This is a genomic window from Pantoea sp. CFSAN033090, from assembly GCF_001264395.1.
Taxonomy (GTDB): domain Bacteria; phylum Pseudomonadota; class Gammaproteobacteria; order Enterobacterales; family Enterobacteriaceae; genus Pantoea; species Pantoea agglomerans.
In genome coordinates, this window is sequence record NZ_LGYX01000024.1 from 1 (window position 1) to 114,370 (window position 114,370).

At 56.4% G+C, this 114,370-nt stretch carries 107 protein-coding genes and 1 pseudogene (1 of these 108 cut by a window edge); 58 read left to right on the top strand and 50 right to left on the bottom strand.

What is annotated here, in order from left to right:
• Positions 1-147: 147 nt before the first annotated feature.
• Positions 148-1,061: pseudogene (locus tag AFL22_RS18810) on the bottom strand (LysR family transcriptional regulator).
• A 140-nt stretch (positions 1,062-1,201) separates the two neighbouring features.
• On the opposite strand from AFL22_RS18810, the gene AFL22_RS18815 reads away from it, so the two are divergent.
• Complete coding sequence (locus tag AFL22_RS18815) at positions 1,202-2,623, top strand: M20 family metallopeptidase (RefSeq protein ID WP_052271925.1); 1,422 nt, start codon at positions 1,202-1,204, stop codon at positions 2,621-2,623.
• Positions 2,620-3,888, top strand: coding sequence for an MFS transporter (locus AFL22_RS18820; RefSeq protein ID WP_010244731.1), 1,269 nt, complete (start codon positions 2,620-2,622; stop codon positions 3,886-3,888). The genes AFL22_RS18815 and AFL22_RS18820 overlap by 4 nt, the downstream gene beginning before the upstream one ends.
• Before the next feature lie 75 nt (positions 3,889-3,963).
• On the opposite strand, the gene aldA is transcribed toward AFL22_RS18820, so the two are convergent.
• Positions 3,964-5,400: an aldehyde dehydrogenase gene (gene aldA, locus AFL22_RS18825; RefSeq protein WP_052271926.1), complete on the bottom strand. Its 1,437-nt coding sequence runs from the start codon at positions 5,398-5,400 to the stop codon at positions 3,964-3,966.
• A 196-nt stretch (positions 5,401-5,596) separates the two neighbouring features.
• Here aldA and AFL22_RS18830 point away from each other — a divergent pair, with 196 nt between their 5' ends.
• On the top strand, positions 5,597-5,863 hold the full coding sequence (locus AFL22_RS18830) for a DksA/TraR family C4-type zinc finger protein (RefSeq protein ID WP_010244737.1): 267 nt from the start codon (positions 5,597-5,599) through the stop codon (positions 5,861-5,863).
• 3 nt (positions 5,864-5,866) lie between these two features.
• On the opposite strand, the gene AFL22_RS24095 is transcribed toward AFL22_RS18830, so the two are convergent.
• Positions 5,867-5,965: a YoaK family small membrane protein gene (locus tag AFL22_RS24095; protein WP_008925225.1), complete on the bottom strand. Its 99-nt coding sequence runs from the start codon at positions 5,963-5,965 to the stop codon at positions 5,867-5,869.
• Between the two features lie 43 nt (positions 5,966-6,008).
• Positions 6,009-6,332, bottom strand: coding sequence for a hypothetical protein (locus AFL22_RS18835; protein ID WP_010244743.1), 324 nt, complete (start codon positions 6,330-6,332; stop codon positions 6,009-6,011).
• 359 nt (positions 6,333-6,691) lie between these two features.
• On the opposite strand from AFL22_RS18835, the gene rhaT reads away from it, so the two are divergent.
• A complete protein-coding gene (gene rhaT, locus AFL22_RS18840; RefSeq protein WP_010670192.1) occupies positions 6,692-7,726 on the top strand; it encodes an L-rhamnose/proton symporter RhaT in 1,035 nt (344 codons plus the stop codon).
• A gap of 173 nt (positions 7,727-7,899) precedes the next feature.
• On the opposite strand, the gene rhaR is transcribed toward rhaT, so the two are convergent.
• Together rhaR and rhaS are read right to left on the bottom strand one after the other, a co-directional pair.
• Positions 7,900-8,763 carry an HTH-type transcriptional activator RhaR gene (gene rhaR / locus AFL22_RS18845; RefSeq protein ID WP_050680444.1) on the bottom strand — a complete coding sequence of 288 codons (864 nt, stop codon included), beginning with the start codon at positions 8,761-8,763 and terminating at the stop codon, positions 7,900-7,902.
• Positions 8,764-8,774: 11 nt separating this feature from the next.
• Positions 8,775-9,596 carry an HTH-type transcriptional activator RhaS gene (gene rhaS / locus AFL22_RS18850; RefSeq protein WP_029519526.1) on the bottom strand — a complete coding sequence of 274 codons (822 nt, stop codon included), beginning with the start codon at positions 9,594-9,596 and terminating at the stop codon, positions 8,775-8,777.
• A gap of 291 nt (positions 9,597-9,887) precedes the next feature.
• Here rhaS and rhaB point away from each other — a divergent pair, with 291 nt between their 5' ends.
• Genes rhaB through rhaM form a run of 4 tightly spaced genes read left to right on the top strand, consistent with a single transcriptional unit; the run spans position 9,888 to position 13,766 of the window.
• Positions 9,888-11,360, top strand: coding sequence for a rhamnulokinase (rhaB, locus tag AFL22_RS18855; RefSeq protein WP_052271927.1), 1,473 nt, complete (start codon positions 9,888-9,890; stop codon positions 11,358-11,360).
• The gene (locus tag AFL22_RS18860) at positions 11,353-12,609 is read left to right on the top strand and encodes an L-rhamnose isomerase (protein WP_010244756.1); all 1,257 of its coding nucleotides are present in this window, start codon (positions 11,353-11,355) and stop codon (positions 12,607-12,609) included. Before rhaB ends, AFL22_RS18860 begins: the two co-directional genes overlap by 8 nt.
• Positions 12,610-12,619: 10 nt before the next feature.
• Entirely contained in the window at positions 12,620-13,462 is an 843-nt protein-coding gene (gene rhaD, locus AFL22_RS18865; RefSeq protein ID WP_022625622.1) for a rhamnulose-1-phosphate aldolase, read from the top strand.
• Positions 13,452-13,766, top strand: a complete 315-nt coding sequence (gene rhaM / locus AFL22_RS18870) for an L-rhamnose mutarotase (protein ID WP_010670186.1) — start codon at positions 13,452-13,454, stop codon at positions 13,764-13,766. The genes rhaD and rhaM overlap by 11 nt, the downstream gene beginning before the upstream one ends.
• 47 nt (positions 13,767-13,813) lie before the next feature.
• Here the strand turns inward: rhaM and AFL22_RS18875 are convergent, their stop codons facing one another.
• Positions 13,814-14,464, bottom strand: a complete 651-nt coding sequence (locus AFL22_RS18875; protein ID WP_010244765.1) for a TetR/AcrR family transcriptional regulator — start codon at positions 14,462-14,464, stop codon at positions 13,814-13,816.
• Between the two features lie 307 nt (positions 14,465-14,771).
• On the opposite strand from AFL22_RS18875, the gene AFL22_RS18880 reads away from it, so the two are divergent.
• Both AFL22_RS18880 and AFL22_RS18885 read left to right on the top strand, forming a co-directional pair.
• A complete protein-coding gene (locus tag AFL22_RS18880; RefSeq protein ID WP_031592385.1) occupies positions 14,772-15,029 on the top strand; it encodes a DUF1471 domain-containing protein in 258 nt (85 codons plus the stop codon).
• A gap of 37 nt (positions 15,030-15,066) precedes the next feature.
• Positions 15,067-15,324 (top strand): YdgH/BhsA/McbA-like domain containing protein, encoded by a 258-nt coding sequence (locus tag AFL22_RS18885; RefSeq protein WP_052271928.1) that lies wholly within the window; start codon positions 15,067-15,069, stop codon positions 15,322-15,324.
• A gap of 62 nt (positions 15,325-15,386) precedes the next feature.
• Here the strand turns inward: AFL22_RS18885 and AFL22_RS18890 are convergent, their stop codons facing one another.
• The 4 genes from AFL22_RS18890 to AFL22_RS18905 all read right to left on the bottom strand — a co-directional run bounded on the left by AFL22_RS18890 (position 15,387) and on the right by AFL22_RS18905 (position 19,082).
• A complete protein-coding gene (locus AFL22_RS18890; protein ID WP_010244774.1) occupies positions 15,387-16,571 on the bottom strand; it encodes a sugar transporter in 1,185 nt (394 codons plus the stop codon).
• 174 nt (positions 16,572-16,745) lie between these two features.
• Positions 16,746-17,288 (bottom strand): cytochrome b561, encoded by a 543-nt coding sequence (cybB, locus tag AFL22_RS18895; RefSeq protein ID WP_052271929.1) that lies wholly within the window; start codon positions 17,286-17,288, stop codon positions 16,746-16,748.
• Between the two features lie 112 nt (positions 17,289-17,400).
• Complete coding sequence (locus tag AFL22_RS18900; RefSeq protein WP_031592383.1) at positions 17,401-17,661, bottom strand: hypothetical protein; 261 nt, start codon at positions 17,659-17,661, stop codon at positions 17,401-17,403.
• A 167-nt stretch (positions 17,662-17,828) separates the two neighbouring features.
• Positions 17,829-19,082 (bottom strand): MFS transporter, encoded by a 1,254-nt coding sequence (locus AFL22_RS18905; RefSeq protein ID WP_033767304.1) that lies wholly within the window; start codon positions 19,080-19,082, stop codon positions 17,829-17,831.
• Between the two features lie 95 nt (positions 19,083-19,177).
• On the opposite strand from AFL22_RS18905, the gene AFL22_RS18910 reads away from it, so the two are divergent.
• The 4 genes from AFL22_RS18910 to AFL22_RS18925 all read left to right on the top strand — a co-directional run bounded on the left by AFL22_RS18910 (position 19,178) and on the right by AFL22_RS18925 (position 23,788).
• Positions 19,178-20,071: a LysR family transcriptional regulator gene (locus AFL22_RS18910; protein WP_033771811.1), complete on the top strand. Its 894-nt coding sequence runs from the start codon at positions 19,178-19,180 to the stop codon at positions 20,069-20,071.
• 130 nt (positions 20,072-20,201) lie between these two features.
• Positions 20,202-21,419, top strand: a complete 1,218-nt coding sequence (locus AFL22_RS18915; protein WP_010244790.1) for an ROK family transcriptional regulator — start codon at positions 20,202-20,204, stop codon at positions 21,417-21,419.
• 113 nt (positions 21,420-21,532) lie between these two features.
• Complete coding sequence (gene bioD, locus AFL22_RS18920; protein ID WP_033767301.1) at positions 21,533-22,231, top strand: dethiobiotin synthase; 699 nt, start codon at positions 21,533-21,535, stop codon at positions 22,229-22,231.
• Positions 22,232-22,411: 180 nt separating this feature from the next.
• Entirely contained in the window at positions 22,412-23,788 is a 1,377-nt protein-coding gene (locus AFL22_RS18925) for a nucleobase:cation symporter-2 family protein (RefSeq protein WP_052271930.1), read from the top strand.
• Positions 23,789-24,218: 430 nt separating this feature from the next.
• Here AFL22_RS18925 and osmV read toward each other — a convergent pair whose 3' ends face one another.
• The 4 genes from osmV to AFL22_RS18945 are packed head-to-tail and all read right to left on the bottom strand — an operon-like array spanning position 24,219 to position 27,657.
• Positions 24,219-25,355, bottom strand: a complete 1,137-nt coding sequence (gene osmV / locus AFL22_RS18930; RefSeq protein ID WP_010244799.1) for an osmoprotectant ABC transporter ATP-binding protein OsmV — start codon at positions 25,353-25,355, stop codon at positions 24,219-24,221.
• Positions 25,355-26,002, bottom strand: a complete 648-nt coding sequence (osmW, locus tag AFL22_RS18935) for an osmoprotectant ABC transporter permease OsmW (RefSeq protein WP_010244802.1) — start codon at positions 26,000-26,002, stop codon at positions 25,355-25,357. The genes osmV and osmW overlap by 1 nt, the downstream gene beginning before the upstream one ends.
• A 9-nt stretch (positions 26,003-26,011) precedes the next feature.
• Positions 26,012-26,923, bottom strand: a complete 912-nt coding sequence (locus AFL22_RS18940; protein WP_052271931.1) for a glycine betaine ABC transporter substrate-binding protein — start codon at positions 26,921-26,923, stop codon at positions 26,012-26,014.
• A gap of 17 nt (positions 26,924-26,940) precedes the next feature.
• The gene (locus tag AFL22_RS18945) at positions 26,941-27,657 is read right to left on the bottom strand and encodes an ABC transporter permease (protein WP_010244807.1); all 717 of its coding nucleotides are present in this window, start codon (positions 27,655-27,657) and stop codon (positions 26,941-26,943) included.
• A gap of 392 nt (positions 27,658-28,049) precedes the next feature.
• Between AFL22_RS18945 and AFL22_RS18950 the strand changes: the two genes are divergently transcribed.
• Entirely contained in the window at positions 28,050-29,516 is a 1,467-nt protein-coding gene (locus tag AFL22_RS18950; RefSeq protein WP_052271932.1) for an MDR family MFS transporter, read from the top strand.
• 39 nt (positions 29,517-29,555) lie between these two features.
• Here the strand turns inward: AFL22_RS18950 and AFL22_RS18955 are convergent, their stop codons facing one another.
• Positions 29,556-29,852, bottom strand: a complete 297-nt coding sequence (locus tag AFL22_RS18955) for a DUF1161 domain-containing protein (RefSeq protein ID WP_010244813.1) — start codon at positions 29,850-29,852, stop codon at positions 29,556-29,558.
• A gap of 45 nt (positions 29,853-29,897) precedes the next feature.
• Complete coding sequence (locus tag AFL22_RS18960; protein WP_010244816.1) at positions 29,898-30,221, bottom strand: DUF1283 family protein; 324 nt, start codon at positions 30,219-30,221, stop codon at positions 29,898-29,900.
• 280 nt (positions 30,222-30,501) lie between these two features.
• Here AFL22_RS18960 and AFL22_RS18965 point away from each other — a divergent pair, with 280 nt between their 5' ends.
• On the top strand, positions 30,502-30,828 hold the full coding sequence (locus tag AFL22_RS18965) for a YnfA family protein (protein ID WP_029519527.1): 327 nt from the start codon (positions 30,502-30,504) through the stop codon (positions 30,826-30,828).
• A gap of 31 nt (positions 30,829-30,859) precedes the next feature.
• On the opposite strand, the gene ydfG is transcribed toward AFL22_RS18965, so the two are convergent.
• Positions 30,860-31,606, bottom strand: coding sequence for a bifunctional NADP-dependent 3-hydroxy acid dehydrogenase/3-hydroxypropionate dehydrogenase YdfG (ydfG, locus tag AFL22_RS18970; RefSeq protein ID WP_010244822.1), 747 nt, complete (start codon positions 31,604-31,606; stop codon positions 30,860-30,862).
• Positions 31,607-32,007: 401 nt separating this feature from the next.
• Here ydfG and guaD point away from each other — a divergent pair, with 401 nt between their 5' ends.
• The 5 genes from guaD (at position 32,008) to dcp (ending at position 40,001) form a co-directional block, all read left to right on the top strand.
• Positions 32,008-33,336, top strand: coding sequence for a guanine deaminase (gene guaD, locus AFL22_RS18975; RefSeq protein ID WP_010244825.1), 1,329 nt, complete (start codon positions 32,008-32,010; stop codon positions 33,334-33,336).
• Complete coding sequence (gene xdhA / locus AFL22_RS18980) at positions 33,333-34,775, top strand: xanthine dehydrogenase small subunit (RefSeq protein WP_052271933.1); 1,443 nt, start codon at positions 33,333-33,335, stop codon at positions 34,773-34,775. The genes guaD and xdhA overlap by 4 nt, the downstream gene beginning before the upstream one ends.
• Positions 34,765-37,131, top strand: a complete 2,367-nt coding sequence (xdhB, locus tag AFL22_RS18985) for a xanthine dehydrogenase molybdopterin binding subunit (protein WP_052271934.1) — start codon at positions 34,765-34,767, stop codon at positions 37,129-37,131. Before xdhA ends, xdhB begins: the two co-directional genes overlap by 11 nt.
• Positions 37,118-37,894, top strand: a complete 777-nt coding sequence (xdhC, locus tag AFL22_RS18990; RefSeq protein ID WP_033757698.1) for a xanthine dehydrogenase accessory protein XdhC — start codon at positions 37,118-37,120, stop codon at positions 37,892-37,894. Before xdhB ends, xdhC begins: the two co-directional genes overlap by 14 nt.
• A gap of 61 nt (positions 37,895-37,955) precedes the next feature.
• A complete protein-coding gene (gene dcp / locus AFL22_RS18995; RefSeq protein WP_052271935.1) occupies positions 37,956-40,001 on the top strand; it encodes a peptidyl-dipeptidase Dcp in 2,046 nt (681 codons plus the stop codon).
• Positions 40,002-40,052: 51 nt separating this feature from the next.
• On the opposite strand, the gene hpxO is transcribed toward dcp, so the two are convergent.
• A complete protein-coding gene (hpxO, locus tag AFL22_RS19000; RefSeq protein WP_052271936.1) occupies positions 40,053-41,210 on the bottom strand; it encodes an FAD-dependent urate hydroxylase HpxO in 1,158 nt (385 codons plus the stop codon).
• Between the two features lie 619 nt (positions 41,211-41,829).
• Here hpxO and AFL22_RS19005 point away from each other — a divergent pair.
• From AFL22_RS19005 to AFL22_RS19025, 5 genes are all read left to right on the top strand, one after another.
• Complete coding sequence (locus tag AFL22_RS19005; RefSeq protein ID WP_052271937.1) at positions 41,830-43,011, top strand: glycosyltransferase family 4 protein; 1,182 nt, start codon at positions 41,830-41,832, stop codon at positions 43,009-43,011.
• Positions 43,012-43,078: 67 nt separating this feature from the next.
• On the top strand, positions 43,079-43,324 hold the full coding sequence (locus tag AFL22_RS19010) for a hypothetical protein (protein WP_010670167.1): 246 nt from the start codon (positions 43,079-43,081) through the stop codon (positions 43,322-43,324).
• A 31-nt stretch (positions 43,325-43,355) separates the two neighbouring features.
• Positions 43,356-44,510 (top strand): class C beta-lactamase, encoded by a 1,155-nt coding sequence (gene ampC / locus AFL22_RS19015; RefSeq protein ID WP_052271938.1) that lies wholly within the window; start codon positions 43,356-43,358, stop codon positions 44,508-44,510.
• An 89-nt stretch (positions 44,511-44,599) separates the two neighbouring features.
• A complete protein-coding gene (locus AFL22_RS19020) occupies positions 44,600-45,052 on the top strand; it encodes an antitoxin Xre/MbcA/ParS toxin-binding domain-containing protein (RefSeq protein WP_010244850.1) in 453 nt (150 codons plus the stop codon).
• The gene (locus AFL22_RS19025; protein ID WP_033757682.1) at positions 45,052-45,522 is read left to right on the top strand and encodes an RES family NAD+ phosphorylase; all 471 of its coding nucleotides are present in this window, start codon (positions 45,052-45,054) and stop codon (positions 45,520-45,522) included. Before AFL22_RS19020 ends, AFL22_RS19025 begins: the two co-directional genes overlap by 1 nt.
• Positions 45,523-45,561: 39 nt before the next feature.
• Here AFL22_RS19025 and AFL22_RS19030 read toward each other — a convergent pair whose 3' ends face one another.
• The 3 genes from AFL22_RS19030 to AFL22_RS19040 all read right to left on the bottom strand — a co-directional run bounded on the left by AFL22_RS19030 (position 45,562) and on the right by AFL22_RS19040 (position 49,671).
• Positions 45,562-47,385, bottom strand: coding sequence for a glycoside hydrolase family 15 protein (locus tag AFL22_RS19030; RefSeq protein ID WP_052271939.1), 1,824 nt, complete (start codon positions 47,383-47,385; stop codon positions 45,562-45,564).
• A gap of 93 nt (positions 47,386-47,478) precedes the next feature.
• The gene (locus AFL22_RS19035; protein WP_010244858.1) at positions 47,479-48,372 is read right to left on the bottom strand and encodes an SDR family oxidoreductase; all 894 of its coding nucleotides are present in this window, start codon (positions 48,370-48,372) and stop codon (positions 47,479-47,481) included.
• A gap of 264 nt (positions 48,373-48,636) precedes the next feature.
• Positions 48,637-49,671: a LacI family DNA-binding transcriptional regulator gene (locus AFL22_RS19040; RefSeq protein ID WP_033779162.1), complete on the bottom strand. Its 1,035-nt coding sequence runs from the start codon at positions 49,669-49,671 to the stop codon at positions 48,637-48,639.
• 221 nt (positions 49,672-49,892) lie between these two features.
• On the opposite strand from AFL22_RS19040, the gene AFL22_RS19045 reads away from it, so the two are divergent.
• The 4 genes from AFL22_RS19045 to AFL22_RS19060 all read left to right on the top strand — a co-directional run bounded on the left by AFL22_RS19045 (position 49,893) and on the right by AFL22_RS19060 (position 55,107).
• Entirely contained in the window at positions 49,893-50,918 is a 1,026-nt protein-coding gene (locus AFL22_RS19045) for an ABC transporter substrate-binding protein (RefSeq protein ID WP_033779163.1), read from the top strand.
• Positions 50,919-51,005: 87 nt separating this feature from the next.
• Complete coding sequence (locus AFL22_RS19050) at positions 51,006-53,231, top strand: iron ABC transporter permease (RefSeq protein ID WP_022625640.1); 2,226 nt, start codon at positions 51,006-51,008, stop codon at positions 53,229-53,231.
• Positions 53,228-54,289 (top strand): ABC transporter ATP-binding protein, encoded by a 1,062-nt coding sequence (locus tag AFL22_RS19055; protein WP_033757668.1) that lies wholly within the window; start codon positions 53,228-53,230, stop codon positions 54,287-54,289. Before AFL22_RS19050 ends, AFL22_RS19055 begins: the two co-directional genes overlap by 4 nt.
• Positions 54,290-54,312: 23 nt before the next feature.
• Positions 54,313-55,107: an inositol monophosphatase family protein gene (locus AFL22_RS19060; RefSeq protein ID WP_010244873.1), complete on the top strand. Its 795-nt coding sequence runs from the start codon at positions 54,313-54,315 to the stop codon at positions 55,105-55,107.
• Between the two features lie 33 nt (positions 55,108-55,140).
• Here the strand turns inward: AFL22_RS19060 and AFL22_RS19065 are convergent, their stop codons facing one another.
• Complete coding sequence (locus tag AFL22_RS19065) at positions 55,141-55,578, bottom strand: GNAT family N-acetyltransferase (protein ID WP_010244876.1); 438 nt, start codon at positions 55,576-55,578, stop codon at positions 55,141-55,143.
• A gap of 180 nt (positions 55,579-55,758) precedes the next feature.
• Here AFL22_RS19065 and hipB point away from each other — a divergent pair, with 180 nt between their 5' ends.
• The 5 genes from hipB (at position 55,759) to AFL22_RS19090 (ending at position 61,345) form a co-directional block, all read left to right on the top strand.
• Positions 55,759-56,007 carry a type II toxin-antitoxin system antitoxin HipB gene (gene hipB, locus AFL22_RS19070; RefSeq protein WP_010244879.1) on the top strand — a complete coding sequence of 83 codons (249 nt, stop codon included), beginning with the start codon at positions 55,759-55,761 and terminating at the stop codon, positions 56,005-56,007.
• Positions 56,007-57,320, top strand: a complete 1,314-nt coding sequence (locus AFL22_RS19075; RefSeq protein WP_052271940.1) for a type II toxin-antitoxin system HipA family toxin — start codon at positions 56,007-56,009, stop codon at positions 57,318-57,320. Before hipB ends, AFL22_RS19075 begins: the two co-directional genes overlap by 1 nt.
• A gap of 104 nt (positions 57,321-57,424) precedes the next feature.
• A complete protein-coding gene (locus AFL22_RS19080) occupies positions 57,425-57,631 on the top strand; it encodes a type II toxin-antitoxin system MqsA family antitoxin (protein ID WP_010244885.1) in 207 nt (68 codons plus the stop codon).
• A 171-nt stretch (positions 57,632-57,802) separates the two neighbouring features.
• Entirely contained in the window at positions 57,803-59,224 is a 1,422-nt protein-coding gene (locus AFL22_RS19085; protein WP_052271941.1) for a M24 family metallopeptidase, read from the top strand.
• A 75-nt stretch (positions 59,225-59,299) separates the two neighbouring features.
• On the top strand, positions 59,300-61,345 hold the full coding sequence (locus AFL22_RS19090) for an FUSC family protein (protein ID WP_052271942.1): 2,046 nt from the start codon (positions 59,300-59,302) through the stop codon (positions 61,343-61,345).
• A gap of 212 nt (positions 61,346-61,557) precedes the next feature.
• Here AFL22_RS19090 and AFL22_RS19095 read toward each other — a convergent pair whose 3' ends face one another.
• The 8 genes from AFL22_RS19095 to AFL22_RS19130 form a co-directional block, all read right to left on the bottom strand.
• A complete protein-coding gene (locus AFL22_RS19095) occupies positions 61,558-61,893 on the bottom strand; it encodes a gamma-glutamylcyclotransferase family protein (RefSeq protein ID WP_022625647.1) in 336 nt (111 codons plus the stop codon).
• 224 nt (positions 61,894-62,117) lie between these two features.
• Positions 62,118-62,834: a fimbrial assembly chaperone gene (locus AFL22_RS19100; RefSeq protein WP_052271943.1), complete on the bottom strand. Its 717-nt coding sequence runs from the start codon at positions 62,832-62,834 to the stop codon at positions 62,118-62,120.
• Positions 62,800-64,125 (bottom strand): fimbrial usher protein StbD, encoded by a 1,326-nt coding sequence (stbD, locus tag AFL22_RS19105; protein WP_033771784.1) that lies wholly within the window; start codon positions 64,123-64,125, stop codon positions 62,800-62,802. The genes AFL22_RS19100 and stbD overlap by 35 nt, the downstream gene beginning before the upstream one ends.
• 4 nt (positions 64,126-64,129) lie before the next feature.
• On the bottom strand, positions 64,130-66,691 hold the full coding sequence (locus AFL22_RS19110; RefSeq protein WP_052271944.1) for a fimbrial outer membrane usher protein: 2,562 nt from the start codon (positions 66,689-66,691) through the stop codon (positions 64,130-64,132).
• On the bottom strand, positions 66,663-67,409 hold the full coding sequence (locus tag AFL22_RS19115; RefSeq protein WP_010670151.1) for a fimbria/pilus periplasmic chaperone: 747 nt from the start codon (positions 67,407-67,409) through the stop codon (positions 66,663-66,665). The genes AFL22_RS19110 and AFL22_RS19115 overlap by 29 nt, the downstream gene beginning before the upstream one ends.
• Before the next feature lie 57 nt (positions 67,410-67,466).
• On the bottom strand, positions 67,467-68,012 hold the full coding sequence (locus tag AFL22_RS19120) for a fimbrial protein (protein ID WP_010670150.1): 546 nt from the start codon (positions 68,010-68,012) through the stop codon (positions 67,467-67,469).
• A gap of 20 nt (positions 68,013-68,032) precedes the next feature.
• The gene (locus AFL22_RS24575) at positions 68,033-68,551 is read right to left on the bottom strand and encodes a LuxR family transcriptional regulator (RefSeq protein ID WP_228379710.1); all 519 of its coding nucleotides are present in this window, start codon (positions 68,549-68,551) and stop codon (positions 68,033-68,035) included.
• A gap of 1,741 nt (positions 68,552-70,292) precedes the next feature.
• Positions 70,293-71,312: an alpha/beta hydrolase gene (locus AFL22_RS19130; protein WP_050679539.1), complete on the bottom strand. Its 1,020-nt coding sequence runs from the start codon at positions 71,310-71,312 to the stop codon at positions 70,293-70,295.
• Between the two features lie 740 nt (positions 71,313-72,052).
• Here AFL22_RS19130 and uraH point away from each other — a divergent pair.
• Positions 72,053-72,475, top strand: coding sequence for a hydroxyisourate hydrolase (gene uraH, locus AFL22_RS19135; protein ID WP_010244915.1), 423 nt, complete (start codon positions 72,053-72,055; stop codon positions 72,473-72,475).
• Between the two features lie 14 nt (positions 72,476-72,489).
• On the opposite strand, the gene AFL22_RS19140 is transcribed toward uraH, so the two are convergent.
• Positions 72,490-73,413 carry a LysR family transcriptional regulator gene (locus AFL22_RS19140; protein ID WP_052271945.1) on the bottom strand — a complete coding sequence of 308 codons (924 nt, stop codon included), beginning with the start codon at positions 73,411-73,413 and terminating at the stop codon, positions 72,490-72,492.
• Between the two features lie 152 nt (positions 73,414-73,565).
• On the opposite strand from AFL22_RS19140, the gene AFL22_RS19145 reads away from it, so the two are divergent.
• Both AFL22_RS19145 and AFL22_RS19150 read left to right on the top strand, forming a co-directional pair.
• A complete protein-coding gene (locus tag AFL22_RS19145) occupies positions 73,566-74,315 on the top strand; it encodes a glucose 1-dehydrogenase (RefSeq protein WP_052271946.1) in 750 nt (249 codons plus the stop codon).
• Between the two features lie 263 nt (positions 74,316-74,578).
• Positions 74,579-75,679: an NADH:flavin oxidoreductase/NADH oxidase gene (locus tag AFL22_RS19150; RefSeq protein ID WP_031592311.1), complete on the top strand. Its 1,101-nt coding sequence runs from the start codon at positions 74,579-74,581 to the stop codon at positions 75,677-75,679.
• A 43-nt stretch (positions 75,680-75,722) separates the two neighbouring features.
• Here AFL22_RS19150 and AFL22_RS19155 read toward each other — a convergent pair whose 3' ends face one another.
• On the bottom strand, positions 75,723-76,307 hold the full coding sequence (locus AFL22_RS19155; protein WP_010670144.1) for an NUDIX domain-containing protein: 585 nt from the start codon (positions 76,305-76,307) through the stop codon (positions 75,723-75,725).
• Positions 76,308-76,390: 83 nt separating this feature from the next.
• On the opposite strand from AFL22_RS19155, the gene AFL22_RS19160 reads away from it, so the two are divergent.
• On the top strand, positions 76,391-77,140 hold the full coding sequence (locus AFL22_RS19160) for a DeoR/GlpR family DNA-binding transcription regulator (protein WP_010670143.1): 750 nt from the start codon (positions 76,391-76,393) through the stop codon (positions 77,138-77,140).
• On the opposite strand, the gene AFL22_RS19165 is transcribed toward AFL22_RS19160, so the two are convergent.
• Positions 77,133-77,651 (bottom strand): hypothetical protein, encoded by a 519-nt coding sequence (locus tag AFL22_RS19165; protein ID WP_052271947.1) that lies wholly within the window; start codon positions 77,649-77,651, stop codon positions 77,133-77,135. The genes AFL22_RS19160 and AFL22_RS19165 overlap by 8 nt on opposite strands.
• 120 nt (positions 77,652-77,771) lie before the next feature.
• A complete protein-coding gene (locus AFL22_RS19170; protein ID WP_033787865.1) occupies positions 77,772-78,170 on the bottom strand; it encodes a VOC family protein in 399 nt (132 codons plus the stop codon).
• A gap of 319 nt (positions 78,171-78,489) precedes the next feature.
• On the opposite strand from AFL22_RS19170, the gene AFL22_RS19175 reads away from it, so the two are divergent.
• On the top strand, positions 78,490-79,521 hold the full coding sequence (locus AFL22_RS19175; RefSeq protein ID WP_052271948.1) for an NADP-dependent oxidoreductase: 1,032 nt from the start codon (positions 78,490-78,492) through the stop codon (positions 79,519-79,521).
• Between the two features lie 41 nt (positions 79,522-79,562).
• On the opposite strand, the gene AFL22_RS19180 is transcribed toward AFL22_RS19175, so the two are convergent.
• The 7 genes from AFL22_RS19180 to AFL22_RS19210 form a co-directional block, all read right to left on the bottom strand.
• Positions 79,563-80,423: a PfkB family carbohydrate kinase gene (locus AFL22_RS19180; protein ID WP_033779184.1), complete on the bottom strand. Its 861-nt coding sequence runs from the start codon at positions 80,421-80,423 to the stop codon at positions 79,563-79,565.
• Positions 80,424-80,425: 2 nt separating this feature from the next.
• Positions 80,426-81,283 (bottom strand): MurR/RpiR family transcriptional regulator, encoded by an 858-nt coding sequence (locus tag AFL22_RS19185; RefSeq protein ID WP_010244943.1) that lies wholly within the window; start codon positions 81,281-81,283, stop codon positions 80,426-80,428.
• On the bottom strand, positions 81,283-82,254 hold the full coding sequence (locus AFL22_RS19190; RefSeq protein ID WP_052271949.1) for an ABC transporter permease: 972 nt from the start codon (positions 82,252-82,254) through the stop codon (positions 81,283-81,285). The genes AFL22_RS19185 and AFL22_RS19190 overlap by 1 nt, the downstream gene beginning before the upstream one ends.
• Before the next feature lie 32 nt (positions 82,255-82,286).
• Positions 82,287-83,789 carry a sugar ABC transporter ATP-binding protein gene (locus tag AFL22_RS19195; protein ID WP_052271950.1) on the bottom strand — a complete coding sequence of 501 codons (1,503 nt, stop codon included), beginning with the start codon at positions 83,787-83,789 and terminating at the stop codon, positions 82,287-82,289.
• A 16-nt stretch (positions 83,790-83,805) separates the two neighbouring features.
• Positions 83,806-84,846: a substrate-binding domain-containing protein gene (locus AFL22_RS19200; protein ID WP_031592324.1), complete on the bottom strand. Its 1,041-nt coding sequence runs from the start codon at positions 84,844-84,846 to the stop codon at positions 83,806-83,808.
• Between the two features lie 55 nt (positions 84,847-84,901).
• The gene (locus tag AFL22_RS19205) at positions 84,902-85,882 is read right to left on the bottom strand and encodes a TIM barrel protein (RefSeq protein WP_022625661.1); all 981 of its coding nucleotides are present in this window, start codon (positions 85,880-85,882) and stop codon (positions 84,902-84,904) included.
• 307 nt (positions 85,883-86,189) lie between these two features.
• Positions 86,190-88,547, bottom strand: coding sequence for a membrane-bound PQQ-dependent dehydrogenase, glucose/quinate/shikimate family (locus tag AFL22_RS19210; protein ID WP_052271951.1), 2,358 nt, complete (start codon positions 88,545-88,547; stop codon positions 86,190-86,192).
• Between the two features lie 667 nt (positions 88,548-89,214).
• Here AFL22_RS19210 and AFL22_RS19215 point away from each other — a divergent pair.
• A complete protein-coding gene (locus AFL22_RS19215) occupies positions 89,215-90,228 on the top strand; it encodes a GT-D fold domain-containing glycosyltransferase (protein WP_052271952.1) in 1,014 nt (337 codons plus the stop codon).
• 191 nt (positions 90,229-90,419) lie between these two features.
• Positions 90,420-91,742, top strand: coding sequence for an MFS transporter (locus AFL22_RS19220; RefSeq protein ID WP_010670137.1), 1,323 nt, complete (start codon positions 90,420-90,422; stop codon positions 91,740-91,742).
• Positions 91,743-91,834: 92 nt separating this feature from the next.
• Here AFL22_RS19220 and AFL22_RS19225 read toward each other — a convergent pair whose 3' ends face one another.
• On the bottom strand, positions 91,835-93,265 hold the full coding sequence (locus tag AFL22_RS19225; protein WP_033767224.1) for a cytosine permease: 1,431 nt from the start codon (positions 93,263-93,265) through the stop codon (positions 91,835-91,837).
• A gap of 354 nt (positions 93,266-93,619) precedes the next feature.
• Complete coding sequence (locus tag AFL22_RS19230) at positions 93,620-94,075, bottom strand: helix-turn-helix domain-containing protein (protein WP_033757616.1); 456 nt, start codon at positions 94,073-94,075, stop codon at positions 93,620-93,622.
• A gap of 129 nt (positions 94,076-94,204) precedes the next feature.
• Here AFL22_RS19230 and AFL22_RS19235 point away from each other — a divergent pair, with 129 nt between their 5' ends.
• Positions 94,205-95,416, top strand: a complete 1,212-nt coding sequence (locus AFL22_RS19235; RefSeq protein ID WP_052271953.1) for an MFS transporter — start codon at positions 94,205-94,207, stop codon at positions 95,414-95,416.
• Positions 95,413-96,297 carry an EamA family transporter gene (locus tag AFL22_RS19240; protein WP_022625667.1) on the top strand — a complete coding sequence of 295 codons (885 nt, stop codon included), beginning with the start codon at positions 95,413-95,415 and terminating at the stop codon, positions 96,295-96,297. The genes AFL22_RS19235 and AFL22_RS19240 overlap by 4 nt, the downstream gene beginning before the upstream one ends.
• A gap of 13 nt (positions 96,298-96,310) precedes the next feature.
• On the opposite strand, the gene AFL22_RS19245 is transcribed toward AFL22_RS19240, so the two are convergent.
• The 4 genes from AFL22_RS19245 to AFL22_RS19265 form a co-directional block, all read right to left on the bottom strand.
• On the bottom strand, positions 96,311-96,943 hold the full coding sequence (locus AFL22_RS19245; RefSeq protein WP_052271954.1) for a DapH/DapD/GlmU-related protein: 633 nt from the start codon (positions 96,941-96,943) through the stop codon (positions 96,311-96,313).
• A gap of 626 nt (positions 96,944-97,569) precedes the next feature.
• Positions 97,570-98,871: a sorbosone dehydrogenase family protein gene (locus tag AFL22_RS19255; RefSeq protein ID WP_052271955.1), complete on the bottom strand. Its 1,302-nt coding sequence runs from the start codon at positions 98,869-98,871 to the stop codon at positions 97,570-97,572.
• Between the two features lie 12 nt (positions 98,872-98,883).
• On the bottom strand, positions 98,884-99,291 hold the full coding sequence (locus AFL22_RS19260) for a hypothetical protein (protein ID WP_010244987.1): 408 nt from the start codon (positions 99,289-99,291) through the stop codon (positions 98,884-98,886).
• A 165-nt stretch (positions 99,292-99,456) separates the two neighbouring features.
• Entirely contained in the window at positions 99,457-100,572 is a 1,116-nt protein-coding gene (locus AFL22_RS19265; RefSeq protein ID WP_052271956.1) for an ABC transporter substrate-binding protein, read from the bottom strand.
• A 346-nt stretch (positions 100,573-100,918) separates the two neighbouring features.
• On the opposite strand from AFL22_RS19265, the gene AFL22_RS19270 reads away from it, so the two are divergent.
• The 6 genes from AFL22_RS19270 (at position 100,919) to AFL22_RS19295 (ending at position 107,370) form a co-directional block, all read left to right on the top strand.
• Positions 100,919-102,073, top strand: coding sequence for a mandelate racemase family protein (locus AFL22_RS19270; protein ID WP_010244993.1), 1,155 nt, complete (start codon positions 100,919-100,921; stop codon positions 102,071-102,073).
• Between the two features lie 123 nt (positions 102,074-102,196).
• Positions 102,197-103,828 (top strand): ABC transporter substrate-binding protein, encoded by a 1,632-nt coding sequence (locus AFL22_RS19275; protein ID WP_033787890.1) that lies wholly within the window; start codon positions 102,197-102,199, stop codon positions 103,826-103,828.
• The gene (locus AFL22_RS19280) at positions 103,825-104,856 is read left to right on the top strand and encodes an ABC transporter permease (RefSeq protein ID WP_010245000.1); all 1,032 of its coding nucleotides are present in this window, start codon (positions 103,825-103,827) and stop codon (positions 104,854-104,856) included. Before AFL22_RS19275 ends, AFL22_RS19280 begins: the two co-directional genes overlap by 4 nt.
• Complete coding sequence (locus AFL22_RS19285) at positions 104,853-105,758, top strand: ABC transporter permease (protein ID WP_010670128.1); 906 nt, start codon at positions 104,853-104,855, stop codon at positions 105,756-105,758. Before AFL22_RS19280 ends, AFL22_RS19285 begins: the two co-directional genes overlap by 4 nt.
• On the top strand, positions 105,730-106,596 hold the full coding sequence (locus tag AFL22_RS19290) for an ABC transporter ATP-binding protein (RefSeq protein ID WP_052271964.1): 867 nt from the start codon (positions 105,730-105,732) through the stop codon (positions 106,594-106,596). The genes AFL22_RS19285 and AFL22_RS19290 overlap by 29 nt, the downstream gene beginning before the upstream one ends.
• A gap of 9 nt (positions 106,597-106,605) precedes the next feature.
• On the top strand, positions 106,606-107,370 hold the full coding sequence (locus tag AFL22_RS19295) for an ABC transporter ATP-binding protein (protein ID WP_010245009.1): 765 nt from the start codon (positions 106,606-106,608) through the stop codon (positions 107,368-107,370).
• A 70-nt stretch (positions 107,371-107,440) separates the two neighbouring features.
• Here AFL22_RS19295 and AFL22_RS19300 read toward each other — a convergent pair whose 3' ends face one another.
• A complete protein-coding gene (locus tag AFL22_RS19300; RefSeq protein ID WP_003853539.1) occupies positions 107,441-108,079 on the bottom strand; it encodes an RpiB/LacA/LacB family sugar-phosphate isomerase in 639 nt (212 codons plus the stop codon).
• 139 nt (positions 108,080-108,218) lie between these two features.
• Here AFL22_RS19300 and AFL22_RS19305 point away from each other — a divergent pair, with 139 nt between their 5' ends.
• From AFL22_RS19305 to AFL22_RS19315, 3 genes are all read left to right on the top strand, one after another.
• Positions 108,219-108,548, top strand: coding sequence for a cupin domain-containing protein (locus tag AFL22_RS19305; RefSeq protein ID WP_033757603.1), 330 nt, complete (start codon positions 108,219-108,221; stop codon positions 108,546-108,548).
• Positions 108,549-108,813: 265 nt separating this feature from the next.
• Positions 108,814-109,053 carry a hypothetical protein gene (locus tag AFL22_RS19310; RefSeq protein ID WP_010245020.1) on the top strand — a complete coding sequence of 80 codons (240 nt, stop codon included), beginning with the start codon at positions 108,814-108,816 and terminating at the stop codon, positions 109,051-109,053.
• 322 nt (positions 109,054-109,375) lie between these two features.
• Positions 109,376-109,870, top strand: coding sequence for an ATP-binding protein (locus AFL22_RS19315; protein WP_033757601.1), 495 nt, complete (start codon positions 109,376-109,378; stop codon positions 109,868-109,870).
• A 19-nt stretch (positions 109,871-109,889) separates the two neighbouring features.
• Here the strand turns inward: AFL22_RS19315 and AFL22_RS19320 are convergent, their stop codons facing one another.
• The gene (locus AFL22_RS19320) at positions 109,890-110,783 is read right to left on the bottom strand and encodes a dihydrodipicolinate synthase family protein (protein WP_052271957.1); all 894 of its coding nucleotides are present in this window, start codon (positions 110,781-110,783) and stop codon (positions 109,890-109,892) included.
• Positions 110,784-110,908: 125 nt separating this feature from the next.
• On the opposite strand from AFL22_RS19320, the gene AFL22_RS19325 reads away from it, so the two are divergent.
• From AFL22_RS19325 to AFL22_RS19345, 5 genes are all read left to right on the top strand, one after another.
• Positions 110,909-111,223, top strand: coding sequence for an antibiotic biosynthesis monooxygenase (locus AFL22_RS19325; protein WP_010245030.1), 315 nt, complete (start codon positions 110,909-110,911; stop codon positions 111,221-111,223).
• 1 nt (position 111,224) lies between these two features.
• Positions 111,225-111,608 carry an amino acid-binding protein gene (locus AFL22_RS19330; protein WP_010245033.1) on the top strand — a complete coding sequence of 128 codons (384 nt, stop codon included), beginning with the start codon at positions 111,225-111,227 and terminating at the stop codon, positions 111,606-111,608.
• A gap of 4 nt (positions 111,609-111,612) precedes the next feature.
• The gene (locus AFL22_RS19335) at positions 111,613-112,323 is read left to right on the top strand and encodes a winged helix-turn-helix domain-containing protein (RefSeq protein WP_033757596.1); all 711 of its coding nucleotides are present in this window, start codon (positions 111,613-111,615) and stop codon (positions 112,321-112,323) included.
• A 323-nt stretch (positions 112,324-112,646) separates the two neighbouring features.
• Positions 112,647-113,954 carry an MFS transporter gene (locus AFL22_RS19340; RefSeq protein ID WP_122458509.1) on the top strand — a complete coding sequence of 436 codons (1,308 nt, stop codon included), beginning with the start codon at positions 112,647-112,649 and terminating at the stop codon, positions 113,952-113,954.
• 10 nt (positions 113,955-113,964) lie between these two features.
• Positions 113,965-114,370: the 5' portion of a substrate-binding domain-containing protein gene (locus tag AFL22_RS19345; protein WP_052271958.1), read on the top strand. 404 nt of this gene lie beyond the right edge of the window; 406 of the gene's 810 nt are visible here — the first part of the coding sequence; its start codon is at positions 113,965-113,967; its stop codon lies off the right edge, out of view.

Genomic DNA, 114,370 nt, shown 5'->3' on the forward strand with positions numbered 1-114,370 from the left:
GGATGAGGTGCGTAATCGCGTGGGCCGGGCATGCCATGGATGGCGACTGTTGCGACTTTCCGATCGGGTCGTGTTTCCTAAGCCAGCACTATCTGACAGCCATCCAGCGCAGACTTTAACAACCAAACTCCTTTAAGCCTGTACCCCTCATCCCATCCTCACCTGCTGATCCATTTCCGTCAGCCGCTGCTGCAAAAACTGCAGAAACAGCGTCAGCGCCGCATTCCGCTGGCGGCCGGACACCGTCTGAAGCTGCAACGTTCGCTGACTCAGCTGATCCACCCCCATCGAACGCAACACCAGATTTTGCGTGTCGCGCTCAAACAACAGGGTAAACGCACTGCAAATGGTTACTGCCTGTGGGGTATGCAGCAAAAAGTGGTAGAGCGTAGCGAAATAGTCGCAGGTCAGCACCGGCTCGACCACGCAGTCATTCATCTGACAGGAGAGGTCAAACAACTGCCGCACGGTAGTATGCTGACCTGGCAACGCCAGCGGCCAGCCATGCAGATCGGCCAGCGTCACCTGACGCGACGCAGCGGATGCGACAGATGCATCGCCAGTAACACCGGCGCTGGCCACGAGCCGAGCACCTCAACGCTGCGCTCCGGTTGCAGACTGAACTGCAGCGCAACATCGCATTCCCCAGCCCTGACGCATGCCGCCACGCCCTGCGAGTGCGTCACGTTAAGCGCAAACAGCACGCCAGGGTTGGCCTGACGGAACTCCGCCAGCAATCCCGGCAGCAGACTGAACGCCATTCCGTCGGTGCAGGCGATGCGGATCAGGCTGCGCCGTATTGCTTTCAGCCCCTTAATCTCCGCCAGCGCATATTCCATATCGAGCTGACTCTTGCGCACATGATGCGCGAATATTTCACCCGCTTCGTTTAATACCATACCGCGTGCATGTCGCTCAAACAGCGGCACACCCACCTGCGTTTCCAGGCGCTGGATCTGGCGACTAATCGCCGACACCGCCACAAAGAGTTGCTCACTGGCGGCGCTGAGCGATCCGCACTGTACGACCGCCAGGAAATAGCGGATCTCACTGCTTAACATAGTGACTCCGACAAAACGCATCATAAAAGGGCAGGCGTGGCTTGCTTTAAAAGCAAGGCTCACTTGATAAATTAATAATTGTGGCAAAGAGAGAAGTTTGTCAAAGATAAAGCACGATAAAAAGAACAGACAGGGCAAACATGACAGAGCAACAGACCGTTGACCAGGCGATGCACTATTTCGACAGTGGCGAGTTTCAGCAGCTGCTGGCACGACGAATTTCCTGCGTGACCGAAAGCCAGCACGCCAGCAGGCAGGCGGAGCTGGAGAACTATCTGCACCAGGAGATCGGCCCGCAGCTGGCGGCGATGGGCTTTACGCTGCACCCGTTTGAGAATCCGCAGCCCGGCAGCCCGCCTTTTCTGATCGCCACGCTCATTGAAGATCCCTCCAGACCGACGCTGCTCTGCTATGGCCACGGCGATGTGGTGTTCGGCGACGATGAGAACTGGCGCGACGGTTTATCACCGTGGCGACTCACGGCTGAAGATGACCGCCTGTATGGGCGCGGCAGTGCGGATAACAAAGGACAGCACTGTATCAATCTCGCGGCGCTGGAGCAGGTGTGGCAGGCACGCGGTGGCGCACTGGGCTTCAACTGCAAAATCCTGTTTGAAATGGGTGAAGAGATCAGCTCGCCAGGGCTGGCGGAGATTTGTCAGCAGCAGCGGGCGCTGTTACAGGCCGACCTCTTTATCGCCTCTGATGGCCCGCGACTGAACGCGGTGCGGCCGACACTGTTCCTGGGTTCGCGTGGCGCGGCGAACTTTCGTCTGACTATCAGGGCGCGCGACAACGCCTATCACTCCGGCAACTGGGGCGGACTGCTGAGTAATCCCGGCACCCAGCTGGCGAATGCGCTCGCCTGCCTGGTGAATGCAAAGGGTGTTTTGCAGGTCGCCGCGCTGAAACCGGACTCCCTGACCGATGCGGTGCGCGCCATCCTCAGTGATATTGAGGTGGGCGGAATGCCGGGCGATCCGGCGCTGGCCGACGGCTGGGGCGAGCCGGGTCTGACGCCTGCGGAGCGTCTTTATGGCTGGAACACGCTGGAGGTGCTGGCGTTTGAAACCGGTAACCCGGCGCGCCCGATGAACGCCATTCCCGGCAGCGCCACGGCGGTGTGTCAGCTGCGATTTGTGGTCGGCACCGACTGGGGAAATCTGGTCCGGCATGTCGAAAGTCACCTGCATCAGCACGGCTTCGATAACGTCAGCGTAGAGTTTATGCGCGGTTCACCTGCAACGCGACTCGATCCGCAGGATCCGCTGGTGGCCTGGGCGCTGGACACGCTGGCCCGCAGCAGCGGTAAAAAACCGGCGCTGTTGCCCAATCTCGGCGGTTCACTGCCCAATGAGGTATTTGCCGATATCCTCGGCCTCCCGACGCTGTGGGTGCCCCATTCCTATCCGGCCTGCGGCCAGCACGGCGTTAACGAACACATGCTCACCTCTGTTGCACGTGAAGGGCTGGCGATCATGACCCGCCTTTTCTGGCAACTGGGTGAAGAGGGCGAACAACTGATGTCGCGCCACCATCAGTGGCGGAGAGGTGAACAATGAGCAGCATCGCACAGAGTACTCCGCAGGTGAAACCGAGCCTGCACAAAACGCTGTTCGCTACCTGCATTGGTAACGCGCTGGAGTGGTTCGACATCGCGGTGTATGGCTTCTTCGCCAGCTACATCGCGCACGTCTTCTTTCCGGTCAGCGATCCGTCGGTGTCGCTACTGCTGACCTTCGGCAGCTTCGGCATCTCATTCCTGATCCGTCCGCTGGGTGCCATCGTGCTGGGCAACTATGCCGACCGTCATGGCCGTAAAAAAGCGCTGCTGCTCTCAATCAATCTGATGATGCTGGGCGGGGCGATCATTACCTTTATGCCGGGTTACGCCACTATTGGTCTGGCGGCGCCGCTGCTGATTATCCTGGCGCGCCTGATTCAGGGCTTCTCTGCCGGGGGCGAGTTTGGCAGTTCCACCGCTTTCCTGGTAGAGCACTTTCCCGAGCGCAAAGCCTTTATCGCCAGCTGGCAGTTCGCCACACAGGGCGCCAGTACTCTGATGGCATCGGCGTTCGGCCTGGGGCTGACACACTGGCTGAGCGAAAGCGAGATTCAGGCGTGGGGCTGGCGTATCCCGTTTGCTTTCGGCTTACTGATTGGACCGCTGGGGATCTACATTCGCCGTCACGTGCAGGAGCCCGCCAGCTTTGCGACGCAGGAGAAGGAAGCCGCACCGCTGAAAACGCTGTTCGGGCGGCAGAAAGCGCTGATCACCCTGGCGATTGGGGTGATGGTGATCTCGACCGCGGTCAACTACATGCTCAATTACATTCCGACCTACGCCACCAAAACGCTGCATCTGCCGGGATCGGTGGCCTTCACCGCCACGCTGGTCGCAGGGATTATCCTGACGGTGGTGACGCCCATAATGGGATTGTGGGCGGAGCGGATAGGCCGATTGCCGCTGATGTGGGGATCGCTGCTGCTGTTGATGGTCACGATCTATCCCGCCTTCAAATGGATGGTCGATCACACTACGCCCACCACGCTGATCCTGCTGGTGGCGTGGATGGCGCTACTCAAGTCGGTCTATTTCTCCACGGTGCCGTCGGTGATGGCCGATCTCTTCCCGGCGACCACGCGCGCCAGCGGCATGGCGATCAGCTACAACGTGGCCGTGACGGTATTTGGCGGGTTTGCACCGCTGATTTGCAGCATGCTGATTGCCGCCACCGGCAGCAGTCTGGCGCCTGGATACTACCTGATGGCTGTAGCGGTGCTGAGTGGCATCGCGCTGCTGCGCTGCAGTAAGCGGGTGGCATAAAAGAGTGGGCCAATTACTGGCCCACTCTGGTACTGACAACGTCAGGTACGGGAGGCGGTAAGATCGAGCCAGTGATTAACTGAACTGTAAATAGGCAACATGGGTCTGCAGATACTCCTCCAGACCATGTTTTCCATCGGCACCGCCGACACCCGATTTACGCCACCCGGCATGAAATCCCTGCATCGCTTCGAAGTTTTCACGGTTAACATAGGTTTCGCCGAACTTCAGCTTTCGCAGCGCGGTCATGGTGGTATTCAGATTCTGCGTATAAATCGAGGAGGTCAGCCCATACTCGCAGTCGTTTGCCAGCGTAATCGCCTCATCCAGTGTTTTAAAACTCATCACCGGCAGAACCGGGCCAAAAATCTCTTCCTGCATAATCGCCATCTCCTGGCGCACATCAGTCAGCAAGGTGGGTTGGAAAAAGAAGCCTCTGTCTCCGGCGCGCTTGCCGCCCAGCACCACTTTTGCCCCTGCGGCGACGGCCTCTGCTACTTTCTGCTCCACCCGATCCCGTGCTGCGGCATTAATCAGCGGACCCATATCGATATCGCTGCGTTCGGCCGGGTCGCCAAATGTCACCTGCTGAAACGCGGCGGTCAGTGCGCTGATAAAACGATCGTAAATGCCTTCCTGCACATAGAGCCGCTCTACGCAATTGCAGACCTGGCCGCTGTTAATGATCCGCGAGCTGACGACCGCCCGCACAGCCAGCTCGAGGTCGGCATCATCCATCACGATGGCAGGGGCTTTGCCACCCAGTTCCAGCGACACTTTGGTGACATTTTTAGCCGCGGCTTCCATGGTGGCAATGCCCGCACCGACGCTTCCGGTCAGACTCACCAGACCGACCTTAGGATTTGCCGCCAGCTCCTGTCCCACTTCCGGTCCCAGACCATAAACAAAGTTAATGACGCCAGCAGGCAGACCCAGCTTTTGTATGATGTCGGCAAAAAGTGCCGCATTATTCGGTGTCAGCTCACTGGGTTTGATCACGATGGTGTTTCCGGTGATCAGGGCCGGTGCCGCTTTGCGGGCAATGAGGAAGAAGGGGAAATTCCACGGCAGTATTCCGGTAGTGACGCCGATCGCTTTTTTAAACAGGAAGATATTTTCGTTGGGGCGGTCACTGTTGATGATCTCACCTTCATAGCGCCGCGCCCACTCCGCCATGTAATCGAGGTAGTCGGCGGTGAACATCACTTCGGTCTTCGCCAGCCCCTGGGTTTTTCCACCCTCAGCCACAATGGTTGCCGTCAGTTCAGGCTCACGCTGGCGGATGGCGGTGGCAATTTTGTGCAGCCAGACGCCGCGCTCTACTGCAGGCAGCGCTTCCCATCCAGGCTGAGCCACTTCTGCGGCGCTGATGGCAAGGCTGGCATCCTGACGACTGCCCTGGGGAATACGGGACAGCAACGCCTCCGTGGACGGATTGATCACTTCAATCCACCGGTCACCCTGGTGGGCTACAAATTCGCCATTAATGTAATGTTGATGATGTGTTGTCATTCTCTTAGCTCTCCGCTATCGATACGTTGCAGTAATGCGATAGCAGGGTGAAACAGATTGCTCAGGGCTACCTTTAGCTGATTGCCAGCTGCCGGGAGCGGCTGGCAGCCAATCACAGATATCGGTGAGTTCTGCGGCAAAAACGTCAATATGTTGTAGATTTAAAGGAGTGAAGTGGTAATAAAGGGGTTAAATCATGGCAAATGGATGGGCGTCAGAAGGCGCAGTACAGGAACAGATCGATAGCACCGTCAATGACGGCATTGAGCGGGTAAGACAGTCGATCGGACAGGGCGAAAGCGCCACCGAATGTGAGCTCTGCGGCGAGCCTATTCCCGAAGCGCGTCGTCAGGCGCTTAAAGGCGTGCACTATTGTGTGGCGTGTCAGGAAAAAATCGACAAGCAGCAGCAGACCAGCAGTTTATATAACCGTCGGGGCAGTAAAGACAGTCAGTTGCGCTGACCTTCAGGAGCCTGGCATCGCCAGGCCACTGCCAATAAACCACGCCAGAAAGCCCACGCCCGCCACAATGATGGCGATCGGAAACAGAATTCCAATTCTCATAATTTACCTGCTGCAAACAGCGATTTCAGGGGCTGCGATCTTATCATGAGATCTGCAATACGGCGCGGTGGGTTTTCAGCAGAGTGAACAGCTGGAACTGCGTTGCATCATTTTCCTCCCGCAACACCTCACCTTTTTTATAGAGAATATGGTGAACATGTCCGAGCTGACGCCAGACCACTATCGCTGAGGCGATCAGGGCGCAATGCTGATCCGCCTGCACACACTCAAGGGTGGCATAGTGGGTTTCATCCAGGCCATTCACAAACACCTTTATCGCATCTGCAGGTAATATCGCGCGCAGATCATCCAGCATGACCTGGCTGACTGACTGCGAAAGAAACAGCGTTAACCACTTTGTCGTCATCCCATTCCCTGATCCGATCAATTTTCCCCAGTTTATACGACCTTGCCCGCGTTAATGAAAGGCTTCTTTGCACATTTGCCAACCTTCCCTTGTGAATGGCAGTCAGATCAGAATTGTGCTGCGCCACACAGCAAAAATGAAAAAAACATTGAATAATAAGTTACTTACTTAACTAATCGTCCGGTTTTCTGACAACGGTGAAATTGTGATCCCTGATGGGCACAACGGGTAAATATTGCCACTTCACTGTGGCTTCCGGCATTTATCCAAAGGCTGAGGAATTCCTGCTGAACGTAGACTGCCTGCTGAGCGGAAGCAGACAGGTTTCCGACAGGCCTCAACCTAACCGGGGAATAACAATGAACAGTGCCATTATTGCGGGTATCTTCTGGCATTTTGTCGGAGCTGCCAGCGCCGCGTGTTTCTACGCGCCTTTTAAACAGGTGAAAAGATGGTCATGGGAAACCATGTGGTCGATCGGTGGCCTGATGTCGTGGCTGATCCTGCCGTGGGCGGTAAGTGCCATTTTACTGCCAGATTTTATGGCCTATTACAGCAGCTTCTCGCTTTCGCAACTGACGCCGGTATTTCTGTTTGGCGCGATGTGGGGCATAGGCAATATCAACTACGGCCTGACCATGCGTTATCTCGGCATGTCGATGGGAATCGGTATCGCGATTGGCATTACCCTGGTGGTCGGCACGCTGATGACACCGCTTCTGCAGGGGCGCTTTGGTGAGCTCTTCGCGTCGGCGGGTGGCCGGTTAACCTTGCTGGGCGTACTGGTGGCACTGATTGGCGTCGGGATTGTGTCGCGTGCCGGGCTGTTAAAAGAGCGGGCGCTGGGGATTAACGCAGAAGAGTTTAATCTCAGAAAAGGACTGGTGCTGGCGGTGATGTGCGGCATCTTCTCGGCGGGTATGTCCTTTGCCATGGATGCGGCTAAGCCCATGCATCAGGCCGCCGCTAATCTTGGCATCGATCCGCTGTATGTAGCTCTGCCCAGCTACGTGATCATTATGGGCGGCGGGGCTCTGGTTAATCTGGCCTTCTGTTTCTGGCGGCTGGCCACCCGGCCAGAGCTGTCGGTGCGTAAAGACTTCTCGGTCGGGAAGTCGCTGCTGATTACCAATACCGCTTTTGCGGTGCTCGGCGGCACCATGTGGTATCTGCAGTTCTTCTTCTATGCCTGGGGCCATGCCAGAATCCCGGCGCAGTATGACTATGTCAGCTGGATGCTGCACATGAGTCTATACGTCCTGTGTGGTGGTCTGGTGGGGCTGCTGATGAAGGAGTGGAAGTCTGCGGGGCGCCGACCGGTCAGCGTGTTATCAATCGGCTGTGTGGTGATTATCATTGCCGCCAATATTGTGGGACTTGGCATGGCGGCCTGATCGCGAATAGTGACTCTGTTTTTATGCAGGCGGGGCCTGCCAGACTGATGGCTCACTCCGTCGGGGTTTTACTTACAACAACACATTAGTTTAATTCGCAGGCACTGTTTCCCGGCAATGTGGAACAGCTTTTCTCTGTTACCTCAACGGGCCTGCTATGCAGGCCCGTTTTATTAAGACTCGGCACTTTTCAGTGCCTGGCGTGGCGCGATAAATTGCTGTCGCCAGGCGCTGGGAGGTAAACCGGTGTCACGGGTGAAAACCACCGAAAAATAGTTACTGTCATCAAAGCCGCAGCGGGCGGCAACCTCACTAATCAGACAATCCTGGGTGCGCAGCAGATATTTTGCCTGACAGAGCTGCAGCTGACGCAGGTAATGCCCGATAGTCATCCCGGTCTGCTGACGGAAAAGCTGCCTCAGCGCCCGTTCGCTGAGCTGGTTCTGCTGACAAAACTCCGCGAGATCAAAGGGGCGGGCAATCGCACCCTGCAACACTGACATCAGCAGATCGAGCTGTTCGCCCTCCGGCAACGCCCAGGGGCGGTCGGCCGCGTAGCCGTGGCGGCGCAGAATCAGCGCCAGCTGTAAAAACAGCGCCTCTGAGAGCTGAACTGACAGGGGATCGCTTTTTCGGCTTTCACGCTCCAGCTGGCTGATCACTCCCCGGGCCAGCGCCATCCCTCGCGTGGTCAGCCGCCAGCCGCCAGGCGCATCCGGGCCCTGTTGCGGCAGCAGCTGATTCCAGTCAAGGGCAAGACCAAAGCGGTCACGACAGTAGAGGATGTTATCCAGCACCAGATCGTTAACGCTGTCGTAGCTGTGGCAGTCACTGTCGCGGATATAAAAAACGTCGCCACAGGTAATCAGCCAGGGGCGATCGTTGAGGACGTGCAGGCCATTGCCGCGCCAGACAATCACGATTTCACTGAACTCGTGTCGGTGCGGCGGGAAAGAGGGTTGTGGCATCCTTTCGGCGACCGCCACCGGTAGAGTAGTGGCGGGAAAATAGTCATCCCGACTGAGTATCAACGCCATGATTGGCTCCTTTACATCATCTGCTGGCGCTCCGCTCGCGGTGCGCAGCCAAATTCGCGCCTGAACAGGGTTGAGAAATGGTTGCTGTCCCCAAATCCACACTGGAAGGCGATATCGGTAATTCGCATATCACTGTGACGCAGCAGATGACGGGCCTGCAACAGCCGCACACGGTTCAGGTAGCGCTGCGGCGTGCTGCCGGTTTGCTGCTTCATTTGCCGATGCAGGGTACGCAGCGACAGGGAGAAGCGATCCGCCAGTTCATCCCAGATAATCTCATCACTGTAATGCTCACCCAGCCAGTCGAGCAGACGATGCAGCCGCGCCTCCTGATCCTGACTCTGTCCGTCAATGCACGCCTCACGCAACAGCACCAGCAACTGTAAAAAGAGCTGTTCCTGACGCGCCTGTTTTTCCATCGACCAGGTATCATCCGGCTGCATCTGCGCCGCCACACTCAGCGCCTGCGTCATCACCTTTTGATTGATGCGCCAGTGGGAAGCATATTGCCCGTCCTGATCGCAGGGCAGTAAAGCCTGTAACCCGGAGAGAAAGCGAAACGCGCCGGGGCTGCGATAAAGCACGTTGGTCAGACAAAGGTTGTCGGTCTGCTCATAAAGATGACGATCGTGATCGCGCACAAAGCAGACGCAACCGGCGCACAGCGTTTGTGGCTGACCATTAAACACATGAATGCCAGAGCCTTGCTCAACCAGCACAATTTCATGGAAATCATGATGATGTTCCGGGAAGGCGGCCTGGGGTACGCGGGGTTCAATCGCAATGGCGTAATCGCCTTCGGGGAAAAAATCCGCACTGTGCAATATGGTCATGGTCATCTCTCGCTGCTTAACAAAACCGTAACGCAGTCTAATCAGCACGCTCTAACCTTACCTTGAATTTTCAGCCTGACTCAGCAGGAATCATGCTGATTTTTCAAGAAATCCTCAGCAGTTAACAGATTTGCGGCAGGGGTCACATCCTCCTGCCTTTCGCCTCTGTGATCTCTCTCACGAAGTTCTTTGCAAGTCTGCCAGGGCTTATCAGCCGCTGGCACTCCGGGGAAGGTCTTTAACCGGCCAGGTTTTTACTCTGTGACCACTCAATCACAGGGAAAAGTCGCCATGACCAGGAGAAACATTGTTGCTATTGATCTCGGGGCATCCAGCGGGCGGGTCATGCTCGCAAGCTGGGATGCTGCGCAGCGCCAGCTCGCGCTTCGTGAGGTCCGGCGCTTTAAAAATAAGCGCCAGCGTCGTGCCGGTTATGACTGCTGGGATCTGACGATGCTTGAGCAGGAGATACGCGCCGGGCTGGCTCAGTTAGACGAAGAGAAGATTGTGCCAGACAGTATCGGTATCGACACCTGGGGCGTTGATATGGTGCTGCTGGATGCAGAGGGCGAGCCGGTGGGTGAGGCGGTCAGCTACCGCGATGCGCGCACCCACGGCCTGATGGAGCAGGCGCAGCACGAACTGAGCCGCAGTGCCATCTACGCCCGAACCGGCATTCAGTTTCTGCCATTCAATACGCTCTATCAGATGCGCGCCCTGCATCAGCAGCAGCCCGACTGGCAGGCCCGCGTGGCGCATGGGCTGATGATGCCGGACTATCTGCATTATCGCCTGACCGGTAATCTCAACTGGGAATACACCAACGCCACCACTACGCAAATGCTCAATATTCACAGCGGCGAATGGGATCGTGATCTGCTCGCCTGGGCGGGCGTTGCTCCTGAATGGTTCGGCCAGCCGCAGGCACCGGGCAACACCGTCGGCCACTGGGTCAATAGCGCAGGTGTCCCGGTCCCGGTTATTGCTGTCGCCACCCACGACACCGCCAGCGCGGTTCTGGCAACGCCGCTAATGCAGGACGATGCCGCCTATCTCAGTTCCGGAACCTGGTCGCTGATGGGCTTTGAAAGTTTGCAGCCTTATGCCTGCGATGGCGCGTTACGCGCCAATATCACCAATGAGGGCGGCGCAGAAGGCTACCGCGTACTGAAAAACATCATGGGCTTATGGCTGTTGCAGCGCATCTGCGGCGAACTGCAGATTGACGATCTCAGCGCACTGATTGATCAGACGGCCCGCCAGCCCGCCTGTGTTTCACTGATTAGTCCCAACGATGCGCGCTTCATCAATCCCGACAGTATGGTTAACGAGATTCAGAACGCCTGCGCAGAGCAGGGAATGCCGGTGCCACAATCTGCCGCCGCGCTGGCCCGCTGCATATTTGACAGCCTGGCACTGCTCTATCGCGAGGTGATCCAGGAGCTGGCAGAGCTGCGAGGCAAACCTTTCAGCCAGCTTCACGTGGTAGGGGGCGGCAGTCAGAACCGTTTTCTTAACCAGCTCTGTGCCGATGCCTGCCAGATTCCGGTGCTGGCAGGTCCGGTTGAAGCCTCCACGCTGGGTAACGTCGGTTGCCAGCTGATTGCGCTTGGCGAACTGATCGATGTGGCTGATTTCCGCTGCAGCGTCATCAACAACTTCCCACTGGAAAAATTCGAACCGCAAACTCACAGCGTCTTCAGTGCCAGTCAGGCACGCTTCGCGACGCTGAGTCAACCCGCTAAGGAACCCGCTTATGACTAAGCAGATTGAACAGGCTTTTGAACTGGCTAAACAACGCTACGCTGACAATGGAGTTGATGTTGAACAGGCCATTCGCCAGCTGGACAGCATTCCTGTCTCGATGCACTGCTGGCAGGGGGACGATGTCCGGGGGTTTGAGAACCCACAGGGCGCATTAACAGGCGGCATCCAGGCGACCGGCAACTATCCGGGGCGGGCACGCAATGCCAGTGAATTACGCAGCGATATCGACAAGGCGATGTCTCTGATCCCAGGCGCAAAACGTCTGAACCTGCACGCTATCTATCTGGAAAGTGACAAGCCAGTCGATCGGGATGCGATTGAACCTGCCCATTTCGCCAACTGGGTCGCCTGGGCGAAAGAGCACAACTTAGGGCTGGATTTTAACCCCAGCTGCTTCTCGCATCCGATGAGTGCCGACGGTTTTACGCTGTCGCACAGTGATAAAACCGTGCGTCAGTTCTGGATCGATCACTGCAAAGCGAGTCGCCGCATCTCCGCTTCGTTTGGTGAGCAGCTTGGCACGCCGTCAGTGATGAATATCTGGGTGCCGGACGGCATGAAAGATATTACCGTGGATCGACTGGCCCCGCGTCAGCGTCTGATGAGCGCACTGGATGAGGTCATCTCAGAAAAACTGAATCCGCAGCACCATATCGACGCGGTTGAGAGCAAGCTGTTTGGCATTGGCGCAGAGAGCTACACCGTGGGCTCCAATGAGTTTTATCTTGGTTACGCCGCCAGCCGCCAGACGGCACTATGCCTGGATGCGGGACATTTTCATCCCACCGAAGTGATCTCCGACAAAATTTCCGCCGCGATGCTCTATGTGCCGCGTCTGCTGCTGCACGTCAGCCGCCCGGTGCGCTGGGACAGCGACCATGTGGTGCTGCTGGATGATGAAACTCAGGCGATCGCCAGCGAGATCGTCCGCCATCAGCTGTTCGACAAAGTGCATATCGGACTCGATTTCTTCGACGCCTCTATCAACCGGATTGCCGCCTGGGTTATCGGCACCCGTAACACCAAAAAAGCGCTGCTGCGTGCCCTGCTGGAGCCAACCGATCGTCTGCGCCAGGCCGAGAACGAGGGTGATTACACCGCGCGGCTGACGCTGCTGGAAGAGCAAAAATCATTGCCGTGGCAGGCGGTATGGGAAGCCTGGTGCCTGCGCCATGACGTCCCGGCTGATGCCAGCTGGTTAGGCGACGTCCGCCATTATGAACAACAGATTTTGAGCCAACGTTAAGGATTTCACTATGCAAAGCATTCTTTCTTCCGGGTTTGTTAAGGGAATGGTCAAAGCAACCAGCGATATGTGGCTGAAGGGCTGGGACGAACGTAACGGCGGCAACGTCAGCCTGCGTCTGCTGGAAGAGGAGGTTAAACCTTTTGCCGCTGATTTCTGCCTGCAACCGCGCTGTATTGAGCTGACACAACCCGCGCCGGCGCTGGCGAACGACTGGTTTCTGGTGACCGGGTCAGGAAAATTCATGCGTAATGTCCAGCTTGATCCGGCGGATTGTCTGGCACTGCTGCAGGTCGATGACAAAGGGCTCTCTTATAAAATTCACTGGGGTCTGTCGAATGGCGGTTTGCCCACCTCCGAGCTGGCGTCACACTTTCAGTCTCACGCGGTGCGTAAAGCGGTCAGCAAGGGTGCAGACCGGGTGATCATGCACTGTCACGCTACCAACTTTATGGCCTTAAGCTATGTAGTTGAGATGGATTCCGCCCGCTTTACCCGTCTGCTGTGGGAAGGTAGTACCGAATGTCTGGTGGTGTTCCCGGACGGTGTGGGTGTTTTACCCTGGATGGTACCCGGCACCGATGAAATCGGCACCGCGACAGCCGGGCAGATGCAGTCACATACCCTGGTGATGTGGCCATTCCACGGTGTCTTTGGCACGGGCCCGACACTCGATGAGACTTTTGGTCTGATTGATACGGCGGAGAAATCGTCAGAAGTGATCGTCAAAGTGCTGTCGATGGGCGGTATTCGTCAGAGTATCACCACAGAACAGCTGGTTGCATTGGGTGAGCGCTTTGGTGTGAAGCCGTGGCAACCGGCGCTGGATGCAGGGCCTGCTAATGCTGCGTAAAGCCTTTGTGATGCAGGTGAATCCTTATTGCCATGCAGAGTATGAGCGTCGGCACTCACCGATCTGGCCTGAACTGGCCGAAACCCTGAAAGCGCACGGCGCGCACAACTATGCCATCTGGCTGGACGCCGAGCGGCATCTGCTGTTCGCCAGCGTTGAGATTGAATCTGAGGAGCGCTGGAACGCGGTGGCAGAAACGGAGGTCTGTCAGCGCTGGTGGGCATCAATGAAAGATCTGATGCCGTCGAATGCAGATAACAGCCCGATCAGTGAGCCGTTAAAACCGGTTTTCTTTCTGGAATAAAAACCGGAATAAAAGATGAAAAGGGCGGCATCGCCGCCCTGATATTTTTAACGCTTAGCCTGACACAGGCCGGTGAGTGTCGGCCACATCGCCATCAGCGTATCAATAATGCTCTCCAGATCGTCACGCTCAACGCCTTCACGCGCCCGCACCGACATGCCCTGCAGCATACAACTCAGATAACGTGACAGCGCGGGAATGTTTACTGACGCACTCAGTTCACCACGCTGCTGACGCGCCAGCAGAAAATCTTTTAACACATGCTCCTGCGACTGATGCTGCTGTTGCAGCATGGTGGCAATCTCTGCTGAAGCCGCCGACAGGGCGGTCGAGGTGCAGATAAAGAAACAGCCGCCGGGAGAGTCGCGTTCGGTAAAACAGGCCGCGGTGGCGCGGAAATAGGCTTCAATAGCCCGATCCACCGGTAACTGGTCATCGCCCAATGCCGCTTCACGCCATGCACTGAACTTCTCCACATAACGCTCCATCGCCGCGCGAAACAACCCCTCTTTATTAACAAACTCGGCGTAGAGGGTTGGCGCTTTCGCGCCGGTTGCGGCCACCAGATCGGCCAGAGAAGTTCCCTCGTAACCGTGCGTCCAGAACAGGGTCAGAGCTTTATCGAGCGCTGCTTCGCGATCGAACACTTTTGGTCGGCCGCGGCATTTCTTTACATCGCAATCCTGAACCTGACTCATACACCCTCACTGACAGTAAAACACCCTATTAAATTACCGATCATTATAAAAATGTGCAAGGCCTGGCGTGGATACCGCCGGCAGGGGTTGCCATTTTGTGCGCCAGCGCATTATTACAGCCCCTTAGGTTAAGTCGGAAAAGAGGCTGAAGCCCATAATCACGCCACTTCCCGAATAAAATAACGCTCATTAAATAAATGTTGACGACAAACCGTATTGGGGTCTATCATTTGTTTAACGGTCATTAATTAAATAGTGGCAACCCATTCAGACCAACCGAATTTCAATATTGAATAGAGAGATTATTATGAAAAACATCAAAACCACCCTGGCAGCACTGGCACTGACGACTCTGACTTTTGGCGCATCTGCCGCTGACCTGGTGACCAGCGAACCTGTTAATCAGCAGCCAGTTGGGACCATCTCTGTACTGGGCGGCACCAATCTGTCTTCTGTTGAAGCGCAGTTGAGTGCTAAAGCGGATGAAGCGGGTGCGAAATCGTTCCGCATCACCTCAACCAGCGGCCAGAACAAACTGCACGGCACGGCTGTGATTTATCAGTAATTTTGATTTCAACAGAATAAGTGAGAAGGGGTTCGTTATGAAAAATATCAATATGATGGTCGTGGCGGCGGTGCTAAGCGGTCTGTCATTTGCCAGCGTAGCGGCCCAGCAGGTCAGCAGCACACCGCTGGATCAGCAAAAAACCGGTGTCATCAGCGCAACGGGCAGTACTAATCTGCTTTCGCTGGAGCAGCAACTGTCAGAAAAGGCCAGCGATGCAGGAGCAAAGTCTTTCCGCATCACTTCGACCTCTGGCAGCAACAACCTGCATGGCACAGCCGTTCTTTATAGATAAAGTGAGCGGTAAATAACCCTGAACAGGCTTCAGATAACCCGCTTATCTGAAGCCTTTTTTTATTATCCGTTACTGCGTAACTGTGGATAACGACGGAAGATATAAACACACCAGAGTAACGCCACCAGGCCAATCATCCCGCCGACATTGCCGACTTCCGCCATGCTCAGATGCAGGCTGACCTGATTACCCAGCAGCGCACCCGCGCCGATACCGATATTGTAGATACCGGACATCAGCGACATCGCCACATCCGTGGCATCCGGTGCCAGCGACAACACCCGCACCTGCATACCCAGTCCGATCATCATCATCGCCATTCCCCAGACAACGCATAGTGTTGAGATAGCCGCAGGGCGAACGGCAGCAAAAATCAGCAGGCCCATGCACAGGGTGATCAGCGCGATGGCCGCAATCAGCAGTCCGGAGGGAAACTTATTACCGAGTGTGCTGAACAGTACGCTACCCACAATGCCCGCAGAGCCAAACAGCAGCAGTAGCAGGGTGGTGAAGTTGCCACTGGAATGGGCCACGGTTTGCATAAAGGGCTCGATATAGCTGTAAGCGGTGTAATGCGCGGTAACAACCAGCGTCACCAGCAGATACATGCTGACCAGCGCCGGACGGCGAAACAGCATCGGCACACTGCTCAGCGAGCCGGTATGTTCACTCGGCAGACGCGGCAGGATGCGCACCAGCATAATCATCAGCACCAGTGCCGAAAGGCCAATCGCGCCGAAGGTCGTACGCCAGCCAAGATACTGACCCACCACGCGGCCAATCGGCACGCCCAGCACCATCGCCAGCGCGGTACCGGTTGCCAGCATACTTAGCGCCTGAGTTTTCTTACCGGCCGGAGCGACGCGAATCGCCAGCGAGGCGGTGATCGACCAGAACACCGCGTGAGACAGGGCGATACCCACGCGTGACACCATCAGCGACCGGAAATCCCAGGCAACGGTAGAAAGAACGTGGCTGACGATAAAGATCAGGAACAGCACACCCAGCAGCAGTCGTCGCTCAATATTGCGGGTCAGCAGCATCAGCGGCAGTGAGAGCAGTGCAACCACCCAGGCATAGATGGTCAGCATGATCCCGACGTCAGCCGTCTGCATTGAAAAGTCAGCAGCGATGTCAGATAACAGGCCAACCGGCACAAATTCGGTGGTATTAAATACAAAGGCGGCGATGGCCAGCAATACCACGCGTAGCCAGGCAGTTTTACGTGAAACAGTAGTTGGTTGCATGAGGAGTCAAGTCAGTCAGTACAGCGAATCGGATGTGGCAGAAACATCCAGCGAAAGTGACCTGCGTCACAAATTACTGACCATTGTAGTGAATAAAGCGGGAAGAGAAACCTTATAAACGCCTTTTAATGCTGAAATTTTTTTATCGCCCCATCACAGGGCGATAGCCTGAGGTTATTGACCGCGACGACGGGCGGGCATCATTCGCAGCAGAGTGTTGTCTTTGAGCAGATAGTGATGGAACAGTGCGGCAGCAGCATGCAGCCCGATCAGCCAGTAACCCAGCGGTGCCAGAGTTTCATGCCAGCCAATCAGCATATCCGCCATATCAAAGTCAGGTTCAGGCGCGACCGGCATGCTGATGCCAAACAGCCACCATTCCCGACCTTTAAGATAACGCGATGTCAGGCCGAGGATCGGCAGAGTGATAAACAGGACATAGAGCAGGGTATGAGTCAGATGTGCCAGCCCGGTTTGCCAGCGCGGCGGAGCGGGAGTAATCGGCGGTGTGCGATGCCAGGTGCGTAAAAAGAGGCGGGCAAGCATCAATACCAGAATGGTCGCGCCGGCGCTGAAATGGGTAATGATCATGGCATAACCCTGCCAGGATCCGCGCTGTGCAAAACCGCGCAGTTCAATGGTGGCGTAGGCCGTCACCACCAGTAAAAAGGTGAGCCAGTGAAGGGCTATCTGAGCGCGCGCAAACTTATCCCGCATTGTGCATTCCATTAAAGAGAATCAGGAAGATTAACATAACGGAAAACAGCGGTAATTCTTAACAAATTAGCGCAGCGGGAAAAATTTTTTCCCCCTTACCAGGTGGATCAGATTAACGCGAAGACGGGGTGTGCTTCAGGGCCACGCTGAGCTGGGTGGCCTGCTGGTCAACATTTTTGAGTGGACAACAGTTTTCACAGCCGATTGCGCCAGCATAATATTTTTTAGCCTGCAGGATGGCGGCATTCACATGGTAAAAACTGCCCAGAAACATACGGTTATCGATGTCGGGAAGATGGGGGCAGCCTGCGGCATGAACCACATGATTATTGTTATATCCTGATTGTTTATTGACGTAGTAGTAGAGAGCCACAGGCGTTCCTTGTTGCCGTGTTAAAAGGCAAAGCAGATGAATTATTACAATAAAAACGATTATAGCGGGAAACCTGCATTTTGTTTGCTGTGGCTCTGAATAGCGCGTTTATTGTGATAAACCGCCAGGCCCGCAGGAGAAGCCAGGCCTGGCATGAGAAGACATTCTCAGAGTTTTTTACTGTGCAGACGCCAGGCAACCAGTAACGCCAGGATCAGCAGGACGCTGATAAACAGCGTAATCCCGCTCCAGCCAAAGTTATGCCAGAACACGCCACCCAGTGTACCCGCGACGCTGGAACCCACGTAGTAGCTGAACAGATAGAGCGAAGAAGCCTGGCCTCTTGCCCGGCGGGCCCGGGGGCCAATCCAGCCGCTGGCAACCGCATGGGCGGCAAAAAAACCGGCGGTGAACAGCATCATCCCTGGCAGGATCAGCCAGAGGGAGTTGAAGGCGGTAATCAGCAAACCCAGCAGCATGATGGCGGTAGCACCCAGCATCACAGGACCCCGACCCAACCGGTTGGTCAGCGCGCCCGCTTTAGGCGAACTCCATGAGCCGGTGAGGTAGACCACTGATAACAGTCCGACCACGGCCTGGCTGAGATGCCAGGGCGCATCCAGTAAACGGTAGCCGATATAGTTAAACAGGGTGACAAAGGCTCCCATCAGCAGGAATCCTTCGGCAAACAGCCAGGGCAGGCCCGGATCGCGCCAGTGCAGCCGGAAGTTAATCAGCAGATTACGCGGACGCAGCGTAATGGGCCGGAAATGGCGCGACGCAGGCAGGATTTTCCAGAACATCAGCGCCGAGGCCAGCGAAAAACAGCCGATTACCGCCACGGCGAGTCGCCATGAGAAGAGGTCGGTCAGTACACCGCTCAGCAGTCGACCGCTCATTCCGCCTATCGAGTTACCACTGATATATAACCCCATGGAAAAGGCGACGACCCGTGCATCCATCTCCTCGCTGAGGTAGGTCATGCCGACCGCCGCCACGCCACTCAGCGACAACCCCATCAGCGCCCGCATAATCAGAATGCCGTGCCAGCTGGTCATGGTGGCCGAGACCAGCGTGCAGATGGCGGCCAGCATCAGGGCTGTGACCATCACCGATTTACGACCGATAGCATCAGAGAGCGGCCCGGTGACCAGCAGGCCCAGCGCCATCAGGCCGGTCGAGATGGAGAGTGACAGGCTGCTGGTTGCCGGAGAGATACCAAACTGCTGTGACAGCACCGGCAGAATCGGCTGCACACAGTAGAGCAAGGCAAAGGTCGCCAGCCCGGCGGAGAAAAGCGCCAGCGTCACGCGCATAAACTGTGGCGAATCCCGGCGGATATGACCTGAAGCGGCAACAGACTCTGGCGGCGCAGAGACCGCATTCTCATCCACTGTGACAGCCTGTGTTGAGCGACTCACACATTTTCCTCAAATTTAGAAAACCTGTCGTCAGCTTAGGAAAGCGGCATTATGATGTCTAATATATTAATAATCTCAAATGAGACGTTGAAGATATGAATATCGAACTGCGTCATCTGCGCTACTTTGTTGCGGTGGCGGAAGAGTTACATTTCGGGCGGGCGGCCCAGCGTCTTAACATTTCTCAGCCGCCGCTCAGCCAGCAGATTATTCAGCTGGAAACAGAAACGGGCGCAAGGCTGTTCAATCGCACTAACCGCAGCGTGCAGCTTACCGCTGCCGGACAGCAACTACTGAGTGACGCCCGCGCGATTCTGTTGCAGGTTGAGCAGGCGGCCGATCGCGCCGCCCGGCTGCATCGTGGTGAAGAGGGGGAGCTGCGGATTGGCTTTACCTCCTCGGCCCCGTTTACCGCCGTGGTCTCTGACGCGCTATTCCGGTTTCGTCAGCGCTGGCCGCAGGTACATATTCAGATGCAGGAGATTAATACCCGCCAGCAGCTGGCGCCGCTTCATGATGGACGGCTCGATCTCGGCGTGATGCGCAACACGCCGCTGCCCGCCGATCTGCGTCATCAGCTGCTGCTGAGTGAGCCGCTTTATGCCGTGGTGCATAAGGCGCATCCGCTGGCTGACGCTGATAAAATCTCAGTCACCGCCCTGGCGGCGGAACCCTTTGTCTTCTTTGATCCTCAGGGCGGAACCGCGCTCTATAGCGATATTCTGGCGCTGCTGCACCGCTACCATATCAAGCCCTTTATTACGCAGGAAGTGGGTGAGGCGATGACCATCCTTGGGCTGGTGGCAACCGGGTTAGGCGTCTCCATTCTGCCTGCCTCATTTCGTCGGGCGCGGCTGGCCGACCTGGTCTGGTTGCCATTAACGGAAGAGGATGCCATTTCAGAGCTGTGGCTGGTCTGGTCAGCCGGACGCGAAATAAATGCGCAGATGGAAAACATGATGGCGTTGCTGCGGCGAAACCGGCACTGATGCGCGGGTAACACCGCATCAATCTGTGCGATAAATCACATTTCTAATCAAATATTTGACGCTGTCGCCGGATCTGGCTCACCATGGCGCATGTTTATTTAGAAGCGCGAAAATAACCGGGAGCAGGGTTGTGAATCCGGACAGTCAACCTGGCCACATTGACCAGATCAAGCAGACTAATGCAGGTGTCGTATATCGATTAATTGACCGTTATGGTCCCATTTCGCGTATCGAACTTTCCCGCCGTGCCCAGCTTGCTCCGGCCAGCATTACCAAAATTGTGCGTGAAATGCTGGACGCACATTTAGTGCAGGAGACCGAGTTTCAGGATCCAGGCAGTCGTGGACGTCCGGCGATAGGCCTGATACTGGATACCGACGCCTGGCACTATCTGGCTATTCGCCTGCATCGCGGCGCCATGACGTTTACGCTGCGCGACCTCAGCAGCAAGGAACTGGTGGAGGAGAGCCTGCCGCTGCCTGATGAGTCTGCTCAGCCGTTACTTACCGCGCTGATTGAACAGGTTGATGCCTTCTTTATTCGTCATCAGAAGAAGCTGGAACGCCTTACGGCCATTGCCATTACATTGCCAGGGCTGATCAACGCCGCGTCAGGTGTGGTGCATCGGCTACCGGGTTATGAGGTGCGCGATATGCCGCTGGGCGATGCGCTGGCGGCGCGAACCGGCTTACCGGTGTTTGTGCAGCACGACATTTCAGCCTGGACGCTGGCGGAGTCGCTGTTTGGTGCTTCACGTGGTGCGCAGGATGTAATTCAGATTGTGATTGATGAAACCGTGGGAGCCGGGGTGATCAGTGGCGGTCAGCTGTTGCATAAAAGTGGCAGGGCGCTGGTCGAGATCGGGCATACTCAGATCGACCCGTATGGTCAGCAGTGCTACTGCGGTAATCATGGCTGTCTGGAGACCGTGGCCAGCACCGGCAGTCTGCTGGCGCTGGCGGCGCAGCGTCTGCCGGCCCAGCCCGACAGCCTGCTCAATAATCAGCCGCTGACGCTGGAGTCGCTGTGCGCAGCGGCGCAGTCTGGCGACCGTCTGGCGCGCGACACCATCGCCAGCGTGGGTCATCATGTTGGCCGGATTCTGGCGATGATGGTCAACATCTTCAATCCTCAACATATTCTTATCGGTTCCCCCCTGAATGCCGCCGCGGATGTGCTGTTTCCGGCCGTGAGCAACACCATTCTGCAGCAATCACTCCCGGCCTACAGCGCGAGTATCCAGCTGGCACCTACCGAATTTAGCGAGCCGGGAACGTTAGGCGGCGCAGCCCTGATCAAAGACGCGCTCTATAACGGACACCTGTTAGTGAAACTGTTGCAAGGTTAAGCGGGCCTAATCTTGCGCTAACGCAATCTGTTCTCATCCTCCATTCCTTAAAATGCCGGTTCGCAGCAAGGTTAATCACCGATTAACCGCAACGGTTCGAGAGGAGAAGTTGAGTGAACAGACTATTTGTTACCGGCACTGACACCGCAGTGGGCAAAACGGTGGTGTCACGCGCCCTGTTACAAAGTTTTATCCAGGCCAGGCTCAGTGCCGTCGGGTACAAGCCCGTCGCGCGCTGCGCGGTCAAAACCGCTGACGGCCTGCGTAACAAAGATGCACAGGTTCTGCAAAGCGCTTCATCTATCGATTTACCCTATCAGGCGATCAATCCGCTGGCCTTTCAGGAAGAGGAGATCTGCACCCATCCGAGCCAGATCATTGATTACGCATTGCTGACACAGGGCTTAAGCAGCCTGACGCAGCAGGCCGATCGCGTGGTCGTGGAGGGCACCGGCGGCTGGCGCAGCCTGATGAACGATGGACGTCCGCTCTCCTGCTGGGTCGTTGAGCAGCAGCTGCCGGTGGTGCTGGTGGTCGGTATCCAGTCGGGCTGTATCAGTCACGCCCTGTTAACAGCAGAAGCGATAGCGCAGGATGGACTGCCACTGGTGGGCTGGGTGGCCAATCGCATCAATCCGGGACTGGCGCAGTACAGCGATATTATTGAGATTCTGCGTGAAAAAATTAGTGCGCCGCTGCTGGGCGAGCTGCCTTATCTGCCGCGTGCAGAACAGCGTGATTTGACGCCTTACATCGATATTTCTCTGCTGGAGCAGAACAATCTGCACGCTGTGAGTGCAAAGATCGCCTGATTATGAAACAAACTAAGTCATCTGAGTCGGCAGTGAGCCTAAAGTTTCAGGCTTGTTGTCGGCTATCTTTAACTATTTCCATTTAGAATTGAAAGACCTGGCTCGGATATTGCGAAATCGTGGCGTCATGGCGCAGAAAATGCATTAACTCCGCTTATCACACTGAGCTGGAGCCCCATCATGTCGCACTCGCACGAGAAAGGTTTGTTATATGGGCTTGAAGCCCGCATCGGCCCCGCCCCGGCGTTTTTCGCCGCACTGCAACATCTGCTGGCCAGCGTGGTGGGAATCATCACGCCGCCGCTGATTATTGGCTCCGTTCTGGGGTTGCAGGCCTATATTCCTTATCTGATCAGCATGTCATTGTTCGTTTCCGGCTTAGGCACGTTTATGCAGGCCAGACGCTTTTATGGCATCGGGGCGGGCATGATCTGTCTGCAGGGCACCAGCTTCGCGTTTCTCGGGGTGATCCTCTCGGGTGGTCTGATGGTGAAAGGGCGCGGTGGTTCGCCGGAAGAGATTATGGCGATGCTGTTTGGCTGTAACCTGGTGGCGGCGTTGATTCCGATTCTGATTAGCCGCTGCGTTGGCTCGCTGCGCAAAGTTCTGACGCCGGTGGTGACCGGCACGGTGATCACCCTGATTGGCATCAGCCTGATAAAAGTCAGCATTACCGACTGGGCGGGCGGGCACAACGCCACAGATTTTGGATCGCCGGGAAATCTGGCGCTGGGGGCGCTGACGTTGCTGGTGATCGTGGCGCTGAACCGCTCGCGAAATCGCTGGGCGCGGCTGGTGGCGGTGGTGGCCGGAATCGCGGTGGGATGCGTTGCCGCGGCCTTGACCGGTCATCTGCAACTTAATGTTGCGCCGGAGAGCAACTGGCTGGTGCTGCCCGCGTTCTTCCGGTTTGGTTTTGCCTTTGACTGGACCATTTTCCTGCCGATCGCGCTGGTGTCAGTGATTGCGGTAATTGAAGCCGTCGGCGACCTTACCGCTAACTGCCTGATTTCACAGCAGCCGATCACCGGCAAACCTTTTCAGCAGCGGCTGCAGGGTGGCATTGTCGCCGACGGCCTGAGCTGTGTGCTGGCAGCGGTTTTCTCCGCCTTTCCCAACACCACGTTTGCGCAGAACAATGGCGTTATCCAGATGACCGGCGTCGCCAGCCGTTACGTCGGTATGCTGCTGGGAATCATGCTGGCGCTGCTGGGGCTGTTTCCCTTTATTGGCTCCCTGTTGCAGCAGATCCCGCCGCCGGTGCTGGGCGGGGCGACAATCGTGATGTTTGGCAGCGTGGTTGCTGCGGGCATCCGTGTGATGACCCAGACGCCGCTGGGTCGCCGCGAGATGCTGATTGTGGCGATCGCTTTTGGTATTGGTCTGGGCGTGGAGGCGGTGCCGGATGTGCTGAAGCAGTTCCCGCCGCTGATTAACAGTCTGTTTGGTCATGCGGTGACGACCGGCGGTATTCTGGCGATTGTGCTGAACATGGTGCTGCCGGACGAGGCGCTTGTGGTGGAAGAGGTGGAGGCGGAAACGCTGACGGAGAGCTAAAAAGCAGAAGAGCCGATGTATCTCTCACATACGGCTCAAAAATCCAAAGCGATGGGAGCATATGCCTGTATCAAAGCATCGCGGACCAGGGATGGGCCGCGCTGAGCATGCCATGGATGGCATCTTTTGCGTCTTTGCTACAGGCGTATGCTCCCTGAGCTACTACCTGAATTGACAGACAGGACAGGCCGTGACTTAACTGGCTTTAAGATGGAGTCTGCGAAGGGAACAGGGTCAGATCGGAAAGTCGCAAAAGCCGCCATCCGTGGCACGCTCGGCCCGCGCCGTCCTGGCGCGGGACGCTTTCCTCCTCTGACCCGGTTCCCTGCGCGTTAAGCTTGTTTGTTGCTGTCTGATTTACCCAGGCTTGGGTATATCTGCTTATATCTGCTGTTTTAATGGGCCGGTAAGACCCATTTAGGTGACGAAATTATGGATTCAGACGACGGCGGGTACGACCAGAACTGAGGTAATCCGCAATATAATCCTGCGAAATCTCACCGCTGTAGCGACCCTCTTCATCGACAATCGGCATCCAGACCGTGTTGTGCTCATAGAGTTTTGACAGCACCACGCGCAGGTTCTCTTCCGCTTTACCGGTGACCTTAAAGGTGTGCAGTCGCTCTTCACAGCGGCCACTGACGTTACGCGCCTCGCGACGCTTCACGAAGCCCAGCGGTTTGCCATCCTCATCGACCACGGTAATCGACCGCATATCGTTCTCATCCATGGTGCCAAAGGCTTCTTCCAGCGGAGTAGAGCGGCGGACGGTGATGGTCGGCTGCTGGTCAGTCACATCGCCCGCCTGCACCAGTAACAGGCGCTTAAGCGTACGGTCCTGACCCACAAACGAGCCGACGAACTCATTGGCAGGGGTCGCCAGCAGTTCATCCGGGCTGGCGCACTGCACGATTTTACCCTGACCAAATACCGCAATGCGATCGCCGAGCTTCAGTGCCTCGTCAATATCGTGGCTCACCAGCATCACGGTTTTTTTCAGCTGACGCTGCATGTCGAGAAACTCGTTCTGGATCACTTCGCGGTTAATCGGGTCAACGGCGCCAAACGGCTCATCCATCAGCAGCACCGGTGGATCCGCCGCCAGGGCACGAATCACCCCGATACGCTGCTGCTGACCGCCTGACATCTCACGCGGATAGCGATGCAGGAATTTGGTGGGATCCAGCGCAACCATGCTCATCAGCTCGGTAGCCCGCTCGTGGCACTGCTTTTTGTTCCAGCCCAGCATGCGTGGCACCACGGTAATGTTCTCCTCGATGGTCATGTTGGGAAACAGACCAATCTGCTGGATAACATAGCCAATGTTGCGGCGCAGGGTGGTGGTGTCCTGTGTACTGGTATCTTCGCCATTAATCAGGATCCGGCCACTGGTGGCGGGAATCAGGCGGTTAATCATCTTCAGCGTGGTGGTTTTCCCGCAGCCCGAGGGTCCCAGCAGCACGCACATCTCACCGGCTGGCACGTGCAGGCTGACGTTATCGACGGCTTTATTGGTCGTGCCGTTTTTCTGGGTAAAGGTTTTCGTCAGGTTTTCCAGCGTAATCATTATCGAATCCCCTTTGGAGTCAGCGCCTGCTGCAAACGGTGCAGCAGCCAGTCAAGAAAAATAGCCAGCAGACAGATCATCAATGCCCCGGCAATTAACATACGAATATCACTGCCGCTGATACCATCCAGCAGCAGCTGGCCCAGACCGCCCGCGCCAATCACGGCGGCAATCGCCATGACGCCAACGTTCATCACCACGGCGGTACGGATGCCACCGAAGATCACCGGCAGCGCCATCGGGATTTCAACCCAGCGCAGGCGCTGCCAGAAAGTCATGCCGATACCACGCCCCGCCTCACGCAGGCCGTCCGGCAGATTCTCCAGTGCGGTGTGGGTGTTTCGGACAATCGGCAGCAGCGAGTAGAGGAATACGGCGGTAATCGCCGGCAGCGCACCAATGCCCTGACCGATGAGTGAAAACAGCGGGATCATCAGACCAAACAGCGCAATGGTGGGAATAGTCAGCACTACGGTGGCGATACCGAGAATCGGCGTTGCCAGCCATCTTACACGCACGATCAGAATGCCAAGCGGCACGCCAATCACAATTGCCAGTCCGACCGCGACCAGCACCAGCCAGCTGTGCTGCCAGCTCAGGGTGAGCAGGGTGCTCCAGTTATCCATGATGTAGTGAAGGGTATCCACAGTGCCTCCTTACAGCATGTTTTTGGATTTAAGGAAATCACGCGCCACGGTTTCCGGTGACTGATGATCGATATCGACCCGCTTGTTCAGCTCCGTTATCGCCTCATCGGTGATCTGCGCAGAAAGCTGATTAAGCGCGGTATCCAGCCCCGGATGACTCGCCAGCACATCCTGACGCACGACCGGCGTCACGTTGTAGCTCGGGAAGAAGTGCTTATCATCCTCCAGTACTTTCATGTTGAAGCCCTTAACCCGGCCATCGGTGGTGTAGATCAGACCGGCATCCACGAATCCGTCGCGAATCGCGTTATAGACCAGACCGGGGTCCATCTGGCGGATCTGCGGGCGATCCAGCGTCAGGTTGTAGGTTTTCTGCAGCGGCTTCATGCCGTCTGAACGACCCGAGAACTCCAGGTCCAGACCCAGTCGCCAGTTATGATCCGGGTCGGTTTTACGCACCTGCTCAATCTTCGCAACCAGCTGCGACATGGTGCTGATGCCCTCTTTTTCGGCCCGTTCACGGGTCATGGCAAAGGCATAGGTGTTGTTCATTGGTGCCGGGTTAAGCCAGACCAGCCCCAGTCTGGCATCCAGCTTTTTCACCGTCTCATACGCCTGCTGTGAAGACATCGGCTGGTTGATATGGTTAAAGATGATCAGCGAGGTGCCGGTATATTCCCAGACCATATCAATCTGCTTATTCAGCAGCGCATTACGGCCAATGGTGGTGGCGATATTGCGTTTAGGCACCACCTCGAAGCCTTTTTTCTGCAGCCAGAGCACCGTCATTGCTGACAGGATATGCTGCTCGGTAAAACTTTTGGTCGCCATCACCAGCGGTGCAGCAGCCTGTGCCGTCTGGCTTAACAGCAGTGTCGCGGTCAGCGTGACAACGCTTTTCTTAATCCAACGCGTTAGCATTGCAAAGCTCCTTGTGGTCAGGCCGCAGCGTGCGGACTCAGAAAGCGGCCCAGCGCGGCCAGCATCATATCCAGTACCAGTGCCACCAGTGCAGTGGCGACGGCGCCGAGTATCAGCGTCGGAAAGTCATTCAGATAGATGCCCGGGAAGATCAGCTCGCCAAAGCTGCTGGCGCCAATCAGGAACGCCAGTGGGGCGGTGCCGACATTGATGGCGGTGGCGATGCGCACGCCAGAGAGGATGACCGGCAAGGCATTCGGCAGCTCTACCTGACGCAGACGCTGCCATTTGGTCATGCCGATGCCGTTGGCCGCCTCAATCAGCGACGGGGGAACTGCGCTCAGACCAGAGAAGGTGTTGCGGACGATAGGCAGCAGCGAAGCCAGAAACAGCGCAATCAGCGCCGGACGGTCGCCAATCCCGATAATAACCATCGCCAGAGCCAGTACCGCCAGTGGTGGCAGGGTGTTACCGACATTGAAAATCTGCATCACGTACTCTGCCCAGCGACGTGCAAACGGGCGACTTAGCAGGATGCCGCTGGGGATACCGACCAGCAAAGCGAACAGCATTGACCAGAAGACTAAGAAGAGGTGTTGTTGCCCGAGATAAAGCAGATCGACTTTACGTGCGACCAGCTGATCCCAGCCAAGGCCCCAGATCAGCACCGCGATCACCGCGACCACTGCAAGCAGTGCCAGACCGGCGCGTCGGGCCAGTGAAGCATTTTGCATAGGAGAATCTCCCTGATTACGATCTCAATTGTTATAACAACCATAAACAGCCCGACAGGTACGGCAAAAAATGCCGCCGCGCCCAATACCGAAACTGCGATAAAATGTAGATAAAATGACTGTTTACCCACTCTTTTTCAGTGAATACTGAATAAGATGGTGTAATGCTATAGCAGCCCTTTATTGCACAAGCCAGCTTTTAAGCCACAAATCAGAGAGATAGAAACAGGTTAAAATGGTGTTAAAGCCGCGTAGCCGCTGGGCTAATGCGACAATAAAAAATTTTCATCGACTTCTGGTGACACTGTCACAGAGGGCGCAGAAAATGCGCACGCGCGGGAAACTGCATTGTCTGTTTTTCAGCTAGCCTTGCAGATTAAAAAAGGAACCCTATGACTGAAAGCGCACAACTCCGGACCGGACATCGCCACTGGATCTTAATCGCCTGCATGCTGGCGATGTTTATGGCGGCCATTGAAGTCACTATTGTGGCCACCGCGATGCCCACCATCATTGCTGACCTCGGCGGTTTTTCGCAGTTTGGCTGGGTCTTCTCGATCTATCTGCTGACCCAGGCGGTCAGCGTGCCGCTCTATGGGCGGCTGGCGGATATGGTGGGTCGCAAAACGATGTTTTTTGTCGGCACGTCGATTTTCCTGGTGGGGTCGGTGCTGTGTGGCTTTGCCCATACCATGACCTGGCTGATCCTGTTCCGGGCGTTTCAGGGCCTGGGGGCGGGGGCGATCATGCCGCTCAGCTCCACCATCGTGGCGGATATCTATTCGCCGCGCGAACGCGCCAGCGTGCAGGGCTGGCTCTCCAGCGTCTGGGGTGTAGCGGCGATAGTGGGGCCGCTGACCGGCGCGTGGCTGGTACAGCACTTTAGCTGGTCGGTGATTTTCTGGGTCAATCTGCCCATCGGCCTGATCAGCATGCTGATGCTGTGGCGCTGGCTACCGTCGCACCAGAAGGAGGAGAAGTCGCAGCCGCTGAACCTGGCGGGCAGCGGCTGGCTGATGCTCTGCGTGACGGCCTTGCTGATTGCGCTGTTGCAGGCGGAACAGCTGGGCGTCTGGCTGGTGCCGTTTCTGCTCTTCTCACTGTTCGCTGGCTGGCAGCTCAGACGCCACGAGCTGAATTCAGCGGCACCGCTGTTTCCTCTGATAATCTGGCGCAGCCGGCTTATCGTGGCGGGCAATGCGGGCAACCTCATCATCGGGGCGGCCATGATGGGCATCAGCGCTTTTCTGCCCACCTGGATTCAGGGGATCAGCGGCGGTTCACCGTTACAGGCGGGCAGTGTGCTGGCGATGATGTCGATTGGCTGGCCGCTGGCCAGCACCCTCAGCGGCAGACTGATGCTGCACACCTCCTACCGCTTCACCGCCCAGCTTGGGGCGCTGTTGCTGGTGACCGGCAGTGCCTTGCTGCTGTTTTTACAGCCCGCAAGCTCACTCTATCAGGCGGGCTTTACGGCGTTTCTGATCGGTACCGGCATGGGAATGACCAGCACCACGTTCCTGGTTTCAGTGCAAAATCAGGCGGATTACCAGATTCGCGGCATCTGTACCGCTTCAATTATGTTCAGCCGGATGATCGGGTCGGCGGTAGGGACGGCGATCATGGGCGCGGTGCTGAATCTCAATCTGCAGTGGCGTTTGCCGCAGGTCGAGGATCCGGTGCAGAAGATTATGTCCGAACCCAGCCGTCAGCAGTTACAGCCGGAAACCCTGCAGCAGATGGTAGGGTCGATTGCCGTCTCACTGCACTGGGTGTTCGTGGTGGCACTGGTGATTGCGCTGTTTGCGGTGGGTGTGGCATGGATGATGCCGCGTCAGCGGCCGGAGCAGGCGGACTAACAGGCAGGGCGACAGGATGTCGCCCTGATTTGAACAGAACTACTGGGCAGGTGAGTCCTGCGAACTGCCGGCACTGGCAGGTACGCTGGCTTCGTTGTCACTGCCTGAGCGCTTATAAACAATTTTTTGTGTGTCGTTCTCACAATGTCCGACGACCTGGCCACCCGCCTGATCAACCTGATCGTTGGCGACGATGTCGAGACTAAAACCCGACTCAGGTACACCGTTCTGAATAATTTTCTGGCTGATTTCGGTTTTTACCGATTCACAGGATGCCTGCGCCATCAGCGGCAGAGCAAATAACGCCGCGCTTAACAAAACCCTCTGTAGCTTCATCACGTCTTCCTTATGTTAGTCGTCCGTCATTACTATAGCTCAAATTTACGGCGCTACCGGGCGACCGGAACGGCGATCCAGACAACGCAGGGTGTTGGGCTCCCAGTAGGCGTTGAGATTGAGGCTCTGCTCGCACTTGTCGCGGGTATCAAACGCACGATCGGTTTTATCAAACTCTTTTTCGACGCGGGTGTTCACTTTGTTGCGCAGCATGCGCGTGTCATTCCATTGCTCTTTATCCTGGCGCGCCGCTTCATTGCTCAGCGCGGAACTGCCATCTTCGATAATCAGACGATTAGTATTCGCAGTGGCAGTGAATGCCGCAGTGGAGAGGAGAACCATCAGCACGGCAGGGATCATTTTTTTCATCACACTATCCTTTAGTTAACGCAAACATCGCCATCCACGACAGCGGTTGCAGCGGGCATGCTTAGAGCCTGGCTCATCAGGGGGCATTGAGGCAGACAGTCTGGACACAGACAGCGCATTACAACCGGCGCGTACAGGGTGTACGTGAGGAGGGTGAGCACTGCCCAGGTTCAGACGGACAAATAAAACAGCCTGATGGGCCTGGCTCTTAGTATATCATCGCCGTTTCTTTGCTCACCAGCAGTGAGTCGTTTGTTTACGTTAAGGAGAGGTAAGAGTGCTGATTAAAACCGCCTTGCTGTTTTTTATTACCGCACTGGCGGAGATCACCGGCTGCTTTCTGCCGTGGTTATGGCTGAAAAAAGGCGGCTCAGTCTGGTTGCTACTCCCTGCGGCAGCAAGTCTGGCGCTGTTTGTCTGGCTGCTGACGCTGCATCCCGCGGCCAGCGGACGGGTTTATGCCGCCTACGGTGGCGTCTATGTGCTTACCGCGCTGCTCTGGTTGCGGGTGGTGGATGGCGTGAAGCTAAGTGTGTGGGACTGGAGCGGGGCTCTGATCGCATTCAGCGGCATGCTGATTATCGTGATGGGCTGGGGACGCGGGTAACGCCAGCCGTGAGGGCTGGCGCTGCAGGGAGTTAAGGTTTATGCACTTTCAGCCCCGCCAGCGTCTGGCTGACCGGCATCATCTCAAGGCTATTGATGTTGACATGTTTAGGCAGTGTGGCCACCCAGTATACGGCTTCTGTCACATCTTCCGGCGTTAAGGCGGTAGCCCCTTCGTAGACCTGACCCGCTTTGTCATCATCGCCCTTAAAGCGCACGTTGGAAAACTCTGTGCCACCGACCAGACCCGGTTCAATGTCGGTCACACGCAGCGCGGTGCCGTGTAAATCGGTTCGCAGATTCAGGCTGAACTGGCGCACAAAGGCTTTGGTGGCGCCGTAGACGTTGCCGCCGGCATAGGGCCAGCTGCCGGCAATTGAACCGATATTGATGATATGACCGACATCACGCTCCACCATCTGTGGCAGCAGGGCGCGGGTCATATAGACCAGGCCTTTGGTGTTGGTGTCAATCATGTTTTCCCAGTCTTCGACGTTGGCCTTGTGCGCCGGTTCGACGCCCAGCGCCAGACCGGCGTTGTTGACCAGCACGTCGATATTGCGCCATTCCGCCGGTAACTGCGCCACCGCCTCTTCAATGGCGGCACGGTTACGCACATCGAGCTGTACCGTATAAATATTCTCGCCCAGTTCATCCTTCAGCGCTTTTAAACGTTCAGCCCGTCGTCCAGTGGCAATCACTTTATGACCATTCTCAATAAAGCGACGGGTGATGCTTTGACCAAAACCGGCGGTCGCACCGGTGACAAAAATAATCATCTCACTGTTCCTTATGCCATTTTCAGAGTCGATGGCTTCACCATAGCATTTCATTTCCGCTTCTGCGCGTGGAAAAACTGCCTGACCTGTAAACGGATTTTAACGGGTAGCCAGCTGCGCCTTTTCAGGGCAGATTGCACCGTTAAAGGGCAGGTTTGCGGGTAACCCGCCATACTCAAAATGTTCAGGGCGCGCAATATTGAGTAGCAACCGTTTGCATCCGTTCCGCAAACGGTTGCTAAGCCATCTCAGTCCTTATTTGTTGCGCAACTTCCCTCTTTTAACTTATTTGACTGATATTTAAAGAATTTATTCTATTTCAATTCTGGCACGCAGGTTGCACAGTATTATTCAGATAATCATCTGCAGATATAACATCGCGCTTTCAGAAAGGACTACCCATGCTTTCAGCAACCGACACGGCGATACGCGCCAGCTTCTTTGACTTTACCGGCGTGGTGGATCGTCCCGACGACCTGGCCGGCCAGGCCCGCTATCTTGAGGATGCGGTGCTGCTGCTGCGTGATGGATGCGTAGTGGGGCTGGATAGCTGGGAGAATAGCGAGGCGATGCTGGCGGGGCATCCGGTCATCGACCTGCGCGGCAGACTGATCGTGCCGGGCTTTGTCGATACCCACATTCACTATCCGCAGACAGAGATGATTGGCGCATTTGGCGAACAGCTGCTGGAGTGGCTGAATCACTACACCTTCCCGGTTGAAGCGCAGTATCACTGTCCCGATCATGCTGCGCGGATGTCCGCCTTCTTCCTGCATCAGCTGCTTTCCAACGGCACCACCAGCGCGCTGGTGTTTGGCACCGTCCATCCGCAATCGGTGGAGGCGCTGTTCAGCGCCGCCGAAGCGCTGAACATGCGGCTGATTGCCGGGAAAGTGATGATGGATCGCAATGCGCCCGACAACCTGATCGAAACCCCTGAACAGAGCTACCAGCAGACCCGGGCGCTGATTGAGCGCTGGCACCAGCGCGGACGCCTGAGCTACGCCCTGACGCCGCGCTTTGCGCCGACCTCATCCCCACAGCTGCTGGAAAAAGTGCAGCAGCTGCGTCAGGAGTTCCCGGATACCTGGCTGCATACCCATCTCAGCGAAAACCCGCAGGAGGTCGCCTGGGTCAAAGAACTGTTCCCGGAGCGTGAAGGCTATCTGGATGTTTATCATCATCACCAGCTGACCGGCCGCCGCAGCGTCTTTGCTCACTGTCTGCATCTGGAAGAGAACGAATGGCAGTGTCTGCACGATACCGATTCATCCATTGCTTTCTGTCCCACCTCAAACCTGTTTCTCGGCAGTGGCCTGTTTAACCTGAAACGCAGCTGGCAGCAGGGGGTGAAAGTGGGGATCGGCACCGATGTCGGCGCGGGCACCACCTTTAATATGCTGCAGACCCTGGGCGAAGCCTACAAGGTGGGCCAGCTGCAGCACTACCGGCTCAGCGCGGCCGAAGCCTTTTATCACGCCACGCTGGGCGGGGCACGTGCGCTGGATCTCGACCACGTCATCGGAAATTTCAACATCGGTAAAGAAGCAGACTTTGTGGTGCTGGACCCGGCGGTTTCTGCCCTGCAGCAACTGCGCATCGGCAACAGCAAAGATATCTGGGAAAAACTGTTTGTATTAATGACGCTCGGCGACGACCGCAATATTGCCCAGACCTGGGTAGCCGGTCGTCCGGTCTGGCAGCGCGACGCACAGGAGCAAGCCGCATGATCCAGTTTCTGTTAAATAACCAGCTGGTCAGCGAGAATGCGCTCGACCCCAACCTCACGGTACTCAACTACCTGCGCACCGGTCAGCAACGCCCTGGCACCAAAGAGGGCTGTGCATCTGGCGACTGTGGCGCCTGCAGCGTGACTCTGGGCAAAGCCGTCGGGGGAACAATGCAGTATGAAACGATCAACAGCTGCCTGACGCTGGTCTCCGCGTTACAGGGCAAGCAGCTGATTACGGTTGAGGATCTGCGTCACGGCCGCGCACTGCATCCGGCGCAGCAGGCGATGGTCGACTGTCACGGCTCGCAATGCGGATTCTGCACGCCGGGCTTTGTGATGTCGCTGTTCAGCCTGCAAAAAACCGCTTCGGGCTGGGATCGCCATCAGGCGGAAACTGCGCTGGCGGGCAACCTCTGCCGCTGCACCGGTTACCGGCCGATTATGGCCGCCGCCGAACAGCTCTGCTCGCAGCCGGTGACAGACCAGTTCGATCAAGGTGCCGCCGCAACCGTGCAGCGGCTTGAGGCGCTGGCAACCCCGGAGATGCAGGAATTAGGGGGTGAGGGCCGCCGTTGCTTCCTGCCCAAAACTCCGGCTCAGCTGGCGGCGATCTATCTGGCACATCCCGAGGCGAGGCTGATTGCCGGTGGCACCGATCTCAGCCTGCAGATTACCCAGCAGCATAAAAGAATACCGTTGCTGATTGCGCTGGAGCAGGTTGCCGCGCTTAAAGTCTGCAGCGAATTTGATGACCATTACCTGCTGGGCGCAGGGGCTTCGCTGCAGCAGGTCAGCGAATTTCTTGCCAGCCGCATTCCCGGCGTCAGCGCGATGCTGCAACGCTTTGCCTCGCTGCAAATTCGTCTGCAAGGCACATTAGGTGGCAACATCGGTAACGCTTCCCCCATTGGCGACGCCTCGCCGGCGCTGCTGGCCCTGAACGCCAGCCTGTTGTTACAGCGCGGTGAGCAGCAGCGCAGCCTGCCGCTGGATCAGTTCTTTACCGGCTATCGCCAGACCCGGCTCGAAAAAGGGGAGTTTATTCGCGCCATTCGCATCGATAAGGTGACGGTGTCACCTGATTTTGTGGCCTGGAAAGTGTCCAAACGGCTGGACGATGATATCTCAGCCGTGTTCGCCGCCTTTAATCTGCAGATTGAACAGGGCGTGGTCAGCAGTGCCCGCATCGCCTTTGGTGGCATGGCGGCCACACCGCAGCGTGCCCGTCACTGTGAACAGGCATTCATCGGTCAGCCACTGAATTCCGTGACGGTGTCACGCGCTGCCGCGGCGCTGGCAGAGGATTTCCAGCCGCTCTCCGATTTCCGCGCCAGCAGTGACTATCGTCTGCAGGTCGCGCGCAACCTGCTGCGCCGCTACTGGCATCGCCACAACGGCGAAATAACCTGTATTGAGGTGGCCCGCTATGTCTCATAACCGTCCTGAACTCAACGAAGAGGTCATTAAGGCGCAGTATGCCGCTGATTTACAGAGCGGCGTCGGTCGCAGTAACCGCCATGAGAGCGCGGAAAAACATGTCTCCGGCGAGGCGCGTTTTATTGACGATAAGCCGGAGCTGCCGGGTCTGCTGCATCTCTGTCCGCGCCTGAGTGAGTATGCTCATGCGCGCATCCTGCATATTGATGTGCAGCCCTGTTATGCCGTTCCCGGCGTCGTCAGCGTCCTGACCTGGCAGGATGTGCCGGGCATCAATGATGTCGGGCCGCTGGAGCCGGGCGACCCGCTGCTGGCCCATGACAAAGTAGAGTATCTGGGACAGATCGTGATCGCGGTGGCGGCGGAATCCCCCGAAGCTGCCCGTCTTGGCGCGGACGCTGCGGTAATTGAATATGAGGTGCTGGAACCGCTGCTGGATGTGGAACAGGCGCTGGCTCAGGGCAGCTTTGTGCAGGAACCTCACATTCACCAGCGCGGTGATGTGGAAGCGGCCCTGGCGCGTGCGCCGCATCGGGTCAGTGGGGCGTTTCACATTGGCGGCCAGGAGCATTTCTATCTGGAAACCCAGACGGCAATGGTTATTCCCGGTGAAGATCAGCAGTTGCAGGTCTTCTCATCAACCCAGAACCCCACCGAAGTGCAGAAACTGGTGGCGGAAGTGATGGGCATCAGCCTGAATCAGGTGACGATAGATATGCGCCGGATGGGCGGTGGCTTTGGTGGTAAAGAGACGCAGGCGGCCGGTGTCGCCTGTCTCTGCGCCATCGTGGCGCGCCAGACCGGCCGGGCAGCGAAGATGCGGCTTTCACGTCGCGACGATATGCGCGTCACCGGCAAACGCCATCCGTTCTTTGTGCGCTACGAAGCGGGCGTTGAAGAGGATGGGCGTCTGTGCGGCATCAAAATCGATCTGGCCGGAAACTGCGGTTATTCGCTGGATCTTAGCGGATCGATTGTCGATCGTGCCATGTTCCACGCTGATAACGCCTATTACCTCGGGGATGCGCGGGTAACCGGCTATCGCTGCCGCACGAACACCGCCTCGAACACCGCCTATCGGGGTTTTGGCGGGCCACAGGGCATGGTGGCGATTGAACAGATCATGGATCACATCGCCCGTGAGCGCGGGCTGGATCCGCTGGCGCTGCGCAAGCGTAACTACTATGGCAAGCAGGATCGCAACATCACCCATTACCACCAGCAGGTAGAGGATAACCTGCTGGATGAGATTACCGAACAGCTGGAGCAGAGCAGCGACTATCAGGCTCGCCGCGCGGAGATTAAGGCGTTTAATGCCCGCAGTCCGCTGCTGAAACGCGGTCTGGCGCTGACGCCGGTGAAATTCGGCATCTCCTTTACCTCCAGCTTTCTCAATCAGGCGGGGGCGCTGATCCTGATCTACACCGACGGCACGGTGCAGCTTAACCACGGCGGCACCGAGATGGGCCAGGGCCTGAACACCAAGGTGATTCAGATTGTCGCCGAAGTGCTGCAGATTGAGATCGATAAAATTCAGATCACCGCCACCGACACCGGCAAAGTGCCCAACACCTCGCCAACCGCGGCCTCCAGCGGGGCTGACCTCAATGGCAAAGCGGCGCAGAATGGTGCAGAGATCCTGCGCGACCGCATGACCGCCATGCTCTGCGAGCTACACCAGTGCGACGCGTCGGCGGTGAGCTTCCGCAACGGGGTAGTGCGCGCCGGAGATAAACATTACACCTTCGCCGAGGTGGCGAAGCTGGCGTGGCTGAATCAGGTGCCGCTCTCCGCCACCGGCTACTACCGCGTGCCGGGGATTCATTACGACCGGGTCGCGGGACGCGGGACGCCGTTCTATTACTACGCTTACGGTGCAGCCTGCTGTGAAGTGGTGATTGATACTCTGACCGGCGAATCCCGCCTGCTGCGTGCCGACATTTTGCATGACGTCGGCGCCTCGCTGAATCCGGCCATCGACATCGGCCAGGTTGAAGGTGGCTTTATTCAGGGCGTCGGCTGGCTTACCTGCGAAGAGCTGGTGTGGAGTGATAAAGGCCAGCTGCTGACCGATGGACCGGCGAGCTACAAAATTCCCGCCATCAGCGACGTTCCGGCGGACCTGCGGGTCACGCTGGTGGAGAACCGTAAAAACCCTAAAGACACGGTGTTCCACTCCAAGGCCGTAGGTGAACCGCCGTTTATGCTGGGCATCGCCGCCTGGTGTGCCCTGCAGGATGCGGTCGCCAGCGTCTCCGATTACCGGCAGCACCCACTGCTGGATGCGCCCGCCACGCCGGAGCGCATCTTCTGGGGCGTGCAACGCCTGGCGGGAGGGGTTGATGATTTATCATGACTGGATTGGCGTGCTGCATCAGCTGCGTGAAAAACGTCAGAGCTGCGTATTAATCACCGTGCTCAGTGAGCACGGTTCGGTGCCGCGCGACAGCGGCAGCAAAATGGTGGTGACGCAGCAGGAGAGTTATCTCACCATCGGTGGCGGTCATCTGGAGTTTGAGTGCATCGCCCAGGCCAGGGCGATGTTGCAGAGTGGGGCGACTGCGCCACACACCGAGGATTTCAGCCTGGGCGCTCGGCTTGGCCAGTGCTGTGGCGGCAAAACCACGCTGCTGTTTGAGCCGCTGCTGCAGGCGCAGCCGGAGATCTACCTTTTTGGCGCAGGCCATGTGGGACAGGCCCTGGTCAATCTGCTGTCAACGTTACCCTGTCACATAAACTGGATCGATAGCCGTCCGGCGCAGTTCAGCCACGTTCCCGCTGGCGTGGTGACGCTGCAGCCGGACGATCCGCTCGACTGCGTAGCACAGGCACCCGCAGGCAGCTACTTCATCATCATGACCCATCATCATCCCCTCGACTTCGAACTGTGCGAGGCGGTGCTGAAGCGCGGCGATTTCCGCTATGCCGGGGTGATCGGTTCTGAAACGAAAAACCAGCGTTTCCGCTACAGGCTGGCGGGCAAGGGCGTCGCGAGCGAACCGCTGGCGCGGCTGCGCTGTCCGATTGGCCTGCCGGACGTCAAAGGCAAGCTGCCCGCCGAGATTGCGGTGGCGATTGCCGGTGAAATCATCAGCGTTTATCAGCAGCACGTCGCCTGAGTTGTCGCCTGCGCGGCAACCTGTCAGGATAAGACTTTGCGATGCCCACCAGGAGCGAACCATGAACGCCCGTCAGAATCCCTTCTTTAGCGTCAGCACACTGCCTTACCAGACTCCTCCTTTTGACCAGATTGAGGAGCAGGATTTTCTGCCCGCGCTGCAGGCGGGCATTGAGGAGAAGCGTCAGGAGATCGAGGCGATCGCACTGAACAGCGACGCGCCCAGCTTTTTCAACACTTATGAGGCGCTGGAGAGGAGCGGACAACTGCTCAACCGGGTGAATCTGGTGTTCAGTGCCATGACCTCGGCGCATACCAGCCCGTATCTGCAGCAGGTGGATGAGGAAATTGCGCCTCAGCTCACCGCGCTCAACGATGACATCATGCTTAACCGCCCGCTGTTTTCGCGGCTCGATGCGGTCTATCTGCAGCGCGCTAAACTGGATGCTGAATCAAAACGGCTGGTTGAGGTGATCTGGCAGCGCTTTCAACTGGCGGGGGCTAATCTGCCGGAAGCGCAGAAACAGCAGCTCAAGACACTGAATCAGGAAGCGGCCCGCCTCGGTACCCGCTTCACCAACAAATTGCTGGCCGCCACTAAAGCGGGCGGGCTGGTCGTCGATGATCTGCAGAAGCTGGCGGGACTCTCACCGGCCGATCTGGCGGTGGCGCAGGCGGAAGCGCAGGCACGCGGACTGGAAAAGCGCTGGCTGCTGGTGCTGCAAAACACCACCCAGCAACCCGCACTACAGAGCCTGGCCGATCGCGCAACCCGTGAAGCGCTGTTTAAGGCGGGCGTCACGCGCACTGAAAAAGGCGATGAGAACGACACCCGCGAGCTGGTATTACGTCTGGCGCAGGTCAGGGCGGAGCAGGCGCGGCTGCTGGGATTTGCCAGCTATGCCGAGTGGAAGTTACAGGATCAGATGGCCAAAACGCCTAAGGCGGCGCTGGCGTTTATGCATAACATCGTGCCTGCCGCGCGCAGTCGTGCGGAGCGTGAAGCGGCGGCTATCCAGCAGACCATCGACCAGCAGCAGGGCGATTTTACCCTGCAGGCCTGGGACTGGCGTTTTTATGCCGAACAGGTGCGGCGTGCCCGTTACGATCTGGATGAGAGCCAGATTAAGCCCTACTTTGAACTGAATTCGGTGCTGCAGAATGGCGTGTTCTGGGCGGCGACGCAGCTCTATGGCATCCGTTTCACGCCGCGACAGGATCTGCCGGTTTATCATCCCGACGTCCAGGTCTATGAGATTTTTGACGCCGATGAGACCCCGCTGGCGCTGTTTTACACCGACTTTTTTAAGCGCGACAGCAAAGGCGGCGGTGCCTGGATGAGCAACTTCGTCAACCAGTCTACGCTGCTCGACAGCAAACCGGTGATCTACAACGTCTGTAACTACACCAAACCGCCAGCCGGTGAACCGGCGCTGCTGAGCTGGGACGACGTCATCACGATGTTTCACGAGTTCGGTCACACGCTGCACGGTCTGTTTGCCAGCCAGCGCTATCCGAGCCTGTCGGGAACGGAAACCCCGCGCGATTTCGTCGAGTTTCCTTCGCAGATCAACGAGCACTGGGCCAGCGAGACAGCGGTGTTCCGCAACTACGCTCGCCACTATCAGACTCAGGCGCTGATGCCCGCTGAGCTGCATGAAAAAATCGTCCGGGCCGCCACGTTCAACAAAGGCTACGAGATGAGCGAGCTGCTGGCTGCCGCGCTGCTGGATCTGCACTGGCACAGCCTTAACCGTGATTCCGCGCCGCAAAGCGTGGAGGGATTCGAGCAGCAGGCGTTACAGAGCGATAATCTGGCGCTGACGGCGGTGCCGCCGCGCTATCGCTCAAGCTATTTCCAGCACATCTGGGGCGGTGGCTATGCAGCAGGTTATTACGCCTATATCTGGACGCAGATGCTCGCCGACGATGGCTATCAGTGGTTTGCGGAACAGGGCGGACTGACGCGTGAGAACGGTGACCTCTTCCGACAGAAAATTCTGTCGCGGGGGAACAGCAGCGATCTTAAAACACTGTATGAAAGCTGGCGGGGCGGGCCTCCGCAGCTGGAGCCCATGCTGAAAAATCGTGGTCTGGCGGATTCATAGCAGAACGGGCTGTCACGCGCTGGTCGCGCTGGCAGCCCGGTTTTATTCGTGTTAACCCAGCGGGCCACCTTCAATGGTTTCGCACATTCCGGCCAGCACCCGTTCACCGGTTTCGCTTTTCAGAGAGTCATACCATTCTGCCGTGATTGCCGGATCGCGCGCATGGGTGACGTCACAGCGTTTGCGCGCTTTCAGTACCAGATCTTTTACCCGTTCAACCCGTCGCGCCTGATAGCGCAGCAGTGCATCTTCAATACCCAGTGAATGAGAAGCCAGCGTCGAGGCCAATACCACGGCATCTTCCATCGCCGCGCAGCCGCCCTGGCCGATATCGGGCGTGGTGCTGTGGGCGGCATCGCCCAGCAGGGCCACTCGTCCTTTAACAAAGCAGCTGAAAGGTTCAATGTCGTGGATCTCAACCCGATTGGTGGTGTCAGGATTGATTGCCGCGATCAGCTGCTGTACCGGCTCCGCCCAGCCCTGAAAATAACCGGTTAAGTCCGTTTTCACCGTACTGCGATCCTGCGGCAGTCCCTTCGGCAGCGGCACATCAAAGAAGAAGTAGAATCGATTGCCGCTGACCGGCATCAGCGACACCCGCTTGCCGTCACCGACAAAGGTGGTCCACTGATCGGCGGGCGCAATCCTCTCATCTATAGTGACCAGGCCATTCCAGTTAACGTAACCGGCGTAACGTCGTTCAAGCTTCTGCTCCAGCACATACTCGCGGATCACCGAATGGGTGCCATCGGCGGCAATCAGGAAATCGCCGGTGGCCTGAGTGTTGTCGGAAAAGGTGGCAATCACGCCACTGCCGGTCTGCTCGACCTGGATCACCCGCTTACCAAACTGCACCCGTTCACGCCCGAAGGTATCAATCAGCATCGCCTGCAGTTCTGCCCGCGCCACCGGACAGGGATATTCGCCAACCTGCTGCACCAGCGGCGCCATACTGAAGCGGGTCAGGGGCGCGCCGGTGGTGCCATCGTGATAGGCCATATAGGCCATGTTCCCGCCCAGCTCACGCAGCGCGGTTTTCATGCCCAGCGCATTCAGGCATTTAACCCCGTTGGGCCAGATGGAAATCGCCGCGCCGACGGGCTTCATCTCCTTTACGGCTTCAAAGACCTCAACGTCAATTCCGGATTTCTCCAGCGCAATGGCACTACTCATGCCGCCTATACCGCCACCAATCACGATTGCTTTCATAATGCTCTCCTGTCTGCATACGTCACTTCCTGCAACTTTTGTACCAGAGAGATGGTGGTAGAGAGTTTCATATAAATAACAATGTAAATCATAGGCTTAATGTATAATGGGGGGCACATGACTCCCGCCTTCCTCTTAATCAGTTGCACTGAATTGTGGCAAACGGGCGTGCAAAAAGGGTGCGGCTATAACCGTACTGCATAATTTGTTTCATTACCGCCCGTCTGTGTCTGTGTTAATCATCAGCCAGTGAAACGCGCCGGGCACTTTTCAGCATGGTCATTCTTATTACTTTAAAAGTTATTAACTAAAATCCTCATCCGCTTCGCTAATATTCCTGACAATTAATTAAACATTTACATAACAACTGGCGCGAATATTTCCCGGGAAATAATCGTTATATTCAATAAGGGGTTAGCCTGACACAGTTAAACACACCTGTTAATAAAAAATGCAAATTCATAACCAGACACAACTGTGTCTGTTTTAGCACCGTGCGCAATCATTAGCAAAAGCGTTCAGGCCGCGTCATTACGGGCTTTTAGGATATTGCTCAGACCCGCCAGTCACGATCACGTGATATAGATCACTCCGGACACAAGGACTCTGGAAGGCGAACATGAAAATTGGAATCACGAATAACCAGTATCCGGAACAGCGTAATATCTTAGTTAATCCGGATAACGAATATATCAATCTGAAAAAGAGCAATCTGTTCTACTTTATTAACCCGCTACGAACCCGATTGCTCAAAAAAAATAAAACCTTTGTCTTTCAGCCTGTGCCTTTTTCAGGGGCATCGCGGGCTGACATCCTGCATCTGTTCAATGAAGTGGCGATAACCCATCAGAAGTGGGTCGCGTCGTTTGAAACGGAGCTGCCGCGTGTGCTGCCGGTGGCGGGCGTCGCCAAGCAGGACAACCCCGAGCTGAAACGCCTCATTCCTTATCTGTTAAAAGATAACTGCCTGGGGTTGATTGCCATCTCAGATGCCACCCTGAACATTCAGATGAAACTGTTCAGGCCGGATATTGCCCAGCAAATCCGCCGTAAAACCCTGGTGCTGCATCCGCCGCAGAAGCTGTTTGTCCAGCAGAAAACGCCGCGTCAGCCCGGTATTCTGAAACTGACCTTTGCCGGTAACGAGTTCTACCGCAAAGGCGGGGCTGAAGTCGTGCTGGCGATCAGTGAGCTGATTGAAGAGCGCAAACTGGAAGAGTCGCAGCTGGATGTGCAGCTGATTGGCGATCTCGCCAAGCGTCGTAACGTGGCGCACCGCCAGTTCCAGGATGATGAGACGTTCTATAGTGGCATTGAGAACCGCATCAAACGCTATCGCTGCTTCACGCATCATTCACAGATGGATAACGGCGCCCTGATGCAGCTGTTCCGCCAGAGCGATGCCGGACTGCTACCAACCTGGCAGGAGACGTACGGTTTCTCGGTACTGGAGATGCAGGCTAACGGCTGCCCGGTGATCACCAGCAACGTGCGCGCGTTGCCAGAGATTAATCCTGCCAGCGCAGGCTGGGTGATTGCGAGTCCGCTTAACGCTGACCGTGAGTACAGTATTACCTCGCCAGAGCAGAAAACGCAGCTACGCCAGTCGCTGGTGGAGGGGCTGAAATCGATACTGCTCGCCATTATCGAACGTCCTGAGATGCTGCAGGAGAAAGGTGAGGCGGCGATTCTGCGCATCAAAGATCAGCATGACACCCAGCGTTACATTGCCCGGCTCAACGATATCTACAGCCGTGGCGTGATTAATGTCACTCAACATCCCCCTGTGGTCTCAATTTGATTAGATTTCTCTGACGTGGCGCGCCAGACTGGCCATACTTAGTGCAGCGTCCCTCTGGAGAACTCTTATGAAAATGATCATCAGCCTGCTGCTGTCCGGATTACTGGGCAGCAGCGCCTTCGCTCAGCCCGCACCGCTTTTTCCGGCCCGCGCGCCCCTGGCACAGCTGACGCCCGTCGCTGCCCGCTGCGATGTCTCCGCCTGTCAGACCAACTGCTACACAGAACAATCGCACTGCAACACCCGGGAAAACGGTGGCTGCAGTTCTCAGGCTCAGATGTGCGTGCAGGCCTGTGCCGACCAGTGTAAATAATTTAATTGAGTGAAGAATCCCTTAGTTGCCAATGAAAAAGTCTTTGTTTTATCTCGCGTTATTCTCTCTTTCTGCCAGCTGTGTCGCCGCCGATCTCTCTTCACAGCAGGTTACTTCTCTGGTTAAAGCCGCGATCGAACCGCTGATGGAGCAGCAGGAGATCCCCGGCATGTCGGTGGCGGTGCTTTACAAAGGCCGGGCGCAGTTTGTGAACTTCGGCGTGGCCGATCTCGAATCACGCCGCCGGGTCACGGAAAACACGCTGTTTGAGCTGGGGTCAGTGAGCAAAACCTTTACTGGTACCCTGGCCGGCGTCATGATCCGCAACGGCGAAATACGCCTTAACGATCCGGTGCAAAAGTACTGGCCGCAGCTGACCGGTGAGCAGTGGCGTCCGGTGCGGATGCTGCATCTGGCGACCTATACCGCGGGCGGCCTGCCTTTACAGTTGCCGGATGACGTCACCGATCAGGCTTCGCTGCTGCGTTTCTATCAGGAATGGCAGCCAGAGGCAGCGCCCGGCACGCTCCGGCAGTACTCTAACGCCAGCATCGGTCTGTTTGGTTCGCTGATGGTGAAGGGCGATTATGAGCAGGCGATGGCGCGAAATGTGTTTCAGCCACTGCGTCTGACGCGCACCTATATCACCGTGCCGCCCTCGATGATGCTGGACTACGCCTGGGGCTATAAAAATGGCCAGCCGGTACGGGTCTCACCCGGCATGCTGGATGCAGAAGCCTACGGCGTTAAATCCACTGCGCGTGACATGCTCACCTTTATGCAGGCAAATGTGGATCCTAACCGCCTCTCTTCGGGTAATGCCGTGCTGCGTAATGCCATTCGCACCGCGCAGGCGCGCTACTTCAAAGTCGGCACTTTGTTTCAGGGACTGGGCTGGGAGATCTACGACTGGCCGGTGACTGCCGATACGCTGATGGGCGACAGCGATAATGGAGTTGCGCTGCAACCCCGCCCGGCAACGCTGCTCAATCCGGTCGGGCCATCGCAGAGCGCCAGCTGGGTGCATAAAACCGGTGCAACCAATGGTTTTGGTGCCTATATCGCCTTTATTCCTGAGAGGAACAGCGGCGTCGTGATACTCGCCAACAAGAATTACCCTAATCCGCTGCGTATAAAGGCGGCGTGGCAGATTCTGCAGGCGTTACAGCAGGAGAAGCCTGAGTAACAGGCATCACGCTTGCTAAGCGACGGGGTAAAGCTGGCACCGCCTGTTCATTTGCGCTAAAATAAAAATCAAATGAACAGGAGGCTGCTATGTCTATCGCCATCTACACACCCGCTCAGCATCGTCGCGACAATTCGCTGCTGCATGCTCTGAATCTGCCGGAAACACTGCCTGATGCGCACCAGCGTATTGCGGTAGGGTTCAGCAGCGGCGTGCTGAAACGCACGGCGTCGTTGTCTACTTTTGACGAGGGCTGGCTGTGCCGTCTGGCGGGCATTGATCGCACCACCTACAACCGCAAAGTCAAAGATCCGCAGCAGACCTTTTCGCCCGATCAGAGCGGACGGATCTACATGCTGATCCGCGTCCTCTCTGCCGCCAGTAAACTGTTCCGCGACGACAGGCAGCGTCTGGTGCAGTGGCTGGAAACGCCCGCCAAAGCGCTGGGCGGTAAGAAACCGGCGGAGATGACCACCACGGTGGCGGGTGCAGAAGCGGTGATTAACCTGATTGGCCAGCTTGAGCATGGCGTGATTACCTGATGGCAGTACGTTTCTTTCGCCTGGTGAAGAGTGAGTATGCGATAACCGCCTTTGATGGTTTTGGTGCCCGCACTTACGGGGGGCGCTGGAATTCCGTGGGAACGGTCTGTGTCTATATGGGATCAAGCCGGGCGCTCTGTGTACTTGAGGCGCTGGTTCATCTCACCATTCAGGATCTGTCACACGACTACTCAATGCTGTCGATTAGCGTCCCTGAATCGCTGATTACCGAGCTCTCGCTGGCGGCACTCCCCGATGACTGGCAGGCCGATCCTGCGCCATCGTCCACACGGCAGATCGGTGACGACTGGCTTGCCAGCCCGGATAACGGCCTGGTGCTGAAGGTGCCGAGCACGCTGACCGGTGAGTGGAATGCGCTGTTCAATCCCCGTCATCCGGCAGCGGCTGGCATCATCAGTAAGGTGGTGGTGGAGCCATTTTTCTTCGATCCGCGTTTCAGGCTGCAGTAGGGCACGGATTCGCCACTTTCCTAAGCGCAACATCTCACATCACGCTGGGGCCTGCGATCCCGCTAGCGCCTGCGCCGCGCAGATCAGCGCCAGATGACTCAGCCCCTGTGGCATATTGCCGCGCCAGCTCTGGCTGCGGACGTCATACATCTCATTGAAGATATCGACGTTACCGTGGCCGTTCAGCGTAGCCAGGATCTCCTGCATCGCCTGTTCTGCCTCATCCGCCTCACCCATCTCTGCCCAGGCTTCCACCAGCCAGAAGGCGCAGGCGAGAAAGGTACTCTCTTCTTCTCTTACCCCGCTGTAGCGATAGAGCATGGCGCTGCCGTCACCCAGTTTTTGCCGGATAGCACGGTAGGTCGAGATCATCCGCTGCGGATTGACCGCGTTGCCGTAGCTGTGAACCAGCGCCAGCGACGCGTCGAGGCGATCGTCACTGCCGGCGTAAAAGAGATAAGCCTGCTGTTGCTCTGACCAGCAGTGAGACTCAATCCAGTCGCGGATACGGTCACGTTCCCGCTGCCAGCGTCCCAGCCAGGTCGGTTCGATATGCTGGCTTTCTGCCAGCGCCACCGCCCGATCCAGCGCCATCCAGCAGGCCATTTTGGAGTGGGTGTAGTGTTGCAGCTCCGGTAGCTCCCAGATGCCGCAATCCTTCTGCCGCCAGTGATCGGCGCAGCAGTTCGCCAGCTCGCCCAGCATGCGCGAGGTGGTGATATCCAGCACGTGTCCCGCCTCGATAAAATGCTGGGCTGTCACCAGCATGTCGCCATACATACTGAGCTGCAACTGGTCGCGGGCATTATTGCCGACCCGCACGGGCTGAGAGTTCTGATAGCCGCTCAGCGGCGGATAACGCTCAGCGGGGACCTCATCACCATTCAGGGCATAGCAGGCGCGCAGCCTGACGCCATGGCGCATGATGGTCTGCGACAGCCAGGAAAAGGCCGCCTTACAATCTTCCAGCGCTCCGAGATAGACGAAGGCTTTAATAATCAGGCAGGCGTCGCGCACCCAGGCGTAGCGGTAATCATAATTTTTCTCGCCGCCGATCCCCTCCGGCAGGGAGGTGGTGGCAGCAGCAGCCAGTGCGCCGGTCGGGGAGTACCAGAGAAACTTCAGCGACAGGGCAGAGCGCTTCACCAGCGTCGGGTAGCGGCCCTCATAACTCAGGCTCTCCACCCAGCTGGTCCAGCCGGTGTGGCTGGTTTCAATCCGCTGATCGATAGCCTCCAGCGGCGGCACCGCCAGTGGCTCTTTCTCGGTCACCAGCAGCGCGCAGAGCGAGCGGGAACCGGCATAGGTACGCAGCGTAGCGCAGACCTGCTCGTCATCCAGCTCTGTGATCTGAATATCTTCGCTGGTTCGCAACATCGCCATGATCTCCGCGATGTGAAACACCTTGCCTTTCTCATTATCGGCCACCCACGGTGAACGGGTTTCGGCGGCGGTGCCGAAGCGCAGGGTGATCGCTAATTCCACTTCACCGCTGACACCCTCTATGCGGCGAGCCAGTTCGCACCAGGGCAGACGGCCCGCCAGCGTGCTGTTAATCGATTCGGTCAGCAGCACGGTGCCGTCACGGGTTTCGAAGCGGGTCTCCAGCACATTGCTGTTATCGCGGTAGCGGCGTGAGACCTGATAAGGCGCACGCGGGACAATCTGGAAGTAACCACCGAGTCCGGCATCAAGCAGGCGATCAAACAGGGGCTTTGCGTCGAGATTGGGCGCGCACCACCAGTCAATTGAACCGTCCGGCGCAATCAGCGCAACAGAACGGCCTTCACCAATGGCGGCATAATCACCCAGGCCCGCAAAGCCCTCTTTTCTGACCGGCGAATGAAAGATCGGGTTTTCCATAATCTGCTTCCTTATATCACGGTGGCGAAGTTTCTTAAGCGGGGCAAAAGCGGGACAAAAAAATGGCCGCGTTATGCGGCCACCTGAGTGAGATTACAGCGTACCGGTGCCGCCATCAGAACACCAGACCTGCCCGGAGGAGTAACTGCTCTCGGTTGAGGCCAGGGTAACGTAGAGTGGGGCGATCTCAACCGGCTGGCCCGGACGGCCCATCGGTGTATCGGCACCAAACTGCTTCACTTTCTCCATCGGCTGTCCGCCGCTGGACTGCAGCACGGTCCAGTACGGTCCTGGTGCAACGGCATTAACCCGGATACCGTCGCCACCCAGCTGCTTCGCCAGGGATTTGGTAAAGGCGACGATGGCCGCTTTGGTCTGCGCATAGTCGAGCAGAATATCGCTGGGTTTAAACGCCTGTACGGACGAGGTATTAATAATGGACGCACCGCGTGGCAGATATTCCAGCGCCGCTTTGGTGATCCAGAACATCGCATAAACGTTGGTTTTAAACGTTGCGTCAAAATCTTCCGTACTCAGGGTCCGGATGGACTCATTAAATTGCTGACGACCGGCGTTATTAACCAGAATATCCAGGCCACCTAATTTATCGGCTGCCTCTTTGACCAGCTGCTGACAGAATTCTTCAGAACGAATGTCGCCCGGAATAGCAAAAACTTTACGGCCTTCCGCTTCGATTAATTTAATCACTTCATCGGCGTCGGGCTGTTCTTCCGGCAGGTAGTTAATCACCACATCTGCGCCTTCACGGGCATAAGCGATAGCCACCGCGCGGCCAATACCGGAGTCACCGCCGGTGATCAGCGCCTTGCGGCCGGTCAGTCGGCCCGTGCCGCGATAGCTGGTTTCACCGTGGTCGGGAACCGGGATCATTTTGCTGGCCAGGCCTGGCGCCTGTTGTGGCTGATCCTCAAAAGGAGGTTTAGGAAATTGATCCAGATCGAGCGTCTTGTTAGTTGGTGTAGCCATTGTATGCTCCTTGAACAGAGTTATCTGAGACATTAAGCCTGGCACAAATGTGATATTTGTCACATCTGACTGCTGATTCATTGAGCAGTTAAAACCAGAAGAACTTAATAATGCAGATAAAGCGTAGACAGAAAATCGGAACACTGTGCAGTAGCGTCCGATTATTTTTCAGTGCAGGGGCGGGATATTTAAAGCGAAGCGTAAGATCGGTTGTGGATTATTTCAGGGCGTAATTACATAGCGGAAGAAAATAAAAAAGGGCGGTTAACCGCCGCGTACCGAACCGCGCCAGACCACATCTGCCGGATATATTCTCCGCTCCTGCTGCTGTTCATTTTTGGGCATCAGCGTCTCCGGTTGCGCTTCCGTCTCTACCAGCCAGGCAATGGCATCGCGGGCGAATTGCTCCACCGGCTGTGCAAAGGTCGTGAGGTTGTAAGAGGCCCAGCCCGACTGCGCGATATTATCGTGTCCGATGATGCAGAGATCGTCCGGAATACGCAGCGCAAAGCGGTGACGCGCCTCATCCATAAAGCCGCAGGCGAGCAGGTCGGTGGCACAGTACACCGCATCAGGGCGAACTTTACGCGTCAGCAGACGCTGGGCCAGAATCTGGCCGCTTTCGTAAGAGGTGGTGCCGAACCGCTCCACCTGGACCGTGACGCCCACTTTCTGCGCGGCGGCCAGAAAATCCGCTTCGCGCTTCAGCAGACTCGGCGTTCCCGCCAGCGAATTGACAAAGGCGATGCGGCTGCATCCCGCCCGCACAAACGCGTTAACCGCCATTTCTGCGGCGGGGCGGGAGTCGAGGTTGATACTGAGCGTGCCGGGCAGGGATTCGTCGCGGTTAATCAGCACCAGATGCTGACCATGTTTGTAGCAGAGTCGGGTGATACCGCTGTCCGGCATGCCGGAGAGAATAATCGATGCGTCGGCGCGAAAATTAATCGCCTGCTGCAGCGCGGCGGAAACGCGCGCATCGGATCGGTCAGTGTTAATCAGCATCGCCACTTTTCCCGCTTCCTGCAGATACTGGGTCATCCAGCGCACCAGGCTGGCACGGTAGGGCGTGTCCACCTCGGAGGCAATTAAGCAGACGATGCCGCTGCGGTTGCGCACCAGGCCGCGCGCCAGATGATTGACGTGATAGCCCAGTTCCTCCGCCGCTCTCATCACCCGCTGACGGGTAGCATCTGACACGCTGGCCCCCGGTGTAAAGGTGCGGGAGACTGCTGAGCGGGAGACGCCCGCCCGGTCAGCCACATCCTGCGCACTCACCACCGCCTTTAGCTGCTGCATGTTCTCTCCTCGCCTGAAATTGTCTGCACTGAGTTTGCCTGAAGTTGCAAGGCTGTGCAAAAAATACAGATGGGCGAAAGATTTCAAATTTGTGACAGCGACTGACAATTGCTTAACAACTGAATTGACACTGCAGCAGGGCCGCCTTACTAATCTGCACATATGTTTGCACACATGTGCAAAAGCTGGCGCGCCTGCGTCATCCAGCCCAGGAGAACACCATGCGTTATTCCTCTCTGCTCGCTGCTGTAATCGTCTGCCCTATAGTGCCGTTTGCTGCCTCGGCGGCGGGCAATCTTAATATGATCTGCTCAGCCGATGTGGTGGTGTGCGAACAGATGACCACGCTGTTCAGCCAGTCCCATCCCGATATTAAACTCAGCATGGTGCGGCTCTCTGCCGGTGAAGCCTATGCCCGTATCCGCAGCGAGGCACGCAATCCCCGTACCGATATCTGGTGGGCCGGTACCGGCGATCCGCATATGCAGGCCGCCGAAGAGGGGCTGACCCAGGCCTATAAATCGCCACTGCTCGATCAGCAACAGCCCTGGTCACAAAAAGTGGCGGAGATCTCCGGTTATCGCACCGTGGGCGTTTATGCCGGTGCGCTGGGCTGGGGCTATAACACCAGACTGCTGGCGGAGAAAAAGCAGAAAGTGCCTGCCTGCTGGGCGGATTTACTCGACCCTGGCTTTAAAGGCGAGATTCAGATCGCCAATCCCAACTCTTCCGGCACGGCCTATAACACCCTGGCGACGCTGGTGCAGATCATGGGCGAAGACAAAGCCTTTGACTACCTGAAGAAGCTCAACGCCAACATCTCGCAATATACCAAGTCCGGCTCTGCTCCGGTCAAAGCCGCCGCGCGCGGTGAAACCACCATCGGCATTGTCTTTATGCATGATGCCGTCGCGATGGAAGTAGATGGCTTCCCGATTAAGCCCGTCGCGCCCTGTGAAGGCACTGGCTATGAAATAGGTTCGATGTCGATCATCAAAGGGGCACGAAACCTGGCCAATGCCAAAGCCTGGTATGACTGGGCGCTCAGCGCTAAAGCACAGTCGCATATGAAAGAGGCGAAATCGTTCCAGCTGCCCTCTAACCGCAAGGCGGAGATCTCTGAATATGCACCGCGCTTCGAGAACATCAGGCTGATCGATTATGACTTTAAAACCTATGGTGACTCAGCAAAACGCAAAGCGCTGCTGGGCCGCTGGGATAAAGAGATTGGTGCCAGCGCACAATAACGGTGGTGCGCCCCGGCCACCTGAGCCGGGTCTGTGCCAGACCGCGGTGGCGTAAGCCTGATGTCCGCTTCCTGATTGAGGTGATTTATGAATGCGCACAATCGTCGCTTAACCGGCGCGCTGCTGGCGGGCGCCAGCGCGCTGACGCTGCTGCCCTGGTATAGCCTGGAGCAGGGCTTCTTCTCGGGTGACTGGCTGTTCAGCTTATGGGGTGATGAGACCAATGCGCCTGCGCTGGGGCAGCTCGCGTTACACAGCTGGCTGGGCATCGCCGTGGCGCTGTGGCTGCTCTGTGCTGGCAGCGCCTTTCTGCCCCCGGGCCGCACCCGCAGCACGCTGCTGCTGCTGTTCAGCACCTGCGGCATTCTGTTTCTGGTGCTGGAAGGGCATGCCATCGGTTTCAGTGGCTGGAACTGGTTATGGCTGGAGAACCTCACCGGCCCGCTGGCGCAGGGGCAACCGGCGATGGGCGCGGGCGCGCTGCTGCTGCTGACCATATTTTTGCTGATTTTCGCCTTTGCCCTGGCGGAGCGCGGCGTGCTGAAAGGCGATGCCTTTGTGGTGGCGTCGATTGTGCTGCTGGTGGCGCTGGTCACGACCTTTGTGCTCTATCCGGTGCTGAGCCTGTTTGTCGCCTCGGTGCAGGATATTGATGGCAGTTTTAAACCTGACGGACTGATTGCCAATATGCAGGATCCCGCCATCTGGAGCCTCGGCTGTTTTACCGGTGGCACCTGCGGCACCGCCTGGCGCACGCTGGGACTGGCGCTGATGACGGCCAGTGGCGCTACGCTGCTGGGACTGGCGTTTGCACTGGCGGCGACGCGCACCTCGCTGCCGTGTAAAAAAGCGCTGCGGATGCTGACCATTCTGCCGATTATCACGCCGCCGTTTGTCATCGGTCTGGCGCTGATCCTGCTGTTTGGCCGCTCTGGCGTGGTCACCGAATCGCTGGCGACGCTGTTCGGCATCGAGCCGGGCCGCTGGCTCTATGGCATGACCGGCATCTGGATTGCCCAGGTGCTCTCCTTTACCCCCATCGCCTTTCTGGTGCTGATTGGCGTGGTCGAGGGCGTCAGTCCGTCACTGGAAGAGGCGTCACAGACCCTGCGTGCCAGCCGCTGGCGCACTTTCTCCCGCATCTCGCTGCCGCTGATGGCGCCGGGGCTGGCCAACGCCTTCTTAATCAGCTTTATCGAAAGCATGGCCGATTTCGGTAACCCGATGGTGCTGGGCGGGAGTCACGGCGTGCTGTCGACGGAGATCTTCTTCTCCGTGGTTGGCGCACAGAACGACCCGAGTCGCGCGGCGGTGCTGGCGATGATCCTGTTGGGCTTCACCCTGGCCGCTTTTCTGGTGCAGCGCGTGTGGCTCTCCGGCAAAAGCTTCGCCACTGTCACCGGCAAAGGCGACGGCGGCCGTCATGTGATGCTGCCGCGTCCGGTGCGCTACAGCGTCTATGGCATGGTAATACCCTGGGGTCTGTTCACCCTGGTGATCTACGGCATGATCATGATTGGCGGCTTTGTGCAGTCCTGGGGGCTGAATAACAACCTGACGCTGGATCACTACATCCGCGCCTTTAGCGTCAGCGTTAATCAGGGACAACTGGTCTGGAGCGGCGTCGCCTGGAGCTCTTTCTGGACCACGCTGGAGATCGCCCTGATCGCCGCGCCGCTCACGGCCATTGTCGGACTGCTGACCGCCTGGCTGATTGTGCGACAGAAGTTTGCCGGTCGTCAGACCTTTGAATTCATGCTGATGCTGAGCTTTGCCATTCCCGGCACGGTGATTGGTGTGAGCTATGTGATGGCGTATAACCTGCCGCCGCTGGAGATCACCGGTACCGCGATGATCCTGATCGCCTGCTTTGTCTTCCGTAATATGCCGGTCGGCGTGCGTGGTGGTATTGCGGCGATGAGCCAGCTGGATAAAAGCCTGGATGAAGCCTCACTGACGCTGGGCGCAAACAGTTTCCGTACCCTGCGTAAAGTGGTGCTGCCGCTGCTGAAACCGGCCATCAGCGCCGCGCTGGTGTACGCCTTTGTGCGGGCCATTACCTCTATCAGCGCGGTGATTTTCCTGGTCAGCGCCCAGTACAACATGGCGACCTCGTACATTGTCGGGCTGGTGGAGAACGGTGAGTATGGCGTGGCGATTGCCTACTCCTCGGTATTGATAGTGGTGATGCTGCTGATCATTGGCCTTTTCCAGCTGCTGGTGGGCGAACGTCGCCTGCGCCGTGCAACCCAACCGGCGGTGATTATTGCCGCACCCTCTGCATCCACTCTGACTCAGGAGAGAGCCGTATGACGACCATTAACGCCGGATCGGTGGTGTTTGAACATGTCGCAAAGCGTTTTGCCGGTTTTACTGCCGTGCCGGATCTGTCGCTCACCGTAGAGCCGGGTACGCTGGTGACGCTGCTCGGGCCGTCCGGCTGCGGCAAGACCACTACGCTGCGACTGCTGGCCGGGCTGGAGCATCCCACCGCAGGGCGGATTCTGATTGGCGGCAAAGATGTCACCCATCTGCCCGCCAACGAGCGCGACGTGGCGATGGTGTTTCAGTCCTACGCGCTGTTTCCCCATATGAACGCCATCGACAATATTCTCTACGGGCTGCTTTCCTCGGGCATGAACAAACGCGAGGCGCAGGACAGGGCGCGCGAGGGGCTGAAGCTGGTGGGTCTGGAAAGTCAGGGGCAGCGGCTGCCGTCGGAGCTCTCTGGCGGACAGCAGCAGCGTATTGCGGTCGCCCGCGCGCTGGTGCTGGAACCGCAGGTGCTGCTGCTTGATGAGCCGCTATCGAACCTTGATGAGCGTCTGCGCCGTCGGGTGCGCACCGACATCCGCGATCTGCAGCAGCGGCTCGGGTTTACGGCGGTTTATGTGACCCATGACCAGGAGGAGGCGCTGGCGGTCTCCGATAAGATTATTGTCATGAAAGAGGGGGATATTGCCCAGCAGGGTGCGCCGGAGACGCTTTACCATTCACCCAATTCGGTCTTTATCGCGGACTTCATGGGGGAGGCGAACATTCTGCCCTGTGAAGTGGAAGAGGCGGATGCGGATGACGCGCTGGTCCGCCTGGGTAATCAGCGCTTCCGGGTACGAGGTGCCGGTGCAAAAACCGGCAGTGCTCAGCTGGCGGTGCGACCGCAGTTTATTACGTTGTCCGGCGACGGTCAGGGGGCGCTGCAGGGGGAGGTCATTCACAGCACCTGGCTAGGTGACCATATCGAATATGAAGTTGCCACCGAACTGGGCGCGCTGTTCATTATCGATCCGCAGATGGAACAGCGTCTGCCGCTCGCCACCACAGTTGGCGTCAACTTTAAGCCGCAGGGCCTTGCCCTGATTGCCCGTTAATCTGACTAACTCAAGGAGTTCGCATGGAATCGCATGATGAAATAATGGCGCGTCTGGCTTTAGCGGAAGCCGTTGCCCGTGAAGGTGGCGCGACGGCGTTATCTTACTTCAACCGTCGCGAGACGCTGGTGGTGGAGACCAAGTACGATTTGCAGGATGTGGTGTCGATTGCTGACCGTGAAGTGGAGCAGCTTATCGCCAGCCGTATACGGGATGCGTTTCCCGATGATGGCTTTCTGGGTGAGGAGTCGGGACTGCAGGTGGGAGAGTCTGACTACACCTGGGTGGTTGATCCAATCGATGGCACCAGCCCGTTTCTCAATGGGATGCCGAGCTGGTGTGTTTCCGTCGCGGTACTGCGCGGCGATGTGCCGGTCATCGGGGTGATTTTCGCGCCGACCTATCAGGAGTGCTACGTGGCGGCACTGGGGCAGGGCGCGACGCTCAACGGTCATCGTCTGCAGGTCGATCCCACACGCACGCTGCAAAACCACGTTACCGGTTTTGGTGCCAACAGTTATGTCAGCCCGCAGCAGGTAGGCGAGATTGTGGCAGCACTATTGTCGGCAGGCGGTAACTTTATCCGTATTGGTTCCGGCGCACTAATGCTGGCCTGGGTTGCCGCCGGTCGGGTCGTGGGTTATTACGAACCCTATATGCACGCCTGGGATTGCCTGGCGGGTTACTGCCTGGTAAAAGAAGCGGGCGGCTGGTACCACCCGTTTAACACCGAAGGCGATCGCATCACTAAAGGCGCGCAGGTTCTGGCCGTGGCACCGGGTGCCGAAGCGGATCTGCGGCGCATTGCCGGTTTATAATTATGTGACCCTGTCACGCTGATGGTACTGTGGTCAGCGTGATGCTTTTGGCCGTAGCGTTTTGGTCAGATAGTGACGCTGCATACCGGTTTGCGGAAAATCGGGCAGGGACATCTGCGGCTGATAACCCTGTTTCTGATAAAACGGCAGGGCCTGAAAACTAAAGGTATCCACCAGCGCATAGAGACATCCCATCTTTCCCGCCTCCTGCTCTGCGGCTTCCAGCAGTGCGCTGCCCAGACCACTGCCACGGAGCGTTTCGTCCACCCAGAGATAATCGATACAGAGCCAGTTTCCTTTGCGTGCGGCGATCACTCCCCCGCGCAACATTCCCTGTTCGTCCCTGTGAGAAACCGACAGCGGTCCCCAGTTATCGCGGCTGATAAATTGCCGGTTGTAAGCCCCCAGTCCTGCCAGCAACTCTTCCCGATCGTCGTCGTTGACCTGATGGGTAAGGGTAAATGTGCTCATCCTCGTCCTCTTTTATTCGTGGTTCCGGCTTATCCCCTGCAAAGGATAATTGTGCGATTATCCGCTATAGGGTATAAAGTAATTGTTATCCCCTTCAGGGGGTAAAAGCTGTTTTATACCCTGTCGGGGATAATGCCCCTGCGCTATGCTTACAGCCTGTGATCCAGAAGGAGCCACCCCATGATATACAGCCCGCTACAGCTGGCAAACCGGCTAAAGCTCATTCGTCAGCGTAATGGCTGGACCCAGAGTGAGCTGGCGAAAAAGGTCGGCCTGAAACAGGCCACCATCTCTCACTTTGAAAATGCCCCTGACAGTACCTCGCTGGCAACGCTGTTTAAGCTGTTACAGTCGCTGGAGCTGAGTCTGGAAGTTCAGGAGAAAGAGGAGGCCGGTGCGCCTCAGCTGCATGATGAGGATGAGTGGTAATGCAAAGGCTGATTGCGTGGATGAACGGCGAGCGGGTAGGCGTACTCACCCGCCAGCGAAACGGCGCTCATGAGTTTCAGTATGATACCGGCTGGCTGAGTAATCCGCTCTCCAGGCCGCTGTCACTTTCGATGCCGTTGCAGGTAAAGGCTCTCACCTCACACGCCGTGATTAACTTCTTCGATAACCTGCTGCCGGATAGCCCATTGATTCGCGACAGAATCGTGGCGCGTTACCAGATTAAATCCCGTCAGCCGTTTGATCTGTTGCAGGAAGTGGGACGTGACAGCGTCGGGGCGACTATGCTGCTGCCGCCCGATATGCCACTGCCCGCACTGCAGGCCCGCTATGAAGTGCTGGATGAAACCCGGCTCGAAAGCGTGCTGTCGGCCTATCAGTCAGATATCCCGCTGGGGATGCTGCGTGAAGAGACCGATTTCCGTATCTCGGTCGCGGGGGCGCAGGAGAAAACCGCACTGCTGCTGACCGATGAAGGCTGGAGCATTCCTGCCGGTGCCACGCCCACCTCGCACATCATTAAGCTGCCGATCGGAGAGATTAAACAGCCGGCCGCGACGCTGGATATGCGTGAAAGTGTGGAGAATGAGTATCTCTGTCTGGCGCTGGCCCGTGCACTCGGTATCGACGTGCCACAGGCAACGATTATTCGTGCCGGACAGATGCGCGCCCTGGCGGTAGAACGTTTCGACCGCCGCTGGTCACGCGATAAAACCCGGTTGATTCGCCTGCCGCAGGAGGATTTCTGTCAGGCGCTGGGACTGCCATCTTCAACCAAATATGAGTCGGATGGCGGGCCGGGCATTGTGGAGATCATGCAGATACTGATGGGATCGAGCAACGCCATCGAAGATCGCTATCGCTTTATGATGTTCCAGGTGTTTCAGTGGCTGATTGGCGCAACTGACGGTCACGCCAAGAACTTCTCACTGTTTATTGAGCGCGGTGGCAGTTATCGACTGACTCCCTTTTATGATGTGATCTCCGCTTACCCGGTACTGGGCGGCACCGGTCTGAACAAGCGAGCGCTGAAACTGGCGATGGGTCTGCGTGCCACTAAGGGGAAGAAGACAGAAATCGATAAAATCTTCCCGCGCCATTTTATCGCCACGGCAAAAAGCGTCAGTTTTGATCGTGACAGTTTGCAGCAGATCTTCGACTTCTTTATTAAGGCCTTTCCCCAGGCAGTGGTCTCGGTGCGCGATGCCTTGCCGCCCGATTTCCCGCAGCACATCGCCGACGCCATCTTCAGTCATTCACTGATTATGCTGGAGCGGCTGCGGCACAAAGAGTGATGGCGCTTATGAGCTGGCAATATCCTGAAAAACCTCTCCTCCTGTGTATGGCTAAAAGCCCGTCGGCTATGCTTATCTGACAGGCTTAACAGGAGAGTCATGGTATGAAGTGTCCGGGATGTGAAGGAGAGGCGTTTGTGTACGCCACGCGCGACGTCAGTCTTAATACGGGTAATCCGGAGGACGTTGTGCCAGATGTGAAGGGCGATCACTGCATCCGCTGTGGAGCGGTGATTATGAATGCCGGAACGTCGGAGTTATATCCCGAAAAGGCTGAAGCGCTGGAGAATGCAGGCGTGCCCATCAAATAACACAGAGAGCCCGTTTAGCGCGGGCTTCTTTGTCTCTGTTACAGGTGAATGTCCCTCTTTTGATAACACGCAACGAGTAAGTTGTGTGATTGTGGCACCCTAGAGGCTAAACCTCAGGTTTACCCTGGGAACGGAAATCAAACCCCGTCAATCTGGCCACTGGAGTGCGTTATGGATGCCAATCGCTATGCCCTGGAAACAATCCCGTCACCGCCGGCATTTCCCGGTGCTGCCAGCCCTGTGATATCTGATGAAACACTGCATCGCCGTCTGGCCGCCATTATTGAGCGGATGCAGCAGCAGCAGATTGCGCAACTTATTATCTATGCCGACAAAGAGCACGGCAGCAATTTTGAGTATCTGGCGGGATTCATTCCGCGCTTTGAGGAGGCGCTGCTGGTGGTGACTCAGCAGGGCGAGCTCACCTATATCATGGGCAATGAGAACCTCAAGCTGGTGCCGTTTGCCCGCAATCCGGGACGCTGTCTGCATGCGGCGGTCTTTTCTCTGCCCAACCAGCCTATGCGCGGGGCGCAGCCCCTGGATCAGCTGTTAACAGAGGCAGGGATAGTGGCGGGAGAACGCACCGGGCTGGTGGGCTGGAAGTTATTTACCGGCAGGCAGCAAGGGATGTTTGATCTGCCGCAGTTCATCTATGCCGCGGCGGCGCAGGCAGCGGGCGGCGATGCACAACTGGTAAACGCTACCGGATTGTTTATCTCGCCTGACAACGGTGCACGCTGCGTTAACGGCGCCGATGAAGTGGCGTTTTATGAGGCGGGGGCCAATCTTGCTTCAACCGCGATGCTGGCTGCGCTGGATAGCGTAGCGCCGGGCGTCACAGAGAAGGTATTAGGCGCACGTCTGAACGCAGAAGGGCAGCCAAACACGGTGGTGACGATTGCCGCGACCGGCGATCGTTTCGCCCTGGCCCGGCTCTATCCGTCTGATAAACGAATTGCGACAGGCGATAAGCTTTCTCTTACCACCGGCTACAAAGGCGGGCTGACCAGCCGCTCGGCTTACGTGGTCAGTGACGCTTCTGAGTTACAGTGTAACGTCTCTGACTGGCTGACCCGGCTGGCGATCCCCTATTATCATGCGGTGGTAAGCTGGCTGGAGCAGTTGCGGATCGGGATCGCTGGCTGCGAACTCTATTCGCTTATCGAAACGGTGCTGCCGAAAGCGCAGTATGGCTGGCATCTTAATCCGGGGCATCTGGTGGCTGACGAAGAGTGGCTAAGCTCGCCCATCTATCCCGATTCAGCCGTGACACTGAAAAGCGGTATGCTGCTGCAGATTGATATTATCCCGTCGGTGCCGGGTTATGGCGGCTGCAGTATAGAGGATACGGTCGGACTGGCGGACGCGGCATTGCGTGATGAGCTGGCGCGTCGTTTTCCCGATCTCTGGCAACGAATGACTCAGCGCAAAGCGTATCTGACAGACGTGCTGAAGATTGAGATTGCCGAAGAGGTGATTTTGCTCTCGAACACGGTAGGCTATCTGCGCCCTTTTTTACTGGATAAGCGCCGTGCGCTGGTGCGCCAGCAGGGGCTTAACCGGCCTGATGCGGCCGGTAATAATTTGTAAAATTTAACTGAGAGTAAAACGCAGGCGCTTCTGTCAGGATACGCGCCTCAGAAAGTTCCTGGTTGCTCTCATTCGATGAAATGGTTTACCAAAAACGCGGTTTTGTTTGCCTGCAAAACCTCCTTTGCCGCGTTTATCGCACTCTCTGTGGCGCTCGTTCTTAACTTCGAAAAACCCGCCTGGGCGCTCACCACGGTATTTGTCACCTCGCAACTCTATGCAGCATCGACCGTCTCGAAATCGCTGTTTCGCCTGCTGGGCACGCTGCTGGGCGGCATCTTTATTCTGCTGATCTACCCCGAAACGGTACAGTCGCCAGTGTTGTTCAGCCTGTGCGTATCGCTGTGGGTAACGGTTTGCCTCTGGCTCTCTCTGCATGACCGCACGCCGAAGAGCTATATCTTTATGCTGGCCGGCTACAGCGCAGCGATTATGGGATTTCCTGACGTGGAGTCACCGTTGGCAATCATCAACACCGTAGTTTCACGTATTGAGGAGATTACGCTGGGCATCCTTTGCAGCACGCTGGTTCACCGGCTGGTGTTTCCGGTTTCGATGCATCATCTGCTGGGGCAGAGCGTTAATCTCTGGTTTCAGAACGCGCGCAAACTCTGTGATGAACTGATCAGCGGAATGGCAAAGAACAAATCGCTGGAGCGCGAAGATATCCTGATTCAGATGGCGGGTTATCCGTTGAATGTTGAAACGCTGCTGACCCACTGCGTCTATGAGGGCGAAGCGGCGCGTAATGTCATCCGTCTGGTCAGCGTACAGTATCAGCATCTGACTTATCTGCTGCCGACACTGACGGCGATTGAGTCACGGCTGGGTGTGCTGGCCGAACTCAATATTCGTTTTCCGCCGTGCGTCACCGACGTGTTTCAGCAGTTCCTGTTGTGGCTGCACCACGATCGGATTAACGATATTGCCGGACTGCGTGAAGCGATTGCTGCCAGTCAGGCAACCCTGGAGCACGAATGGCGGGCCGGGCTGCTGGCAACCGAAGAGAGCCTGCTGCTGATTGGTCTGCTTGAGCGGCTGGCTAACTTTGTGCGCATTGCCGATGCTTATGAGAATGTCAGTGCGCGCGCAGGGGATCTCTACAGCCACGGGGATGGGGCGGCGATCCGCAATATCCGGGAACACCGGCATATCGACAAGGGACTGTTACGGCTGTCCGCGCTGACGGCATTTCTGGCGACCTTCCTCTCCAGCCTGTTCTGGATCGGCAGCGGCTGGGCCGATGGGGCGAATGCACCTCTAATGGCGGCGATTATCAGTTCATTTTTTGCTGGTGTCGATTCCCCGGTAACGCCGATGAAGCTGTTCGTGAAAGGGGTGATGATTGCGCTGGTGGTCAGCCTGTTCTACATCGCTTTTCTGATCCCGCAGGCCAATACCTTACAGGCGCTGATGATCATACTGCTGCCCGGTCTGATGCTGCTGAGCCTGGTCATTGCCAATCCGGCGACCAATCTGGTAGGGCTGAGTGTCGCCATTCAAATCCCCGGTTTTATCGGCTTAAGCCATCACTATGTCCCCAATCTGATCGTCACGCTGAATGCGGCCATCTCCTCGATGGTGGGGATTATGTTTGCGGTGGTGCTGACGGCGTTGATTCGCAACAAACGGCCGTCATGGATCGCCAGAAGAGCGGTGCAACGGGGACTGCGCGATCTGTTAGGGTTTATTAAAATGGTGGAGCGCAATTCCGCCACGCTACTGTCACGGCAGCAATTTATTGCGCGGATGCTCGACCGGGTGAATATCATTCTGCCGCGTAAAAGGCTCGATCCGGTGCCGGATATCGTGGTGGGGGGGTATCTGATTACTGAAACCTGGCTGGGCGCCAACTGTTATGACTTCTACGCACGTTATCGTGAGGTGCTGGAGAGTCATCAGATTGATAGTGGTCAGATGTTTCACGAGCTGGCGCTATACCTGAAGCGCAAGATGAAGTCGCTGCAGTTAGCGCCACATCAGGATCTGCTGGATGAGCTGGATCTGTTGCTGCTAAGACTGGAGCCGATCGCCCGAGAGGAGAGTGTGGCTGTTGCGCCCTTAATCCATCTGTTTAATATTCGGGTATCACTGTTTCCACATCAGCGCTGGCCAGATTAACCCGGTATAACAGGGCTGGCTGGCGGGCTAAGAGAGCGCTTGCCGGGACCAGAGCGGACGACCTTGTTTTAGTTACATCATACATTAAATCTTAATTAGATTGAGAATCAGGCAGCGTGCCCGTATATATTGTCTGACAGGAAAATAGGGTCAGCAGACAATAAGAGCAGGGCGCGCGCATCTCACTGCAGGAAAAGTTCAGCGGTAATAGCTCAGCGGCTTTCCTGCGGCTGAAGCTGATAAATCCACGCACTGTATTGCCGATTATCCTCGGCAGAAACGCGAACCTCAACGCGATCGTAGCCATCTTCAAACGCATCCAGCATCGGCCAGTGGGCGTCCAGCTGGTCGGAGAGAAACAGATAACCCGGCACGTCGGGCCCATGCTCATCCAGAACGATGCCCGGAAAATCAGCCGCTGCGCCCCAGCCGCGCTGATAGAAGGTACCGTTCACCGAACCGGCCAGCCATTCTCCGCCAATATTTTCCAGGATATGGGCATTCTCGCGTCCCGGACAGAGCGTGCCATAGACAAATAAGCGTTTCATTTTTTCTCGTCGTTGAAACAGTGGAAGCCAGCAACTCTAGCGCGGCTAAAATGGATTGTCTTGCGGAACTGCCTCTTGAGCCTCTCAAAACGCCATGCGTAGGTAAATTCTGCGTACTGCCAGCCCCATCAGATGCGCAGAATTCATGTAGCGACGCCCTGGACTGCCGCAAAAGGTCAGATTTATGTGCACTATGCCTGTCGGCAGATGGCACTCCCGTCCGGTTACTTCAAGGTTGTCGTGTAGTTAACCGGAATCCCCTGGTCATTGATCACCGCATAACTCACTGACTCACCGGATTTAGGCGGAGTGTGACTGTCAATGTAAGCATCAGATTGTGGGGCAAGAGTGAGATTTTTTATTGATGGCTGACCTTCAGAATAGACATTCATGCTCATGAACCAGGGAGTAGGGTTGGTTATGGCGATTTTATTTCCCTTTACCGCGAAACGGAGCTTTTCCGGATCGGTGGTCAGCGGGGCGTTTAGTCCCTCAGGCCGTATAAAGATTTTTAGCCGGATTCGCAGCGGTAACACCACTTTACGTTCAGCCGCGTTAAGCTCTTTTTTCAGCGCAGGGATCTGATAAATATTTAACCAGTAGAGGCTCTCTTTGTCCGCGGGCAGCGCCTGACGTGAAGTGAGTACCAGACGCAACGATCGCATTTCTCCCGGATACATTTTTACCACCGGCGGTATGACTATGACGGGCGTGATGCTGGCGTCGGGTGAGAGAGTCAGGTCACCGTCATCTGTCCAGATTTGCAAATACGTTTCGTTTCCGCCGCTGTTGACGACGTTAACAGACTGGCTCAGATCCGATTGATTGAAAACGATCCGGGTTTTATCCACATTGACCACCGCCCAGACGCTGAATGAGAGCAGGACGCCAGATAACACAACGACGTTACTGAAAACTGACCACAACCTGTAACTGCGCATTGACTGTTCCTGCTGTAATAGTTTGCCCGCTGAGCGCTTCAAGAGAGGCGGTGAAATCACCACTGTAAATATCAGCGCCTCCTGAGGAGATTTGCGACGTTAAATCTTTATAGGCATACCAGCCACGGCTGTTGCCCGTGCCCGTCACTGTTCTGTCAGGCAGTAAATTGAGCGCCATATTATGACTGTCATAAATTTTTATACCGACGCCGGAGGCGGCAGCGCTGCTACCATAGTGGGTATCCAGCAGCCAGGTTAACCCGCCGCCAGCTGTAGTCAGCCCCAGATTTCTTGCCTGCGTTACCGCATTTGACTGGTTAACGAGAAAGCCCATAGCGACATTTGCTGACGTGATCGTCGATGTACTGGTGCCGGAGATGGCACCGGACTCGCACTGGATAGTGATAGTAAAAGGAGCCTGACTTTTCCCGCCCGCGGCAAGGGTATTCACGCTTACGGTAGGCAGCAGCACCACCGAAGGATAATCCTGGACTTCGCATAGCGCGCCACGCACATAGGTGACATTTGAGAAGGTGCTCCATGCAGCGGGCCAGTTACGGTAAAAACCATACCAGTAAGAGAGACTATCCTGGCCCACTTTCAGATTATTGGTATCCAGCCCGGGTCCTTTAAAAGCAATATATCCGCGAGGTTGTGTCCAGTTGTCCACATAGCGATTGCTGTTGCTGGCGTAATAGCGCGTAGAGTCTATTTTAAACATTTCATACAGCACATTGCTGAAAGCACTGGCCGGAATATAAATATAGGTGCCATCAGAATACCAGTCACTGGCTGTCAGCTGTCGGGCTTTCCAGTAGCGACTGTAATATTCGCCGGTTGTCAGGTTAGTTAGCCTGACGGCAACATTTGCAGCGACATCATAATAGGCGCCGTCCACTTCAGAGGTAATATATTGACCGGCATAGGGGCTGTCGCCATTGGTGGCATACATCTCATACAAACTGTCTGCATCTGCCACGGCGCAGCGGTAAAGAATCTGGTTAGCTGAGTAGGAAACATTGCTGGCCGATGACAGAAAGCTGCCTACCGAGCTGGCCAGCAGTGTGCCAGAGGGCTGGAAGGTCTTTCCGCTATTGATGCTGATCACAGATGGCAGGCCCACATTCCCTGAGCAGGTGTCGCAAGCGCCGGTCCAGTAGGCGGCGGTATAGCCTGCTGCAATCGCGCTTTGAGACAACGAGGATGTGGCGGTAACAACACTGCAATTAGCCCAGGCGGGCACATTGAACAGCAATAATAAGATATACAGGAAATATTTTTCGATTCTCACACGATTAACCCTTATGGCAGACAGCATCCAGGCGAACAATATTCTCATTCACGCGACCGGTTATTTGATAATTAACAAAACATGTTTTATTGCCCTTATATTCCCAGTTTACCTTTAAGGTTCCAGAGTCATGCGGTACACGTGCATATAATTGACCACCCTGGCCCACAATACCTATCACGGTATTATCAGCATCACGGACCTCGGTGCCCATTGGCGGGATTTCATGATCTTCATTTTTGAGCGCGATTAAGACGGCCTTACCCTGCAGCGTGGCAAAATTAATTCGGGTAACGGAACCGGCATAGGGCACAACGCGCTGGCTTCCGCCGCTTAATTCGGCATCAGCATTCATATAGCGTGTATCAAGGCTGACGGTGTTGGCCTGATATGGCGTCAGCGACGGCAGGATAGCGTAACCAAAATGATCAATGACGGCACCCTGACCATTGCGTACGCTGGCGCCCTGGGCACCATCCGCATGGATAAGCGCAAAAGTGTCGCTGGTATAAGGTCCGGCGGTGACGCCGCCGCGATGAATCAGCAACGTACCAGAAAGCCCTAATCCAGCCTGGCGATAATTATCCCCCTGACCATAATTCGCTCTGACCGCGCCTGCGCGCGTATTCTGCTGAATATTTCCGCCGAACGAGACACGGTGGCCGCTGTTACTTTGCGTATTTTCGGTTCCGCCATACAGGGACCAGGATCGCTGATTGTTCTCGCCAGATGAACCGGTCAGTGAGAGCGTCGAATTGCGCGTTTCTTTAGACTGGTTGTAGTTATAGGCCACTGAGGTAGTGTGATTGCCCCAGTTCAGCGGAACCGAGACATTCAGTGAAACGGTATTTTCGGTATATTTCTCGCGGTATGCGTTATCACCATCGTCCAGGTTCAGCCCGAAACGATCATAATTCCAGGTAGTACGCTGACGGGCAACGTTGAGACTGTAACTGATGTTATTCCAGCTGTTGCTGTAACCTAACTGAAGCTGAGTAATACGTGACCGGTTATTATAGTAATCCGCCGTGCTGCCGCTCAGGCTGATTAAGCCATAATCGGCCATTGACTGACTCAGGGTCACAGAAAAATTATTACGCTGATGCAGCGTATCTGAATAGTAACTGATGCCATTGTCCTGCTGGCGCCGAACGCCCAGCACATCCTGCAGGTCGCGATAACCGCTGGTTGAGTAACGATAGGCGGCCAGGACCAGGTTGGTGCCGGTAGCAAAGGTTTTGCTGTAGCTCAGCTCGGCGCGCCATCCCGAAGCATTTCTGTTCTGTGCGACCTTTGCATCAGAAAAGGTGGTGTTTAATCCCACTGCGCCCGCTGCCGAAGTCCAGACACCGCCAAGCAGCCAGGCCTGATAGTCCTGAGCCAGCCGCGATCCTGCCGTAGCGGTCAGTCGGTTACTGATACCGCGCTGCAACAGCCCTTCGAAGAAGGTGTTATTAACTGAGTAGAATTGCCGTACCCGACCCAGTGCAACCGAGTAATGCCAGTTTCCCGGCCTGACCGAATCAGGCACAGAGGCATAAGGAACGGTAAACGAGGACGTTTTGCCATTGGCTTCAATAATCTCAACATCGAGATCGCCCTGGCTACGGGTATTGTACAAATCGTTGATCACGAAGGGACCAGGCGCCACGCTGGTCTCATAAATAACGCGATTCAGTTGTCTGACGATAACCCGGGCACTGGAGGAGGCCACACCGCGAATTTCGGGCGCATAACCACGCCGGCTTTGCGGACGCATCCTTTCATCGGTAGTGAGCTTAATGCCATTATAAGAAAGGCTGCCAAACTGCGAACTTTCTGTATAGCTGTCGCCCAGTGTCAGCAGACTGTTCAGCGGTTCAATGGGGCGCTGAAGCCAGGTTCTGACCGTTGTGTAGCGAACATCGCTGCCGGTAACGTTATTGTCGATAAACCGCAGATTGCCCTGATGGCGCAGCTGCCAGTTATCAATATTAGTGCCCGCCGTGATGCCACTCCAGAGATACTGGTATCTGTAACCGGAAGCGCTATTTTCCGTCCAGCTATAATTGGTGTTATGCCGGATGAAAAGGGCGGAGATCCCTTTATCCCTTTCGGCGACGGGAATATTTCCCCTGGGCAGATGAATTAACTCCGCATCCGGAATGGTGAACTGCAGCCGCAGTGAAGCCTGATCAAATTGCCAGCGGGCCGCTGATGACCAGTGACGCAAGGGCTGACAGCCCTCGCTGGTTGAGGATTTATTCAGTGACTTAAGGCTTAATGATTCAGCCACCGTCAGCGGGAGACAAGGTTCTATCGGCTGACCTTTCTCTGCTGACAGAAAGTTCAGGGTGACGCCGCTTTTAACCAGCTTATTGTTAACATAGATATCGACATAATAGTTGCCGGGAGCGATAGTCTGATGGTTAAACTGATCAATATTCTGGCCAAAGGCGGAACCTTTAAACAGCGAAGGATCGAAATAGTACTCATCAGCGTGTCCATACGTTGAAAAAGTAAATGATGCACAGAGAGGCAAAAAAAAGATGCGGATATTACCTGCCTGCAATCGGATAGTCTTCACTGACTTTAGCTCCCTGGTCATTCATTGCTGAAAGAGAAATCACGCTATTAGCTGATAAAGAGTGCGTTGCCGGTTTACACCTGACTATTTTTTTGGCAAAGGGCGCAATCATTTCGGCTTCGCAGGCTGTTTTTTTGCCTGCTGTTTTTATTGCAACTTCTGTAAGTGAGAGATACCAGGGTTGAGTGTTGTTGATTTCAACCCCCTCTTTTTGCATCGTTACTTTTACACCGTCGAAAACATTAACCGGCTGACCAATCGCTTTAGGACGATAAAAGAGTTTCATGCGGTTACGTAACATTAAAACAATACTGTTACGGCCTGATTCCGCCTGAATATTACCGGGGGGGATCTGCAGGGAGTTGAACCAGTAAATCGTCTCGCGATCCTGTGGTAATGAGACATTAGGTATGAATCGGATTCTTAAAACCTGGCCGGTCAGAGGCTGGATCCGAAACAGCGGTGGCGTGATAATAAAAGGCACGTCACTCTTATCGCCAGGTTGCGAATCCATATTGCCATTATCAAGCCAGGCCTGAATGACATAAGGAATATTATCGTTGTTCTTTAACTGAACATCGACGGAGAGAGCATTACCCGGATAAATAATTCGGCTGCCAAGAATAGTGACGCTTGCCTGGACGTTATCCGAAATAAACGTCATCAAAAAAATCAGTATTACCATTTTTAATGGGAACAGCATAATGCGCGAATACATGTCGGATATCTCAAGCGTGGCGTGCGTATCTGGCTATCCAGATACGCACGAAAAATATTACTGGTAAGTCACGGCATATTGCAGTGATGCGGTAACGGTACCCGCCGTTGGCGTGCCTGATGCGTAATAACGGGCAGAGTAGGTGGCAGAGCCAGAAGTTTCACCGGTCTGCAGTGTCAGATCACCGCTGCCGGTATAACCACTGGTCAGATTAACCACCGCATCTTTCGGATCGAGGATTTGTACCTCAACATTTTTTGCGGTTCCGGTGTTAGATAAATTACCGGCAGCGCTAACGTTATTCCCCACAAACACCGTCGAGATTTTGGTGGCCGAGGTACTGTCCCCGGCGCAGCCGCTAACGCCCACGGTGAAGGTGGTATCACCCGCAGTTGCACCAGAGGCAGCAAGGTCCGAAGTACTGACCGTTGGCAGCAGCACGACAGGGGACGCATTGTTGCCATTTACGGAAACAGAACAGGTTTCAGTGGTCACTTCTCCCTGAAAGTTGATGGTGTTATCTGAAGCTGCAAACACGCTGGCTGACACCAGCCCGGCACTGATTAACACAGCAAGATTAAGCGTTCTGAATTTGGTGTTCATTTAATACTCCTTTATCATAATTATGCGGAAAATAACTGATTGAGGCTGATGCCCATTTTCCGGCGAATGGCATCTTTGATGTTATAAACACGCTTGACTTCAATCCCCATTTCTCTGGCAATAATCGGCAGTGACAGCCCGTTCATCGCCAGATCAAGGAACCGAACTTCATCCTGTTTAAGTGCATTGACTTTTTTCCTGACCTCGCCTTTTAAACCGAAATAACAGCCCTGGATTTGTCTGTTTATCTCCTCCAGGGACAGGTCGGCATAAATCACAGTTTGTATACGCAGGTCCTCTTTTTGCCAGTACGCCGCAAGCGGCTCCATATGGCGATCACTGACGATAATCAGCATTAATCCCGTATGTTTCAAATACTCAATCCAGTTGCTATTGGTAAAATACCTGACATTTTCCCTGGAGAAGTCAACGAATACACATCCTCTGCAAAAGAGGCTCTCATATTTTCCAGCGACCATGCTGAGTATGGATGAAGAGAAAAAATGATTCCCTCCAGGCCAGGTGGTAATTTTTTGCAACGGACATCTGTTATAAATGTCTGAAGCGCGATGGGTGAGATCACAGCCATATTTACAACTGGCGCAGCGAATTTCCTCTCTGGTTATCTTTATCATAATATTTTGGCGTTGTTGCGAGAGTTGTGATTATTTTATCGATAAAAATCTCCGCGTTTCAAGGCGATGAAAATTATCCGCTATTTTCTTCATTCGGATTTTTCTTAAGGGGTCACCTCCACGGGCGGGAGTAATATTTGTTGAAAATTCGGGACAAAAAGGGCGACGACGCCCTCAGCAGTGCTGAGAGACCAGGATTTTTTTACGTCCGTTAGGAATATTTCGCAAATAACGCCACTTTGATCAATAAAAATTCCGCACTCAATGCTAAATATGAGCGAATTTTGTTCAGTGATCAATTTTGTATATAGCGGCCACTATGATGGCATTGATAAATGATTTTTTACTGACTCTATTATTGCTTTCTCCCTTACTTCATTGAAACGATCTGCATTTTAAATGGCTTTTATAAAAAAATTAGCGACGATATTTATAGTTCGCATCCCATTTTATTAAGAATACTCCTGGTAACAAAGATGTTAATTGACGCACTTGCTATAAATATTGATCTAAATCAGTTATTTAGTGCATGGAAACATCACTATTTTAGTCAGTGTCATTAAAAGAAAAGAGATCTATATTTATTTCTTTCCCGGGCGTTATCATTCAGATTTTGTATACGAAGAATCATTCTTGCTGTGCGAAATTTACGTTCTGCTTTTTTGACAGATTATACGAGATAGTTATTGGATGACAGGACAGAGCAGGGACGTTACACCTCATTTTGCGTGTCGCTGATAGTGCTGAAAACGACCGGATGTCACTGACTCTTATTTTCAATGCTCAGGGCAAAAGCATCACTGCGCTGCGGTGACTGCCTTGCAATCGCAATGCGAATAGCCGGTATGAGTCCGGCTGACCAGACAGCCAGCAGAAAGCTGACTCAGGCTTTCTTGATCATTACAGGATTAACCTGGCAAGGAACGGAGTGAAGAAAGCGTAGTTACACGTGGACGCGTTTACGACAATTTAATGGTACGCAAGGCAGACAACGAGGATGAACATAAAGCGGTGATGCACATAGGCGCCTCTACAGCATTTTTGTGGCGACAGCCCTGATGAATGCGCTAATTTTCACGTAGCGACGTCACTGCTTAAGTTGTGCAAAGCACCTGAGCAGAGAAACGGTCAGAATGCGCAGCAGTGCATCCAGCCAGCCGCAAAGGGCGAAGTCGTCATTGCATCGTCCGGCTGCAAATCTCCGATATCAGGTTTGTTGATGAGAGGATAGCGTGTAGAGTCGCTGAAGAAGATGTCCCGCAGGGAAAGCCATGCTGAATAACGTAGCATCACATTATTTCAGTTTCGGAACAGAATAAGCGACAGTAACAAGGTCAGGCAGACATTGTGATCGTTTCTGACAGATTTTGCTGTAAAGAGTAAAACAGTCAGGATCAGCCCAAAATGGTGAGCAGACCATACAATAGAGCATCACGCTCCCGATCAGAATCAATATGCGCATAATGTATATTATGTTAAATAAGATATTAACAGCGCACTTATCGGCTGGATACTGCTCCGTTCTTTCCTGGTGTTCCGGCAATCGCACTGCCCTGCGTCTTCGAACTGATTCCTTCAAACTTACTGTATGGTAAGAACCCCGGACGAAGATTCGGTCCGGGGTTGGTTTCATGTGACCGGTCAGTTATTTGAGATGCGAACGCAACTCTTCACCCGCCTGATTAATAGCTGTTCTGACCGTGGGTTCCTGACTTAACGCGTTCAGCAAACCGTAATCATGAATCATGCCATTGTAGCGCGTTACGGTAACCGGCACGCCTGCAGCATCCAGCTTACGACCGAACGCTTCACCTTCATCACGTAACACATCCAGCTCTGCAGTCTGAATCAGCGTTGGCGGCAGCCCTTTCAGCTGTTCAGTGGTGGCACGCAACGGTGATGCCAGGATGTTATTACGATCTTTTTCCGAAACGGTATAGTTATCCCAGAACCACTTCATCATGTTCTTCGTCAGGAAATGTCCGTCAGCAAATTGATCATACGACGCGGTGTCGAAACGCGCATCGGTAACCGGCCACAGCATCACATCATAACGGATGGCCGGCGTTTTAAACTGCTTCGCCTGCAAGGCAACCGCCGCCACCATGTTACCGCCAACGCTATTACCAACCAGCGCCAGACGTTTTCCGTCAACGCCAATGTCAGCGCCATGTTCGGCGACCCATTTAGTGGCTTCATAAGCCTGAGTAATTGCCACCGGGAAATGGGCTTCTGGCGATGGTTGATAATTGACAAATACCGCAGCAGCGCCGGATGCATTCACCATGTCACGTACCAGTCGCTCATGGGTCGGAAAATCACCCAGCACCCAGCCACCGCCGTGGAAGAACATAAACACCGGCAAGGTGCTGCTGGCGTGCTCGGGCTTAACGATGGTCAGCGTCAGAGGCTTGCCCTGTACGGTAATGATCTTCTGTGAAATCTGTGCCGGCGGCAGTTCTGCGCCCTTCTGCGCCCCCGTCAACACCGCTCGGGCATCTTTGACGGAGAGTTGCTCAATCGGTTTACCACTCCCGCTGTTGAGCGCCTTCAGGAAAGCGGCCACGCCTGCGGTCGGTTGCGGACTGTTTTCAGTGGGTGCAGCAAACGCGGTACTCATCTGGCTGGCTAACAATAATGCACTGGCGATCAGTTTCATTTTCATCACAGGGTTCCAATTAACTTGCTATTAAGTAGTGTGCTATCTGGTTGGCAGGACAATGACACGGCGAACCTGGATTGTAAACTACTAAATAGCACACTATTTATCTCAAGCTTTTACCCTCTCTGACTATTTTCGTCATTAACAGACTACTTTGCTGCTATCTGTATCGATTTTCAGCAATTAAGCACTGCGCCTGAGCACCTGAAAAAAGTCAGAAGCGTGGTGTTTTTTCTGATTAAGTTCAGCATGGACGCCAACGGTGCTCGTTACCCTATCCCGCTGCCGCTGCTGAGTCCGTTCGGTTATACACCCTGTCTCGGTCAGACCTTTGTACGTATCCGGCTCGCTGACCAGATGTGCCGGATTCACATTCTCACGTCATTCGCGACGGAAAGCAGCCCGCCCACGAGTCGATACATGTCCGGTAGTTGATAACTGACGAGACGATTCTGTGGATAGATCAGAGGATTGCTATCGCTACGTTGCCCGCCAGGGGCCAGGCTTTGTTTTATTGCTGAATTCAGAGAGGATTTCATCTGGTGCCTCTGTTCCCTGATTAGCTATGACTGCACAGGTGCTGGACTATGATTAAGCAGAAACATTGTATGATGTAACTAAAGACATTTTCCTTCTTTCTCAGAAATTTCACATTTCCTGCGGCTAAATATCTCTTTGCCCTCAGGCGCATTACTCTCTCTGCACTGTCACCCGACTTCAGACAATCAATAAAGGAAACATTGATGAAAACTTCATATGCCTTGATCGCAACATTACTGATGACCTCTGGCGCATCCGCTATCGCTGCTCAGCCTGCTACCGCTAAAAACCCACTGAGCGTGCACGTTCTTAACCTGCAAACTGGCCAGCCAACGGCAGGCATCGAAGTTGAACTGGATCAGAAGCAGCAGGATAACTGGGTGAAACTGGCGTCAGGCGTCACCGATAACAATGGTCGCATCAGCGCCCTGTTCCCGCAGGACAAAACAGCCAGTGCGGGTAGCTACCGCGTGGTGTTTAAAACCGGTGACTTCTATAAAAAGAACAACCAGAAAACCTTTTTCCCGGAGATCCCGGTTGAGTTCAACATGGAAGCCAGCGGTGAGCACTACCATATCCCGTTGCTGCTGAGCCCGTTTGGTTACTCTACCTATCGCGGCAACTGATCCCGATCCGGCACTCAGATGCCGGATTTCCCCTCTCCCGCTACCCGCGCCGGAAAGCACTCTACCAGCCAGTCGATAAATACCCGTAGCCGTTGCGTTACGTGCCGGTTTTGCGGATAAACCAGATGAAACGGATAACCCGCCGGACGCCAGTCGTGCAGGATCTCAACCATTTCTCCCTGCCGCAGAATCGACGACAGCGAATAATTAAATGTCTGAATGATCCCAAGCCCTGCCAGTCCCGCGGCCAGATGCGCGTTGCTTTCATTGACGCCTATGCGATGCGCACTGGTGATCTCAATTTTCTCTCCCTGACGTTCGAACCGAAGCGGAAATGGCTTGCCGGTTTGCGGCGAGAGATAACTCACCAGCCGGTGTCCGTTGCGCAGTTCATCAGGATAGGCGGGCACACCGAACGCTTTAAGGTAGGCGGGTGTCGCGCAGGTAATGAGCGTAGCGTGCCCTATCAGGCGGGCAATCAGTGAGGAATCGACCAGCGGACCGCCGCGGATCACACAATCAACGTTGTCGCTAATAAGATTGACCGGGCGATCGGATACGCCCAGATCCAGCGTAATATCAGGATAGCGGGCAAAGAAATCGGGCAGCAGCGGAATCAGAACGTCCCTGGCGGTAGATCCGCCGACATCGATGCGTAACTGCCCACGCGGCTTACTGCGCAGTGAATTGAAACAGGCATCAATATCCTCGAGATCGTGCAGGATGCGCAGCGCTTTCTCATAGTATTCACGCCCTTCTGCGGTGATGGTCACGCGTCGGGTGGTGCGCTGCAGTAGCCTGACGGAAAGATGCGCCTCCAGCTCCTGAACCAGCTTACTCAGCGTCGCCTTCGGCATATTCAGCGAGTCCGCCGCCCGGGTAAAACTGCCGCTTTCCACCACCCGTGAAAAGGCTTTTATCGCCAGCAGCTGATCCATTCTATCTCCCTATTATCCACCCGTGTGGATAGTCATTTTCATTTTAGCGGATTTATCCGCCAATCCTCCTCTCTTACAGTAGCAATCAGTCCGGCAGCCCCGCTGACCGGGAATAACCCAAACTGTCTAAGAGACTATCCGGAGAAGAACTTATGAACGCATCACTCGCAGGAAAAATTGCACTGGTTACGGGCGGAACGAGCGGAATTGGCCTGGCTACCGCCCGGGAGCTGGCGGCACAGGGCGCACAGGTTTTTATAACCGGCCGTCGTCAGGCGGAGCTGGATGCCGCCGTCGCTGAAATCGGCGGAACCGTCAGCGGCATCCGCGCAGACGCCTCACAACTGCACGATCTCGATGAGGTTTACTCGCGAATTGCAGCACAGGCGGGACGCCTCGATATTCTCTTTGCCAACGCCGGGGGCGGCGACATGCTGCCGCTGGGGGCGATTACTGAAGAGCATTTTGACCGTATCTTTGGCACTAACGTACGCGGCGTGCTGTTTACCGTCCAGAAAGCCCTGCCTCTGCTGGTTGATGGCGCATCGGTAATTCTGACCGGATCGACTGCCGGAGCGCAGGGTACTGCGGCTTTTAGCGTCTACAGCGCCAGTAAAGCGGCAGTGCGCAATTTTGCCCGTTCGTGGGCGCTGGATCTGAAAGATCGCGGAATCCGGATCAATGTCGTGAGCCCCGGCCCTGTCCGTACGCCTGGGCTGGGTGATCTGGTCAGTGAAGATCAGCGTCAGGGCTTGTTTGATGCGCTGGCAGCACAGATACCGCTTGGCCGCCTGGGTGAACCGCAGGAGGTTGCCCGCACCGTTGCGTTTCTTGCCTCGGATGCCGCCAGCTTTATCAATGCGGCAGAACTGTTTGTCGATGGTGGAATGGCACAGGTCTGAGACTCACCCTGTAGCTGAATATCAGCCCCTGGTGATTGTCCTTACCCGGTACGCAAAATCCCGGTTCGCCGGGCGTAAGCAGCAAGGCGCGCCTGGCTTAACCGTTAACGTATCAATGCCTGCCTGTGACATACGGCTGCGTTGATCTGTAACCTGAATCCGGCACGCCGTCATAAAATGTCACGTTGAAGAAACACCCGCCTGGCAAATCCCCCGCTATAGTTATTGCCTGTCACGTCAGTCATAAAAACCATGGAGATAACATGAGCCAACTTTTTTCCACTGTCTCGCTGGGCGAACTTACGCTGGATAACCGCATTGTGATTGCGCCGATGTGCCAGTACTCCGCTGAAGCGGGCAATGCGACCGCCTGGCACCGTATCCATCTTGGCCAGCTGGCCTTTTCCGGCGCAGGTCTGATGATCATTGAAGCCACCGCCGTAGAGGATATTGGTCGCATCTCCCCCGGCGATCTCGGTTTGTGGAATGATGATAATGAAGCTGCGCTGAAAACGGTTCTGGAAGATGTCCGCCGCTACTCCTCTATTCCGGTTGGTATTCAGCTGGGTCATGCGGGACGCAAAGCGTCGTGTGCCGTACCCTGGGAAGGCGGTAAGCAGATTGCGCCTGAAGCCGGCGGCTGGCAAACCGTGGCTCCGTCCGCACTGAGCTACAGCGCGGATGAAGTGAAACCGGTTGCCATGAACACTGACGATCTGGCGCGGGTAAAACAGGCCTTTGTCGACAGCGCCCTGCGTGCGGTGCGTCTGGGAATTCAGCTTATCGAAGTGCATGCCGCACACGGCTACCTGCTGCATCAGTTCCTGTCGCCGCTGTCGAATCAGCGCAGTGATGAATATGGCGGCTCGCTGGAAAACCGTATGCGCTTCCCACTGGAGGTCTTCAAAGCCGTTCGCGATGCCGTACCCGCTTCCGTGCCGGTAGGCGTGCGCATTTCTGCCACTGACTGGGTTGAAGGCGGCTGGGAGATCAATCAGTCAATCGCCTTCTCGCGTGAGCTGGAAGCGCTGAACAGTGCTTATATTCATGTCTCAAGTGGCGGTTTGTCGGAAGACCAGAAAATCAGCGTCGGACCCAATTATCAGGTGCCGTTCGCCCGCGATATTCGTGAGCAGGTGTCGATTCCGGTGATTGCGGTCGGCTTAATCACTGAGCCGCAGCAGGCAGAAGATCTGCTGCAACAGGGTGAAGCTGACCTTGTGGCGCTGGCGCGCGGTATTCTTTACGATCCGCGCTGGCCGTGGCACGCAGCCGCTGCGCTGGATGGTAAAGTCCAGGTTCCGCCACAGTATCTGCGTTCTGAACCGCACGATGTAAAAGGCATCCTGACGCAGGATCAGTAAGCTTTAACGGGCAGACCGCATTAACGGCGGTCTGCCCGTTCTCTTATAAAATGCCTTTCAGCCGCAGATGCTGCAGCAGCATGATGGTCTTGGCATCCACAATCTCACCCTGGTCAATCGCCTGTAACGCCTGGTCAAAACCGATCTCAAGCACCTCGATATCCTCACCCTCTTCCGCTATTCCGCCGCCTTCACCGCTACGCTGCTGATCGCCATACTCGGCAATAAAAAAGTAGAGTTTTTCAGTAACCGAACCGGGGCTCATAAAGGCTTCAAACACCTTCTGCACATGGCTGACGCGAAAACCGGTTTCCTCTTCGGCTTCGGCAACAATACGCGCTTCCGGCGAGGCGTTATCCAGCAGACCGGCGGCCGCTTCAATCAGAAAGCCATCATGCCCGTTAAGGAAAATCGGAAAGCGAAACTGACGGGTCAGTACCACCGTACGTTTGTCACGGTTGTAGAGCAGGATCACTGCGCCGTTACCGCGGTCATAGGCTTCACGGCTCTGCTCCTGCCAGCGGCCGTCACGACGCAGCAGCGAGAACGTATATTTTTTCAGGGTATACCAGTTGTCTGACAGCAACTGCTCATTGATGATGCGCACGCGGGGATGGTTCTGCTGCATGATGTTCTCCAGGATAGGTAGACAGCCATCACGCTATCATGCACAATCGTGCAAATTCAAGAAAAAACATGCAAAGGCCAGTTATGCTATCCAGCCAGCGAAAACAGACGATTCTTGCCCTGCTCGCCCAGGAAAAACAGGTGCAGTCGCGGGACCTCAGCCAGCGCTTTGGCCTATCCGAAGACTCTATCCGCCGCGACCTGCGTGAACTGGCGGCTGAAGGATTGTTGCAGCGGGTACATGGCGGCGCGCTGCCGGTTTCCGCTGCGCTGGCCACCTTTGAAACGCGCAAAAGCGTGCAGACTGCTTCCAAACAGGTTATTGCGCAAAAAGCCGTTTCACTGATCCAGCCGGGACAGATCGTACTGATTGATGGCGGGACCACCAGCGCGGAACTGGTGCGACTGTTACCCGCCACGCTGAGCTTTACCGCGGTTACGCACAGTCCCAGCGTGGCGCTGGCGTTAGCCGATCATCCACTCGTGGAGATCATACTGATTGGCGGGCAGCTCTATAAACATTCAGTGGTGACGGTGGGCGCAGCGATGCTGGAGTCGATCAACCGCATCAATGCCGATCTCTTTTTTATGGGCGTCACCGGCGTGCATCCGGCGGCGGGCCTGACCACCGGTAATTTCGAAGAGGCGACGGTCAAGCGTGCGCTGGCAGGACGCGCAGCGGAAACCGTGGTGCTGGCGTCAGCGGAAAAGCTGAACTCCGCCTCGGCATTTGCCATAGGCGACCTGTCGCTGGCCAGCACGCTGGTCGTGGAAACGCAGCCGGACGAGGCGCTGCGACAGGCGCTGAGCCAGCAGGGTGTGACGGTCATCTGAGTTCGTAGCAGGCCTGCAGCGCAAGATACGGGCCGGTCAATGGTCGCTGTTTGACAGGAAACTGCTGTGCTACTGGCGTCATTGAGCTTTGCGCCAGGGCCACCGTAACGGCTCCCTGCTGATAAGCCTGCTCTGCTGCTGCTGCAATCAGTGCAAAATAGCGTGTTGTCTCCCCCGCTTTAAACGCCGCCCATGCTCCCTCCACCAGCACGACCTCCACCTGGCTGCCGGGCTGGCAGAAAAGTGCCCGCGTCGCCGCCAGCGTTGACTCTGCCGCACAGAGCGCAACCTTGCGCCCTGCCTGACGCTGCAGCGCCTCCGCCAACATCCCGTCGGTGCGCATGACCCGATCCTGCGCGCTGAAATCACCGGCAACCGGCCCCAGCGTCGAGCAGGTGATCAGCACCGCATCGAACTGCGGCAGCAGCGTTTCAATCATTTGGGCAATACGGCGGCGTAACGCAGTCGTCATCCCGCCGCTGCGTTCCGCTTCTGCCAGCAGCGCAGGCATCACCAGATGATTCAGCGGTGGATTGTCATGTGTCAGTGCGCTGGCGGCATCATCAAATATCGCGATATTACTGACCGCGGTGTGAAAGCAAAGAATGTTCAGGGTGAACTCCGGTACAGGTCAGATTGCGGATTGCCAGGCTGCATGCTGGATAACAACACGATAACCATCCCTGTCGCTAAATGTCACGCCCCGTTGATCCCAGTAAGGATTCAATGCAGGAACCCGCATAAATCCTGCCTCATCCATACAGGCACATCGGGCCAGCCAGTCAGGCCGTTGCGGAATGTAGAGCACCAGCAGGTCCTCATCTGTCGGCGATGGCCGGACGGGATGCGTGTGACAGAGCGTGAATTCGAGATGCCAGCCCACCCCTTCAGCGCCCAGCATCACGCCACTGAACCCCTGATGATCAGTAAACTCACCGATTTCTTGCAACCCCAGCCCGTGGCAATAGTTCTGACTGCTTTGCGTCAGGTCTGTCACCGGTCGGGCAATACGCAGATGCTGTATAATCATGGTTCTCTCCCTGTAGAGTTCACTGATATTTATCACAATCTTCAGAGCTTCCCGTGACGCCGGATGCGTGTCATGCCGCACTGCTGTTGACTCGCCTGCCCGTTTTTTGCAAGCGGATGTGAACAGCCATCAGACTGAATCCATGACGCCAATGGTCCTGCATCCGCTGTGTCCCCGTGGTTAGCACCCTATGCCCTGTTATCGGTAAATCAGTTTACCGCTCACAGCGCTAAACGCATTCCCGCCGCTGTCATCTACACTTTCCCGGTATTCATATGGTGGTGCCCTGAGCATTGCCCGGCTATAAAAGGATGACAATATGACTGAACAAGCAACCCAGAACCATGCCTGGTTACTGGGTTCACGCCCACACGGTGAGCCGACCAAAGAGAATTTCCGCCATGTGGCGCAGCCCGTCCCGGAAATCAAAGAGGGTGAAGTACTGCTGAAAACCATCTATCTCTCGCTTGACCCCTACATGCGTGGGCGGATGGACGAGGGTAAATCCTACGCCGCGCCGGCAGAGCTGGATCAGCCGATGGTGGGAGGCACCGTCTGTCAGGTCGCCGAATCGAAAAACAGTGACTTCAAGACCGGTGACTGGGTGCTGGCGCAGAGCGGCTGGCAGGAATATGCCGTCTCCGATGGCAAAGAGATTGCGAAGCTGGGCAACGATCTGCCTCATCCCTCATGGGCGCTGGGTATTCTCGGTATGCCAGGCTTTACCGCCTATATGGGTCTGATGGATATTGGTCAGCCGAAAGCGGGTGAAACCCTGGTCGTTGCCGCCGCAACCGGTCCGGTGGGCGCAACGGTCGGCCAGCTGGGTAAACAGAAAGGCTGCCGTGTCGTTGGTGTGGCGGGCGGTGAAGAGAAATGCCGTTACGCGGTCGATACGCTGGGCTTTGATGCCTGCCTCGATCACCATAGCGCCGACTTTGAAGAGCAGCTGAAAAATGCCTGCCCGGATGGCATCGATATCTACTTCGAAAACGTCGGTGGCAAAGTGTTTGATGCCGTATTCCCGCTGCTGAACACCGCTGCGCGCGTGCCGGTCTGTGGTCTGGTCTCGGCTTACAGCCAGCGTGAGCTGCCGCAAGGCCCGGACAGAACCTCTCTGATCATGGCGGGCATTCTGAAACGCCGTATCCGTATGCAGGGCTTTATCATCTTCCAGGATTATGGTGACCGTTACCCTGAGTTCCTGGAGGCGATGCGTCCGCTGGTGGAGAACAAAAAAATCCACTATCGCGAGCACATGATTGAAGGATTAGAGAACGCGCCACAGGCGTTTATCGATATGCTGAATGGCAAAAACTTTGGTAAAACCGTGGTGAACGTCGGCGCCTGATGACGTTAGCGTGCCGCGTCACTGACGTGGCACGCCATTAATCAGTGCGGCTGCCGGGAAACGTGTTCGGCAGCTGCACGATTTGCCGCACTCACCGCTTCTGCCAGCGTTACCCCGCTACTCAGGCGCTGACACAACACGCCGACAAAACAATCCCCGGCACCGTGGGTGCTCACCAGTGTCACCTTCTGCGCCGCCAGGGTATGCGTCTCTCCCGCCTCGCTGTAAGCCACACCATGTTCACCAGCGGTAACCACCACTCTGGCAAACCGGCTGGCCAGCGATTCTGCCGCTGAGCGCGCCGACGTCAGATCCTGCACACTAATCCCGCACATATCGCGCGCTTCAATGGCGTTCACCACCAGCAGATCGATACAGTTTTCAAACGCGGCTGACAACGGCCGGGCGGGCGCGGCATTGACGCAGACCGTAATCCCCCGCTGCTGTGCCGCCTGGGCCGCACAGAGGTTCACCGCTTCCGGGACTTCATTTTGCAGCACCAGCAGCGACACCCCCTGCCAGAAGCCGGGCTGCTCAAAGGTCTCCAGCGGGATCTGCTGATTGGCATTGGAGACCACCACCGCACCGTAATCTCCTTCGGCATCGGTAATCGCCACGCTCATCCCGGAGGGAAGCGCATCAATGATGCTGACGGCGGTGCAATCGACCCCGGCCTGCTGCAGATGATCCAGCAGGAATTGCCCCTGCTGATCGCGCCCCACTGAACCGGCGAAGCGCACTGCGGCACCCGCGCGTGCCGCTGCGACGGCCTGATTCCCCCCCTTGCCACCAAACTTATAGTGACAGGCGCTGCCCATCACCGTTTCGCCTTTTTCCGGGCGATGGTGTGCATCCAGCATAATGTCGTAGTGAAGACTGCCGGTGACTGCAATTTTGCTCATAGCTAGAATTCCCGCAGATCCTGAACCGCATGCTGGGTTTTCATCAGGTTCTTCTCCGCCCGCTTCAGATCTTTCTTGGCGATAGCGACAAACAGCGCATCCAGAATATTGAGCTGGGCGATGCGTGACGCGGCGTTTTCACCCAGCAGATGCGATCCCTGAGAGGTTGAATTGAGGACCACATGCGCACTCTTCGCGATCGGGGATTCGGCATAGTTGGTAATGGCGATAACTTTCGCGCCATTCCTCCCCGCCAGTCTGACCGGATCGTTCACCGCACGCGTAGCACCCGAATGGCTGATGGCGATAACCACATCGTCATCAGATAACACGGCGGCTGACATCAGCATGATGTGGGCGTCGTCATAGGCAGTCGACTTAATGCCAATCTTCAGCATCTTGTGTGACAGGTCCCGCGCCACGGCGGCAGAACCGCCCACGGCGTAGAGATCGATATGACGCGCTTTAAAGATAATGTCCGCCGCACGATTGAATTCAGAAACATCCAGAATCGATAAGGTCTCTTCAATCGCCTGGATAGAGGTTCTGAAAACTTTGGCCAGCAACTGCTCCGACGAATCATCCGGCTCAATTTCCGCATGCAGCCCTGCCACTTCAGACTGGTTGTAATAGATCAGGCCACTTCTGAAATGCCTGAAGCCGGTGAAGTTAAGTTTTTTGGTAATCTTAACGATCATCGCTTCAGAGACATTATTCTCCCGCGCAATCTCCTTTAATGAGGATTGCTCGGTAATGTCGGTTCGGGCAATTATCGCCTCAGCTACCCGACGTTCTAACGGCGTCAGCTGGGGCAAACGCATGCGAATCTGAGCGCCAATGGCTCGCGGATCTTGCTTCATTACTTGCCTCGGGTCGCCCGGTCAATCAACATCGCTATGATAATAATAAGGCCGGTAGCGAGCAATTGGTAAAAGGCCTGAATGTTCAGTAAGGTCAAGCCATTACGTAACGCACCGAGGATAACCACGCCGATCAGCGTTCCGAAGATACTGCCCTTGCCGCCCATTAACGACGCACCGCCAATGGCCGCCGCCGCAATCGCATCCAGTTCCCACAGGTTGCCGATGGTCGGTTCGGCAGCCCCCAGACGACCAATCAGAATCAGCGAGGCCAGTGAGGCCAGTAAGCCGGAGAAGATATAGACCGTGACCTTGGTGAGCTTAACCGGCACACCTGCGACCCGCGCCGCCTCTTCATTGCCGCCAATCGCCAGAATATATTCCCCCAGCGGGGTCTTATTCATCACCGTCCACAGCAGCAGCGCAATCACTGCCACAATCACAATCGGCGTCGGGATACCGAAAAGCGTACTGTTAATCAGGCTGCGAAATTCCAGCGGAATACCGAAGATGGGATTGCCGCCGGTGTAGATCAGCGCAATTGCCCGGAACAGCGACAGGCCGCCCAGCGTCACAATAAACGGCTGCAGCCCGGCATAGGCGATCAGTGTGCCGCTGAACAGCCCGCACATCGCGCCCACACCCAGCGTCGCGAGGATCGCCAGCGGCACCGGCACGCCCGATGCCATCAGGGTTGCACCCAGCACCGCAGAGAGCGCCGCCGTGGGGCCGACCGAGAGGTCAATCCCGCCGGAGATAATCACCAGCGTCATGCCCAGTGCAATCAGGGCGTTGATTGAGGACTGCTGCAGAATATTCAGCAGATTAGGCAGCGTGAAAAAGACCGGCGACAGAAACGAAAATGTCACCACGATAATCAGTAAGCCAATTAAGGTACCGGCATCACGCAGATTAAATTTAAGCCGCAGCGCAGGTCGGGTACCCGGCCCGGTAGATGTCTGAGTTGTCATAGTTATAACCTTAAATAGTGTCAGGTAAGCGGTCAGGCGGTCTGGTCGATATCTTTGATGGCATAACGGGCAATGTTCTCTTCGGTGATCGCGCTGCCGGTTAACTCTTTGGTTATCCGGCCCTCGCGCATCACCAACACCCGATCGGAGATGCGCATGATCTCGGTCATTTCTGACGACACCACCACAATGGCTTTGCCCGCCTGGGCCAGTTTTTCAATCAGGTGATAGATTTCAGACTTGGCACCAATATCGATACCGCGCGTCGGTTCATCAAACAGAAACACATTGGCATCCGCCGCAACCCAGCGGCCGATGATCACTTTTTGCTGATTGCCGCCGCTCAGCGTGCCGATGGTTTTCTCAATGTCGAGCGGGCGCAGTTTCAGGTCGCCCATGACCCTCAGCGCCTCGCGGTCCAGCCGGGCCTGGTTCATCAGCCCCGCCGACGTGAAGCGGTGCATCGACGGCAGCGCCATATTCATCTTCACCGCCCGCTCTTTGATAATGCCCTCTTTTTTGCGGTCTTCTGGTACCAGGCCAATGCCCGCCTTGATCGCCGCACGCACGTTGTGGTTCTTCACCGCGGCACCGTTGACGCTCACCGTGCCACGGGTGCGCCTGTCGATACCGGCAATCAGCTTCAGCAGTTCGGTGCGCCCCGCGCCGACCAGTCCGGCAATGCCCAGCACTTCGCCCGCACGAACGCTAAAGTTTGCCGCCACCACCTCATTGCCACGCGTCAGATCCTCTACCCGCATCACTTCGCGATCGGTGACAAACGCCTGATGGTCAAGCTTGTCGATCTTCCGTCCGACCATTTTGGCGACGATGCTCTCCTCATCCTCATCATTGATGTTGACCACCCCAACCTGCTTTCCGTCACGCATAATGGTGGCGCGGTCGCACACCCGGAAAATCTCATTCATCTTGTGCGAGACATAGATCAGCGAGACGCCGGTCGACTTCAGATCGCCAATCAGCTCCGCCAGCCGGTCAAATTCGCGTGGCGTCAGGCTGGAGGTCGGCTCATCCATGGCGATGATTTTGGCGTCATCCAGCAGCGCCCGGGCAATCTCAACGATCTGCTGCTGCGATACCTTGAGGTTCCTGATCGGCGTATCGGGATCGATAGTGGGATCCAGCGTCTTCAGAATCAGGGTAGCCCGCGCCAGCTGGGCCTTTTTATCCACCCACCAGCCTCCGGCGCGGGTCAGCGGGCGACCCAGAAACATGTTCTGCGCCACGGAAAGCTCAGGCACATGCTGTAACTCCTGGTGGATCATCGCGATCCCGGCCTGACGGGCGCTGAGCGGACTGCGGATCTGCACCCGGTTTCCATTGACGCTGATCTCTCCGCTGTCCGCACCGCGAACGCCGGAGAGGATATTCAGCAGCGTCGACTTACCCGCGCCATTTTCCCCAATCAGCGCGTGCACCTCGCCGGGCCGCACTGAGAAATCGACATCCTGCAGCGCGGCGGCGTTACCGTAACTTTTGCTGATGCCACGCATCATTAAGCGAAACTGTTCCATACCCGCTCCCGCTGACTTATTGTTGAGCCAGCAGCTGACGCAACCGGTTGTTGTCTTTGGTTGAGAACGCTTCGACATTCTCTTTGGTGATCAGCGCCTGGGGTGTCGAGACAACGCGCGACAGTTTCTGTCCGTTGATCAGCCGGATAATGACGTCCATCGCCACTTCACCGGTCAGCACCGGGAAACTGTCGACCGTGCCGGTCAGCTCGCCGCGCTTAATCGAGGCGTAGGCATCGGAAATACCGTCAGTGCCAAAGATGGCCACCTGTGACGCTTTGTTCTGCGCGCGTACCGCCTCCACCACGCCCAGCGCCATGGTGTCGTTGTTGGCGTAGAAGCCGATCAAATCAGGATGCTGCTGCAGAATGGTCGATGCGGCGTTAAAGGCCTGCTCACGACTCCAGTTAGCGGGTACGCTGGCCACGATGGTGAACTTACCGGCGCTGTCCAGCGTCTCTTTAAAGCCACGGGTGCGCTGTCCGGCGGCATAAACCCCTGGCTGCCCTTCAATCACCGCCACTTTGCCGCCCTGCGGATGGTGCTGAATAAACCATTTCGCCACCCGCACGCCATTGTCTTTCTGGACGTTGCCGACGTAGTAGCGCGCATTCGGCATTACCGCATCATTAACGTTCACCACCGGGATATTTTTACTGTTGGCACTCTCCAGTGCAGGCTCCAGGTTGATATCGGTCTGCGGCGAAACCAGCAGGCCGTTAAAGCCCTGCGAGATCAGGGTTTCCGCAATGGAGAGCTGACCGAGCTGATCGTCTTCATTGGCCGCCGCCTGATAAGCGACAGTGAAACCATACTTTTTCGCCGCGTTCTGGTAGCCCTGGCCGAGTGAGCGCCAGTACTCATTGGTCAGGGTTTTCGATACCCCGCCAATCTTCAGCGACTTATCGACTTTTGGCAGTGCGCCATATTTGGTGTCGAGCTGGGTCCAGTCGGTGCGATCCGGTTCAGTATCGGATTGCAGCGGTGCCAGTTCTGCCGCATAAACCGTGCTGCAGAGCAGTGAGGAGGCGATAAGAGCAAGCAGGCGTTTTTTCATTTTTTATTCTCAGGGTGTTGGGTAGAGGTGTGATGTTTTTATGATTAATCGGCTGTCAGCGGGCCAGCATGATGTCATTGACGATCTGCTGAGAGGCCACCGCATCCTGACGCCCGATGGCCGCCAGTAACGCCGCGTTGTCGTGCAGCTGGTCACACAGCCTCAGCAGACGGGTCACGGTCGCAATATTGCTTTCTGCCTCACGGATCGGGTCAAGACCGCTGGCATCCGGGAAGGTATCGAAGTAGTAGGCACCGCGATAACCATCACGCTGCATCTGCCAGAGAAACTCCAGCGTGGCGCGAGGGTTGACTGAGCCGACCATCAGGCCGTCATCACGCTTGCCCCAGCCGTCGTTAAGGTCCAGCCCCAGCAGCCGTGAGCGGCGCGCCACCATGGCGGCGGCGTAAGCCGGGATCTCATTGGCAAACAGTACATGAGCAAAATCCAGGGTGATCCCCAGGTTGGCGCAGCCCGCCTCTTCCACGGCCAGCAGACAGGTGGTGGCGTTGGGAAAGATGCTGTAGGCGCGTGGCTCATTGGGTTTATATTCGATGCTGACGTCAACGTCCGGTGCATACTCCGCCACTTCACGCACGGCGCTGACCGCATCCTCCCAGATTTTCTTATAGTCCGCCTGGAAGCAGTAATCGAAACCGTCCTGCCCCATCCACAGCGTCATCAGCCGTGAACCAAATTCCCGACCCGCGTCAATGCCCCGTTTGGTCAGCTCAATCGCTTCGCGACGCACTTTCGCGTCGGGATGGGTAAACGCGCCGATTTTGAACTGCGGCGCGTCCCAGCGCATTTGCATACCGTTAACGGCCAGACCCGCATCACTGATCGCCTGGCGCAGTGTGGGAATATCGCTGGTGAGATGTTGCGGAAAGTTGAGGTCGAGATGCGTTAAGCCTTTGACCTTGCCTGCACGGGCAACCATCTGCAGCACAGAGGGCTTGCCCTGCTGATCGGGCCAGTAGAGGTGCGCCCCCGAGGCGAAAGAGTTAAGACGGGTAGCAAATTTCAGTTCCGACATGAGCATCAATCCTTCAGAGTGCGTATTGTGAAGTACTTTTCGTGTTCACGATAAATTGTGAAGTCATATATTAATCTACGCCTCGCGGCTTAATGCGCAAGTCTGTCAGGCAGGAGAAATCGTTAAAGCGGGAGCGCTGTCACGAAATGGTTTCGATGCGTTATCAGATGATGTGAATGCGGAGATGAAAGAATTGAGATGAAATACAACAGGTTGTCGCGCGAAGCCGGGTGTGAGATCTGGCAGGCAGAGGTGTGAAAAAAGCTGAGCGCCAGGGCGGCGCTCAGCGGGTCGGTTTTTTAAACAATCACTTCAGACGGAAAGCGACAACGCTGTCGCCCGCCGTGGTACCGAGCGAGCCGTGGCCGCCCGCGGCAATTACCACATACTGCTTGCCATCTTTGCCCATAAAGGTGGATGGCGTGGCCTGCGCACCCGCGCTCAGTTCAGTCTGCCACAGCAGTTCGCCGGTGGTGCTGTCGTAAGCACGGAAGAAGTTATCTGCCGTTGCGCCGTGGAACACCAGATCACCCGCCGTCAGCAGCGGTCCGCCGTGCGCCACCATGCCCATCGGGAAACCGAGCGGGAAGCGGCCAGGCAGGAAGCTGGTCTTGAGGTTTTTGGTGGTGCCGACGCGACGCAGCCATTCGGTTTTGCCGGTGGTCAGATCCACACCGACCATCCGTCCCCACGGTGGCGCGATGCAGGGAATACCCAGACCCGACGCCATCTGCTGGATGTGGATAGCGTAGTCACCGTGGAAGTTCTCATTCCAGTACGGCGTACCATCTTTGGTGAAGGTACGCTGGTTTTCGGTTTCCGGCGTGCGTCTGATGAGGTTGTATTTGTAAGCCAGGCGCACCGGTGCCGCAATCAGCATCTGACGCTGTGGATCAACCGCTACTGAACCCCAGTTAAACACCCCGATGTTGCCCGGGAAGATCAGCGAGCCTTTCTCCGTTGGTGGCGTCCACGGGTTACCGTCATAGCGCAGTTCACGGAACGTGGTGCGGCAGGCCATCTGGTCAAACGGCGTAATGCCCCACATTGACTTCTCAGTCAGCGGCTGCGGAATGAAGTTCAGGCTTGAGACCGGCTGAGTCGCCGCATACTGCTCGCCTTTAATACCATCCGTGGAGACCTTAACCTGCTCTACCGGATAAACCGGTTCGCCGGTCAGGCGGTTCAGCACAAACAGGTTGCCGGTTTTGGTCGGCAGGATCACCGCCGGTTGCGGTTTGCCCTGATAGTTGATGTCCACCAGCGACGGCTGTGACGGGTTATCGCGATCCCAGAGGTCGTGGTTCGAACTCTGATAACGCCATTTGAACGCACCGGTTTTCAGATCCAGTGCCACCAGCGCATCACGGAATTTTTCAGTGTTGCTGGCGGGATCGCGTTCAAGTCCCACTTCATCCGGCGAGGCGTTACCAAACGGCACATAGACCAGGCCGTTTTTCAGATCGGCGCTCAGGGTGGCCCAGGCGACCGGGGTATCCTGCGGATAGGTTGCCCCTTCAGCGACCGGTGCGGTGTTATCCGGGTTAGCCGGATCGAAGTTCCACACCAGACGACCGCTGACGGCATCATAGGCACGGATCACACCTGATGGGTTACCGCTGTTGAAGCCGTTATCCATCACCGAACCGCCGACAATCACCAGGTTGCCCGCCACCAGTGGCGCGGCAGTCTGCATCAGCGCGTGCGGACGCACCTCGCCCATGTTGGCGCGCAGATTCACCACACCGTTGTCACCAAAGTCAGCACAGGCTTTACCGGTATCGGCATCCAGCGCCAGCAGGCGGGCATCGGTGGTGGCATTGAAGATACGCTTGCGGCAGATGGCCGGCGATGCGCCCGTCTGCGCCTGCGCCTGCTGACCGGCATCGAAGTAGCTCACGCCACGACAGGTCTGGTGCTGCTGCAGATAAGAGCGGTTTTTATCCGGCGTCGTTTTCCACTTCACCGCACCGGTTTCCGGGTCAAGAGCATGGACTTCGTTGTGCGGCGTACAGAAGTAGAGCATGCCGTTGGCTTTCAGCGGTGTCGCTTCAAAGGTGTATTCGGTCGCATCATCACCCTGACGCAGGTCGCCGGTGTGATAGGTCCAGGCCACTTCAAGATCTTTCACGTTATCTTTAGTGATCTGCTTCAGCGCCGAGAAGCGCTGGCCATCTGTGGTTCCGCCATAGGCGCTCCACTCTTCAGCGGCACCGCCGGTCGCAGAGGCGTTGCGCGGCGTATTAATGGCGCCCTGCTGCGGCAGCGGATCGTAGAAGCAGAGACCGATGACCAGCAGCACCATCAGGACGACGGAACCCCCGAGGAAAGGATGGAAACGACGCTGCCCCTGATAGAGCGGACGCACCACCCACGGCAGCGCCAGCCAGAGACCCAGCACGCCAAACAGGTCGCCGCGCGGGATCCACTGCCATTTGTCGAAGCCCACTTCCCAGATAGTCCAGAACAGAGTGATCCACATCAGCAGCGCATAAAGCGTCAGCGCACTGCGTTTGTTCATCAACAGCAGAATCGCGCTGAGCAGAACGCCCACGCCCATCAGCGCATAGAACGCGCTGCCTCCTGCAAGCAGGAGTTGTCCTCCCATGTAAATCAGGGCGATAGCAAATATCACCATGATTATACTGGTTATTTTATTGATCATGATCCATCCTCGGGTCATTAGCGGCAATTGAAAGGTTAAGCTGGAAACATAAATTCAACGAGATTTTAACTTACGCACGAAATATGTAAAAACGTGTATAAGCGTTAATCATTAGAAATATTTATTATAAATGTCACCTGTTAATGCGGTCAGGCCGCTTTTTTTACTTTCTGAAGGGCTGATTACGGGATATCCATCACAAAAAATTAACCATAGGCTGCTAACGACCGCACCTTTTGTTCAAAAGCGATTAATTAACAGACAAGCCGCCCTTCTGTAACGCCAGCTAAAGTGTGCCCGACGAAAGATTTTCAGAGTCAAATAATCATAATGGTTTATTAACTCTGCTCTGAAATAACTCTTATTGCTGAAATCGGGAATGTTACTGCCCTGCTGTTATTATTGGCGGCTTCATCAACGCTGGTGCGGTGTCGCTGATGTTTAAATGATTTAATTATGCCATCCAGAGCGCGCTTTTATTATTTTCCTGTAAAAGCATTCGCAGGGAATAGATTAATGAAAAAAGGCATTTTGCCGATGAAAACGATTTCAGATATTCCGTAGCATGACGCTTATTTTACCTGTGATATATATCAGCTCTCTTATATTCGTTTATCCGGCCAGCAGGCGGGATTTTTCTGGCAGCAATAAACCAGGCAGGTTAACTATGACCGCACTTCACGCTATTTATCGCAAGTTTCGTTTCCCTTTTAAGTTTCTTAATGCTGCCATTCGCTATCCTGCCGCGCAGGCACGGGTAAAGCGTTATTCCGTCATGTCGATAGAAGAGACTGTCGATCTATTATTACGTAACCCACAATTATCCCTGGCCCGTTATGGCGACGGTGAACTGGAAATGACCTGGTATAAAAATATCGGTTTTCAGCCATTTGACCCGAATCTCTCTGCACGGCTTAAAGCCTTGCTGCAGCAGGATTCAGGGGCCAATCCGAACTGTCTGATCTGTCTGCCGGATGCCTTTCGCACCACCCGTAATATGCGGGGTGGGTCGGCCCTGTTCTGGTTCTTCCATAAATCATTTTATTTTAAATATTATGAGGCTCTGCTGAATAAACAGTACCAGTATGGAAATACCTCGGTGACCCGTCCCTATCACGATTATAAAGGCAAGCAATTATCCCGGACGATATTTGATAAGTTTAAACAGCTCTATCAGGGCCGCCGGGTATTAATTGTGGAAGGCAGTGGAACGCGCCTGGGATTAGGCAATGATTTACTGGAGGGAGCCAGCGAAGTGAAACGTATTACGACGCTGAACCGTAATGCCTTTTCCGTCTATGATCGTCTGTTTGATACCGTTTTAAAGAATGCCGTCAACTTTGACCTGGTCTTGATTTCATTAGGGCCGACCGCAACCGTGCTGGCATATGATTTAAGTCAGCACGGTATCCGCTGTATTGATAGCGGCCACGTCGATATTGAATATGAGTGGATGCTGGCCAGTGCCACCAGCAAAATAAAAGTGGACGGAAAAAACGTCAATGAGGCAGGCGTACTGCTGAGTGAACAGACTACGGTGGCAGATGCGACTTATCAGCAGCAGATTTTACAACACGTTGGCGAAATACCCCAGGTCGGGACGGCTGATACAGAAGCAGTCACGGAAGCCGTGGTTATCCCGCTGCCACACGTCAGCCCCAACCATCATAACGCCGCCTGAGCCTCACCACCGACAGGCAGCGGCTGCACCGCATTGAAGCGCAGGCGAATTATTAGCGGGATCAGTTAACCCCCTTCGGTGCGGACTCAGAGGCCCGAATTCTGTGCTTGTCCGCGGTTTGCCGGATAAATACCCTTTCCGGCATCAATTTTGCTTCTGCTCTCCTGAGACATTTAATCAGGAGAAGTGAGATGACAACCAGCCGTTACCGTTACACCATATTTTCACTGCTGTTCCTGATCGCCCTGATCAACTATATCGATCGCGGCGCCCTGTCGTTTGCGGCTAACGCCATTGCGGCGGAGTATCACTTCAGCAAAGTCCAGCTCGGTGCAGTGCTGGGCTACTTTGGCTTTGGCTATCTGTTTGGTTCGCTGTGTGGCGGCTTTCTTGCCGACCGTATCGGCACGAAAAAAGTCTGGCTGCTGGCAGGCGTACTCTGGTCGCTGCTGGAGATCGCCACCGCCTGGGCGGGGGAACTGGGCATGGCGCTGTTTGGCGGATCCGCCATTATGGGCTTTGCTGCCCTTCGCATTATGTTTGGTTTTTCCGAAGGCCCGGCCTATGCGCTGATGAACAAGGCGATTGCTCACTGGGCACCCGATAATGAGCGCGGCTTTGCGCTGGGCATCGGCCTGCTCTCGACCCAGGTTGGCGCGCTGCTGACCGCCCCGATTGCGGTGGGCCTGCTGCTGCTGACCCATGACTGGCGGATGATGTTTATCCTGCTCGGTGTTTTCTCCCTGCTGGCGATGGCGCTGTTTGCCCGCACCTTCAGCGACAGCCCGGAGAAAAGTCCACATACCAATGCCGCAGAACGTCAGCTTATCCAGACCGGTCAGCGCCGCAGCGCGGGCGACAGCGTACCACTGCCCTGGTGGCGCTTCTTTACCAGCCGCACCCTGGTCTGCAACGCGCTGGGCTACTTCTCATTCCTCTACATCACCTTTACCCTGGTGACCTGGATGCCGAAATATCTGCAGGATAATTTCCATTACGACCTGCACTCACTGTGGTACGTCGCGATGATCCCGTGGAGCGGCGCCTGTATTACGGTGCTGCTGGGCGGTCGCATTGCCGATGCCCTGCTGGCTCGCTTCCGTAATCTGCGTCTGGCGCGCAATCTGTTTGCCGCCGTCACGCTGTGCGGCACCGCCTGCTGCTTTATGGCGATCCCCTATGTGCAGTCGGCTGCCGGGATTATTGCACTGATGACCCTGGGCAATGCGCTGAATGCACTGGTAAACAATGTCTACTGGTCGGTGGTGATTGATGTCACCCCTAAAGCGTCGGTGGGTACCTATAGTGGCATGACGCTGGCGATAGCCAATCTGGCAGCGATTATCTCTCCGATGCTCTGCGGCTGGCTGGCGGAATATTACGGCTATAACGCGATGTTTACCGTCACCGCACTGATCGCCTTTGGCAGTATGCTGGCAATGACACTACTGCAACCGGAGAAGCCGCTGGTGGCCGAGGCGCAGACCGGCGCAGCGGACGTTTCTGCCGCCTGATCTTAAAAGAGGATTTCCTGACACGCGGGTGATCACACACCCGCGAAGAGTGACACTCCCTGAAAGGCAGTCGCTCAGGCGGTCTGACCTTGTTATTGGGCGGGATAAATTGACTGTTCGGGGATGCCCCGACGATCCCAGCGGCTGGCGATCAGCCATAACAGTGCCGTCGCAAACCAGCCGATGATCCACGAGACATCATTACCGGCAAAAATCCAGGTCAGCGATCCATGGTGCAGCGGATTATCGATAAACGGCAGTTGCACCAGCACGCCCAGAAAATAGACGGTAATACCGGCCAGGTTCCAGCGTCCATAGCGTCCGTCCGGCTGCGACAGTGCCGGGACATCAACCCTGCCCCTGGTGATCAGATAGAAATCGGTCAGGCTGATCGCGCTCCACGGCACAAAGAAAGCCAGCAGAAACAGCAGGAAGTGGGTGAAGGATTTCAGAAAGGCCGGTTCACTGAGCAGAGCAATGACGCAGGCCAGCGTAACCATAAGCACCACGAACAGAATGCGCCCACCCCGACTCAGCGTGGTCTTCTGCCGGAAGCCAGAGACAATGGTGGTCAGTGACATAAAACTGCCGTAGGCGTTCAGTGTGGTAAACGTGATTTTTCCAAAGCAAATGGCGAAATAAATCACCATGGCCATGGTCGCCGTGCTACCCATGCTCACGATGTAACCGACCTCATTGCCTGCAAACGCACTTCCGGCAATGGCAGCGACAATCACCCCCAGCGTCATTGAAGCCTGCGTGCCAAGTACAGTGCCAAAAAAGACTGAGCTGAAGAGTTTCTTCGCGGAGACATCAGCTGGCAGATAGCGTGAATAGTCCGAGACATAAGGACAGAAGGCAATTTGCCAGGATGAAGACAGGGAGACCGCCAGCAGGAAATTTGCCGGGGTAAAGTGCTGATTCTGCCACACGGCTGATAAGTCATGCGCAGAGAACAGCGTGATAAACAGATAAGCAAAGGCTAAAACGCCAATGACGCTCGCCAGCTTGCCCAGTTGATGAATCACGCGATAGCCCAGCACCGCAATGATCACGATGAGGATGCTGAACAGGATCATCCCGGTTGAATGACTGACATGGATAAGTTTAGCCAGCGCCTGCCCGGCTAATACTGTCCCGCTGGCTGAAAATCCCACATACATAATGCACACCAGCACCAGAGGAATAACAGCACCAAACACGCCAAACTGCATACGGCTGGTGATCATCTGCGGTAAACCCAGGCGCGGACCCTGGATCGCATGCAAAGACATGATCGCTGCACCCAGAATCTGCCCCACCAGTAAGCCGATAAGAGACCACACGACGTCTCCACCCAGCACCACGGCCAGCGCACCCGTGACAATAGCCGTGATTTGCAGATTGCCACCAAACCAGAGCGTGAACTGGTTAAAGGGATGACCATGACGTTCACCCAACGGGATGTAATCAATGGAGCGGGTTTCTGACAGGCCCTGTTTCTCTGAGCCTGAATAATCTGATACAGATGATTTGACCGACATAGATTCCTCGCTGGAACAGTGAGAGACGTGTTGACTGAAAGCGTGATTTGCCCAATCCAGGGTTGAGAGTACATGTCTATACAAGCAGCGATATTGTCATGCGCATCGGGAAGTTACAAGGCAACCGGTCATTGGAAAATGTGATGATATCGACAGGCCTGTCATGATGGGGCAGGAAAGGATGAGGGAGCGCGGGGACCTGTTTCCGGGGGATAACGCCCTTATGGCGGGGCGTAAAACGGGAGTAAGGCATTTTGTTCGATCACCGCTACAGGCGACAGCGATGATCGGGTAACGCGTACGATGTCAGGCCTGTCAGTTTCAGAGTGTGCAGAGGAGGAAATACCCTGACGGTTACCCTTTAGCCACTACCCGCTGACGATGACAGTCGGCCGGTTCCAGTTTTTGCCCCTGTGAAGAGATAACCTCCAGGCGTGGCAGCGGCTTTCCTTCCGCATTATCCAGCAGCACGGAGTGGGTTTCGCCCTTCTCAAACAGGTAACGCTCGCCCCACTGGCGCATCGCGACCACAACCGGAAACAGCGAACGGCCTCTTTCGGTCAGGACATATTCGCTGTAGGCGCTGCCGTCGGAGGCAGGCGCAATCTCAAACACCCCTATCTCCACCAGCTGCTTCAGGCGTGACGCCAGGATATTTTTCGCCAGCCCCAAATTCCGCTGGAAGTCACTGAATCTGCGGACGTCATCAAAGGCTTCACGCACGATCATCATGCACCAGCGCTCACCTATCGACTCCAGGGTTCTGGCGACCGGACATTCGCTGGTTCTCAGGGATTCCTGCTTAGCCATGCTCTTCTCTCACGCTGCCTGTCTCATGATGGCAGTTTAGCCACTCCGAAAAGAAGTTGCAAAAAAAAACCAGCCCGGTTAAAGATATCGCCAATCCAGTTTCAAATAAAAACCAGAAAGGAAAGCAACATGACCTGTACGATTGGCAAGGCGCGTGATCCTGAAGCCGATTCGCCCCCAGCCGCGATCCCGGTGCTCTCGTCCCGGATGATCTTTTTTTTCTCACTCACCTCTGCGCTGGCGGTCGCCAATGTTTACTCGGCACAGCCTCTGCTGGAGTCGATCGCCGCCAGCCTGCAGGTTTCCCCTGGTACCATTGGCACAGTGATAACGGCCACGCAGAGCGGCTACGCCCTCGGGCTGGTCTTTCTGGTGCCGCTGGGCGACTGCGTGAACCGCAAAAAACTGGTAATTACCCAGTTGCTGCTGTCCGTGCTGGCGTTAATCACTGCTGCGGTTGCGCCAGACCTGATGACGCTGCTCTGTGCAATGCTGCTGGTGGGATTAATGGCGGTGGTCACGCAGCTGATGGTGGCGTGGGCCGCCATGCTGGCATCGCCAGAACAGCGCGGACAGGTGGTGGGCAGCGTGACCAGCGGCATCGTGATCGGCATCCTGCTGGCGCGGTTTGTTTCCGGGATGATTGCTGACCTGGCGGGCTGGCGGGCGGTCTATCTGACGGCTGCCTGCCTGTTACTCCTGATCTCGCTCATCCTGGCGAAAGTGCTGCCCGCCACAGCAGGTCAGACGCGGCGCACATCTTATCCTCACCTCTTATTGTCTGTTTTCCGTCTCTTCCTCACGGAACCGCAGCTGCGCAGACGCGGGATCCTGGCGCTGCTGATTTTTGCGGCCTTCAGTATGCTCTGGTCTTCGATGGTACTGCCACTTACCGGCCTGTCACTGTCACACACCCAGATCGGGATGTTCGGCCTGGCCGGACTTGCCGGTGCGCTGGCGGCCTCCAGAGCAGGTGCATGGGCTGACCTGGGCCTGGGGCAGCGTGCCACTGGCTTAGCCCTGGCGTTGCTGACCTTCTCCTGGCTGCCGATAGCCGCGCTTCACACCTCGTTACTGTTGCTGATTTTCGGGGTGATCCTGCTCGATTTCGCCGTCCAGACGGTACATGTGATTAATCAGAGCCTGATCGTGGGCGCCCGACCCGAGGCGGCAAGTCGTCTGGTGGGGGCCTATATGTGCTTTTACTCGCTGGGCAGTGCGCTGGGGGCCATCGCCGCCACTCAGCTTTATACGCACTGGGGATGGCAGGCTGTCTGCTATGCCGGTGCAGCGGTCAGTGCCTCTGCCTTTCTCTGCTGGTCCGGAGTACGTCACTCATGAAATTAACGCATCTGCTGCTCGCCGTCATGATCACCGCCATCTGGGGGGTTAACTTTTCCGTTATCAAACTCGGCCTGCAGGCGGTCGACCCGTTTATCCTGGCAGGTATCCGCTTTACGCTCTGCGCCCTGCCAGCGTTGTTCTTTATTAAGAAACCGGACGTGCCGTGGCGCTACCTGATCAGCTATGGCCTGGTCTTCGGGATTGGCCTGTGGGGTCTGGTGAATCTGGGGATTAAAACCGGACTGTCGGCGGGCATCGCCTCGCTGCTGCTGCAGTTCAGCGCCTTCTTCACGCTGCTGCTCGGTGGCTGGGTATTTAAAGAGCGTCTCAGCCGCTATCAGATCGCCGGTTGTGCGCTGGCCTGCGCCGGTCTGCTAAGCATTTTTTTCATTACCGATGGTTCGGTGACGTTTTCCGGCATGCTGCTGGTGCTGGCAGGCGCGGTCGCATGGAGTATTGCCAATATCATCAATAAAAAAGCGGGCACCCGGCAGGTTTTTGCTTTTCTGGTCTGGTCGAGCGCCTTTGCACCCATTCCACTCTTCCTGCTGGACGGGCTGGTCAATGGCAGCGCGGGCTATCACGCACTCTTCACTCAGCTGGATGTGAAGGCGGTGTTGTCGATACTGTTTCAGGTCTATCCCAATACCCTGCTGGGCTACTGGGTGTGGAACTGGCTACTGAAACACTATCCGGTTTCTACGGTCGCGCCACTGTCGCTGCTGGTACCGGTGTTCGGCATCCTGGGTTCAGTGGCGATATTTGGCGAAACGGTTTCACCTCAGAAAATCGCCGCGCTGCTGCTGATCGTCGCCGGACTGGCTGTCGGGCTCTATGGCCAGCGGGTTGTGCGCTATTTCGGCGTACAAACCGGCTGACGGCGCCGTGGGGTTATGCACCGTGCCGCTGGCAGAACGCTTCGATGTCACCGTGCTGAAAATCGGGCAGATTCGCCAGCAGTTTCTCCAGCGGCCAGTTCCACCAGGCAATGCGCTGGAGACGGGCGGCGATAGCCGGTGTAAAGCGCACCCGCAGTGGCCTGGCCGGAACACCGCCCACGACGCTGTAGGGCGCGACGTTTTTCGTCACGACTGCACCCGCGGCCAGCACCGCACCATCACCAATGGTGACGCCTGGCAGCACAATTACGCCGTGACCTATCCACACATCGTGACCGATTATCACCCGATCGGCGCGTCGGGCGGAAAAGAAGTCCTGATCGCGTCGGGCGTCGGGGTGGTAATACTCCGGGCAGTAGGTAAAGCGATGCTGGGAGGCGCGGTCCATAGGATGATTCGGCGCGCCAATGCGCACCTGATTAGCAATGGCGCAGAAGCGGCCCACCTGGGTATCGGCCAGGCAGCAGTGTTCGCCGACATAGGAGAAGTCACCCAGCTCGCTATACTCCAGCGTGCTGTGCGCCAGGATCTCACACTGCTGACCCACAGTGGTTTCGCGCATCTTCACACTCTCATCAATCCAGGTGTGCGCTAATCGGGCGGGCATAACGGCGGCAATGGACATAAAACTCCCGGTCTGAATAAGCAGCGCCCCGGCGGCGTGCTTTGCCGCACCACCTTACCCGCCTCCGATGACAGAGAATTGACAAAGAAAAAAGGCGGAGTGGTTAGCTCCGCCTTGTTTCAAGTTCCGGTTAACCTGCGTGACCGGTCAGTTGCATAAGGGCAACGATGATCTGCAAGATGACCCGGATAAGATCCAGAATCAGCTTAGTCAGTTCCATCACTTTCCTTCTCCTTTTACAGGAGCGCGCTGTTCGGCAACCAGGGCTTTGACTCTACCCGCCGGGCGCCTAAGCACATCTTTGTGGAGAGAGCTGAGCGGCACTCATGGTTAAAGCCACAGGCCAGCACCACCTGATGCCTGCCGGGATTTTAAAACCGTGCCCCTGGGAGCGGCCAGTCGACAATGAGGCGATGCTCAACACTCAACACCTGTATAAACATACAGCATTTTGGCGAAACTTGAAATCCTTAGCCGCACATTTTACAATCTTGTTTGTGGAGAGTGCTGAGCACCTCGTTCGCAGCGCGGTTACCAGCCGGGTAGCGAACAAAAAATAAAGGATTTGGCGAAATGCCAAATCCTTTTTTTATGCCTGCTTTCTGCTTAAAAAAGCAGCGCAATGCTTACTTCGCGGCGCTGATTCGCCACACGGTATTACCCGCATCGTCAGCAATCAGGACACCGCCCTGTTTGTCGCTGGCCAGACCGACCGGTAATCCACGCACCTGCTTTTCGTCGTCCGTCAGGAAGCCCGAGACCACCGTCTGCGGCTGACCCACCGGCTTGCCGTTTTCAAATTTCACCCACACCACTTTGTAGCCATTCAGCGGCGTACGGTTCCAGCTGCCATGTTCACTGATAAACGCACCGCCCTGGTATTGCGGCATGTTATCTGCGCCGTAGAACAGCAGCCCCAGCGGAGCGACATGCGAACTCAGGGCATAATCAGGCTTAATCGCCTTCTCAACCAGATCGGGACGCTGCGGTTCAGCACGGGTATCCACATGCTGACCAAAGTAGCTGTAGGGCCAGCCATAGAAGCCTTTGTCCTGCACTGAGGTCATGTAGTCTGGCACCAGATCGGAGCCAATTTCATCACGCTCGTTGACGATGGCCCACAGTTTTCCGCTCTGCGGTTCCCACTGTAAGCCGGTCGGATTGCGCAATCCGCTGGCGTAGATCCGGCTGGCACCGCTGGCCGCGTCCACTTCCAGCACCGCGGCGCGGCGATACTCTGCGCCAATGCCGTTCTCGGTGACGTTACTGTTGGAGCCGACACCCACATAGAGCTTGCTGCCATCGGGGCTGGCCAACAGCGCTTTGGTCCAGTGGTGGTTAATCGGCCCGCCCGGCAGTTCCGTCACCTCTTCAGGCGCGGTGCGGATCTCCGTCTCCCCTTCGCGATAGGGGAACTTCACCAGGCTGTCAGCATTCGCGACGTAAAGGGTATTGCCAATCAGCTGCATACCAAACGGCGAGTGCAGATTCTCAATAAAGCGGTGCTGCTCCCATTTGCCATTGACGTTGCGCAGCAGCGTAATCCGGTTGCCGCCAGCGCCGCCCTTACCTGACGCTTTCTGCACAATGCCCATAATCAGCTGTTTAGGCCAGGTGGTGGGTTTGGCCGGGCCGTTGGATTCCGCCACCAGCACATCGTTATTCGGCAGCACATAAACCTGACGCGGATGCTGCAGATTGTCAGCGATCTTTTCGATTTTCAGCCCGTCAGCCACTTTTGGCATTTCGCCTGCTTTCCACGGCGTGCCTTCCGGTACCTGCATCGGCGGCATAAAGAAGTTCTGTGCCTGCGGCAGTTCGGGATTCGGTCCGATCTGCTTTTGGGGATCGACAAGCGCACCATCATCACAGCCTGCCAGCAGTGCTGTCAGGGTAAGCGCGAGCAACGTTTTATGCGGTATCTTCATGGTGGCTCCTCCTTAAGCGCTACGCTGACGTAACGCAAGTTGCACATTCGCCAGCAGCAGCAGCGCTACCACCAGCGTCGAAAGCGTCACGCCCAGCGGGATGACAGCGGCGGCATCACGGCTGTGAATAAACGCATTGACGATAGCGATCACAATCGCCACCAGCCAGAGCCAGAAATGACTCTTTTCCGCACTGTCACTGCCGCGGAACAGATAAACCAGCGCGATGAGTCGCGGCACAATCGCCAGTATCAGTCCCAGCGCAATCAGCCAGCCTGCGGCATCCGTCCAGAACAGCACAAAGGTCTGGCTATAGAGAATATCGAACAGCCAGGCCGCGACAAAAAAGCCCAGCGGCACCGGCTCCAGCAGAGCGTACAGCGTCACGGCAAAGGCCGATCTTCCCAGGGTATTGCGCATGTTTCTCTCCATTTTTAACGTGAATGCGGACCGCGTCAGACGTCGCGCTGCTCAGAGCAACTGACTCCGCGCCTGTAAAAGATTAGTAAATCTGAAGAGAAACAGAGGGTTTATTCAGGAGGAATTGCAAATCAGGCGGATGACGTCCCTGTCATCGCCGGTCAGTCAGGGTTTATCAGCGGGTAAAGTGACCCAGTATCCTGGCTGATAAGGCAGTGGCAGGAACTTCTCGTGGAACGTGCGGAAGGTGGCGTCCGGATCCAGATCGGCAAACAGATCGGGATGCAGCCATTTCGCCAGCGCCTGGATAGCCACAAACTGGTAAGGGCTGTCGTAGAACTGATGCCAGATGGCGTGGACATTGCCGTTGTGCGCCACCGGCAGGGTTTTAAAAGCATCGCGCATCATCAGCCCCTTAAGACGCGCGGTAGCCTCGGTGACATTGGCACCCGGACCGACGCCGACCCATTTGCCCACGGTATTGTAATTCTTCCAGTTAGCGCCGGTCACTACCACCACATCCGGCTGGCTGGCGATAATCTGTTCCGGGTTAACGGTGCCGAAGGTGCCAGGGATCAGATCTTTAGCGATGTTACGACCGCCCGCGATCTCGACCATCTGACCAAAGTTTTCATTGCCAAACGACATGCAGCACTCGTCGCTGTAGCCGCCTGCACGGTCAATCATCACTTTCGGGCGGTAGCCGGTAAAGTTCTTCAGACGCGAGGTGACAAGGTCAATCTGCTGCTGGCGGAAGGTGATAATTTCCTGGGCACGCGCCGGTTTGTTCACCAGTTCGCCCATGATGCGGATACTTTTCTCAGCATTCACCATCGGCGCTTCGCGGAAATCGATAAACACCACCGGCACGCCTACTGCCTGCAGTTTTTCAATCAGTTTGCCTTCATCGGTGGCGGCTTTAGATTCCAGATTCATCAGCACCAGATCGGGCTTCAGGGTTAACGCCTGCTCGACGTTGAAAGTGCCATCTTTCGCCCCGCCAAAGGTCGGTAATTTTTTAATTTCCGGATAGCGTTTTTCGTAAGCCTGATAACCGTCCCAGTCCGCTTTCGGGAAATCGTCACGCCAGCCAATCACCCGTTTGAACGGGGCATCGGGTTCAAATGCCGCCAGCAGATACATCTGACGGCCCTCACCCAGAATAATGCGTTTTGCCTCCTGCGGCACTTCGACCTGACGGCCTGCGACATCGGTAATCATTTTGGCCGAAGCCGTCCCTGCCAGCGTGAGCAGCCCCAGCGCTAAAAACCATTTTTTCATTGTAAAAACCCGCACAAATGATAATGAGAATTATTAATGTAAAGCGGCGTTACTATCACCTAAAACAGTGGTCAGGGGAAGTCATCCGGTTAAATGTTTTTTGCGGCGGGGTTAACTGGCGGAGTTTCGCGCAAAGCGATCCCTTGAGAGGAAAAAGCGCAGCGTGTCGCTGCTCACAAAACGGTCAGCTTTCGTGAATATGTTCACAACACCCTGGGCAGTTGCACACATATTAGCCATTAATCGTATCGTTTTGGCTAATGCGTTAATGAATTGTGAAGGCTAGATTGAAAATGAAACAGCGTTTTAATAATTCATCAGGACAGACTGCCACAGGAGCTTAACCGTGAAGATCAGCGCCATTGATGTCACCCTTTTTACCTATCCCACCCAACGCTGCGCCGACAGCGCCGGACACTCCCACCCTGGCCCGGAAAATGATGCGCAGATGGCGCTACTGACCCTGACCAGCGAGGAAGGCGACTGTGGTTACGCCTTTGCGCCGCCGGAAGTGGTGCGATCCCATGTGGTTAATGCCTTTTTCCGCAAAGTGCTGATCGGTCAGAACGCCTTTGACCGGGAGCGTCTTTGGCAGGATCTGGTGCACTGGCAGCGCGGCAGCGCCCATCAGCTCACCGAGCGGGCGCTCTCCGCTGTGGAGCAGGCATTATGGGATCTGATTGGACGGAAGCTGAAACAGCCTGTCCACAAACTGCTGGGCGGCTATCGCGAGAAGATCCCGGCTTACGGCAGCACCATGTGTGGTGACGAGCTGAGCGGTGGATTATCAACGCCGGATGAGTATGCGCAGTTCGCGGAAAAGCTGGTGGCGCGCGGGTATCAGGCGATCAAGCTGCACACCTGGATGCCGCCGGTCTCCTTCGCACCCAGCCCGGCGATGGATATCAAAGCCTGCGCGGCGGTGCGTGAAGCGGTGGGCCCCGATATCGCGCTGATGCTGGATGGCTACCACTGGTACAGCCGCAGTGACGCGCTGACCATCGGCAAGGCGCTGGAAAAGCTTAATTTCGCCTGGTTCGAGGAGCCGATGGAGGAAGAGAGCATGGCCTCTTACGCCTGGCTGGCCGAAAACCTCTCTATCGACGTGCTTGGTCCGGAGAGCCTGGGCGGTAAACATCACAGCCGCGCCGACTGGGTGCGTGCCGGAGCCTGCGACATTCTGCGAGCCGGTGCCAACGGCGTAGGCGGCATCTCGCCCACCCTGAAAGTGGCGAATCTGGCTGAAGCCTTTGGCATGGATTGCGAAGTGCACGGCAACGGTGCGGCCAGCCTGGCGGTGGTCGGGGCGATCCGTAACTGCCGCTGGTATGAGCGCGGCCTGCTGCATCCCTTCCTGGATTATGAAACACCGCCCGCCTACCTCAACAGCCTGATCGACCCGATGGACGATCAGGGATTTGTCACCCTGCCCACCCGCAGCGGGCTGGGTGAGGATATTAACTTCAGCTGGATTGAGACGCACACGCTGAACCGCTGGTAAATCGCACTACCGAAGTACGGCAAACAATAATAACCCCGTCGCCCGCCTGCTGCCTGCCATCCCGGTGGCCAGCAGCAGGCAGAGTCGTAAACGGGAAAACCTCTGACCTGCTGGACTTTACCTATGACCCTGACACAACGATGTGGCGCGTGGTTGATCACGCTGCTGGTACTGACGGGCAGCGCGTCAATCCAGGCAAAGACCCCGGATGACCAGCTGATCGTCGGCATGAATATGAATAACCTGCTCACCCTGGATCCGGCCGCTATGACCGGCAACGAAGTGGTCGGCATTGTCGTAAATCTCTATGACGGACTGGTCGAGCTGAATCCGCAGCAACTCACCGAGGTGCGCCCGGCGCTGGCGGAACGCTGGTCAGTCAGCCCGGATAACCGCACCCTGACTTTTCACCTGCGCGACAACGTCAGGTTTCACTCCGGCAATCCGCTGACCAGCGCCGATGCGGTCTGGTCGATGCGGCGGGTGCTGCATCTGAACCTGGCGCAGGCGTCGGTGTGGAAATCGTACGGCTTCAGCCGCGACAACGTTGACCAGATGATTACCGCACCCGACGACCGCACGCTGGTGATCACCCTGCCCAGACCTAACGATCCGCAACTGGTGATCTACTCGCTGGCGGCGCTGGGCAGCATGGTGGTGCTGGACAGCAAAACCGTGCAGCAGCATGAGGTGGATGGCGACTGGGGCAACCGCTGGCTCACCACCCATGAAGCGGGCTCCGGCCCGTTCCGGCTGGATGTATGGCAGGCAAAAGATGTGCTGCGCATGAGTCGTGCGACCGATTACTGGCGCGGCGAGGCGAAGATGTCGCGGGTGGTGTTCCGCCATCTGCAGGAGTCGCAGACCCTGCGGCTGATGATGGAGAAAGGCGATCTGGATATCGCCAGCAACATGGCGATCCCCGACGTGCGCGCCCTGCGGCACGACCCCGACCTCACCATTGATGCGGTAAGAAAAGGAACGATCTACTACCTGGCGATGAGCATGAAAGATCCGCACTTCGACAATATCAAAGTGCGGGAGGCGGTACGCTACCTGGTCGATTATCAGGGCATCAATAAAAGTCTGATGACCGGTTATGGCGAGCTGCATCAGCGCCCGATTCAGGCTGGCATGCCCGCCACGCTGCCCGATCCCGGTTACCGGCTCGATGTGCCGCGCGCCCGCGCACTGCTGGCTGAAGCGGGTTATCCGGACGGCTTCGACACCACGCTGCGGGTGCTGGCCGATCAGCCCTTTCTGAACATCGCCATCGCCGTGCAGTCGACGCTGCTCCAGGGCGGGATCCGCGCAAAAATCATCACCGGCACCGGTAACCAGATCTATGGCGCGATGCGCGACCGCCAGTTCAGTCTGCTGGTCGGACGCGGCGGCAGCGGCGTGGAGCCGCATCCCCACTCCAGCCTGCGTGCGCTGGTCTATAACCCGAATAATGCTGACAGCGCCCGGCTGACCAACTTCCAGGGCTGGCGCACCGGTTTTTACGACGCACAGCTCAACAGCATGATCGATCAGGCGCTGGTGGAGCGCGACAAAACCCGCCAGCAGCAGGCCTATTACGCCATCCAGCAGCGCTATGACCAGCTGGTGCCTGCATTGATGCCGATTTCACAAATGCTCGACTCCGTGGTGGTCAGCAACCGGGTGCAGGCTTATCAGCCACATCCCTCAGCGACCACCTTCCTCCGCGATGTCTGGAAAACCCCTGAAGCCAAAGCGGGAGGCACCCTATGATCCTTACCCTGACCCGAACTCAGTGCCGCCGCATCAGCCATCGCGCGGTGCAGGTAGTGATTACCCTGTTCGGCCTGCTGCTGCTGACCTTTTTTATTGGCCGGGTAATGCCGCTGGATCCGGTGCTGGCGATTGTCGGCCCCGACGCCGATCAGGCCACCTATCAGCAGGTTTATCACCAGCTCGGCTTTGATAAACCGCTGTGGGTGCAGTTTGGCATCTACCTTAACGCGCTGCTGCATGGCGATCTCGGCCATGCGCTGCTCACCGGTCAGCCGGTGGTGCATGACATTGTGCGCGTCTTTCCGGCAACCGTAGAGCTGGCCACGCTGGCGATTGTGATTGGCGCAGGACTGGGCGTGCCGCTGGGTGTGCTGGCGGCGGCGCGTCGCAACAGCGTCATCGACTATGTGGTGCGGATGCTCAGCCTGGCCGGTTACTCCACCCCAATCTTCTGGGTCGGCATGATTGGCCTGCTGCTGTTCTATGCCCATCTCGGCTGGGTCGGCGGCGCAGGTCGGGTGGACTTCAGCCTGGATGGCATCGTGCCACGTCGCACCGGCTTTATGCTGATTGACGCCCTGCTGGCGGGCAACAGCCAGGTGTTCTGGAATGCGCTGAATCATCTGGTGCTGCCCGCCTCGCTGCTCGGCTTTCACTCCATGGCCTATATCAGCCGCATGACGCGCAGCTTTATGCTCGCGCAGCTGTCGCAGGAGTTCATTCTGACCGCGCGGGTCAAAGGCCTGACTGAATGGCAGGTGATCTGGCAGCACGCCTTCCGCAATATCCTGGTGCAGCTGCTGACCGTGGTGGCGCTGGCCTATGGCTCGCTGCTGGAGGGCGCGGTGCTGATTGAAACCGTCTTCTCCTGGCCCGGCTTTGGCTCCTACCTCACCGGCAGCCTGATGCTGGGCGATATGAATGCGGTGATGGGCTGTGTGCTGGTGGTGGGCCTGATTTTTGTGTTGCTTAACCTGATCTCCGACCTGCTCTATCAGGTGTTCGATCCGAGGACCAAAGTATGACGATCTCTTTTGACGCTGCGTCTGTGAGTCATTCCCGTGAGCGGCTGGTGCGCTGTCAGCGTTTTGCTGCCCGCTGCGGCTATTTCCTCTGGCGCATGGCCTGTAATCCCCTGACCGCGATTGGTGGTGGCATAGTGCTGGTGCTCTGCATCGTGGCGCTGTTCGCGCCCTGGATCGCGCCGTATCACCCGCTGGTTCAGGATCTGAATAATGCGCTGACGCCCCCCGGCGCGGCCCACTGGTTCGGCACCGACGAGTTTGGCCGGGATATCTTCAGTCGTCTGGTGTGGGGCGCACGCATCACGCTCTACATCGTGCTGCTGGTATCGGTCACCGTCGGGCCGCTGGGCCTGCTGCTGGGCGTCACCGCCGGTTATTTTGGCGGCAAAGTCGACGGCGTGCTGATGCGCGTCACCGATATCTTTATCTCCTTCCCGAGCCTGGTACTGGCGCTGGCCTTTGTTGCCGCGCTGGGGCCGGGTCTGGAGCATGTGGTGATCGCGATTACGCTCACTGCCTGGCCACCCATAGCCCGTCTGGCCCGCGCTGAAACGCTGTCGCTGCGTCAGGCGGACTTTATCTCGGCGGTGCGCTTACAGGGCGCGTCGCCGCTGCGGGTGCTCTGGAAGCACATTATTCCCCTCTGCCTGCCGTCGGTGATTATCCGCATCACCATGAACATGGCGGGCATTATCCTCACCGCCGCCGGGCTGGGGTTTCTCGGGCTGGGCGCGCAGCCGCCGGATCCGGAATGGGGCGCGATGATCGCCAGTGGCCGCACCTACATGCTGGAGTGCTGGTGGGTGGTGACCGTTCCCGGTCTGGCGATCCTGATTAATAGCCTGGCATTTAACTTCTTAGGAGATGGCCTACGTGACCTGCTCGATCCCCGCAGTGAGTAACGCCTCGCCGTTGCTCGACGTGCGCGATTTGCACGTGAACTTTGTTAACGGACGCCAGATTACGCCGGCGGTGCGTGGCGTCTCCTTTCAGCTCGGTCAGGAGAAGCTGGCGATTGTCGGTGAGTCCGGCTCCGGTAAATCGACCGTGGGTCGCGCCCTGCTGCAGCTGCATCCAGCTAAGGCGCGCATTGAGGCGAGCCGGATGCAGTTTGGCGATATCGACCTGCTGCACGCCAGCCCGGCAGAGATGCGCGCCATTCGTGGCAAACGTATCTCGATGATTATGCAGGACCCGAAATATTCGCTGAATCCAGTGATCCGGGTGGGCGAACAGATTGCCGAAGCCTGGCGCAGTCACCATCGCGGCCAGAAATCGGCGGCACGTCAGCGGGCGCTGGCGATGCTGGAGGAGGTGCAGATCCGCGATCCTGAACGGGTATATCAGCTCTATCCCCATGAGATTTCCGGCGGCCAGGGGCAGCGCGTGATGATCGCCATGATGCTGATCACCGAGCCGGAACTGGTGATTGCCGATGAGCCCACCTCTGCGCTGGATGTCTCGGTTCGCCTGCAGGTGCTGGCGCTGCTGGATGATCTGGTGCAAGCGCGCGGTCTGGGACTGATTTTTATCAGTCACGATATCAATCTGGTACGCAGCTTCTGCGATCGGGTGCTGGTGATGTATGCCGGGCGCGTGGTGGAGTCGCTGGCCGCCAGCGAACTTGACCGCGCGCAACATCCCTACACCCAGGGACTGCTGGCAGCACTGCCCGACCTTGATCGGCGGCGCACGCGTCTGCCGGTGTTACAACGTCACGCCAGCTGGCTAACTGACTAAGGAGTTACGATGATTGAGGTGAAAAATCTCAACCTGAGTTTTGGTGAAGAGGGTCGCCGTAATCAGGTGCTGTTCGACGTCAGCCTGCAGGTTAAACAGGGTGAAATCTTCGGGCTGGTCGGTGAGTCAGGCTCGGGTAAAACCACGGTGCTGAAGTGTCTGGCGGGCCTGTTTAATCACTGGCAGGGAGAGCTGACCATTGATGGCCAGCCACTGGCGCACCGCATCGATCGGGCGCGCTGCCGTCAGGTACAGATGGTGTTTCAGGACCCTTATGGCTCGCTGCATCCGCGTCACACGCTGGGCGATATCCTTGAAGAGCCATTACAGATTCAGGGTATCGGGCAGCGCCAGCAGCGCGTCGTGGCAATGCTGGATAAGGTCGGGCTGAATCGCGCCTGGCAGACGCGTTATCCGCACCAGCTTTCCGGTGGTCAGCGTCAGCGCGTGGCGATTGCCCGGGCGCTGATTTTAGAGCCGCGCGTGCTGCTGCTGGATGAGCCGACCTCCGCGCTGGATGTTTCGGTGCAGGCGGAGATCCTCAATCTGCTCAGCGATCTGCAGCAGCAGGAGAACCTGACCTATCTGATGGTGACGCACGATCTCGGCGTGGTGGCGCACCTCTGCCATCGCGTAGCGGTTATGCAACAGGGCAAGGTGCTGGAGACGCTGGATGTGCCGACGCTGGTGGCCGACCGGGCCGCGATGCCCTACACCCGGATGCTGGTAGAGGCGAGTCGTCATTACAATCCGGCGCTGGCGCAGCAGAGCTGACGTTCAGCTGATGTCGGGAAAGAGAGAATAAAAAAAGGCCGGTCAGACCGGCCTTATGACCCCGGATGCGTTAGTGGGTCAGCTGACGCACAAAAGCGACGATTTCCTGATTTTTGCCATGCTCAAACAGACACTGCTGGAAGCGTGGGCCACTAACGGCAGTACGCACCAGTTCAGGGTCGATGGCGCGCAGCGTGTCGAGGTAGTTCTCTTTGATCACGGCAGCTTTGACCTGATTCAGCAGACCGGCATTACGCACCTGCGGCTCTTTACGCTCTGGCGGATAGCCATTGCCCTTCTCGCCGGTGAAGGCTTTTTCAAAGATAAAGCGCAGATTAAGTTCAGCGCCCCAGCCAAAGCCTTTGGCGAACGGCAGAGATAAGGCATTACCGTTGTTGATCTGGGCAAACAGGTAGGCATCCGCCGGATCGATACAGTAGCCGCAGACGACGCCCGGATGGATGTTAAGCGACATCAGCGCGCCCTGCCCGGTGCCGCAGCCCGCGACCACGAAATCCACGGCCTGGCTGTTGAGCAACACGCTGGCCTGAATGCCGAGGTGAATATAGGTCAGGTGGTGATCCTGCTCATCGCTCATACCGACGTTGAAGACCTGATGGCCCAGTGGCTGTGCGACGCCTTCCAGTTCTTTCAGCACGGTAACGTTTTTAGCGGCCTGGCTGTTTTCCATCATTAACGCGATTTTCATGATCTACCCTTATAAATTAATTGAAACACCGTTTCATTTTAGTGAAAAACCACTAAAGTGCATGAACTAATTCACCCGAGTGCTGTGAGATCCATCACAAAACGGTCACCGCAGCAGGGGCAACCGCAGGAGGATTGCGATGTTTATCTACCATAAAGAGCGACCACTGGAAGATCTGGGCAATGGCGTGACCCGCCGCGTGCTGGCGTACGGCGGCACCATGATGGCGGTAGAAGTGATTTTTGAGAAAGAGGCTGTCGGCCCGCTGCATCACCATCCCCACGAGCAGCTGACCTATGTGCTGAGCGGACGTTTTGCCTTCACCATCAATGGTGAAACGCGTGAGGTGGGCGCAGGAGATACGCTCTACAAAGCGCCCAATGTGGTTCATGGCTGTGTCTGTCTTGAGGCGGGCACATTACTGGATACGTTTACACCGCAGCGCGAAGATTTCCTGTCCGCTAAATAAAGCAGGTGGCCCGGTGGGCCGCCTGCTGACCTGACGCAGGACTGACCTGGTTTTTCCCGCCTCCGCATCCGGCTTCAGGCCCGCAAAATTTTCTGAAATTCCTGCTCCCGCTAACTTAATGATTAGCTGACATTTACGCCGCAACCGCGCTGCGCTTAGCTTCGTCCTGAAAATCAATCGGGCAGATTTCTGTACAAATTCCGGATCGTTGTATAAGTTTAATAGCAATCGCCGAACATTTTTTAACCCGAAACAGGACAATATTATGCCAATGCAAAACACCCTCACGTTGCCGGTGAATCACAGTGGCCCGGTCAAAAATGAGTTTAGTTCATCCTTTGCGGTGTCTGAACAGGACAAACTCAACTTTCTGATCGAAGAGTTACTGGAAGCGGGCAAGGAAAAAAGCTGTATGGAACTGCTGCGCCACCTGGCATCCGCAGACAGTGCAGAAGAAGAGGCATGCTGCCGCGAACTGCTGACGTTGCTGATGGCACAAAAATGAAGTCAGTTGCCAGCTGTTCAGCGCCGATTCACCCCTTTCTGAAAGCGTATCTGATATTGCACTCAACGCCTGACCGCACTTCCCCGTTCAGGCGTGTCAACATGCCCAGCGAAAGCCGCGGTTTTTTCTGAATGCAGTAACGCCCGCAGCAGCAGAGACTGTTACGCGCGGTAAATCCGGGTTTTACTCACCAGCAACTTTATGCCTCTCATTGCTTATCTCTCCCCTGTTTTGTTAGCCTGAATCCCGCTTCGGCGAGACCTGCTTTATCTTCCCTTCGCGTAATGCGCGCGGTTCACTATCAGGCTGACACAGGAGTGATATGACCATGACTTTTGCCCCCGCCACGCTGCATCTGCTGTGTGGAAAAATTGCCTCCGGGAAATCGACGCTGGCGGCTGAGCTGAGCGCCGCCCCCGGTTGCGTGGTGATCAGCGAGGATCAGTGGCTCGCCGCGCTCTATAAGGAGGAGATGCAGTCGGTGGCCGATTACGTGCGCTATGCGGCAAAACTCAGAAAGGCGATGACGCCTCATCTGGTCGCGCTGCTTAACGCAGGGGTGTCGGTGGTGCTCGATTTTCCTGCCAACACCCGGGCGAATCGCGACTGGATGATGTCGGTGATTAAGGCATCCTCTGCCGACCATCGCCTGCATTATCTGGACGTACCGGATGCGCTGTGTAAATCGCGCCTGCACGCCCGAAATCAGGGCGGCGAACACGCCTTTGCCGCAACGGACGAGCAGTTCGCGCTGATTACCCGCTATTTCGAAGCGCCGCAGGAGGAAGAAGGCTTTAACCTGGTGCGCCACGGTTAATGCCTTCTGGCGCGGGATCTTAAGAGAGGTCGAGTGCCACGAGCACGTCAGCAATCTGCTGGCAGTGCGCCGCGGAGAGTGGCTGCAGCGGGCGCGGCAGGCAGTCGCGTTCGGTCAGTCCCAGCAGCCCCGCCGCGGCGCTGATCACCCGGAAACTGCCGCCATGCTGGCGGAACAGCGCCCATAATGGCTGCAGGCGATCGGACTGCGCCCTGACGCTCTGATGGTCGCCTGCGGCCGCCGCTTCGGTCATCGCTTTTGCAACGCGCGGAAACAGTCCGCCGCACACCGAATACCAGCCATCACAGCCCGCAATCAGCCCGTTGGCGGCAGAAGCATCGCCACTGACGCCAATCGATACGGAATCTGGCAGCGTGCCGCGCAGCTGAGCGAGGCGATCGTTAGCCGCAGATTGCTCCGCCGGTACACCAGGAATTTTCACTGACCCGACACCGGAAAGTGCGGCGATCCGGCTCAGCAGCGCATCGGAAAAGGTAAAATGGGTGGTGCCGGGATTGTCATAGATACAGACTGGCACCGAGGCGTGTCGCGTTACGGTCTCGAAAAGCGTGAACACCTCATCTTCATTCAACGCCTGATAACCCAGCGGCGGCAGCAGTAAGGCGGCCGCGCCCGCCTGTTGCGCGTCCTCCGCCAGCGCCAGCACCTCGTCAGTGCCCACCGCACCAATGCAGATCATCACCGGAATCGACTCTGCATGTTCCACCGCCAGTTCTGCGATACGCCTGCGCTGCGCGCGGGTGAGATAGGCGTAGCTGCCGGTGGACCCCAGCACGCCAAGGGAATCGACTTTTGCATCAGTCAGCCTGCGCAGCAGCCGCAAAAAAGCCGCCTCATCGGGCTTGCCTGCCGCAAAGGGAGTAAGGGGGAACGCACTGAGTCCGCTGAACATATCATCTGCTCCATTACAAGATTGCACCGGCTGGAGGTCGCCCCTGCAGCCATATTTCGTTACCGGACGAAGCATCAACCCGCCCCGCCCGCTATTTTTGCGCTATCACCCAAAGGAGGATAGCGATGATTGCCGTACTATTTGAAGCCGAAGCCCGACCCGAACACCAGATGCGTTACCTGCAACTGGCTGCCGACCTTAAACCGCTGCTGATGCAAAACAGCGGGTTTATCTCTCTTGAGCGCTTTCAAAGCCTGACCGATGAGAAAAAAATTCTCTCGCTCTCCTGGTGGCGCGATGAAGAATCGGTGCTGGCCTGGAAGCGCAACCTTTGTCACCAGGCCGCACAGCGTGAAGGCCGCGAGACCCTTTTTGCCGGTTACCGTCTTCGCATCGTCACGCTGATCAGAGAATATGCCTCACAACAGGGAGTAAATTAACATGTTCGATATTCATGTCATCCTGCAAAATAGTCCAGGCACACTTTCCCGGCTCACCACGCTGCTGGGCCGTCATGGGATTGGCCTGGAAGGCGGCGGCCTGTTCTCCTTTGGTGAACAGAGCCACGCTCATTTTCTGGTTGAGGAAGGCGAACGGGCGCGGGCCGTGCTGGAAGCAGAAGGTATCGCCGTCGAGGCAGTTAACGTCCCGCTTATTCGCAGGTTACCGCAACAGCGTCCCGGCGAGCTGGGGGCGATCACTGCACGCCTTGCCGATGCCGGAATCAACATCCTGGTGCAATACAGCGATCACGCTAACCAGCTGATCCTGATTACCGATAACAATCGATCAGCCGCCGGGCTGACCACAGAATGGGCACTGTAATCTGATGGCAACTCCACAACCGCATAACGCACCTGACGATAGCGAAGCACTTGAGAATGCGATTGTGGGCGTCGCCGCCGCAATGGCCGATCCGTCACGGGTGAAGATGCTGTCCGCGCTGATGGATGGACGCGCCTGGACCGCCACCGAACTCAGTGCCGTCACCGACGTGGCGCCCTCAACCGCCAGCGCCCATCTGAACCGGTTGATCACCAGCGGCTTGATCGTCTGCGTGGCGCAGGGGCGTCACCGTTATTACCGACTGACCGGCAGTGACATCGCTACGCTGATTGAGAACATGATGGGCGTGTCCTGGCGACGGATTGCCGCGCCGGCGAGCACCACCCCAACATCGCTTCGCTCCGCCCGCACCTGTTACGACCATCTGGCCGGTGAGATTGCGGTGCAGATCTATGCCGCAATGGCGCAACAGGGCTGGATCACGCCGGAAGGCAGCGCTGTCACCCTGTTGGGTCTGCAGCAGTTTGCGGCGTTGCAGATTGATCTGTCACAGCCCGGACGCCGCAGAGCCTGCTGTGGCTGTCTCGACTGGAGTGAGCGCCGGTTCCATCTCGGCGGCTACGCGGGTGCAGCGCTGCTGAGTGCCTTTGAAACGCAAGGCTGGCTAACCCGGCAGCCTGGCTACCGTGAAGTGGTGTTTACCGTAGCGGGCGTCCGACATTTACATCAGATTTTTGGCATAACCTTTCCCTGACGCCTTGCTGCCTGCGTTCTGAACCCTCTTTGCCGCCAGACTCTGCGCTGATGGCCTCAGACAAGCCAGATTCCCCCTATTCGCCTGCAACACGCTTATGAAATCTGTCACATTTCCGCAAACTCATCTCAAACCCACTAACAGGCACAAAAAAACCACCCCGCCACTTAACCCATTGAATCAAAATAATTTTAAGTGATAACGCCTGGCAATCATGCGGCTGGCACATTAATCGATGCCCTTTTTGCACTTATTTAGCGCCGGGCGCTGATCCACTCTTCAGTGACAGGCGCGGCAAAAAGCGTCAAACCTTACTGGAGTTACTGATGCAGACAACCTCACCCATGACTCACCGCGCCAGGATTGGCGCAATATTCCGTGTTACCTCAGGCAACTTTCTCGAACAGTTCGACTTCTTCCTGTTCGGTTTCTATGCCACCTATATCGCCCATACCTTTTTCCCGGCCAGCAGTGAGTTCGCCTCACTGATGATGACCTTTGCCGTGTTTGGCGCAGGGTTCCTGATGCGCCCGATTGGCGCGGTAGTGCTGGGCGCGTACATCGATAAGGTCGGTCGTCGTAAAGGGCTGATCGTCACGCTCTCCATCATGGCGGCGGGCACCTTTATGATCGTGCTGATCCCCTCTTACCAGAGTATTGGTCTGTGGGCGCCGCTGCTGGTGCTGATTGGTCGGCTGCTGCAGGGCTTTTCCGCCGGTGCGGAGCTGGGCGGCGTGTCGGTCTATCTGGCAGAGATCGCCACACCAGGCCGCAAGGGCTTCTACACCAGCTGGCAGTCGGGCAGTCAGCAGGTCGCGATTATGGTGGCGGCGGCGATGGGCTTTATCCTCAACGCGGTGCTGGAAGAGAGTGCCATCCGTGAATGGGGCTGGCGGATTCCGTTCCTGTTTGGCTGCCTGATTGTGCCGTTTATCTTCCTGCTGCGTCGCAAGCTGGAAGAGACCCAGGAGTTCAACAACCGTCGCAGCCATCCCGATGTGAAGCAGGTGTTCCGCATCCTGCTCGCCAACTGGCAGGTGGTGATTGCCGGGATGCTGATGGTAGCAATGACCACGACAGCGTTTTACCTGATTACGGTTTACGCGCCGACCTTTGGCAAGAAAGTGCTGCTGCTCAGCGCCTCTGACAGCCTGCTGGTGACGTTGCTGGTGGCGGTATCGAACTTTATCTGGCTGCCGATTGGCGGTGCGATCTCCGACCGCTTTGGTCGCAAGCCTGTGCTGGTCGCCATGACCCTGCTGGCGATCGTCACCACCTATCCGGCTCTGAGCATGCTGGCCGCCGCACCGGGCTTCTCGATGATGCTGGGCGTGCTGCTGTGGCTTTCAATGATCTATGGTCTCTACAACGGCGCGATGATCCCGGCGCTGACCGAAATCATGCCAGCGGAAGTGCGCGTGGCGGGCTTCTCGCTGGCCTATAGCCTGGCAACTGCGCTGTTTGGCGGGTTTACGCCGGTGATGTCAACCGGCCTGATTGAGATGACCGGCGATAAAGCCTCGCCAGGCTACTGGATGAGTTTTGCAGCAGTCTGCGCCCTGGGGGCAACACTTTATCTCTATCGTCGTACACGCAGTGCCGTATCACCTGCCCATGAAACCGTTAGCTGAGGAACGTAAAATGAAACTGAAAACGATGTCGCTTTACGCTGCTCTGCTGTTCAGCGTGGCGGGCAGCGCCACGGCGCAGGCAAAAGAGCTGACGGTGATGATCTCCGGCGGGTTTAAAGCAGCGTGGGATACGCTCTCGCCCCGCTTCGCCCAGCATGAAGGGATCACTATCAACACCGTCGCCGGTCCGTCTATGGGCAAAACCCCGCAGGCCATTCCGGCACGACTGGCGCGCGGTGAACCGGCCGATGTGGTGATTATGGTCGGCGATGCGCTAAGCGATCTGCAAAAACAGGGCGAGACGCTGCCGGGTTCACGGGTTGAGCTGGCGGACTCCCGCATCGGCGCGGTGATCAAACAGGGTGCCACGCCGGTTAAGATCGGCAGCGAAAGCGCGCTGCGTACTGCTCTGCTGA

Excerpts from the sequence above, each read along its gene's own strand:
- AFL22_RS18815 (WP_052271925.1), top strand. The coding sequence starts at position 1,202 with ATGACAGAGCAACAGACCGTTGACCAGGCGATGCACTATTTCGACAGT.
- AFL22_RS18820 (WP_010244731.1), top strand. The coding sequence starts at position 2,620 with ATGAGCAGCATCGCACAGAGTACTCCGCAGGTGAAACCGAGCCTGCAC.
- aldA (WP_052271926.1), bottom strand. The coding sequence starts at position 5,400 with ATGACAACACATCATCAACATTACATTAATGGCGAATTTGTAGCCCAC.
- AFL22_RS18830 (WP_010244737.1), top strand. The coding sequence starts at position 5,597 with ATGGCAAATGGATGGGCGTCAGAAGGCGCAGTACAGGAACAGATCGAT.
- AFL22_RS24095 (WP_008925225.1), bottom strand. The coding sequence starts at position 5,965 with ATGAGAATTGGAATTCTGTTTCCGATCGCCATCATTGTGGCGGGCGTG.
- AFL22_RS18835 (WP_010244743.1), bottom strand. The coding sequence starts at position 6,332 with ATGACGACAAAGTGGTTAACGCTGTTTCTTTCGCAGTCAGTCAGCCAG.
- rhaT (WP_010670192.1), top strand. The coding sequence starts at position 6,692 with ATGAACAGTGCCATTATTGCGGGTATCTTCTGGCATTTTGTCGGAGCT.
- rhaR (WP_050680444.1), bottom strand. The coding sequence starts at position 8,763 with ATGGCGTTGATACTCAGTCGGGATGACTATTTTCCCGCCACTACTCTA.
- rhaS (WP_029519526.1), bottom strand. The coding sequence starts at position 9,596 with ATGACCATATTGCACAGTGCGGATTTTTTCCCCGAAGGCGATTACGCC.
- rhaB (WP_052271927.1), top strand. The coding sequence starts at position 9,888 with ATGACCAGGAGAAACATTGTTGCTATTGATCTCGGGGCATCCAGCGGG.
- AFL22_RS18860 (WP_010244756.1), top strand. The coding sequence starts at position 11,353 with ATGACTAAGCAGATTGAACAGGCTTTTGAACTGGCTAAACAACGCTAC.
- rhaD (WP_022625622.1), top strand. The coding sequence starts at position 12,620 with ATGCAAAGCATTCTTTCTTCCGGGTTTGTTAAGGGAATGGTCAAAGCA.
- rhaM (WP_010670186.1), top strand. The coding sequence starts at position 13,452 with ATGCTGCGTAAAGCCTTTGTGATGCAGGTGAATCCTTATTGCCATGCA.
- AFL22_RS18875 (WP_010244765.1), bottom strand. The coding sequence starts at position 14,464 with ATGAGTCAGGTTCAGGATTGCGATGTAAAGAAATGCCGCGGCCGACCA.
- AFL22_RS18880 (WP_031592385.1), top strand. The coding sequence starts at position 14,772 with ATGAAAAACATCAAAACCACCCTGGCAGCACTGGCACTGACGACTCTG.
- AFL22_RS18885 (WP_052271928.1), top strand. The coding sequence starts at position 15,067 with ATGAAAAATATCAATATGATGGTCGTGGCGGCGGTGCTAAGCGGTCTG.
- AFL22_RS18890 (WP_010244774.1), bottom strand. The coding sequence starts at position 16,571 with ATGCAACCAACTACTGTTTCACGTAAAACTGCCTGGCTACGCGTGGTA.
- cybB (WP_052271929.1), bottom strand. The coding sequence starts at position 17,288 with ATGCGGGATAAGTTTGCGCGCGCTCAGATAGCCCTTCACTGGCTCACC.
- AFL22_RS18910 (WP_033771811.1), top strand. The coding sequence starts at position 19,178 with ATGAATATCGAACTGCGTCATCTGCGCTACTTTGTTGCGGTGGCGGAA.
- AFL22_RS18925 (WP_052271930.1), top strand. The coding sequence starts at position 22,412 with ATGTCGCACTCGCACGAGAAAGGTTTGTTATATGGGCTTGAAGCCCGC.
- osmV (WP_010244799.1), bottom strand. The coding sequence starts at position 25,355 with ATGATTACGCTGGAAAACCTGACGAAAACCTTTACCCAGAAAAACGGC.
- AFL22_RS18940 (WP_052271931.1), bottom strand. The coding sequence starts at position 26,923 with ATGCTAACGCGTTGGATTAAGAAAAGCGTTGTCACGCTGACCGCGACA.
- AFL22_RS18945 (WP_010244807.1), bottom strand. The coding sequence starts at position 27,657 with ATGCAAAATGCTTCACTGGCCCGACGCGCCGGTCTGGCACTGCTTGCA.
- AFL22_RS18950 (WP_052271932.1), top strand. The coding sequence starts at position 28,050 with ATGACTGAAAGCGCACAACTCCGGACCGGACATCGCCACTGGATCTTA.
- AFL22_RS18955 (WP_010244813.1), bottom strand. The coding sequence starts at position 29,852 with ATGAAGCTACAGAGGGTTTTGTTAAGCGCGGCGTTATTTGCTCTGCCG.
- AFL22_RS18960 (WP_010244816.1), bottom strand. The coding sequence starts at position 30,221 with ATGAAAAAAATGATCCCTGCCGTGCTGATGGTTCTCCTCTCCACTGCG.
- ydfG (WP_010244822.1), bottom strand. The coding sequence starts at position 31,606 with ATGATTATTTTTGTCACCGGTGCGACCGCCGGTTTTGGTCAAAGCATC.
- guaD (WP_010244825.1), top strand. The coding sequence starts at position 32,008 with ATGCTTTCAGCAACCGACACGGCGATACGCGCCAGCTTCTTTGACTTT.
- xdhA (WP_052271933.1), top strand. The coding sequence starts at position 33,333 with ATGATCCAGTTTCTGTTAAATAACCAGCTGGTCAGCGAGAATGCGCTC.
- xdhB (WP_052271934.1), top strand. The coding sequence starts at position 34,765 with ATGTCTCATAACCGTCCTGAACTCAACGAAGAGGTCATTAAGGCGCAG.
- xdhC (WP_033757698.1), top strand. The coding sequence starts at position 37,118 with ATGATTTATCATGACTGGATTGGCGTGCTGCATCAGCTGCGTGAAAAA.
- dcp (WP_052271935.1), top strand. The coding sequence starts at position 37,956 with ATGAACGCCCGTCAGAATCCCTTCTTTAGCGTCAGCACACTGCCTTAC.
- hpxO (WP_052271936.1), bottom strand. The coding sequence starts at position 41,210 with ATGAAAGCAATCGTGATTGGTGGCGGTATAGGCGGCATGAGTAGTGCC.
- AFL22_RS19005 (WP_052271937.1), top strand. The coding sequence starts at position 41,830 with ATGAAAATTGGAATCACGAATAACCAGTATCCGGAACAGCGTAATATC.
- AFL22_RS19010 (WP_010670167.1), top strand. The coding sequence starts at position 43,079 with ATGAAAATGATCATCAGCCTGCTGCTGTCCGGATTACTGGGCAGCAGC.
- ampC (WP_052271938.1), top strand. The coding sequence starts at position 43,356 with ATGAAAAAGTCTTTGTTTTATCTCGCGTTATTCTCTCTTTCTGCCAGC.
- AFL22_RS19020 (WP_010244850.1), top strand. The coding sequence starts at position 44,600 with ATGTCTATCGCCATCTACACACCCGCTCAGCATCGTCGCGACAATTCG.
- AFL22_RS19025 (WP_033757682.1), top strand. The coding sequence starts at position 45,052 with ATGGCAGTACGTTTCTTTCGCCTGGTGAAGAGTGAGTATGCGATAACC.
- AFL22_RS19030 (WP_052271939.1), bottom strand. The coding sequence starts at position 47,385 with ATGGAAAACCCGATCTTTCATTCGCCGGTCAGAAAAGAGGGCTTTGCG.
- AFL22_RS19035 (WP_010244858.1), bottom strand. The coding sequence starts at position 48,372 with ATGGCTACACCAACTAACAAGACGCTCGATCTGGATCAATTTCCTAAA.
- AFL22_RS19040 (WP_033779162.1), bottom strand. The coding sequence starts at position 49,671 with ATGCAGCAGCTAAAGGCGGTGGTGAGTGCGCAGGATGTGGCTGACCGG.
- AFL22_RS19045 (WP_033779163.1), top strand. The coding sequence starts at position 49,893 with ATGCGTTATTCCTCTCTGCTCGCTGCTGTAATCGTCTGCCCTATAGTG.
- AFL22_RS19050 (WP_022625640.1), top strand. The coding sequence starts at position 51,006 with ATGAATGCGCACAATCGTCGCTTAACCGGCGCGCTGCTGGCGGGCGCC.
- AFL22_RS19055 (WP_033757668.1), top strand. The coding sequence starts at position 53,228 with ATGACGACCATTAACGCCGGATCGGTGGTGTTTGAACATGTCGCAAAG.
- AFL22_RS19060 (WP_010244873.1), top strand. The coding sequence starts at position 54,313 with ATGGAATCGCATGATGAAATAATGGCGCGTCTGGCTTTAGCGGAAGCC.
- AFL22_RS19065 (WP_010244876.1), bottom strand. The coding sequence starts at position 55,578 with ATGAGCACATTTACCCTTACCCATCAGGTCAACGACGACGATCGGGAA.
- hipB (WP_010244879.1), top strand. The coding sequence starts at position 55,759 with ATGATATACAGCCCGCTACAGCTGGCAAACCGGCTAAAGCTCATTCGT.
- AFL22_RS19075 (WP_052271940.1), top strand. The coding sequence starts at position 56,007 with ATGCAAAGGCTGATTGCGTGGATGAACGGCGAGCGGGTAGGCGTACTC.
- AFL22_RS19080 (WP_010244885.1), top strand. The coding sequence starts at position 57,425 with ATGAAGTGTCCGGGATGTGAAGGAGAGGCGTTTGTGTACGCCACGCGC.
- AFL22_RS19085 (WP_052271941.1), top strand. The coding sequence starts at position 57,803 with ATGGATGCCAATCGCTATGCCCTGGAAACAATCCCGTCACCGCCGGCA.
- AFL22_RS19090 (WP_052271942.1), top strand. The coding sequence starts at position 59,300 with ATGAAATGGTTTACCAAAAACGCGGTTTTGTTTGCCTGCAAAACCTCC.
- AFL22_RS19095 (WP_022625647.1), bottom strand. The coding sequence starts at position 61,893 with ATGAAACGCTTATTTGTCTATGGCACGCTCTGTCCGGGACGCGAGAAT.
- AFL22_RS19100 (WP_052271943.1), bottom strand. The coding sequence starts at position 62,834 with ATGCGCAGTTACAGGTTGTGGTCAGTTTTCAGTAACGTCGTTGTGTTA.
- AFL22_RS19115 (WP_010670151.1), bottom strand. The coding sequence starts at position 67,409 with ATGTATTCGCGCATTATGCTGTTCCCATTAAAAATGGTAATACTGATT.
- AFL22_RS19120 (WP_010670150.1), bottom strand. The coding sequence starts at position 68,012 with ATGAACACCAAATTCAGAACGCTTAATCTTGCTGTGTTAATCAGTGCC.
- AFL22_RS19130 (WP_050679539.1), bottom strand. The coding sequence starts at position 71,312 with ATGAAAATGAAACTGATCGCCAGTGCATTATTGTTAGCCAGCCAGATG.
- uraH (WP_010244915.1), top strand. The coding sequence starts at position 72,053 with ATGAAAACTTCATATGCCTTGATCGCAACATTACTGATGACCTCTGGC.
- AFL22_RS19140 (WP_052271945.1), bottom strand. The coding sequence starts at position 73,413 with ATGGATCAGCTGCTGGCGATAAAAGCCTTTTCACGGGTGGTGGAAAGC.
- AFL22_RS19145 (WP_052271946.1), top strand. The coding sequence starts at position 73,566 with ATGAACGCATCACTCGCAGGAAAAATTGCACTGGTTACGGGCGGAACG.
- AFL22_RS19150 (WP_031592311.1), top strand. The coding sequence starts at position 74,579 with ATGAGCCAACTTTTTTCCACTGTCTCGCTGGGCGAACTTACGCTGGAT.
- AFL22_RS19155 (WP_010670144.1), bottom strand. The coding sequence starts at position 76,307 with ATGCAGCAGAACCATCCCCGCGTGCGCATCATCAATGAGCAGTTGCTG.
- AFL22_RS19160 (WP_010670143.1), top strand. The coding sequence starts at position 76,391 with ATGCTATCCAGCCAGCGAAAACAGACGATTCTTGCCCTGCTCGCCCAG.
- AFL22_RS19165 (WP_052271947.1), bottom strand. The coding sequence starts at position 77,651 with ATGCCTGCGCTGCTGGCAGAAGCGGAACGCAGCGGCGGGATGACGACT.
- AFL22_RS19170 (WP_033787865.1), bottom strand. The coding sequence starts at position 78,170 with ATGATTATACAGCATCTGCGTATTGCCCGACCGGTGACAGACCTGACG.
- AFL22_RS19175 (WP_052271948.1), top strand. The coding sequence starts at position 78,490 with ATGACTGAACAAGCAACCCAGAACCATGCCTGGTTACTGGGTTCACGC.
- AFL22_RS19180 (WP_033779184.1), bottom strand. The coding sequence starts at position 80,423 with ATGAGCAAAATTGCAGTCACCGGCAGTCTTCACTACGACATTATGCTG.
- AFL22_RS19185 (WP_010244943.1), bottom strand. The coding sequence starts at position 81,283 with ATGAAGCAAGATCCGCGAGCCATTGGCGCTCAGATTCGCATGCGTTTG.
- AFL22_RS19190 (WP_052271949.1), bottom strand. The coding sequence starts at position 82,254 with ATGACAACTCAGACATCTACCGGGCCGGGTACCCGACCTGCGCTGCGG.
- AFL22_RS19195 (WP_052271950.1), bottom strand. The coding sequence starts at position 83,789 with ATGGAACAGTTTCGCTTAATGATGCGTGGCATCAGCAAAAGTTACGGT.
- AFL22_RS19200 (WP_031592324.1), bottom strand. The coding sequence starts at position 84,846 with ATGAAAAAACGCCTGCTTGCTCTTATCGCCTCCTCACTGCTCTGCAGC.
- AFL22_RS19205 (WP_022625661.1), bottom strand. The coding sequence starts at position 85,882 with ATGTCGGAACTGAAATTTGCTACCCGTCTTAACTCTTTCGCCTCGGGG.
- AFL22_RS19210 (WP_052271951.1), bottom strand. The coding sequence starts at position 88,547 with ATGATCAATAAAATAACCAGTATAATCATGGTGATATTTGCTATCGCC.
- AFL22_RS19215 (WP_052271952.1), top strand. The coding sequence starts at position 89,215 with ATGACCGCACTTCACGCTATTTATCGCAAGTTTCGTTTCCCTTTTAAG.
- AFL22_RS19220 (WP_010670137.1), top strand. The coding sequence starts at position 90,420 with ATGACAACCAGCCGTTACCGTTACACCATATTTTCACTGCTGTTCCTG.
- AFL22_RS19225 (WP_033767224.1), bottom strand. The coding sequence starts at position 93,265 with ATGTCGGTCAAATCATCTGTATCAGATTATTCAGGCTCAGAGAAACAG.
- AFL22_RS19230 (WP_033757616.1), bottom strand. The coding sequence starts at position 94,075 with ATGGCTAAGCAGGAATCCCTGAGAACCAGCGAATGTCCGGTCGCCAGA.
- AFL22_RS19235 (WP_052271953.1), top strand. The coding sequence starts at position 94,205 with ATGACCTGTACGATTGGCAAGGCGCGTGATCCTGAAGCCGATTCGCCC.
- AFL22_RS19240 (WP_022625667.1), top strand. The coding sequence starts at position 95,413 with ATGAAATTAACGCATCTGCTGCTCGCCGTCATGATCACCGCCATCTGG.
- AFL22_RS19245 (WP_052271954.1), bottom strand. The coding sequence starts at position 96,943 with ATGTCCATTGCCGCCGTTATGCCCGCCCGATTAGCGCACACCTGGATT.
- AFL22_RS19255 (WP_052271955.1), bottom strand. The coding sequence starts at position 98,871 with ATGAAGATACCGCATAAAACGTTGCTCGCGCTTACCCTGACAGCACTG.
- AFL22_RS19260 (WP_010244987.1), bottom strand. The coding sequence starts at position 99,291 with ATGCGCAATACCCTGGGAAGATCGGCCTTTGCCGTGACGCTGTACGCT.
- AFL22_RS19265 (WP_052271956.1), bottom strand. The coding sequence starts at position 100,572 with ATGAAAAAATGGTTTTTAGCGCTGGGGCTGCTCACGCTGGCAGGGACG.
- AFL22_RS19275 (WP_033787890.1), top strand. The coding sequence starts at position 102,197 with ATGACCCTGACACAACGATGTGGCGCGTGGTTGATCACGCTGCTGGTA.
- AFL22_RS19280 (WP_010245000.1), top strand. The coding sequence starts at position 103,825 with ATGATCCTTACCCTGACCCGAACTCAGTGCCGCCGCATCAGCCATCGC.
- AFL22_RS19285 (WP_010670128.1), top strand. The coding sequence starts at position 104,853 with ATGACGATCTCTTTTGACGCTGCGTCTGTGAGTCATTCCCGTGAGCGG.
- AFL22_RS19295 (WP_010245009.1), top strand. The coding sequence starts at position 106,606 with ATGATTGAGGTGAAAAATCTCAACCTGAGTTTTGGTGAAGAGGGTCGC.
- AFL22_RS19300 (WP_003853539.1), bottom strand. The coding sequence starts at position 108,079 with ATGAAAATCGCGTTAATGATGGAAAACAGCCAGGCCGCTAAAAACGTT.
- AFL22_RS19305 (WP_033757603.1), top strand. The coding sequence starts at position 108,219 with ATGTTTATCTACCATAAAGAGCGACCACTGGAAGATCTGGGCAATGGC.
- AFL22_RS19310 (WP_010245020.1), top strand. The coding sequence starts at position 108,814 with ATGCCAATGCAAAACACCCTCACGTTGCCGGTGAATCACAGTGGCCCG.
- AFL22_RS19315 (WP_033757601.1), top strand. The coding sequence starts at position 109,376 with ATGACCATGACTTTTGCCCCCGCCACGCTGCATCTGCTGTGTGGAAAA.
- AFL22_RS19320 (WP_052271957.1), bottom strand. The coding sequence starts at position 110,783 with ATGTTCAGCGGACTCAGTGCGTTCCCCCTTACTCCCTTTGCGGCAGGC.
- AFL22_RS19325 (WP_010245030.1), top strand. The coding sequence starts at position 110,909 with ATGATTGCCGTACTATTTGAAGCCGAAGCCCGACCCGAACACCAGATG.
- AFL22_RS19330 (WP_010245033.1), top strand. The coding sequence starts at position 111,225 with ATGTTCGATATTCATGTCATCCTGCAAAATAGTCCAGGCACACTTTCC.
- AFL22_RS19335 (WP_033757596.1), top strand. The coding sequence starts at position 111,613 with ATGGCAACTCCACAACCGCATAACGCACCTGACGATAGCGAAGCACTT.